Origin of the sequence: Algibacter sp. TI.3.09 (assembly GCF_038154905.1) — a bacterium.
GTDB lineage: Bacteria > Bacteroidota > Bacteroidia > Flavobacteriales > Flavobacteriaceae > Algibacter.
Genome location: NZ_JBAKAN010000008.1, coordinates 1 through 102045 on the forward strand (window position 1 = coordinate 1; position 102045 = coordinate 102045).

Here is a 102045-nt window from a genome sequence, read left to right on the forward strand (position 1 = left end):
TAATAAGCTACTAAAACAAGCTTTTGCTATTGCAAAATCGGGTTTAATATTTGACAAGGAATATAAAAGTACGCTAGTGAAAAATTAATAAGATTTTACTTGTTTTTTAGCACAGTACTTTGTTGTGGTGTCGTTTTTTTATTTTTAATTCAGTTCCGATTTCAGGTTTTGATTTCTGTTTTTTCTTTTCAGCTTTTATTAAATACATATAAACACCATTCTTTCGTTTATCTAATTCTTTATCTACTACTATTTTCCTTTCCGATTGAGTTTTGAAAACGCTATCCACGTGCATCGATTCAATTTCGCATTCAAAATACTTTTCGGATTTATCTAAAATTAAAATTCCGTGATGAACTCTTTTTTTTACAATCCAAGTTTCGTCAGTATTTGAGTCAATTATTTGAGTATTCGGTGGAATTCCGTTTTCATAATGTTGCAATTCTGTCAAAAGTCCGAGTCCAGTAATATTGAAACATTCAAATATTTTTACAAAATTCCGTTCCATATCTTCTTTAATTTCAATCTTTTGAGTTAGTTGAGTAAATGCACCACAACGGTCTTGTGTATGGTTCAGTTTCGTTGGCTAGGACTAAGTTAGTAAACAAAAACGAACCAGAGGAAATTCCGAAGGAATTTCCAAGTAGGCGATAATCAAAGCAATTGATTATACATGTTGTTGTAGTACGTTTTTCTTTCAGTCAAATATATGTTCTTCATAGTCTTTCCACCATTTTTCTATATCAACTTTAGGATTTCTACAGATGTACAATGGTATTCCGTTTTCTTCACCAATGGCATATTTATGAGTTATCACTTTTACTAATTCTATATTCTCAAAAACATATTCTACAGATGGTTTTTCATTTCCCAAACTTATCCAAACAGTTGCCTCTTTATTATCAAAACCCCATTGCCAAAAACTTCCGTGTCTGCTAATTGGATTTGGAAGATTATACTTTTTTCCTAATATTTTCAGAGCTCCTGCCTCTCCATAATTTTCTGCCCAAAGGACACAGTTCTCTTTCTCTTTAGGTGTCAATGTTTTATAGACACTATCCACTAATTTCACTTGTTCTTCCCATCCAAACATATCGGCATAATCTCCAGTTAGCTCTATTCGCCCATTTTCTTGTTTTAAATCGGCATATTCAACATACTTTTCAATTGGTAAAATTGGTGTAAGTTCAGGAATAAAATAAATTGATGGAATTAAAACAATGGTTGCAACTACATAAATTAAAATTGGCTTTTTCTTAAGTAATGATTCTAATACGACTGAACCACTTGCAAATAAAACTGGATAAATAGCAAACACATAATAGGCTTTTGAATTTAAGAGCCACATTGTACTAAAAATAATAATAGTTGCTATTCCAATTACGCGATACTTTTTTAGTTTACCCCAAACCAAAAGTGATATTAATCCAAAAATGCTGACAATTAAAGTAAAGGGAAAGTTTAACTGTTCTATACCAAAGTCCATTGGATTTGTGTCATTTAGTTGGTTTTCGTTTAAAGCCTGTAAATGTTTTAAAAGAGGAAAGTCATTTTGCGTTTGCCAGATAATATTTGGCAGAAAAATAATTAGTGAAATAGACGCAGAAATGTACAGCCATTTATTTTTATAAATAGTTCCTTTTTCGTAGAAAAATAGACCAATAAAAAGCCCAAAAGCCCAGATTAGTATTGTGTACTTGTTCATTAAACCTAATCCTAAAGTAATTCCCAATAAAATTAGAAACTTTTTGTTCTGTGAGTTTATAAACTTGATTATGAAATAAAATCCTAATGTCCAGAATAATTGGTCGAATGCAACAGGTTGGAATAAAGTATGATTTCGGTAAAAGGGTAGAAATGCTAGGATACATATTCCAGATAGTAAAATAGCCTTTGATTTTCCGCCAAGTTCTTTTGCTATTAAACAACATAGGATTAGAATTCCAATACCTGCTAATGTTGGAAAAAACCTAACTCCTAAAAGTGAATAATCAAAAAACCAATAAGATAATTTTCCGAGAAGAGCAATAAAAGGGGGGAATTCCATAAATCCCCAATCAAAATGTTCACTTACTGATAAATGAAGTAATTCATCACGATGGAAGCCATAATTCCGATTTCCAAACCATTGAATTAATAGTTTGATAATGGATAAAACTAGAATTATTGGTAAATATTTTTTCATTGATTGATGATGATTTCAAATGTACTACAACTACGGTATAAGATTAATTCCATTCAACCTTTATTCAATTGAATTACCACATACTTTTCAATTTCTTTTTGCTTAAAGTTAAACCAAGACACTCTCAACTCTGAAGCTTCAATTAAATACTTGAAGTTCTGAAAAGGTTTTTTGTTGCGTAAGGTATGTTCTAGTTCTTGCTGCAAAGCGTTTTCAGGGAGTTGCTGTACAAATGATTCCATTATTTTAAAGGAATCGGAACCTTCTAAGGGATTGATTTTGATAAAATCATCTCCAGTGGGTGGTTTAAATTCATCATCATCGAAATCATCAAAACCATCCATAAAACTGGGAATGGCTATAATTTCTTTAGTTTTGATATTATAAAAACAGGTGCAGCCGCAGTCTAAATCTTCAGCTATATTCTTTATAATAGATTGATCTACGGCTCCCATTTTTTTAAATTTTATAAGTTTGTTTAATCTAGTTTTAAGCGCTCATCGCGATTAGCAAGTTCCCAAGCAGTGTAAAATACAAGTCTCGCACGAGTTTCTAATAAATCGTATCTAATTTTATCTGGAGTATCACTTGGTTTATGGTAATCGGCATGCGTACCATTAAAATAAAATATTACAGGAATATTGTTTTTAGCAAAGTTGTAATGATCCGATCTGTAATAGAAACGATTCGGGTCGTTTTCATCATTATAAGTGTAATCGAAATCTATTTTAGTGTATTGTTTATTTATAGATTCTGAGATTTCGTGTAATTCTTTACTCAATTTATCTGCACCAATTAAATAAAGGTAGTTCTCGTTGTTTTCGTGTTTAGGATCTACACGTCCAATCATATCAATATTTAAATTAGCTACAGTGTTTGCTAAAGGAAAAACAGGATCTTCGTCTGCATAATAACGTGAGCCATATAGTCCAATTTCTTCACCTGTAACGTGTAAAAACAGAATAGAACGCTTTGGTCCAAAACCTTTATCGGCAGCTTGTTTAAAAGCTTCAGCAATTTCCATTACGGCAACCGTTCCAGAACCATCATCATCGGCTCCGTTGTTAATATCTCCATTTTTTGAGATTCCAATATGATCTAAATGTGCCGAAACAATAATAATTTCATCTGGCTTTTCCGATCCTTTTATATAAGCTAATACATTTTCTGAAGCTTTGGTATCGCCTTTAAAAAATGAAGCAGGAATTTCTTGAAAGTAATCGCCTTCTGCAATAGGCGAAGGAATACCGTTTGCTACGTAACCTTGCTTAATAAACTCAATGGCTTTTTTTTGGCCTGGTTCGCCTGTTTTTCTACCTTCAAAATCATCAGAGGCATAGGTGTAAAGCATGTCTTTTAATTCTGCAGCTGTAATTGTTTTAGCGTAAGTTTCGGCGTTAGCAGTGGTTTTAGATTTGTTTTGAGAACTACTGCAAGCCATTAATGTAAAGGCCACTAAGCATAGTGGAAGGTGATTTTTCATAAGAGATAGAATTTATCTGCTAAGATATTACAAAATTAAAAATGAACACAGCCCAAGCTAAATAATTTAACTTGGGCTGTAGTTGTGCTTTCTATTTTAAGGAAAAGCTTAATATGAAAAGAGTTATTTGTTAGAATTCAATATCTTCTAAATCCGATTCGTCTATTTCTATGTTCTCATCAAAGCTTTCTAAATCGGCTTCGTTAATTTCTAAAGCTTCTGGTTCAACCTCCAATGCTGGAGCTTCTATTTCCAATTCTTGTGCGTCAATTTCTAATTCCGAGGTATCAAATTCTAAATCAGCATCATCAATTTCTAGATCTTCTATTTCTAAGTCTTCCAAATCGTCTAAAGCAGCTTCTTCAGATTCCATTTCTTTAGCATCAATAAACTCTGTGTTCGCAATTTCGGTTGCTGTAAAAACAGATTTATAAGTTACAATAGCTAAAGCGGCAATGGTTAAGAAAAACGAAAACTGAATGGTTTTTTTAATTTCGCCTGTTTTTTTAGATAAGTAAAAAGCGATTAAACCAAAAATAAGCGCTGCTACCGCTGGAATAATGGCTAAGTTAGAAATTGGTAATACCGAAAAAATGATTGCAAAAACAGATGCTATTACGGCGAGTATGGTGAAAATCTTTTTCATGAGTTTGTGTTTTTATTCAATAAAGGGAGTTATAAAGTTAGTCATTAAAAAAACGGGTTTAGTTTTTTAAACCAGAAGCCGATTTTATTTTTAACTCACCATTTCCAACAGGAATTTTAAACTTTCCGTAAACCGGAATTTTATTTTCATCGGCTGTTAACCATAAAAAGTTACTAGAGCCTTGTAGGCCGCTAGAGCTATCTGCACCAATAGATAGTTTGTAGCATTCCTTAGTACCAATGGCTGTAGAAATGGTTTCTTTACCCAAATAGGTTACTTTACCGTTAAATTCTTTTCTATCGAAAATAATATTTAAGCTCTTGCTACTGCCTTTGCTCATGCTAGCATAATCAAACAAACGAATATAATATAAAGCCGAAACAATATCTTTTGTCCCTTTGTTTATAGAAACTGTTTTGTTTTCTACGTAATTATTCTTTTTGGTTTGCACCGTTTTAACCGTATTGGTTTTATGGCTAAAGGTGTATTTCATGGCTTTGTAATAACCGCCTTCATTAATATCACGCTTGTATAAATAAGGTGTTAATGTTTTTGGACTTACATAACTTTCGTATAAATCTCTAATTTTAAAAAAGTTATCCCATTTGCTATAGGTTAAAGCTGTAACTTTTAAACGCATTAGTGTGGCTTTAGAAGTGTTCACTTTTGCTGTAGACATGGTAACTTGGGCGATATCGTTTAGAATACCAGACATGTTGTAAGAGGCCGTGTAAACTAATTTTTCATCTGGGGCAATGGCATTATTTTGTGCCTGTAAGGCAACCGAAAAAAATAAAGCTATAAGTAGGGTAAAACGCATCATATATGTGTTTGGTTTTATGTTATAACGTGGCATTAATCATTTATTGTGCCAAAAATACAACATGAAAAATATTCTAGAGCATTTAATTTATAAATAATTAATGGTAGTCTATGTAACAAATTAAAGAGCTCGGCGTCATATTAATACATCAATCAAAATATATCAAAACCATGAGAAACGATAAACAATTATTAGTTATTACACATTTAAGTCAGTTAATATCTTTAGTAACCGGCTTTGGTAGTTTATTGTTGCCATTAATTTTATGGCTAGCCAATAGAGGGCGAGTAAATCAAATGGATATCCATGGAAAAAGCATTATCAACTTCCAGTTAAGTCTTATTGTTTGGTTTATCATCTGCGTACCATTAATACTGTTCTTTGGCTTAGGTTTACTAGGTTTTGCAGCATTAGGACTTCTTTCAATTATTTTACCAATAGTAAATGCATTAAGAGCAAGTCGTGGTGAAAATCCAACGTATCCATTAACATTCAATATTATCTCTTAATTTTATTAGTTATTTAATTCGAGATCTTTTAAAACGTTCACTGTTTAAGTGAACGTTTTTTTTGTTTTAAGTTTTAATTATAGCTTGGTTTTACTGCTAAAAATCTATGTATGGCACAGTTTAGATGTTGCGGGTGTTAAAGTTTTATAATCTTTGAAACTTCATTTAAAATATGTTGTAAATTTCGACCGGAAATAGATGTAATGATATCTTAATGTAATCCAATTTTTAAATTTTAACAGAATTTAACTAAGGGTAATGACGTGTTTTCTGGTCATTATAGCACATGTAGTTTTTGTAGCTTAAAAATAGTACGGTATAAAACGAGGTAAATGGTTTAATATTGATGCTTTTTTGAAAGAAATACAAAAACTAGAGACTATTACATAATTAATAATAAATTTGAGGAATGAAGAACGTAATTTTATTTTTAGCACTAATATCCTTTTTATTTGGGCAAGCTCAGGTTTTAGAGCCTGTTAAATGGGAAACTTCTGTTGAAAAATTGTCTGATACCGAATATCAATTAATTTCCAAAGCAACTATAGACGATGGATGGCATTTGTATTCTCAAACGGTACCTCAAGATGGTCCCATACCAACAACGTTTACTTATGATGATAGCGAAGGACAATTCAAAATAATAGGAAATACTTTTGAAGAAGAAGGCCATACTATCGACGACCCTGTTTTTCAAATGGAAATTAAATTCTTTGAAAAAACAGCAACATTTAAGCAAAAAGTAAAAGTTGCCGAAGGTGTTTCTACAATAAATGCTTTTGTGGAATTTATGGTTTGCGACGATTCTCGTTGTTTGCCTCCAACAGAAGTCGATTTAAATTTTATAATTTCAGAAAATGCAGCTGCTAAAACCGCAGAGAACGTTCAGAATAATGCTATTAAATCTACCGAGTCTAGTTCTAAGCAAGGACTTTGGGGTATCTTTTTTATAGCTTTTCTATCAGGGTTTGCAGCCTTGTTAACGCCCTGCGTTTTCCCAATGATTCCTATGACGGTGAGTTTCTTCACTAAACAAAGTAAAAATAAGGCCGTTGGAATTAAAAACGCCATTATCTATGGTATCTGTATTATTGTAATTTACGTTTTACTTGGTACTGCCGTAACCGGTATTTTTGGTGCCGATGCTTTAAACGCATTAGCTACCAACGTATGGTTTAATATTATCTTCTTTATATTATTAGTGGTGTTTGCAACGTCGTTTTTAGGAGCGTTCGAAATTATGTTACCGAATTCTTGGGCGAATAAAGTAGATTCGCAAGCCGATCGTGGCGGACTAATAGGTATATTCTTTATGGCTTTAGCTTTAGCTATCGTGTCGTTCTCTTGTACGGGACCCATTGTTGGAACCTTGTTAGTAGAAGCAGCATCTAAAGGTGGTTTAGCGCCAATAGTTGGTATGTTCGGGTTCTCGTTAGCCATTGCATTACCTTTTGCTTTATTTGCAGCATTTCCAGGGTGGTTAAATTCTTTACCAAAATCCGGTGGTTGGTTAAACACCGTAAAAGTGGTTTTAGGGTTTTTGGAGTTGGCTTTAGCCTTTAAATTTTTATCGCAAGCCGATTTAGTAATGCAAGGTCATTTATTAGAGCGCGAAGTATTTATAGCAATTTGGATTGCCATTTTTGGAACATTAGCCTTATATCTTTTCGGAAAAATTCAATTACCACACGATTCGCCATTGCCACACATTTCAGTTGGTAGGTTGAGTTTAGGTTTAGTGGTTTTAACTTTTACTATTTACATGATTCCAGGGCTTTGGGGTGCACCATTAAATTTAATAAGTGCTTTTCCACCACCACAAGATTATAGCGAATCGCCATACGGTGTTGGCTATACAAGATCGGGTAACGGATCTGCGGCTCTTAACGATCATGGAGATTTGCCAGAAGGAGCACATTTATTAGCTCCACACGATATTTTAGCTTTTAATGATTATGATACCGGTTTGGCTTATGCTAAAAAAGTAGGGAAACCAGTAATGATAGATTTTACAGGTTGGGCTTGTGTAAATTGCCGAAAAATGGAACAAAACGTTTGGCCTAAACCAGAAGTTTTAAACATTTTAAAAAACGATGTGGTATTAATATCCTTGTATGTTGATGATAAACGTCCGTTGGAAGCTGGAGATGTGGTTGATTCAAAATTAAAACCCGGCAAAAAATTAAAGTACATTGGCCAGAAATGGAGCGAACTACAAACTATAAAATACAAAGCCAATACACAGCCTTTTTACGTGTTAATGGATCATAATGAAGACAATTTATTAGATCCGGTAAGTTATACTCCAAATGTAGAAGATTATCATAACTGGCTAGAAACAGGAATTTCAAAATTTAAAAAATAACATATGAAGAATTTTATTTACGTATTATTAATAGGTTTAGTATTTACAGCATGTAAAGAAGAAGCGCCAAAAAATTATGTTACATTTTCCGGAACAATTTCAAATCAAAATTCCGATTCTTTATTAGTAAGAAGCCGTACGGTTTCAAAAATTATTCAGGTGAAACCCGATGGAACATTCTCGGATACTTTAAAAGTAGAGCCTGGTGTGTTCTTAGTTTATGATGGAGCAGAACAAGCACGTGTATATTTAAAAAATGGTTACGATTTAAAGATGAAGTTAGATACTAAAGCTTTCGATGAAACCATTAAATTTGAAGGAACAGGAGCAGAGGCTAGTAATTATTTAGCTGAAAAAGCATTGCTTATGGAAGAGGTTTTTGATATTGAAACTTGGTTTGAGTTAGATGAAGCTGCCTTTAATGAAAAAGTAAAAGAAAGTAACAAAACGTTTAAAGATTTACTTGATAAAGCAGGAGATTTAGATTCGTTATTTGTAGTAAGTGAGCAAAACGATGCGATAAGTTTAGAAAAACAATTGCATAGCATGTATAAGCAAAAACAAGGCTTAATGAGTTTAAACGGTAAGGAGTCTCCTAAATTTGTGGATTACGAAAACTACAATGGAGGCAACACATCTTTAGACGATTTAAAAGGAAAATATGTTTATATCGATTTATGGGCAACGTGGTGTGGCCCTTGTTTAGCAGAGATTCCATCGTTAAAAGCTGTTGAAAAAGAATATCATGGTAAAAATATTGAGTTTGTAAGCATTTCTGTAGATGATGAAAAAGCACACAGCAAATGGCGTACTATGATTGAAGAAAAAGAATTAGGCGGTGTGCAGTTATTTGCTAAAGACGATCGTTCTTTTGTAACGGCTTATAATGTAACTGGTATTCCAAGGTTTATATTAATCGATCCACAAGGTAACGTTGTTAAGGCCGATGCGCCAAGACCATCGAACCCACAATTAAAAGCGCTGTTTAATTCTTTAGATATATAAATTTCTAGAGTTTAAAATATTTCAATCTAAATCATTTTAATTTTCAGCAATGGGTGTCTTAAAAAGTGTTTTCAAAACCAAAGATCAACACAGTAATTTAGAAGCATATTTTGAGCAATTTAGAAATAATGTTGTTGGTGTCGATTTGCATTTTGATTCTCCTTACGGTAAGAAAAAAATAATTTATGCCGATTGGACAGCAAGCGGACGATTATACCGACCTATTGAAGAAAAATTATTAAATGATATTGGGCCTTTTGTGGCCAACACACATACCGAAACCTCTATAGCAGGTAGCGTAATGACGCATGCTTATCACGATGCTAGAGCTATCATAAAAAAACATGTTAATGCCTCTAAAGACGATGTTTTGATTACGGTTGGAACAGGAATGACGGGTGCTATCAATAAGTTTCAGCGTATTTTAGGTATTAAATTAAACGAGAATTTAAAGGATAGTACGGAAGTTCCAGAAGAAAAACGACCAATAATTTTTGTGTCGCATATGGAGCATCATTCCAATCAAACTTCATGGTTAGAGACTATTGCTCGTGTAAAAGTAATTCCTTCTAATGCCAACGGTTTACCATGTTTAGAGGGCTTAAAGAGGTTGTTGGTAGAATATAGCCATGTTCCCGTAAAAATTGCAGCTATTACAGGCTGTTCTAATGTTACAGGTATACGAACTCCGTATTATGATGTTGCTAAAATTATGCATCAAAACAATGGGCTATGCTTTGTAGATTTTGCATGTTCGGCACCTTATGTTGATATTGATATGCATCCCGAAGATGAGGAACAATATCTAGATGCCATTACCTTTTCTCCTCATAAATTTCTGGGTGGCCCAGGAACTTCCGGAGTATTGATTTTCAATAAAAAACTTTATAAAAACTTAGTGCCAGATAATCCTGGTGGAGGAACGGTGAGTTATACTAATCCTTGGGGCGATCATGATTATATTGACGATATAGAAACGCGAGAAGATGGAGGAACTCCTGGCTTTTTGCAAACCATAAAAATTGCTTTTTCTATTCAGTTGAAGGAAAAAATGGGGGTTCAAAATATTTTGGATCGCGAGCATGAACTCAATGCTATAATTTTCGATAAACTTTCTTCTATAGAAAACCTGAAAATTCTTGCGCCAGAACATACCGATAGGCTAGGGGTGTTTTCTTTTTATATTGAAAAGGCACACTATAATTTAATTGTAAAACTTTTAAATGATCGCTTTGGTGTACAAACTAGAGGAGGTTGCTCTTGTGCCGGAACTTATGGGCATTATTTATTAAATGTAGATGAAAGCACATCAAAATCTATAGAAGTAAAAATTTTGGAAGGCTGTTTAATGGAACGTCCAGGTTGGATTAGAATGTCTATCCATCCAACCTTAACAAACGCTGAGGTTATTTTTATTTGTGATGCTATTGATCAGGTTTCGAAAAACCATGAGGCTTGGAGTAAAGATTATGATTATAACGCCATTAAAAATGAGTTTATTCATAAAGCAAATCCAAATACTGAAAAAGCAATTATCGAAAATTGGTTTTAAAATTTTAGTTATTTCAAATCAGCATCTGTTCTAAATGGATAAGCAGGTAAATTAGCACCATTAACTAAGTTTACATCTGGTTTTCCTGCGAAAGCATACCTGATAAATTCAGGATTGTTAATCCCTTTATTTTGAAGAATAACCGTTTCACCTTCTATTTTAGCGTCTGCCATTTTCCAGTTTAAAGATTCGTCTGCAATCCAAAAACCTTCAGGTGCTTTTCTATTGTTGGTTTTTAAACCTTTACTGTTTTTAAAATGAACTATTAAGCTATTGTTTTCTATTTCAACTTGATCCAAAACAGGGCCTTCTGCAACTATATTTTGATTTAATGTATGTTTAGCGGCTGAAAGTGCTAAACGTTGCCCAATAGGAAATTTATCAGTAGGATGTATATTGGTTTCACTACCTAAATCTATGGTGTTTGTAACACTTGTATTAGCTAATTCTAAAACTTTTAATTGAGATTCGCGCATCCATGCCCAAGATTCTGCAGTAGGGCTTTTAGAGTCAATATTTGGATTAGCATGTGTCCCTTTTCCATAACCAGGCAACATTACTACAGCGAAGTGCATGTTATTGTTTTGCCATGTTTTTCTGTAATTCTGAATCCAAAGTTTTAAAATATCGCCATACTCTTTCATGCCGGCAACCTTATGAAACCAATTGGCTTCGGTAACTTCTGGTACACCCGAAATATAACGTGTGTTACGCTCACCTTGATACCAAACGAGTCCACGACATGCGTAAGGCGCTAGAGGCTTCATCATAGCATTATATACCACATTAGGTTGGCGTCTCATAAAAATATCTTCTTTTATGTTCCAGCCTTTTGGTGAGTTTATAGCCTTGTTAAGTCTGTTTTGAGTTACTGTATCTTTATCAAAATCGTCCATTATGGTTTTGAAATACGGTAATTCTGCGGTCATACTTCTTGGCATCCAGGCTTCTAGAGAAGAACTTCCCCAAGACGATAAAATAATACCAACAGGCACATCACCAATACTTTCTAAAAAGTAAGCAAAACCGAAAGCAACAGCGCTACTCGGGTTGGTTACTTCCCATGTTCCGGTAACGTCATCTTGTTCTTCTAGTGATACTATATTTTTTACCTGAAAGGTTCTAATATTTTTTGTAAACGGAATAAGTGATTTTATTTCAGGAACATTATTCACATTAAACTGCATGTTAGATTGGCCTGAGCAAATCCATACTTCTCCAACTAAAATGTTAGATATAGTCACTTTAGAATCACCAGAGATTACTAAGTCTCTGGCTATTTTAGATGCTTTTAATGGATCTAGTTTTAACATCCATTTTCCGTTATTATCAGCTTTTGTTTTCTGTTTTTGGTTAGCAAAAGTCACCGTGATTTTTGAGTTAGGTTTTGCTGTACCCCAAACAGGAACTGGAATGTCGCGTTGTAAAACCATACCGTCTGAAAATAAGCTAGCAGGTTTTAACTCTTGCGAAAAGCTTATTGTAAATTGAAAAAATGCTAATAATAAAAAAGGAATAAATAGATGTTTCTTTAATTTCATAAGATGCTTAGTAAGCTATGTTTATATGATGTGTTCCGCTTTCAAGTGTTAAAAATAAAGATTTTTCTTTTACTTTTTTGTTATCTAAAGAAACCTTTTTTAAGTTTTTAGGAAGTGTGAATTCTGCCGTCATATTTTCCGGAATCGTCACGGTATAAACATCATTTTTGTTAGATTCTTGTTTGTATTCAGCTAAAATAAAACCTTGTTTGGTAGGCACTTTAATAGACGTAAAAGTTAAGCCAGCTAATTGTGGATTAATGTCAGCAACTTTAAAACCAGCTGTTTTTGGTTTAATACCCCACATGTATCTCGTAATAGCATTAAGCGGTGCAGTTCCCCAAGCGTGATTCCAATCGGCATTGGGTTTGTATTTTACATCCCAAGCTTCCAAAGTCATTGTAGAGCCTACCTGTATCATGTTCCACCAGTTTCTATCACCTTCAGTGTTTGATATTAAACTTGATGCGTATTCCGCCTCGTTATTTTTGTATAAACCTTCCAATAAATATTGAGCACCATAAACGCTACAAGCCATACCACGAGATTTTACAAACTCAGCAACTGTTGCTACGTGTTCTTCTGGTACTAAATCGAAAGCCAATGGTAACATGTTGGCGTGCAAAGCCGAGTGTGTAGAGCCTTCACCGTCGATATAATAACCTTTTTCAGCATCGAATAGTTTGCTGTTTATAGTTGCTTTTACAAGTTTGGCTTTCTTCTTATAGAATTCAGCATCTTCAGTTTTATTAAGTACGGTTGCAATTTCAGTCATTAATTTTAAATTATAATAGTAAAACGCATTTACAGCAGTATTTACATCTACAATTTCGTAACCATCGCGTTCACCTTCTGGTGTTGCAAGTTTCCAACCGGTATCTTTTTGTGCAGGTGGCCAATCTATAATATCTTTAAGCTTATCATTTGCTTTTTTGAAACCTAATTTCGACATTAAATCTTTGGTTAGGTTGGGCGATTTAGAGCTTATTAAACCATCGGCACGTTCTAAATCCATTAAAGTTTTAAGCTTTAAATTCTCGTAGTTTTGTTTAAGTGGCTCAATATCTCCTGTGTACATGTAATCGGCATGAAACATAAGTACAGTGTGTAACAACCATTCGGTTGGCCAAGTAGGATTGTCTATAAAATAAGCATTTGTGCGGCGCGCCATAGAATACTCGTTATCCACGCTATAATGACTTAGTTGATTGATATAAGCATCGGCCTCGTAAGGAATGCGCTCCCGATCTCCATCAACGTAATACCCGGTAAAGCTTGTAGCTTTTATGGTATGTTTACAAAGTTCCCAAATAGAATCCATAATAGGGTCTGATGAAGAGAAAGCGCTGGCATCATCATTAAATTTAAAATGAAGTGCTTTTTGCATGATTTCAATAGACTCAATAGGAACTTTTAGATTTTCAATTTCGCAATAACGAAACGGAATAATGGCTCCAATATCTTCTGGTAACATAATTGCAGCGCCTGTTGTATTTCTTTTATACGCTTGTATTTCTGGAGTTATAGCTTGGTTTGCTACTAATGTGTTTAACTTCGAGGATCTGTAGCGAATGTTTTTTCCGGGATCTCTATCAATATGAAATTCGCCATCTAACTTTTCACCTAAATGAATAATTAAAGAATCGTTTTGACTCACGTTTGATGTAATCTCTACATTCCCAAAAAAGGCCTTTCCGAAGTCAATAAAATAGTGAGAATCACTGATTTTAATAATCTGTTGTGGTTCGATTAAAGAGGTCTCTAAATCGAGATCCTTAGTAGAAGTTTGAGCGCCTAAGCTTGAAAAAGCCACTAGGGTAAATAGACATAATATATATTTATTCATAAAATTTAAAGCCTTTAAATTCATCTTGTTTAATAATGCTGTTGGTGTACATTGCTTCTAAGCCCATTTGAACAGAGATAGCTGTATTAGCACCGGTTTTAATATCGGAAATAGGTTTGCTGTTGTTTGTAATACTATCTTTAAAATCGATTAAAGCTTGTAAACTAGGCTCTTTATGGTCTACAGTAATAGGAATCCCTAATCCTTTTTCCCATTTTACAGTGGCGCCAGATACGCCATCTACAATACCTAATTCTTTTTTCTTACCACCTTCTGGGAAAAACCATGCTTTGGTGTAGCTTAAAATAATGGTGCCTTTATCGCCCATTACTTTTATTTGGTAACCATCTTTAGCATTGCTGGTAAGGCAAGTAAATTTAGCTTTTACACCGCTTGGGTAATTGTATATTAAATGAATATTATCGTAAGTTTCTCTACCATCTTTATAGTAATCTATACCACCGGTACCCATAACTTGGTTTGGTGTTTCACCTAAAACCCAGTTTGCGAAATCTATTTGATGCGAGCAAAGCTCGGCTACTAAACCACCAGAAAACTCGCGATACATACGCCAGTTAATTTGTTTTTCTAATTCAGGACTTGGTACAGGGCGTCTCCAGTTTCCGTGTCGGTTCCATTGGCATTCAAAAGCTGAAATTTTTCCTATTTTACCTGCTTTTATTAAATCTACAACATGGGTGTAAAGTCTAGAACTGTGGTATTGATGTCCAGTTTGAAATACGTGATTGGATTGATCGACTTTATTTACCAAATCTTGAATGCCTCCAAAACCTTTGGCCATAGTTTTCTCACAATACACATGTTTGCCAGCATCTAAAGCATCCATAGCAATTTTGGAATGTGTGCTAAATGGAGTAGAAACCAAAATAGCATCAATATCTTTGTTATCTAAAAGTTTACGATAATCGGTGTAACCCTTAGCTGTTCCTTTTGCTGCTTTTAAACCATTTTCTAATCTAAAAGGCAAGGTGTCACAGCAGCCAAGGATATTAAAATTCTTGATAGAATTAATGTTAGCCGAAAGACCAGTGCCTCGATCTCCGGTGCCAATAATCCCTATGTTTAAGGTGTCGTTTGCGTGTTTAAAATCAAATACATTGGTCATGGCTGCGGCCGAAGTAGTAACTGCAGCAGAAGCCATTGCTCCTTTGATTATAAAATCTCTTCTTTTCATTTCAATATTTTTTAAATTCCTGTTTCCACAGAAACGGTAATTTAAGCAGAAACCTCGAGACATGAATCCCGAGGTTTTATTTTTTTAATTAAACTGGTTTAATATCCCAACCTGGTTCGTAAGTTCTAGACCAAAGTTTCATAGCTTCTCTATTATAAATACGTCCGGTAGTTTCATCAACTTCAAAAGCATCATCAATTCTATGTGCAATATTTGCGTAGTGCGTTAACATCTGGCTAATAGCGCCTTGCTCTATAGGTGATGTTAATGGGGCTTTACCTCTAATAGCATCAAAAAAGTTAACCGTATGTGCTTTAGAAAGTTGTCCGCCACCACCTAGTGCGTTTCCATCTTCTATACCTGTTACTATATTGTTTTTTTGCTCTTTTCCTTTAATATCAAATAGTTTATAACCATCACGATCTATAAAAGCAGAACCGTTAGAACCGTAAACTAGTGTACCACGACCTGCTCCGTATTTGTCGTAACCATTTCTACTGCGGCCATCCCATTGGATAGAACGATTGCCAGCGAAACGAAATGTAGCTTCCATAGTATCGTACATTTCCCAACCATCATCTTTATAATGGAATTTACCAGATTTTACATCTACATGCTCTGGGTACTTAACATCTAGTGCCCAACGTGCAATATCTAGTTCGTGTGTGGCATTATTTCCCATTTCTGCAGTTCCATAATCCCAACCGTACCAATGCCAGTTGTAGTTCCACGTATCATCTGTATACTCTCTTCTTGGAGCTGGACCTTGAAATAAATCCCAGTCTAAACCTTCTGGCGGAGCCGTTTTTTTCTGATGAGGTACTGGCCCACGTTTACTTGTGTAAAAAGCAATGGCATTGTACACATCGCCAATAACACCTTCGTGAATGGCTTTTATGACTTCTTGTGATTGTGAAGACGAACGTTGTTGGTTCCCCATTTGCACAATTTTATTATATTTTTGCTGATAAGCAACAAGTAACTCACCCTCTTTTGGGTTGTGACTACAAGGCTTTTCTAAGTAAACATCTTTACCTGCTTGCATAGCCATACAAGCACCAGGTGCGTGCCAGTGATCTGGAGTGGCCATAAAAACAGCATCTACATCTTTATCATTTAAGATTTTACGGATGTCGTTTTCTAATTTAGGTGTTTTACCTAGTTTTTTAGATACTTCAATGGCTGCTTTATCACGTTGGCTTTTCATGACGTCGCATAAATAGCTCAACTCAATATTATTATTTTTATCTGCAATGGCAGACATGTATGCACCATAGCGACGACCTAAACCTTGTATCGCTACATTGATACGGTCGTTAGAACCAATGATTTTTGAATAACTTTTTGCCGACATGGCATTTATACTGTTAGAGGCCAATGTTACTCCAACGGCACCTAAAGCTGTTTTTTTTAAGAAATCTCTTCTATTAGAACTCATAATGTTTTGTTGTGGTGGTTTAAATTTAGTTGATAGGACGAATTTTTACATTTTTAAAGGATACTAAATCTCCGTGATCTTGAAGTAATATTTCTCCTTTATCTAACTCTCCAAAATTAGGCCATTTGGCATATTTACTTTCCGATACTAACTTTTTGTAGTCATCGCTTTTTCTTTCGTATTCTAAAACCTTTGTTCCGTTTAACCAATGTTCTACGTGGTTGTTTTTAGAAATAATATATGCTGTATTCCATTCGCCAATTGCGTGAATAGGTTTGTTTACGTCTGCTTGAATTAAATCGTATAAAGAACTTACGGTTCTACTACCATCATGATTGCCTAATTTAGCATCAGGATGTAAAGCATCGTCTAAAATTTGATATTCTAAACCAATTGAAGAACCTGCTCCTTTATTCATGTTAGTGTCTACATAATATTTAATACCACTGTTTGCACCAGGTGTTAATTTAAAATCTACTGTTAATTCAAAATCACCAAATTGTTCTGTGGTTACAATATCGCCACCAGCATTAGATTCGGCTCCTCCAGAAGATAATACACTTAAAACGCCATCTTCAATTTGCCAACCATTTTTAGGGAATTCTTCAAGTTTTGCACCGCGCCATCCGTTAGTAGTTTTTCCATCCCAAAGTAATTTCCATCCTTTTTTCTTTTCATCTATAGTTAGTTTGTTTTTAGTAACAATAGGTTCTAGAGAAGATTTTTTAGAATACTCACTAAGGTTATCAGTTAATATTTTAATGTTTTTCCAAACAATTTCTGTGCCTTCCTTTTTATCAGCATGAATTCCATGTACTTGTAAGCAAATAAATCCGCTTGCTGTTTTATCATCTATTAAATAAGATGCAGGAACATCGTTTATCCATGTTTTTAAAGTATCACCAATAGCTTCAATACGGTAGTGATTCCAGTCGTTTTGTTTGAAAGCTTTTTGAGCTTCAGGGTTGTTTTCCATAGTGTTTAACCAGCCACGACGAGACTCGTCGTAAATACCAGCACTCCAAGCTCTTTTAGATGGGTCGATTTCAACTTGATAACCGTGAACACGTCCGTCTCTATAAGTAGGTATGCTATTACTTCTAATTTGAATACCCGAATTCATTGTAGAATCTACTTTGTAATCTAATTCTAGAATAAAATCTCCATACATTTTATCTGAAGTTAAAAAAGAATTTGGTGTGTTGTGTACCGTAGTTCCAACAATAGATTGGTCCCGAACGGTGTATACTGCTGTACCTCCTAATTGATGCCATCCATTAAGGGTTTCTCCATCAAATAAGGGTTGCCAAGGTGTGGTGTCTGTTGGCGTTTCTTTACAACTAAATAATACAGATACTATAGCAACAAGAAATACTTTGCTATAAAAAAGGGTCTTTTTCATTTTAATTAAGCTTGGTTATTATTCTACTAAGATACCTTTTTTTCATTAATGTTAAATGGACACTTTATTCAGTCTAATGGACGTATTAATCATATTAAAACATGTTTTGTCTCCCGTATATATTGGGATTTTTAAGTTTTAACTTCTTTTTTATTTGATGATTGTATCCATAATTTGGATCAATAAGTCCATCTATTAACAAATGTTTAACTATAAATTAGCGGTATAACTAATACTAAATAATAATATGGAAAAACTAAAACTCTTATTAGTAACCTTATTGATAGGTTATGCGAGTGCCTCTTGGTCGCAATCAAAAGTGTCAGGCGTAGTAACCGATGGTCAAAATGTGCCTATTCCGGGAGTGAACGTCATTATAAAAGGAACATCGAATGGAGCCGCCACAGATTTCGATGGGAATTATCAACTTAATGCGAAAAGTGGAGATGTAATTACTTTCTCTTTTATAGGGTTTGTAACTAAAGAACTTACATATAAAGGACAAGGAACATTAAATGTGAAGTTAGAAGAAGACGCCGCTCAACTTGATGAAGTAGTTGTTATTGGGTATGGTTCTGTGAAACGTACCGATTTAACAGGTGCGGTTGAGTCTTTAGATACTAAAGCGCTTACAGAACAAAAGAAAACAGATATTGGTCAGGCCATGCAAGGTAGAATTGCGGGTGTAGATGTTAGAACTTTAAGTAACAAGCCTGGAGCTCCATTATCTATTGATATTAGAGGGAATACGGTAATTAAAAATACCGATGGGGGTCGTGATGGTGTTAGTGATAGTGCTGCAGACGATTTATCTAAGCCTTTATATGTAGTAGATGGTATCTTTTTCGATGATATCAATATTTTAAATCCTGCCGATATTCAACAAATGGATGTTTTAAAGGATGCTTCTGCAACAGCAATATATGGTGCAAGAGGTGCTAATGGTGTTGTGATTATTACAACTAAAAACGGTATTGAAGGAAAAACAGTATTTACTTACGAGGCTACTTTAGGTGTTCGTTCTGCAACTAATGTACCTGATATGTATAATGGTGATGAGTATGTAGATTTTGTTGATAAAGCATTAAGAAGTACTGCTTGGAAAGGTCTTTTTCAAAATGGAAATGTTCCTACAGTAGAAGATTATAATAATGTTGCTGTAGATTTAAGTAGAGAATTAAGAACTACCAATGAAGAAGCAAGTAATGCTGCAAATGGTAGATATACAGATTGGGCTGGAGATTACCGTCATGCGGGAATACAAACAAGTCATAATTTAGGTATGTCTGGTGGTGAAAATGGTTTAACTTATAGTGGTTCTATAGGATATTTAAGTGATGAAGGTGTTGTAGGTATAGAAGGTTACGATCGTTACAACTTAAGTGCGTCTATAACTAAAAAAGTATCTGATCAATTTACAGCAGGTGTAAAAGCATATTTAGCTTTATCTGAAAGAGAAGAAGGAAGTAGAGAATTATTTAGAAGTACATTGCGTTTAGCGCCAACAGTTAATTCTTTCGATCCTGATGGAAATGTAATTTTGTTTCCAGACGATCAAGATGGACGTTTTACCAATCCTTATTACGATGCGCAAGGTGCTTGGAAAACGAATACGAAGTCTTTAGATGTAATTGCTAATGTATTTTTAAATTACGCACCAACAGAATGGTTAAGTTTTAAAACACAATTTGCTCCAAATATTAAGAATACTAGATTTGGTGAATATAGAGGTCTGTATACAAAAGCTGCAAGAAATGAACCAGCTAGAATACAATCTCATTATGATTCTTCTTTTAAAACATCTTATACATGGGATAATATTGTAAATTTTGATTTCGACATAACAGAAACTCAAAACTTAAAAGCAACATTAATTTCTTCTGTATACTACAATCAATTAGAGTGGAGTAATATTGAAACACGAGATTTTGATACCGATTCTTACTCATTTTATAATACAGCAGCAGGATTAGATGTTAGAGATTACGATACTAACTATAGAAAAGAAACTTTATCATCATTTGCAGGTCGTTTAAATTATAGCATTGCTGACAAGTATTTATTTACTTTCACGGGACGTTATGATGGGTCTTCAAAATTAGCAGTTAACAATAAATGGGCATTTTTCCCATCGGCAGCATTTGCATGGAAAGCGAGTGATGAAGATTTTTTACAAGACGTAGATTGGTTAAGTAATTTAAAAATGCGTTTAAGTTATGGTGAATCTGGTAATGATAGTCCAGTTAGTTCGTATAGCTCATTAGCCTTTTTATCTGGCTCAGATTATGTGTTTGGAGATACGCATACCAATGGTGTTGGCGTAGCAGGTTTACCTAACTATGAATTAACATGGGAGCGTTCTAAAGAGGTGAATATAGGTTTAAATTTTGGTGTTCTACAAAACAGAATAACTTTAGGTTTAGAATTATATAGAAAGAAAACGATAGATGCTATCTTGGATAAAACATTGTCTAACATAACAGGATATTCAACTGCAACAGGGAATTATGGTTCAGTAGAAAATAAAGGTATCGAGATTACTTTAAACACTGTGAATGTGAAAACAGAAGATTTTAAATGGTCTACAAGTATCAATTTTGCAAAAAATAAAAACCAGATTCTTGAGTTAGATGGTGATCTAGATAAAGAAACTTACGGAACACATGGTGTGTTAGAAGTAGGGCAACCTGTAGATGCTATTTATAGCTACCAAGTAGATGGTATTTGGCAATTAGACGAAGCAGCAGCAGCTGCCGTTTATGGTGCTTTTCCTGGTCAATATAGATATAGAGATGTTGATAATAGCGGTACTATTGGTGCTGAAGATAAAATGGTTTTAGGTCAAGTATCTCCAGACTGGATTGGAGGTATGACGAACACCTTTACTTATAAAAACTTAGACTTATCTGTACAGGTTTATACAAGACAAGGTTCTTTCGGTCACTCAGAGTTTTACTCTCACTTTGCACCGTATAATGGTGATGATGCTACATTTAACAAAATAAAATTAGATTATTGGACTCCTAATAATACAGATGCTAAGTATCCTGCACCAGAATATGGTCACCCAGGAGAATGGTATTACGAAGATTTAAGTTTTGTTAAAATCGGTAATATCGGTTTAGGCTATCAGTTTACTGATGATGTTTTAGAAAAATTAAGAATGTCTAGTTTAAGATTAACTTTAGATATACAAAACCCATTTGTATTCACAGATTATAAAGGTCCAGATCCTGAAACAGGATTACAGAATTCTTATAATTCAGGTTATTTAACAAAAACGATATTATTCGGACTTAAGTTATCTTACTAATTTAAAATTTTATTAAAGATGAAAACAATAAAAAATATAAAATACTTTGCACTTGTATTAGGTGGATCGCTTTTGCTTAGTGGTTGTAACGACTTTATAGAAGAAGATATATACACACAAATAACAAGTGAGAACTTTATTGATGAAAGTACAGCAGATCAATTTATAGTAGGGCTTTATACTTCTACAAGATCAGTTTATCAAAATTATGGTTATAAATTTGAAGGAACCGATATTTTTACAACTCAAGGAGAAATTTTTTCGACTTCAAGTACCAATGATTATGTTGGTTTTAACGCGCCGCAAACAAATGGTGTTTGGAGTGCAAACTACGATGTGATTTCTAAAGCTAATACGGCTATTAATCGATATGAAACTCAAATAAATTGGAGTGATGCTAAATTAGGTGAAAAAGCTTATGGTATAGCTCAAGCAAGAGCTTTAAGAGCGTTAGCCTTCTTTAATTTGGCGCAACAATATGGTGGAGTTGTTTTAGATTTAGATGAGCCACAAAGTATTCGTAACAATTATACAAGATCGACAGAGCAAGAAACTTACACTTTAATCATTGAAGAGTTAGAAGCTTCAATACCAGATTTACTTGATAGCCCAGAGACAGGACGTTTTTCTAAAAGAGCGGCACAACATGTTTTATCAGAAGTATATTTAACGCGTGCATATTCAGATTTTAGTGAAAGCACAGATTTTCAAACAGCTGCCGATTTAGCAGTTGCAGCTATTGGTTCTTACGATATTAGAAGTCAGTCTTTTGAAGATGTGTTTGCTTATGATAATCAAGTAAATGATGAGATCCTTTTTGCAGGACAATGGAGTGATACAGGTATTTCAGAAGATAGTAATAATAACAAGCATTCTCTTTTTATGTATCAAGTGTTCGATTTGCCAGGAGTAAGTCGTGCAAATCCTTATGGTACAAAGGGTAACAGTTTAATGCCAACACCATATTTTTATTCTTTATTTGAGGATAATGATAGTAGAGAAAATGTAACAATCCATAGAACTATTATGGCCGATGAGGCAAGTGGACTTGCAGATGACATTATTAATCCTGGTGATACTTTAGTTTATTTTCCAAAAAACACGCTAGATATAGACGAGCTTAAAGATCGTTTAGACCGTTACTGGGTATATCAACCAGATCAGTATTTATTTGGAGTTCCTGCAGATATTGATGGTGTAAACTATAAGTATTCTTTAAATCCTTCATTTATCAATTTCCCAATCATGAAAAAGTTTGATGATGAAATTTTTGCAGCAGAAACTAGTGGAGCTAGAGATACATTCATTTTTAGAATTGCAGAAACACATCTTATAGCAGCCGAAGCCTTTTTAGGTGCCGGAAATACAACGCAAGCTTTATTTCATTTAAATAGGGTAAGGGAGCGTGCTACAGGTGTTGCAGACCATTACACAACAGTAGATTTAGATAATATTTTAGTAGAGCGCGCTTTAGAATTAATTGGTGAGTCTAATAGATGGGCAGTACTAAAACGTATGGGTAAATTAGAAGAGAAACTTGCTAATAACCCGCATTATTTTAATCACGGAACTTTCGATGCTTCAAAACATTTATTACGTCCAATTCCAATTAAGGAAATAGAGATTTCTCCAGAAACAATGACTCAAAACCCAAATTATTAATTAATAGCAAATTAAAAGATTTAGTTGTTTTAAGTTAGTTTATATAGGCAGGCGAGAATATGTCTGCCTATATTTTTATTAATTAAGAGCCATTTCATTTTGGTAAATAGAAACTGTTAAATACGTTTACTCTAAATTATAGATACAATCAATTTTGAAGCCCATTTTAAATATGAAAAAAAATTACATTTTAAGTATTCTATTAATAGTTGTTTTATGCTTTTCATGTACACAAACAGTAGATAAATCGTTCTATTTAGTGGTTGGCGATAATGTATCCAAAGTAGAATTAAACACTATAAATGATTTAAAAACAGATTTACAAAAAGTAATTACTTCCGAAGTTAAAATTGTTTCAGAAAAAGAAGCTTTTCCAGAAAACGGCACAGTTTTCATTCTAGGAACACCAACTTCAAATGCGTTAATCCAAGAATTAGCCATTCAAAAAAACATTAATTTGTCCATTGAAATACCCGGAAGTCGCGGTGGGATTTGGGCAAAAGTAAATCACAAAAATTATAAAAACACGATTGTAATTGGAGGCTCAGACGTGCAAGGCTTGCAGTATGCCATTTACGATTATTCAAAAGACGTTTTAGGTATAGATCCTTTAGAATATTGGACAGGTAAAACAGCGAGTAAAATAGATAACGAAGCCATCTTTAACTTCACAGCAAAAACTATAGCACCACCAAAAGTTCCCGTTTTAGCCTATTTTGAAAACGATGTGGACGAGCTAGCAAATTACCGAGGTAAATTACTAGAGTACGATTGGGAAACTTATACTGAATTAATAGATGCCTTAGTGCGCATGCGCTACAACGCCATACAGTTATTCGATATGTTGGGACGACCAGAATTCTATGTTCGTCCAGAGTACAAAAAACTAAAACCAGATTATCAAGTCGATATTAATTTTATAGATAAAATGATCGATTATGCCCAATTAAAAGGCATGAAAGTGGCTATAGATTTTGAGTTAGGCTACCAAATTCATCCTATGTCGGCAGATAAAGCCGATTGTTGGAAAACTTATAAAGATGATTGGATAAGTGCTTGGCGTTACTATTTAGAGAAAACACCACTGGCGAAAACCGATATTTTTATTCTGCGTCCGCGTCATCAAGTTTGGGATTGGAAATACGAGAGTACTTGTGGCGAGAGTAAAATAGATGTATTTAATGAAGTTTATGTTGAATTCGGAAAATTAATAGACGAATATAAACCTAATGCTTCAAAAGTTTTGGTGTGTTATTCTGATGGGATGGAAATGTGGAACGAAGGTTTTAGACCACCAACAAACTGGACGGTACTTTGGTCCGATCATGGTTTTGGCGATTTCGAACATCTACCAAATACAACCGATAATTATGAGTTTGGGACTTACATGCATGCAGGATATTGGTTAAACCATACGGTTCATAATCCATACCCAAACAAGGTCGAAACGATAATGAAGGAGATGTTTGAAACATATAATGCTGATAAATTTTGTTTGGTAAACGGACAAAATTTCAGACCCTTTTTATTAAATCTAGAGGCTTATAGCGCTATGTGTAATAATCCAGAAACGTTTAACGGAGATGAATTTTACAAGAGCTGGACATCTAGATATTTTTCAGAAAGCGTATCAAATCACGCTATAGCTTCCATGAAATATTTGCATGAAGCGCAAGAAGGGCGTAAAGGTTATGTAGAGCATTTATGGGAAATTCGCGAAGCGGTTTCATATTTATCAAACGCACCAATTAGAAGGCCAGGGAAAACGCCAATTCCTTTCGATTATAACCGGGTTATAGGTGATTATGAAACTACGGAACATGTTGCTAAAAACGTACAAAAAGCCTTAACGGAAGCAGAGCAAGGTTATCAAATTGAAGCGACCGATTTCTATCATGCTTATATTTTGTTACCTGTACAATTGTATAATGATTTAATTGCTTTTGAAACTACGCTTCATAGTATGACAAAACTTAAAAACCAGTTCGAAGAATCTAAAAATGTAACGTTTTTAAATGAAGCTAAAGCATTGCTTCCTTCAGCTAAAAAACAATTAGAAACTATTTACAAGCGCAGAGCATCAGGCGATTTAGATGATAAATGGAAAGATTGGTACGCTATAAAAAATAGAAGACAAAACAATGGTTTTCCTACTAACGATATGTTATCGGCTATTGAAGAAAACTTAAATAAAATTACGCCTTAAAAACCTATAATAATGAAGTTATACCCCCTCCTTAAGAACAGATTTTACATTTTAAGTGTTGTATGTGTTGCCATGTTTTCTTGTAAACAAGAGGCAAATCAGGATTTAAAAACAAATACGGAATCTACTGTAGACTATACCGCAAAAGTATACCCGTTATTAGATACCGAAAATTCACGTTGGTTTTTCTTCTCGTCGGCTAATCGCCCATTTGGGATGGTTAATTTAAGTCCAGATACACAAATTGGAGGTGCTTGGGGTAGTGGCTATCGTTTTAAAACAGATACTATTAAAGGGTTTAGCCATATACATGCTTGGCAAATGTCTGGTATTTCTGTTATGCCAGTTACTGTTTCCGAAGAGAATAAAAGTAATATTTTTAAAGATTTTTATTCAAAATTCAGTCATGATAAAGAGCAAATAACACCTGGTTTTCATAGCCTAGAATTGGAGCGCTACCAAATAGAAACTAAACTTACAAGTACAAAACGCGTGGGTTTACATCAATTTACGTTTCCTGAAAATAAAAATGCAGCCGTTCTTTTTAATTTGAATACCATTTTGGGACCTTGTGAAAATTCGAATGGGGTTTTAGAACAAAATAATAAAAACGAACTTTCGGGGCATTTGGTTATGGAACCAACACATCGCCGACCAAAACCGTTAACGGTTTATTTTAAAGTGAAGTTGAATACTGAAATTGAAGCTTTAGAAAAAGATGAAGAAACGGGTAATTACCTCGTCAGTTTAAAAGAAGATAAAAAGAGCGTTTTAATGAAGGTTGGTATATCGTACACTTCCGTGGAAAATGCAAATCTTAATATAAATGAAGAATTACCAAATTGGGATTTCGACCAAATTGTAAATGATTCTAAGAGTGAATGGAATGAGTTACTTGGGCGAATTGATGTAAAAGGAAATACAGAACAAGCACAAAGGCGTTTTTATACCGATTTATGGCACGCACTGCAAGGCCGTAGAATTATAAATGATGCTAATGGTGCATATCCTGATAATACGGGAGCGGCATTTAGAATTGGTCAATTACCGCTAGATGAAAATGGTAAACCGAAATTTAATCATTTTAATTCCGATTCATTTTGGGGTGCGCAATGGACAATAAATACACTTTGGGGAATTGCTTATCCTGAAATCATGGCCGATTTTGCACATTCATTAATGCAATATTATAAAGATGGTGGTTTAGTACCACGTGGGCCTTCTGGAGGAAATTACACTTACGTGATGACGGGAGCATCTTCTACACCATTTATGGTAAGTGCTATTCAAAAAGGAATAATTACAGAAGATTTAGAAGGTATTTATCAGGCTTTAAAAAAGAACCACATGCTTAATGGTATTATGGGGAAAGCCGGTTACGAGCATGATACAAGCTTAGGTGGCGGTTTAAAATATTATATTGAAAATGGCTATGTGCCTTACCCAATTCCAGATGGTATTTTTGGAGGTCATCAAGATGGAGCAAGCATGACCATGGAGTATGCGTATCAAGATTGGACTTTAGCGCAGTTGGCTAAAAAGTTAAACCATAATGACGATTATAATTATTTTATAAAACGATCTAACAATTATAAAAATGTGTTTGATGCTGAATCAACTTGGATGCGTCCTAAAAACTTAGCAGGTGTATGGAAAGAAGATTTCGATCCTTACCAAGCCGAAAATGGTTTTATAGAGTCTAATGGAGCGCAATCTACATGGTTTGTACCTCACGATTTAGAAGGTTTAGCAACATTAATGGGCGGAAATGATAGGGCAGTTGAAAAACTTAATCAACAATTTAAAACAGCCCAAGAAATTGGATTTACAGCAGGAAATTCGCATTCACAAGAATTACACCCAGAGTATAGTAGAATTCCTGTAAACTATGGTAATCAACCATCTATGCAAACGGCTTTTGTATTTAATAAATTAGGGCGAAACGATTTGTCTCAATATTGGTCTCGTGCCGTTATTAATAAAGCTTTTGCAGGCTTGTCTCCATCTACTGGTTTTAATGGTGATGAAGATCAAGGGTTAATGGGAAGTCTTTCAGTTCTTATGAAAATTGGATTATTTCAAATGAATGGAGGAACAGAAACCAACCCAGAATATCAAATAGGAAGTCCTATATTCGATGAGGTTACTATCAAATTAAATCCAGATTATTATTCAAATAAATCATTCAGCATAAAAGCGCATAATAATAGCGAAGCCAATGTTTATGTTAGTAAAGTGAATTTGAATAATAAGCCAATTGAAAATTATAGTATTTCTCATCAAGATCTATTAAACGGTGGCGAATTAATTTTAGAAATGTCTAACGTTTCTAAATAATAATATTTATAATTATGAAGTTGAAATTTTCTATACTACTCATTTTACTAACAACGTTTTCAGCCTTTTCACAACTTAAAAACAAGCCCGAACTTAATGAAGATTTCATGGATATGGGCTTCGGTATATTTGTGCATTGGAGCATGGATTCTCAATTGGGGAGTGTTATTAGTCATTCGTTGGTTGGGGCTTCAGACGATTATGTAAATAAATATTTTAACGAACTTCCTAAAACATTTTATCCCAATAAATTTGATGCTGAAGAATGGGCACGTCTGTTTAAAGTAGCAGGAGCCGAGTATGTTGTTTTTACAGCAAAACACCATAATGGTTTTTGTATGTGGGATACTAAAACTACCGATTTCAATATTATGAATACGCCTTACGGAAAGGATATTGTTGGGGAATTGGTAAAAGCGTTGCGTAAATTCGATTTAAAAGTGGGGATCTATTTTTCTCCAGAAGATTTCAGTTTTATCCATAAACAAGGGCATTTAATTTCTAGAAAAGGCCCAATGACACAAGTAACGGCTAACAAAGAACTTTTTGAATACGATAAAACTCAAGTTAAAGAGATTATTGATAATTACGGACCTATAGATGTTATGTTTTTCGATGCCTTTCAGGCGAAGCCTATGGCGCAATATGTTCATGAAATTGCACCAGATATTGTAGTTACTCGTGGTGAGATGAATACACCAGAACAAAAAATTCCAGGTGGCGCCATGCCGGGACCATGGGAAACTTGTATGACGATGGGTACGCAATGGCAATACAAACCTACAAATGAAGATTATAAAGATGGCTCTGAATTAATAGAAAAACTGATTGAAATCCGAGCAAAAGGCGGTAACTTTCTAATGAATATTGGTCCGAAACCTAACGGAGAAATTCCGATAGAGCAAGAAGAGCGTTTGCGCGAAATTGCGTTATGGATGTATGTAAATGAAGAAGGCGTTAAAAATGTTAGAACCGTGCCAACCATTGTAAAAGATGGCGATATGTGGTTTACAAAAGGTAAAGAGGATAGCACTGCTTATGTTTTTATCACAGGGCAAGAAAACTGGTTTAAAGGCTTTAGACGAAACTTTCTTTTGAAAAACATGCGGTCAACTAAAAATACCACAATTTCGGTGCTTGGACAAAGTGATTTAGTGGTGGAATATTGGCCAGAAAACACGCCAACGTCGCGATTTATTCAGCATGAAGATTTACTCGAAATATCTATAAGTAGAGCACAAAGGCTTTACAACGATAAAATTTGGCCAAACCCGGTGGTGGTGAAGTTAACCAACGTAGAATTTATTACTAAGTAAGTATTTATTGTTAGAAAATATCCAAATTATCATAAAATGAAGCAGAGCCCATTCCGAAGAAATTTTTATTACAGTGTAGGTTTTTTACTTGTTTTTATAACGAATGCCTTCGCACAATCATCCGATAAAATGGATTGGTGGAAAGATGCCAAATTTGGTATGTTTATGCATTGGGGATTGTATTCTCAAACCGCAGGGTACTGGAAAGGGCATGTGGCAAAAGGAAATGAGCATTTCATGATTCATGAAAAAATATCTTTAAAAGAATATGCGACTATAGCTGATGATTTTAATCCGGTTAATTACGATGCCGAAAAATGGGTGCTTACTGCTAAAGCGGCAGGTATGAAGTATATTATTATCACCTCAAAACATCACGATGGTTTTGCTATGTTCGATTCACCATCCAACGATTATAATATAAAAACAAAAACACCATACGCCAAAGACCCTATGACGGAACTCGTTGCGGCTTGCCATAAACACGACATGAAATTCGGGTTTTATTACTCATTGGGTCGCGATTGGGAAGATCCAGATGTGGCTACCGATTGGCCTTTTAAAGGTGGTAGAAGTAATCTAGTAGATTATCCAGATGAAGATATTAAAGTCTATAGCCGTTATTTTGAAAGAAAGGTGAAACCGCAAATAAAAGAGTTGCTTACCCAATATGGTAAAATTGATGTGATTTGGTTTGATACACCAGAATTAATTAGCCCAGAAGAAAGTAAAGAATTACGAGAACTGATTCTTGAACTTCAGCCGGAATGTATTATAAATAGCCGAATTAAACATGGTTTTGGGGATTATAAAGTGACAGAGCAAGAAATTGTTGATGGCCTGGAAGTAGAACCTTGGGAAGCTTGTATTACCATGGGGAAAAACTGGGGGTATATTGAATATGATACCATTTATAAATCTTCAGAATTAATGACGCGTCAGTTCTTAGAAATAGTAAGTAAAGGCGGGAATTTATTATTGAATAACGGACCAACTGCAAAAGGAGAAATTACAGATTTAGCTCAAGAACGCTTGGCAGAAATGGGAGGGTGGATTAAGCAAAATTCAGAAGGAATCTACGGTTCTAAACCCTGGAAAGTGCAAGGAGAACGTCTTGTTGATACACCAAAAGAGAACGGAAAGGTTAAGTTTTCCGAAGAAAAAAACACGATGAAAGATAACGAACACGATGGCACATCGAAAGTTATTTTTCCAGAGGTTAGGTTTACTTCAAAAGACGGAGCTGTTTATGCTTACGTGTGCAGTGTTACCGATAAGGACGTTGTTATCAAAGCATTGGCTTTAGGGAACGGCGATAAGATAAAATTGATAACACGATTAAATACTACCGATAAAGTAAAATGGAAGCAAACTAAAACAGGATTAAGCATTAAAATGCCGGTTTATACTGCTGCTGAAATTCCTATTACAGGATTTAAAATTGAGTTAAAATAATAAACATCCATATAATTTCATTTTTCAAATGGTATTAAAAAGAGTTATAATATTTGTTTTGTCTGTTATGCCTATTCTAGGTTTTGGCCAAACTAAATATACGTTTCAAAATCAAGACTTACCTATTGAAACGCGTGTTCAAGATTTGTTGGAACAATTAACTGTTGAAGAAAAAATATCGATGCTGGTGTCTACCGCAGAAGCGATTCCACGTTTAGATGTCGAAAAATATTATCACGGTAACGAAGCTTTACATGGTGTTGTAAAAGGCGGGCGCTTTACAGTGTTTCCGCAAGCTGTAGCTTTAGCAGCGACTTGGAATTCCGATTTAATTTATAACGTGTCTTCAGCTATTTCAGATGAAGCCCGAGCAAAATGGAACTTTTATAACCAAGGTAAAGATCAAAAAAATGTATACAGCGATTTACTTACCTTTTGGTCGCCTACTATCAATATGGCGCGAGATCCGCGGTGGGGAAGAACTCCAGAAACGTACGGTGAAGATCCTTATTTAACTAGTGAAATAGGGGTTGCTTTTGTAAAAGGGTTGCAGGGAAATGACGAGAACTATTTAAAAGTAGTGTCTACTCCCAAACATTTTGTAGCCAATAATCAAGAAGATAATCGGTTTGCTTACAATGCTAATATTTCTGAAAGAGCACTGCGAGAGTATTATTTCCCAGCTTACAAAGCAGCTGTTCAAGAAGGCAATGCACAATCTATAATGAGTGCTTACAACGCTATTAATGGCGTGCCAAGTACTGCAAATAATTGGTTGCTAAATACGGTTTTAAGAGATGAATGGGGTTTTAAAGGTTATGTGGTAAGCGATTGTGGAGCACCGACGTATTTAGTGAAATCGCATAAATATGTAGATACTAAAGAACTCGCAGCAAAAGCAGCAATAGAAGCTGGTTTAGACCTAGAATGCGGGAATGATATTTATGCAAAATATTTACTTTCGGCTTATAAAAAAGGTTTAGTTTCCGAAGAAAATATAAATAAAGCAACGGCTAGAGTCTTAACCGCACGTTTTAAATTAGGGATTTTCGATAGTACAGAAAACAATCCCTATACCAAAATTTCACCAGATGTTATTGGTTCAAATAAGCATCAAGATTTAGCTTTAGAGGCGTCAAGAGAATCTATGGTGCTTCTTAAAAATGAGAATAACATTTTGCCTTTAGATGTAAATGCTATTAAAAAAATAGCAGTGGTTGGTTTCAATGCCAATCAGGTTGTTTTTGGCGATTATAGTGGCTTGCCGGTTATTAAACCTATATCTCCGTTGGAAGGGATAATGGAAAAGGTTGGTAATAAAGCTGAAGTTACGTATGTGAAATGGAAAACCGCCGCTAGAAATTTAAACCTTATTGAAGCTGAAAATTTACGCAATGATGATAATGATGAAGCTGGCTTGTTTGGAGAATATTATGATGATAAATTCCTAGAAGGTACGCCGCAAACTCGCGTAGATAAGGTGGTTAATTTCGACCCTGTAAACAATCCGCCAGATCCGTATACCAATTACAGACATAAATCAATAAGATGGACGGGCTACATAACGCCTAACTTTTCGGGAACTTACAAAATAGGTGTTAATTCAGATGATGGTGTTCGACTGTGGCTAAACAATAAACTTGTTGTAGACGAATGGCATAATCGCGGAATGACTACCGATCAAGTTGAAATAACAATGGAAGCTGGTGAAAAATACGCTATTAAATTAGAGTATTTTGATAATGGTGGCGATGCTATTTGTCAGTTATTATGGGAAGTTCCAACTTTAACCGATGATTTATATGCGGAAGATAAAGCCGTTGCCCGAGCAAGTGATTACGTGATTGCTGTTATGGGAATTAATAAGTCTATAGAAAAAGAAGGTCGAGATAGAACAGATTTAAAATTACCCGAAGATCAGGTTAATTACTTAAAAGAGATTTATGCCGAAAATAAGAATGTTATAGTTGTTTTGGTTGCAGGAAGTTCTTTGGCTATTAACTGGATGGACGATAATATTCCTGCCATTATAGATGCATGGTATCCAGGAGAATCTGGCGGAAAAGCCATTGCCGATGTGCTTTTTGGTGATTATAATCCTGCCGGAAGATTGCCGTTTACTTTTTATAAATCAATCGCAGATTTACCTCCAATGGACGATTATGAGGTTTCTAACGGTAGAACTTATATGTATTTTGAAGGTGAAGCGCTTTATCCGTTTGGTTATGGTTTAAGTTATTCTGAATTTGAATACAAAGGCATGAAGATAAAGCAGAAAGACGACACATTAACAATCACGACGGCTGTTGAGAATATTGGAGATTATGATGGTGATGAGGTGGCTCAATTATATTTCAAAGCACCTAAGGCTTCAATTAAAAGACCTTTGAAGAAATTAGTCGGTTTTAAAAGAGCTTTTTTGCCTAAAGGAAAATCAACTCAGATAGAATTTGAAGTTTCGAAAAAAGAATTGCAATTTTGGGATGTAAAAACGAAACAGTGGGCTTTTGCAAGTGGCGAATATCAGTTTATGATTGGTGGATCGTCTCAAGACATTAAGCAGCAAAAAAGTTTTCGTTTAAAACCATAAAAACCCTTTTGCATTATGAAGTTTGCCTTATTAACTATTAGTCTTTTTTTTACTTGTTTGCTTTCAGCTCAAACGGAAGACATTATTACGTTGTGGCCTGATAAAGTACCCAACGAGTCGAGGCCAAAACAATTACCAAGGCAAACGGACAACACGAGTAATAATGTTATAAGGTTAACGGATGTTACCAACCCAACGCTTACAGTATTTAAACCAAAACATTCCAATGGATCTCAGTCAGGTATTATTGTTTGCCCTGGTGGCGGTTACGGTATCTTGGCTATCGATAAGGAAGGTTACGAGATAGCCGAATGGTTAAATAATTTAGGTTACACTGCGTTTGTGTTGCAATATCGAGTTCCTAAAAACCAAAAAGGAGCTTCTCAAGATATTCAACGGGCTATAAAAGTGGTGAGAAGTAAAGCTTCGGAATTTGATTTAGATACCAACAAAATTGGACTTATTGGTTTTTCAGCAGGTGCACACTTGTCTGCTTTAGCTTCAACCAATGATACCACTAGTTTTTATGAGCCTCAAGATGCTATAGATAACTTATCGAGCAAGTCTAATTTCACCATGCTTATTTATCCAGCTTATTTAGATAAAGGTGAAAATAAAACAATAAATCCCGATTTTTCTTTAAATAAAAATACACCACCGTTTTTTATATTCGGAACAGCAGATGATCAATACGGCAATAGTGGTTTTGTTATGGGGCAAGCTTTACGCGATAACAAAACGCCAGTAGAGTTACATGTTTATCCAGAAGGTGGTCATGGTTATGGTTTACGTAAAGGAAATGTAGCTGGCGAAATCTGGCCAAAATTAGCCGAAAAATGGTTGAAGAATATCGCAAAGCCTGCTAAAAAAGCAAAGCAAGACAGAACCTATAATTTTCCGAAAGCTGAGGTTAAACCAAAAGCGCTTCCTAAAAAGAAAGATGTTTGGGTTTTTATAATGGCGGGACAATCTAATATGGCTGGTCGTGGTTATGTAGAACCGCAAGATACTATAGCATCGAGCCGTGTGCTGACTATAAATAAAAATAATGAAATCGTTTTGGCTAAAGAGCCGCTTCATTTTTACGAACCAAAAATGGGAGGTTTAGATAGCGGTTTGTCTTTTGCTAAAAACCTTTTAGAAGAAATTCCAGAAAACACATCTGTATTATTAATACCAACTGCTGTTGGCGGAAGCTCGATAAGTCAATGGCTTGGAGATGTTAGTCATCGTGATGTAAAATTATTATCAAATTTTAAAGAAAAAGTTGCTCTAGCAAAAAAGTACGGTAAGGTAAAAGGCATCTTGTGGCATCAAGGTGAGAGTGATGCTAATCCAAAAAAAATCCCTCAACATGATGAAAACTTAACAGCACTTTTTAAAACCTTTAGAAAATCTGTTGGGAATAAAAAGCTGCCTATTTTGGTTGGTGAACTTGGTAGCTACTCCAAAAAAGATGCGCTATGGTCGCAAATGAATTCTGTTATAAACGAGCACGCTAAAGAAGATCAATATATGTGGGTTATTAAAACCGATGATTTGGTCGATAAAGGCGATGCTGTACATTTCAATTCAGAAAGTCAGAGGTTATTAGGCAAACGCTACGCGGAAGCTTTTTTAAAAACAATCAAAAAATAAGAAGTTCTAAAGCGGGCAAGCTTTTATAGAACAGATTATTTTGATAAGTTTTTATGGCGTCAACTTTATTTGAATTGAAATCTAAATATATGTTGAAAAAGAACTTATGAAAAAATTAAAATATAAAAGCATGTTTAAATATTTAGGATTGTTTTTGGCTTGTTTTCAAGTGTTAGTGTTAACAGCACAAGATGGTAAGATTTCGGAGTTTTCAATTGTAAAAGGCGGTAATGCCATATCGGTTTTAATTGATAAAAAAGATGCTAAAGTGGTATCTATAGCTTCGGATATTTTTGCAAATGATGTTTTTAATATCACAGGATCAAAGCCCTTAGTAATTTCGAAAGCGAGTACAGCTTCTTCTGTAATAATCGCAGGAACTATTGGGGAAAATACGATAATAGACAAATTAATAGCTTCGGGTAAATTAAACGTTACTGAGTTTAAAAATGATTGGGAACGTTATGCTATTCAAGTTATAGAAAACCCCATAAAAGGTATCGATAAAGCTTTAGTTATCGCGGGAAGTGATCGTAGAGGTACGGCTTATGGTGTTTTAGAATTGTCTAGAGAAATTGGTGTATCTCCATGGGAATGGTGGGCCGATGTAACTCCGGAAAAAAGAAAAGAGTTAAAGATTACAGTTGAAAATACGGTATCCAAAAGTCCTTCAGTAAAATACAGAGGTATCTTTTTAAATGATGAAGATTGGGGATTGCAACGTTGGGCAGCATTAAATTTTGAACCAGAAACTAGTGATATTGGTCCGAAAACTTACGCTAAGGTGTTTGAGTTATTATTGCGTTTAAGAGCCAATACGATTTGGCCTGCTATGCATTCGAGTACCAAACCGTTTTACTCGTATCCTGAAAATAAATTTGTTGCAGATGATTATGCTATTGTCATAGGAACGTCGCATGCAGAGCCTATGTTGAGTAACATCAATACGGAATGGAAACATGATACCATGGGCGAATATCGTTATGACACCAATTCAGAAACCATAAAAAATCTATTCACTAAACGAGCCAAAGAAACCGCGAAATACGATGGTATTTATACGGTTGGCATGCGTGGAGAGCACGATTCGCCTATGATTGTAGGTGAAGATGATACCGATGCGCAAGTTCATTTATTAGAACGTGTTATTACAGACCAACGTGCCATATTGAAAAAGGAAACAAAAAAGAATCCAACAGAGGTTCCACAAGCTTTTGTACCCTACAAAGAAGTATTGAATTATTACCAAAGCGGACTAAAATTACCAGAAGATATTACACTTGTTTGGACGGATGATAACTACGGCTATATGCGTCAATTAAGCAATCCAAAAGAACAAACTAGACCAGGTGGCGCAGGTGTGTATTACCATACCTCATATTGGGGAAGACCGCATGACTATTTATGGTTAAACTCCACTAATCCTGTTTTAATGTGGGAAGAAATGTCTAAGGCTTACGAGTTTCAGTCCCGTGATATTTGGATTCTAAATTGCGGAGATATTAAACCACATGAATATAACATCGAGCTATTTTTAGATATGGCTTGGGATATGGATGATTTTGAAAAAAGTACGGCTGTAAAAACACATACAACCGCTTGGGCAGCACGTGAATTTGGAAAAGAATTTGCTTCTGAAATCACCGATGTTTTATTTGAAAATAACCGCTTAGCCTATATTAGACGACCAGAGTTTATGGCTTGGAGCCAAGTGGAACCGGTTACCAAAGAAGGCGAAACCGAATTAACTCAGTATCATTATGGTGATGAGGTTTCAGAACGTATCAATAGCTATCAAAGCATCATTGAAACTACAGAACATTTATATGATGGTATACCGGAACACAGAAAAGATGCATTCTATCAATTGGTGTATTATCCTGTGATTGGCGCTTCAAAATTAAATCAGAAATGGTTGTATAGCTTCAAAAATAAATTTACGGCCAGGCAAGGTAGACAGAGTGCAAATGCCTTTGGTGCTTTATCAAAAGATGCTTTTAATCGTATTGAAAAGGAAACATCATATTACAATACAAAACTTCAAAACGGGAAGTGGAATCATATCATGACGATGGCACCTCGTTTTTTACCGGTCTTTGCTCAACCGGCGACGTCTAATGTCCAAACCGAAGAAAAAGCTAAGTTAGGTTTGGCTTTAGAAGGTTACCAAATGGAAGTGAATGATGAAATTATAAACAGTTATGCAGATGTGTTGCCTGTGTTTAATAGATACACAAATAGCAGTTATTTTATTGATGTTTTTGTCGAAGGCAACGGAACTCTAAACTGGGAAGCTAAGCCAAAGGTAGATTGGATAAAATTATCTGAAGTAAAAGGTGTTTTAAAGACTACTTCAGGTCAAGTAGAAAAAAGAATTTGGGTTAGTATCGATTGGGATAAAGTACCAAAAGGCGAGAACAAAAAAGAAGCACCGTTGGGACACGATTTTCAGTTAATTCCACCAAGTTTTAAGATGAATAGTGCCATCGATTTTATTTCCGAAGGAAAAACAACAACAATAGGAGTTTCAGTTTATAACCCTAAATTAGAAGTTTTAAAAAACTACAACGGCTTTGTTGAAGATAAAGGCTATGTGTCTATAAATGCTGAAAATTTCACAAGGAAAAATGCAGGAAAAGAAGCTAAATGGGAATTGTTTGAAGGTATGGGCTATACCAATAAAGTGATTACAGCTTTACCACGAACGGCGAAGCCAAATGTTAATATTGAAGAAATAAAAGCGAATAGTCCGGTTTTAGAATATGATTTTTATACTTTTAATTTCGGAGAAGCTCAAGTGAATTTACAAGCAGTGCCAACACATGCGCCACATGCAGGTATTGGTGTCCGTTGTGCAGTTGCTATTGATGATGCTGAGCCTGTAATTGTAGATTTTCAAACTCAAGGCCGTAGTGATGCATGGAAAGAAAATGTGCTTAAAAATGCCACCGTAAAAGAAGCGAAGCAAATAGTAAATAAAGCAGGAATGCATACTTTAAAAATTTGGATGGTAGATCCGGGAGTTATGATAGATCAGGTGTTAATAGATTTAGGAGGATGGAAAGCCAGTTATGCTTTTCCGAAGGAAACCGTTAAAAAATAATTGGGATTTTGAATAAATTGTATAATCAGTGTATTTGTATTCTGCTTGTAGCATTGTTGTTTTCTTGTGAGAAAAAAATAAAAAGTGAGTCGGCTCCAATTCAAATAGCATTTATTGCCGATGCCCATTTTCAAGATATTTATGCCCATTTTGAAGATGCCAATTATAAAGGTATCGAGAATCCGGAAACAGGAAATTTTGTTAATATCAGGACTATGCAAGCGCAATTGCAATCCACTAGAATATTCAACGAAAACTACTTTGCATTTATAGAAGCTCTTGATGATATTGTTGCGAGAGGTATTAAATATGTGGCTTTACCAGGTGATTTTAGTGACGATGGGCAACCGGTTCACGTCAAAGGATTGCGAAAAATATTGGACAGTTATTCTAAAAAGCATGGCCTTTTATTCTTTGCAACTACCGGAAATCACGATCCGGTAAAACCATTTACTCAAGAAGCGGGGAAAACTGATTTTTTAGGCGTAGGCGGTCAGGAACAAATTATAATAAGTTCGGTTAAAAATTTAAAAGACACTGCGGAGGGTCAGTTGGAACCTATAATAACTTCAGAAATAAAAAAATGGGGTTATAAAGATATTTTGAATGAAATGTCTTTATTCGGGTTTTATCCTCAGAAAGAATATGTGTATTGGGAAACGCCATTTTCTAAATATGCTTACGACGAATATAGTTTTGAAAAAGCCGAAGAAGCTTCGGGTTTAAACAAAAGAACCTATCAAATTGATGCATATAATGCGCATCCGGATGCTAGTTATTTAGTAGAGCCAACCGATGGTGTTTGGCTTTTAGCAATCGATGCCAATGTGTATGTGCCAAATAAAGAATTATCGGGGTCATCAACCAATCCAAACGATTTTTCTGGAGCAAGTATTGGTTACAATAACGTGCTTTTACAGAAAACACATTTAATAGCTTGGGTGAAAAAAGTAGCAGCACAAGCCAAAGAAAAAGGCAAGGTTTTAATCGCTTTTAGTCATTATCCTATGGTTGAGTTTAACGATGATGCTTCCGACGAGATGAAAAGTTTTTTTGGAGAAAATAAAATGCAACTGCATCGCGTTCCTAAAGCCAATGTTGCTGAGGTTTTTGTCGATGCAGGCATTCAAATACATTTTGGAGGCCATATGCATATTAACGATACTGGTGTGCGAACTAGTAAAAACGGCAATACGTTGTTTAATATACAAACACCATCATTAGCGGCATACGTTCCGGGATATAAAGTGTTAACGATACTATCGAAAACTGATTTTGATGTGAAAACTGTAATTATTAATAAAGCTAAAAACTTTAATAGTTTGTTTCCTTTGTACGAGCAAGAATACGCTTATTTGAGCGAAACAGATTCTTCTACAATATGGAATAAAGGCATATTAACGACCGAAAATTATAAAGATTTCACTAAATTTCACTTGAAAGAATTAGTACGTCTTCGGTTTTTGCCAAGCGATTGGCCTAAGGCTTTCGCTGATAGTTTTTTAACCACTTCGGGAAAAGATTTGTTATTAAAAAATAGTACATCAACCGAATTACTAAACGCCCATTTATTAGCTAACAACTTAACCCTGGAAGCTTTTGAAACGTGGACAGGTTTTGATATGGTTAACGATTTTTATAAATTGAGAAGCGCGGATCAATTAGCTTTCGCTGATATTGGTGAAAATCGATTAAAGGCATATCAATTTATTTGTGAAGAGTTAAAAGATGTTACAGATGAAAAACTGAAGTTGTGGTTGCGTATTTTTGAAAAAAGTAGAAAAGGCGCACCTTCCAATCATTTCAGAATAAATTTAGAAGTCCATACCATAAAAAATATTACTCCATAAATCTTAAAACAATACCCATTTAATGATTAAACGTTTTATTATATTTCCCCTTTCTTTTTTGTTTGTTTTAAGCAGTTTTGCTCAAAACATCAAATTTGAACATTATAATGATAACGATGGGTTGTCTCATAATTCTGTGCGCCATGTGGTTCAAGATAAAAGTGGGTTTTTATGGATTGGTACCTTTTCTGGATTAAATAGATTTGATGGTTACGAGTTTCAGTCTTATTTAAGCACTTCTGAAGGTGAAAATAAAATTAATGATAATGATATTACAGCCTTAAAATTAGATGAGAAAGAGCGGAATATCTGGATTGGTACACGAAAAGGACTGACTTTATTCGATTGTGATACTCAAAAATTCACCACTTTTTTAAAGGATGACAACAACCCAAATAGTTTACAAGACGAAGAAATTCGATCTATTTATGTAGATAATTTCGATCGTGTTTGGGTGGGTACAAAAGACAATGGCGTATTCTTGTTTTATGCAGACGAGGAGCGGTTCGAAAAAGTAAACCTTCCGAATTTTAATTATGTAAAAGAGATTTTTGAAGATTCTGAAGGTCATATCTGGATTGGTAGTTACGGTACGGCATCTATAGCAAAAATTAATTTAGATTCTGTTGGTAATATTCAGCAAATAAGTACTTTTTTATTGCCTATACCTAATTCTATAGAAACCAACCCATATGTGTATTTTATATATGAAGATGCCAAAAACGATATTTTTGTTGGGACAAGAAAAGGCCTTTATAAACTTGACAAGACTCTAGATAAGTTTGAAAATTTATATATTGAAAACAAAGAAACAAGAGAAGCGCTAGGACCTTATTTTTTATCGGTAGTGCAAGGTCCCGATGGTAAATATTGGGTTGCTACCCTTGGAGGTTTAATTGTTTGTGATAGTCTAGAGGCCATTGCACAAGGCGATTTTAAACGCTATTATTCTGTTTTAACAGATCAAACATCTTTAGTAGATAATTTGGTTTCTGCCTTATATTTTGATGCTTCTGGAATTTTGTGGATTGGTACCGAAGATGGTTTGGATAAGTACGATCCTTATGAAAATCAATTTAACTTAAATAAAGATATTTCGGAATATATAGGGAATCAGGCGCCTAGAATCCGTGGTTTTTCAAAAACATATACCGATGAAATTATTGTTGCCACCCGACATAACGGGCTCTTCATATCAAAAGAAGATCGTTTTATACCTTTAGAAATAGATCAAATAGATATTGCTAGTATTTATTCCCCGGACGGGAAAGTGTTCTATTGTGGGTTATGGAATGGTAAAATATTGATTTACGATTTTGAAAAGAAGACTTCAAAAGAGGTATATATCGGTTTTGAAGAATCTCCGATAGTCACTTTCGAAAACTTAGGCAATAACAAGCTGGTTGTTGGCTCGTTTGGTGAGGGTGCATTAATTTTAGATACTGAAAATATTGCTTTAAGTACTCAACAACCCAAATTATTAGTTGGTAGTGAGATTAACGAGATTATAAAAGGTGAAGATGATGTTATTTGGTTTGCAACAGAAACAGGCGCTGTAAAATACAATGCAAAAAATGGCACTCAAACCATTTATAAATCATCTTTAGATACAGGAAAAGGTTTAGCTCACGATAATGTGAGTGATATTGTTTTCGATAAATCGGGTAAACTTTGGGCAGCTACGCGTAATGGAATTTGTTATTTTGATAATGAAAAAAATGACTTTTATCCTTTAAAACAACCTGAAGAATTAGCTGGTAAATGGGTAACGGATTTACTTGTAGATACCAACGGCGATTTATGGTTAAATGTAAATAATAACAGTGTTGCAAGAGTAAATGTTAGTAGTTTAGATTATAATATATACCACGTAAATAGTGGTAATAGGTTAGATTATTTTAGCTCTAGAGGTTTTTATAAATTTAGAGATTCTAATATTTATTTAGGAGGAAAAAATGGCGTTATTTATTTTTCACCTTATACCATTAAAGAGAATAAATTGTCTCCCGAACCTATAATAACCGAAATTAAAATACAAAATGAAATATTGGTTCCAGGCATGGAAATCAATAAGGAAGTCCCTTTGAAAGAAGATTTTAATCAAATAAAAAGTATTGACTTAAATTATAATAACAGGAATTTTTCACTTGAGTTTTCTTCACCATCTTATGCTAATGAAAAACTAAATAAGTTTGAGTATCAGTTAGAAGGTTTCGATAAAAAATGGATTTCTACAAATAGTAATTCTCGAACGGTACAATACACCAATTTATTTCCGGGCGATTACGTTTTTAAAATGAAATCGTGCAATAGTGACGGGCATTGGAGCCCAATTGTATCGTACAAAATTAAAATAGGACGTCCATTTTGGCTTACCTATCAGGCTTTGTTTTTGGTTGTTTTGTTTTTAGGTTTGGTGCTTTATTTCGTGAGGCGCGATTTTAAAAACCGTATGCGTTTAAAGCAAGAATTGGTGACCGAGAAGGTAAATAGAGAGCGTGATATTAAATTAAACAATGAGAAATTAAGATTTTTCACCAACATATCTCACGAGTTAAGAACACCTTTAACGCTTATTATTGGTCCGGTAAAACAACTTATTGAAGAGAGTAAGGAATATAGTAGCGACTATCAAAAAAGTCGTTATCACTTAATTCATCAAAATGCAAGTCGACTTTTAAATTTAGTAAACCAAGTACTCGATTTTAGAAAAGCACAAACGGGAGAATTAAAGCTGAAAGTATCGAGTACAGATATTTTACAATACACACAAAACACCTTTGATTCCTTTAAGGAGTTTGCTTATAATAAAGACATTCAACTTAATTTTAATTCGGAAAACGAGGTGCTTTTCGGATGGATTGATCGTGATAAGTATGATAAAATTTTATACAATCTTTTATCTAACGCTATCAAGTTTACCAATAAATATGGGCATGTCGATTTATTTGTACGTTTAAAAAGTGATAGCAGCGACTATTTAGTGGTTGAGGTTAGTGATGATGGTATTGGGATTCCACAAAAAAGTCAGGAAAAAATATTTAAGCGCTTTTACCAAGCCACAAATAGTAAGGAAAACAATACGGGTTCGGGTATTGGTTTATCGCTTGTTAAAGCTTTGGTCGATTTGCATAAAGGAACTATATCTGTGCAAAGTACGCCAAATAAAGGGAGTGTATTTTCTTTTGAAATCCCAATAAGTAGAGAACTTTATAGTAAGAATGAAGTTTTTGAATTTGTGACTAATATTGAAGAACAGGAGCAAATTCCGAAGGTTCCATTGAAAAAAACAACAACAAATACAGAGATTAAAGAGAAAATATTGGTTGTTGAAGATAATACCGAACTCCGAAAATATTTAATTGATTATCTATCTAACTATTACAAAGTTTACGAGGCAGAAAATGGGGAAGAAGGTTTACAAATTTGCCGACAAGTAAAACCTATACTATGTGTGGCCGATGTTATGATGCCGGTAAAGAATGGTATTGAATTTTGCGAAGAGCTTAAAAATGATGAGTTTATAAGTCATATTCCTGTAATTTTATTAACTGCGCTTTCGGAAAATGAAGATAAAGTAAAAGGGTATAATGTTGGTGCGGATGGATATTTGGTAAAACCTTTTGATCCGTCGTTATTAAAATCTATAATGGTTAACATTATAAAATCTAGACTTGAATTAAAGACCAAGTTTTCTGATGATGCTGATAGCGAAATTGGTTTGCTAACACACTCACCGGTAGATGAAGTTTTAATGGAGAAAATCTCCAAACTGATAGAAGATAATATTAGCAAACCCGATTTAACCACTAGTTTTTTATGTGAAGAATTAGGTGTGAGTTCTTCTAAATTATATCGAAAAATTAAAGAATTGACAGATTTAGCCCCGAATGAGTTTATTAGAACCATTCGTTTAAAAAAATCGGTACAATTACTTAAAACAAAAAAACATAATGTATCGGAAGTGACTGATTTAATTGGGTTTAACGACCCGTTGTACTTTAGTCGTTGCTTTAAGAAACAGTTTGGTTATCCGCCAAGTAAGCTGCTTAAATAGACTTTTTGCTTTAATATCTCCATGTTTTTGATTTATAAATCCATTTAAATCCATTCATTATCTTTTAAATTGCGATTAGTAAATTAAACTAATTCACATTATAGCAATGAAAGAATCTTTGAACAAAAATCTCCAAAATCCAATGGAGAATATTGACGATTGGGAAGAGAACTTAATAGATAGATATCCCGATCCGGAAGAACCTAAAAAAGAGAAAGAAGAATTTAGGAATTATGTAGATTCTGAAAGATTAGATACCGTACGCGAATTTTATAAAATTAATCATGAACTTCAAACTTACGATTTTGTTTGTAAGAAGGAAGCGGAGTTTTTAAAGTTCGATAGAAAGGAAATGTCTATTTGGGGTGCCGTAGATTTTTTAAATACTTTGGTTGATGATAGTGATCCTGATATCGATTTAGATCAATTACAACACCTTTTACAAACCTCAGAAGCTATTCGAGCCGATGGTCATCCCGATTGGTTTGTGCTTACAGGTTTTATTCACGATTTAGGTAAGATTCTATGTCTTTTTGGAGAACCACAATGGGCGGTTGTTGGAGATACGTTTCCGGTAGGTTGTGCGTATTCAGATAAAATTGTTTATCCAGAATTTTTTAAAGCAAATCCAGATTATTCAAATACGCGTTTCAATACTAAATACGGTGTTTATACACCTAATTGTGGGCTAGACAACGTGAAAATGAGTTGGGGACACGACGAGTATTTGTATCAAATAATGAAAGATTATTTACCAGATCCGGCATTGTATATTATACGCTATCATTCATTTTACTCGCAACATAGAGAGAATGGTTATACGCATTTAATGAATGAAAAAGATGTGGAAATGTTTGAATGGGTAAAAGCATTTAACCCATACGATTTGTATTCTAAAGCTCCTGTACCACCAAATGCAGAAGAACTTTTACCATATTATAAAGATTTGGTATCAAAATATTTACCTGAGACCTTAAAGTTCTAGTAACTTTTAAAACTAAAACCAACCAAACGCTAAGTGAGATTAGCGTTTATAATTAATTTGTCGGATTGTGATAATGCATCAACAATTTGGCAAATTAATTTTTGTTGAAATTAGCGCTTGTTAAACTTCAACACCAACTAACCACTAAACTAACTTTATGTATACTGCGCTTACGTTTATAGGCTTTACGCTCTTTGTTGCCTTTTATTCTTGGTATAAACTTCGGAAAGAAAAATTAAACTCAAAAGATGGCTATTTCCTTGGCGGAAGAAGCCTAACAGGAGTCGTTATTGCGGGTTCTATGTTGCTTACCAATATCTCAACAGAGCATTTGATAGGTATGAATGGATCATCATACAAAAATGGATTTATTATAATTGCTTGGGAAGTAACTTCGGCTTTAGCCTTAGTGGTTGCAGCCATTTATTTTGTGCCCAAATATTTAAAAATGGGCTTAACAACCATACCCGAATATTTAGAAAAACGATTTGATAGTACCACGAGAACGTTAGTCGCATTGTTTTTAATGATTTCCTTTATTGTAACCTTGTTACCTATTGTTTTGTATACAGGCGCTATAAATTTAGAAAGTATTTTTAACGTATCGGAAGTATTAGAAGTTTCTAAAAAAGAAGGTCTTTGGATTACTGTAGTTGCCGTGGGGATTTTAGGTTCTATTTATGCCATTTTTGGTGGTTTAAAAGCTGTAGCGGTTTCTGATACTATTAATGGTTACGGACTACTTATTGGCGGTTTGGCTATTCCGTTAATTGCTTTAGTTAGTATTGGTGATGGGAATCCATTAGCCGGATTAACTAAGGTCTATAACCATAGCCCTGAAAAATTTAATGTAATTGGTGCTAAAGATTCGGTTTTACCATTCGAAGTGTTGTTTACTGGATTAATTATCAATCAGCTGTATTTTTGGAGTATGAATCAAACTATAATTCAGCGTGCCTTAGGGGCGAAGAATTTAGTTGAAGCCCAAAAAGGACTTTTATATACAGGTGTTTTGAAAATTTTAGTGCCAATTATCATTATTCTACCAGGCGTTATTGGGTTTTATTATTTTGGAGATTCTATGTATGAAAACCAAGATATGATTTACCCAGAATTAATTAAAAAAGTATTACCAGTAGGCCTAGTAGGTATATTTGCTGCTATTGTTATGGGAGCTGTTTTAAGTACCTTTAATAGTGTTTTAAATAGTGCGGCTACTATTTTTAGTATTGATGTTTTTAAGCGTCATTTTGGTAAAAATTGTAGTGATAGAAAATTGGTAAAAGTAGGGAAGCTTACCTCTTTAATATTAGCAATTTTCGCAATTTTGGTAGCTCCAATGGTCGCTAATGCACCAGATGGCTTGTATCAATTATTGCAACAACTTAATGGTATTTTCTTTATCCCGATTGCTTCTATTATGTTAGCCGGTTTTTTTCTGAAGAGTATTTCGGCTATGGGAGCAAAGGTGGCTTTGTTTGTAGGCTTAACATTTTATATTCTAACAACGTTTATCTTTAAAGTAGATATTCATTTTGTGCATATTTGGGGAATAGAGTTTGTTTTAAATCTGGTAGTGATGTTTGCGGTATCGTACTTTTATCCACCAACCCAAGAAATGCAGCAAGACAATATTGTGTTTGTAGAAATGAAAACTTGGAAGTATACAAAACCAATGGCTATTATGCTTTGCGTAGTAACGGTTGCTATTTATATTTTATTAGGAAATGCTTCATAAAAAAAAGTGATTGTTTCATTCTTTTAATAAAAGAGTAGAAACAATCACTTTAATAAAATGATTTAGAAATAGTGTTGAATTTATTTATTCAAAACAACTTCTAAAGGAGTGTTAATTTGTTTAGAAAACATATCTAAATAAGCTTCCCATTCTTGGCTATTTTTAAATTGGTTGCTTTCGCTCCAAGTAAATCCAGCGTAATAAACTACTTCGTTATTAGTTACTTTTAATTCCGCGTAAGCGTTACTTAAATCCGTTTGTTCGGTATCATAAGTTTCGTAACCTAGAAATGTTCCTTTAGGCGCTACAATAGCTGTTGCTAATTCGGTTTCAAAGTGTGGTTGCCAGTAGCTTACCCATCCATTATCATCGCTTCCGGTAACTTTACCATCTTTTTCATGTAGCGTTAAGCCAGCATAAATAGTATCGGCTCCTTCAATGCTTGTTGTGAATTTCGAGAAGTTGTTTCCTAAATCTAAACTAATAGTTTTAGATTCTTTTATCAACTTTCCGTTAGCATCCCAATTTGCATATTCTAAGTGAAAACTAGTTCTAAGTGGCCCCGTAGTAATGGTGCGCCATTGTGTGTAGTTTTTAGAGAAATAGTAAGTTGTATCTGCTTTTACAGCAATACCACCAACACCTCTACTAACACCTACATGGAAATTATCGCGACCTTCCGGAGAAGCTTCATGATAAGCGCCAGGTTTAATAGAATTCTTTTTATACCAATTATTTATAATTGGATATTCTACTTTTTTTAACCAAGCATCTACACCACTAGAAAGTGTGCCTCCAGGTGTGCCGTCTTCAATCATTTTTTGAGCAACAGGCCCATAAACACGGAAGGCTACTTTATTGTTTTCCCAAGTATAATCGTCTGTACGTTCTGGTACAAAACGAGAATAACAAAGTTCTTCAGCTTTTGGTTGTTCAGCTTCTGTAATGGTAACAATTTCAAACGTTTTTTCTGAATTTGCAGCTATTTTAGGTTGAAATAAAATCTCGTCCATTGTGCCGTCGCCATCATTATCTACCGTTTGCGTTACTTGTAAAGTTCCATCTTTGGCATCACGAATTCCAACCGTTGTAAGATCGGTAACGCTTAAAAATGCTTTTGATAATTCAACAGTTTCAAAAGTTTTTTCAAAATCTAAAGTGTTTTTAACAACAATAGATTTTATTTCTTCTTTTTGATTACATGAAGAAAGTATAGCGGCACAAAAAATACCGGCTAATATTTTATTTCTTTTCATAAATACTGAATTTAAATTAATCTTCGTTTGAAGGTTTTCCGATAGTCGCTAAAATACCACCATCAACATAAACCACTTGTCCGTTAACAAAATCACTAGCTTTTGAGCTTAGAAATATAGCAGCACCTTGTAAATCTTTTGGGTCTCCCCAACGTGCAGCAGGTGTACGGTTAATAATGAAATCGTTAAATGGATGACCATCTACACGAATTGGAGCGGTTTGCGTAGTTGCAAAATAACCTGGTCCAATACCGTTAGTTTGTATGTTGTGTTTAGCCCATTCGGTAGCCATGTTTTGCGTTAGCATTTTTAAACCACCTTTTGCAGCTGCATAAGCACCAACAGTACTTCTACCAAGTTCACTCATCATGGAGCAAATGTTGATTATTTTTCCTTCTTTACGTTTAATCATGCCTCTTACAACATGTTTAGACATAATAAACGGACTTACTAAATCTACTTTAATTACAGCTTCAAAATCTGCAACTTCCATTTCTTCAAGAGGCGTTCTTTTAATAATACCTGCATTGTTTACAAGAATATCAATGTTACCAACTTCTTTTTCTATAGCTGCAATGTTTTTAATAACTTGAGCTTCATCTGTAACATCAAAAAGATATCCAGAAGCATTAATGCCTAGAGATTTATAATGTTCTACAGCTGTATTTAGTTTGTCTTGCGATGATGCACCGTTGATTACCAAAGTGGCACCAGCGTTACCTAAACCTTCAGCCATGGCTTGTCCTAAGCCGTGAGTACCACCTGTAATAAGGGCTACTTTTCCTGTTAAATCGAATAAGTTTATAGACATTTTTATTATTTTAATTCAGTTATTTTACAGTGATCCATATCTCCGTAGTCTAAGTTTTCACCAGCCATTCCCCAAATAAAAGTGTAGTTACTAGTTCCAGATCCAGAGTGTACAGACCATGCTGGAGAAATAACGGCTTGGTTATTTTGCATCCAGATATGACGCGTTTCTTGTGGTTGTCCCATAAAGTGACATACAGATTGTTCTGCAGGTACATCAAAATAGAAATAAACTTCCATACGTCTGTCATGCACGTGTGCAGGCATAGTATTCCAAACAGATCCTGGTTTTAATTCGGTCATTCCCATTTGTAATTGGCAAACATCTACAACGCTGTTTACAATATACTTTCTAAGTGTTCTTGCATTTGCAGTTTCAGGTGCACCTAATTGTACAACTTCTACATCGTTAATTCCAATTTTTTTGTTTGGATATGCTTTGTGAGCAGGTGTAGAGTTTAAGTAAAATAAAGCAGGTTCGTTAGCCGATTTGCTAGCAAAAACAACCTCTTTGTTACCTTTACCAACATATAATGCTTCGCGGTTATCTAATTCGTAAACAGTTCCGTCTACGGTAACAGTACCAGAACCACCAATGTTAATGATTCCTAATTCGCGACGTTCTAAAAAGTAATCGGCCTTTAACGGATCGATAGCTTCTAACGTTAAAGCTTCTTTTACAGGAACAGCACTTCCAGAAATAAATCTATCATAGTGAGAGTACACCAAGTTTACTTCATCTGGAGACATTAAGTTATCAATTAAAAATTCGTCTCTTAGTCTAGTAGTATCATACGATTTAACATCTTGTGGTGATGCTGCGTAGCGTACTTCATAATTGGTTTTCATGGTATTTAGTTTTTATATATGATTGTATAATTTTTTTTAACGATGTAAATATAATAAATAAAATCCAAATACAATCGATTGGATTTTGTTATATTTGTGAACGCTAAACTTAATTTTTCAATTTACTATTGAATAACAAACCCACCATACACGACATTGCCAAGGCTCTAGGAATTGATAGTTCTACCGTATCACGAGCCTTAAATGATAGTCCACGAGTAACTCGTGCTACAAAAGATAAAATTTTAGCTAAAGCTGAAGAATTAGGATACCAACGTAATATGTTGGCGTCTAATTTGCGAAAAAACATTACTAACACTATTGGTGTTGTGGTGCCAAGAATATCTCGACACTTTTTTTCATCGGCCATTCAGGGTATTGAAGAAACAGCGTATTTAGCTGGTTATAATGTTATTATTTGTCAATCTTTAGAACAATTAGAGCGCGAGAAAAAAATAGTTGGCGGTTTACTTGCAAATAGGGTAGATGGTTTATTAATTTCGGTGTCTATGGAAACCATGAATTACGACCATTTAGAAGCTTTAAAAAATAGTAATATTCCGCTTATATTTTTCGATAGGCATTGTGATATTCCTGGCTTTAGTAATGTGCTAATTGATGATTTTAAAGGCGGTTACGATGCTACACAGCATTTAATATCAAAGGGCTGTAAGCATATTGCTCATCTGTCAGGACCGCAGGAGTTGGAAATTTATAAAAATAGATTTGAAGGCTATAAAGCAGCTTTAAAGAAAAATAATTTAACCTTTAAAGAAGAATATGTTATTAGCTCTCGACTTATGGAGCAAGATGGTTATATTAGTATGCAAAAATTACTAGCAAAAAAACTGCCTATTGATGCCGTGTTTTGTGCTAACGATTTATCGGCTATTGGTGCCATGAAACATACCAAGGAGTTGCAAATTAAAATACCCGATGCTATCGCTTTTGTTGGTTTTAGTAACGAGCCTGTTTCTAGTGTTATTGAACCATCGTTAACCACGATAGATCAATCTGGTTTTGAAATAGGGAAAGTAGCTTCGGAGTTAATACTGAAGCAAATTTTAACTAAAGAAACACCACAAAAGGGACAAACCATATTAATAGATACTCATTTAATAGAAAGAAATTCATCTAAAAAATAACTTTTAAACACAACTATAATGAAACTATATCCATTAAAATTCGAACCGCTATACAAATACAGATTATGGGGTGGCGAAAAATTAAAAACACAACTTAATAAAGAGTATACAGAAAGTAGTATTGGTGAATCTTGGGAAATTTCGGATGTAAAAGGCGATGAAACTCAGGTGCTAAATGGCGAGCTTAAAGGGCAAACACTTAAACAATTAATTAATACTTATAAAGGTGATTTTGTTGGTGAAGCTGTTTATGAAGCTTTTGGTGAAGATTTCCCGTTACTTATTAAATTTATTGATGCAAAAACACCGTTGTCTATACAAGTACACCCAAGTAATGAGTTAGCAAAAGAGCGTCATAACTCATTCGGGAAAAACGAAATGTGGTATGTTATGCAAGCTGATAAAGATGCAGAACTTATTGTTGGTTTCGAAAAAGAAATTGATAAAGAAGAATACCAAAAACATTTAGAAGATGATACCATTTTAAATGTTATGCATCACGAAACGGTTGCAAAAGGCGATACGTTTTACATTCCTACGGGAAGAATTCATGCTATTGGATCTGGTGTTTTATTAGCTGAAATTCAACAAACCTCGGATGTTACTTACCGTATTTACGATTATAATAGAGTAGATGCTACAACGGGTAAAGAGCGTGAGTTACACAACGATCAAGCTTTAGATGCTATAGATTTTACTTACCATAGCGAGTTTAAAACAAGTTATGAAACTAAGGCGAATACGGCTAACAAATTAGTGCATTCTCCTTATTTTAAAACAAACTTTATTAAAGTTGAAAACGAGTTAGAGAAAGATTATTCTAACCTAGATTCTTTTGTAATTTATATGTGCGTTAGCGGAAGTTTAGAAATTAGCCATGCCGATGATACTTATACCTTAAATACAGGAGAAACTATATTGTTGCCAGCCACGGTTAATGCTGTTAAAATTACTGCCTCTCAAGCCGATTTATTAGAGATCTATCTTTAATCTTTCGAGACATTAGTTAAAAATAATATTAGTAAAGCAAAGTTTTTTATATTAGTAAAAAACTTTGCTTTTTGCTAATATCTAAAAACGACGTAATCACTTTATTTTAAAATGATTTCCGTTTGGTTTTGTGTTCTCATTATAATGAGCATTTTAGATTGCGCTGGCCTGCACAGTTTCGGGTAAATAACCTCCATACTTTATTTTAGCTTGAATACGAATTAGTAAAAGTTTTGTATTCAATAAATTAATAACATTTAGTTGTTGAAATTTCAAATAAAAATGAATTTTAAAAATTATTTTATTGCTTTATTCTGTTTACTAACAAATATTATTGTTGGCCAGAAGAATAATATAAAGTTTGAAAATTTAGATACATTTAGTGGACTTTCAAGCAGTACGTGTACCGAAATATTTCAGGATAAAGCTGGTTTTTTGTGGTTTGGAACTATTGATGGACTTAATAGGTATAATGGTTATGAATTTGAGATTTTTAGATCTGTTTTAAATGATAACACATCTATTAGTAATAATAGAATTAATGCCATTGAAGAAGATAACGAAGGTAATTTGTGGGTTGGAACCAATAATGGGCTTAATTTATTTAATAAACAGACTAATAAGTTTATTAGAATAAAACTGTATAAGCAGCTTTCTTTATCAAATAGTTCGCAAAAAATTATTAATGATTTGCTGTACGACAGTATTAATAATACACTTTGGGTCGCTACTAATATTGGTGTTATAAAAATTCAGCTTTATGATTATAATACTAATGAAGATAATTTTAAGTTTTCATATTACATAAGCGATCAAAGTAATTTAAAATCTATTGATAATAATAAGGTTAATGTTCTTTTAAAAGATAAAGATAATACGATTTGGGCTGGAACTAATGGACAGCATTTAAACAGATATAATAGAAAAAACGATAACTTCGATCGTGTTTTAATTGATAAAAAGGAATCTTACGAGTTAAACCACATTACTAAAAAAGTATTTATTGATGCCGATGGCGATTTTTGGATTGGTAACGATTTATCTAACCTCATACTTTGGAATACCAAAAGTAATACTTTTAAGCACGTATCTTTAGTAGATAAAAGTGTGCCTATTTACGATATTTATCAAGATAAAACAGGTTTGTTTTGGGTGTCTACCGATGTTTTTGGTTTGTATTTATTCAAAAAAGAAAATGACGATGTAGAAATGCAACGCCATATTGTAAATAATTTTTCCGATCCGTTTTCATTACCTAATAATAAACCTACTAAAATATTTGAAGACAGAAAAGGTATTTTCTGGATAGGCAGTTATGATGTTGGTGTTAGTAAGTTAGATCCATCTAGTTATTCCTTTCAGCATTATTACTATAAAGCCAATAAGGCCGATGGTTTAAGTCAAAAAACAATACAATCTGTTTTGCAAGATTCCAAAGGGAGAATTTGGATAAGTGCATACAATGGCGGCTTAAACTTGTTTAATGAAAAAGAGAACTCATTTGAGCATTTTAGTAGTTTTTCTAATGATATAAGTGCGCTTAGCTCTAATAAAATATTATATACTTTTGAAGATCATGCAGGTTTTATTTGGGTTTGTACCTTAGATGGTGGCGTTAATAAATTTAATCCGGAAACGGGCAAAAGTGAGGTGTTTTTGCATGACGCTAATAATGCTAAGTCTATTGGGCAGAGTTCTGTTTGGAGCGGAGTGGAAGATACTGAACATAGAATTTGGTTCGCTTTAAGAAACGAGGGATTAAGCCTTTATAACCCGAAAACTAAACAATTTAAAAATTATAAAAGCACCTACGATTCTGGCAACTCTTTACTTAGTAACTCTATAATTAGTACGTTTATAGACTCAAAAAAACGCTTGTTTATAGGTACAGAACTGGGGTTAAATGTAGTTAAATTGAATGCCTTAGATGGTTTTATTCCGAATGATATTGATTTTATACCTGTTAACGTTTCCGGATTAGTGGAGGTTAGGGTTAGTACTATTACAGAAGATCATGATAATAATATTTGGGTAGGATCGGACAGTGGCGTTTATAAGCTTGATTCTAGTTTAAATTTGGTACAGTCGTATTCTTCGCAAAATGGATTGCCAAACAATTTGGTTGTAGGTATTAAAGAAGATGATAATTTCAATATTTGGATTACTACAAAAAGTGGATTATCGTTACTAAATCCCGATACACACCAAATTGTAAATTACAATACGCACGATGGTTTACAAGGCGCAGAATTTCAAACGCAATCTATCGAGAAAACCATTGATGGACGTATTATTGTTGGTGGTTTAAATGGTTTTAATATTTTTAACCCGAACGATATTGCTATTCCTGCAGCTGTAGATTTAAAACCACAAATAAGTAAATTAAAGTTAAATAATAAAGTTGTTTTTGCAGGCGATTCAATTCACAAAAGAGTTTTATTAAACAAAGGTATTTCTGAAACTAAAGACTTAACCTTAAAGTACAAGGAGAATTATGTTTCGTTGGAGTTTGTTGCGCTTTATTTTGATAATCCGGAGCAGGTTAAATATGCTTACCGTATGCAGGGTCTAGATAGCGACTTTATTAATTTGGGCTCTAACCGTGTAGTAAACCTATCGAACTTAGAATCTGGGACCTATAAATTTGAAGTAAAAGCGACTATTAATGGGCAATGGGATACTGCTAAAACAACCTTTCTAAATATAAAAATTTTACCACCTATGTGGCGTAGTTGGTGGGCTTACCTTATTTATATTATTATTGGAGCGTTAATTATTCGTTTCTTAATGTATTATTATGAGCTTAAAGTACAAGAAGAACAAGAACACGAACTAGATCAAATGAAACTACAGTTCTTTGTAAATGTATCTCACGAGTTTAGAACGCCATTAACATTAATCCTGAATCCGGTAGATAAAATATTAGCGAATTTTAGTGATAACCCTGAGGTTGTAAAAACATCGGCATTGTCTATTCAACGAAGTGCTAGACGATTACTTCACTTGGTAAATCAGTTGTTAGATTATCGTAAAATGGATGTTGGTATGGCACCGCTTCAATTAGAAAAAGGAGATGTTGTTAAGTTTAGTGAAGATATTTTTTCGCTTTTTAAAGATTTAGCTTTCAAAAAGGAGATTAATTATAACTTTATAAGTACTTCAGATAAAATTGTTTCACTTTTCGATTTTGATAAAGTTGAAAAAATAATTACAAACTTAATTTCGAATGCTATAAAATTCACCAATAGTGGAGGAGATATAACCATAACAATTAATAAAATTAACACAGGTAGTAGTAATTCTAATTTTTTGAAATTAGGAAAAGCGAAATCTAACGAGTATGTCGAAATTATAGTTGAAGATACTGGTGTAGGCTTAGATAAAGAGCAAATGCGCCGTATTTTTTCAAGGTTTTATAATTTAGATGCTTCAAAAGCAGGTACAGGTATTGGCTTAAACTTTACCAAAGGTTTGGTTGAGTTGCATGGTGGTGAGATAGATGTGGAGAGCAAACATAAAAAAGGAACAAAATTTATTGTTAAGCTACCTTTAAATATTGATGCTAAGCCAGATGATGTTGAGAATGTTAAGAATGAGTTTTTAATAAACTCAATGAAGGCTGTAGAGTATGATATGTTAATCTCGAACGATCATTTACCAAATGTAAAACAAGACTCTATAGACGATTATGATGGTGACGATTCTAATAAACCAATACTTCTTATAGTTGAAGATAATAAGGAGCTACGTGTTCATTTAAGTAGTGATTTAAGAGATCAGTATATTATTAAGGAGGCTGTTAATGGTGTGGATGGATTAAAGAAAGTACATAAATATTTGCCAGATTTAGTGATAAGTGATGTTATGATGCCTAAAATGGATGGTTTTGAAATGTGTAATTCTATAAAAACCGATTTAGAGACCTGCCACATTCCTGTTATCTTATTAACTGCTAAAACTTTAGTTGAAGATAGAATAGAAGGTTATGAGCATGGTGCAGATGGCTATATATCAAAACCTTTTGTTACCGACGTATTGAAAGCTAGAATTAGTAACTTGCTTGAGGCTAAGAAAAGATTGCGACAACGTTTTTCTGAAATTGGAGGTATATTCCCGTCTAGTGAAGTAACCTCTAATAATTTAGATGAAGCGTTTCTTGATAAAGCCACCAAAGTTATTATTGAAAATATAAGTGATATAGACTTTAAACAAGGCGATTTACTGGCAGAAATGGGTATTGGTCGATCTCAGTTCTATAAAAAAATAAATACTTTAACAGGAAGTAACCCAAGTAACTTTATCAGGACAATACGATTGCGTTATGCTGCAGAGTTGTTGGTTAAAAATAATTATTCCATCAAAGAGGTATCGCATATGTCTGGCTTTAATTCTACGGCATATTTTAGTAAAACTTTTAAAGAATTGTTTGATGTAACTCCTAGTCAGTTTATCGAACAAAAGGAAAAAGAAGGAGAAATGTAAGCGTTTCGAATTTATAAATTAATAATGTGAAATCTCAGATTAAGTTTTAATCTGAGATTTTTTTTGTTAAAAACAATAGAATATTCTTACTTATATTAGGGGTGAAAAGTGAGGTAATTGCTCATTGTTTTATATGATCTGTAATGCTAAAATTTGAGTGTTTTATTAGTTTGTTAAACGTTTAAGCAAAATTAAATACGGAATTCTGTTAATTTGATAATTATGCTTATGGTTTTTTAAGAATAGGTTAATGTGGTGAAAATAATACTGTAGGATTTTACATAAATCCTAGTGTTTATAGGGGTAAAACGGCATAAATGAGCAATAATTTATCTCTAAATAGCTATAATTTATATACTTAAAGGGCATTGTTTTATAAGTTTGCATTAACAAATAGTTAACATTAATTAACAAATTTTAGTATTTGCTCTTTAATTGCTGTTTCTCTTTAATTTAAGCTAAAACCAAGTTTAAATTTATTAACCGAACCTAATTAAATAACTAAACAATAATTCTAAATTAACTACAATTAATATGGTACAAAAAATGAAGCATAGAAATGGTATAATTATATTATTTATAATTATGGCCACTTTTGGGTGTAAGCCCGACCCGCTTGAGTATGCACGTCCCGACAATTTGGCTGGTACAATTTACCAACAATTAGAGTCCATGGGGAATTTTACTTATTACTTACAGGCATTAGATCAAACGGCTTACAAAGAACCATTGGTGAAAGGTGGTTCTTGGACAGTTTTTGCTCCAACAGATGAGGCTTTCGAGGCTTATATGGCAATTGAAGGAATATCTAGTATAGAATCTATTTCACCAGAAAAAATATTAGATATCGTAGAGTATTCAATTATAATTGATGGTTGGAATACTACAACGTTAACTTATTTTCCAAATCGATTTTATTTAGGTCAAAGTTTTAGACGTAGAACGCAATACCAAAGACCTAATAGAACGTATAATACCGATACTTTACAGCATATATTAGATTGGGATAAGTTAGAACCTGGTCAATATGTGGTAGAAGAAAATAATGGTAGATTAAAAACAACCAATTATTTTATTCAATCTTATTTAGATACTTGGGATGTTCAGCATTCTGATTACGAGTTTATGTTTCCAGATGAAACTTTCAATGATGGCGAAATGAAAGTATTTGGTGCTAATGTTACAGAACAAAATATTGTAGCAGAAAATGGGATAATTTATGCTTTAGATAAAGTATTTGAGCCTAAAAAGAGCATGTACGAAAACCTTTCTTCTCCGGAGTATGGCGATAAGTATTCTGGTTTTAAAAGAATATTGGAACGTTTTGCTTATTTGAGATACAACAGAGACGAGCTAAATGAGGAAACAGGGGAAACAGAGCAAATTTACAGATTTGTATTTTCAACAGGAATAGAAAATGATTATCTACCCTTTAATGTTGCAGACGAGAATTATGCAACTAATATCGATGGAACTCTAGCACAAGCTTGGGGTTTATTAGTACCAACAAACGAAGCTTTAGAAAGTTATTTAACTGGTAATAGTATTTTGGGAGAGTTTTATAGCTCTTATGATGAAATGCCTTTAGATGTTTTAGGGAAATTTATATCACCTTTTTTCTTTAATGATTATTGGGATATATGCCCAAGTTATTTTGGTCAAAGTTATGATACAAGCTTAGGTTTAGTAGATTATAAGGCGGAAGATGTTGTCGATAAAAAGTTTTGTAGCAATGGTTTCTTTGTAGGGGTAAATACAGTGTATACAAATAATAGTTTTGGAACAATAATGGGGCCTTTATTATTAGACCCTAATTACTCTATAATGCTTCAAGCTGTTCAGGATCTTAGAATTGATACGGCTTTACAAAGTAATGCAGTCCGTTTCTCTATTTTAGGAGTAAGAAACGATCAGTTTGAAGATATTGCAGATCCAAACAGTGCAACTCGAAGAATTACAGTACGTACAGATCTTGATTCTTATGATCCCACTGATGTGTCTGTAATTTATATGAAGGTAGAAGGTGATCCTGTAGGAGCTAATAACCGTACGTATCCAGATCCAGATGCAACGTCTCCAAGTGCAGCAGATATAGCTTATGTTAGAAAAACAATAGCTGATATTGTTCTTAATCAAATTGTCGATGAGGATATAGATTTTAATGCTAACAATTACTACCAAGCAAGAAGTGGCGAGTTTATCTACGCATCTGCTGGTAATTTAGCACAAGGAGGTGGAGATATTCAAGATATGGAATCTGCTCAGGTAGAGAATATCCAAGTTACAGATAATGGAAACTTTTATGAAATGAGTGCTATTATAGATATGCCGTTAAATTTCACTTACGGTACTTTAGTAGAGAACTCTGCGAGCTTTTCATCTTTTATAGAGGTATTAGAAAGTGCAGATGCTTTAATTACCATTGTAGGTTCGGAAGATAAATTAATTAACTTCTTAAACTTACAAAGAACGTTTACATTATTTGCGCCTAACAACAGTGCTGTTGCACAAGCTATTAGTGATGGTGTTATTGTAGACCCTAGCATAGTAAACGGGTTGGATGATTTAGATAAGGCTATAGCAAAAAGAGATCTTTTAAACTTTGCTAAAAAGCACTTTATACAACAATCGTTACCTACCGACGGTAAAATCACAGGAACTTTTCCTTCTATGTATTTTAGTAAAATTGTCGATTTTGCTCCAGTTTACGATCAGTTTTCTGTTGTAAATACAACAACATCTGTTTCTATTACAAACGAAGAAACAGGAGATACTGTAACAACTGGTAGTATGACAAATATATTATCAAAGAGAATTATAATACACGAAACGAATAATTATATAAAATAATAAAACTAAAAGTTTTTAATATGAAGGATAAATATAGGTCATATTCATATGTCTTAATGGTAGTTTGTGTATTGTTTTCGGCGTTCAGTCTGTCGGCACAAACGCAAATAAGCGTATCAGGAACCGTAATCTCAGAATCAGATGGTCAGCCATTAACAGGTGCAACCATTGCAGAGAAAGATAAAAATAATCGTATTATTAATGGTGTTGTAGCCGATTTTAATGGTAATTACGCTATTAAAATGCATGATGCTAATAACGTGTTAACCTTTTCTTATATTGGTTTTATTACTAAGGAAATTACAGTTGGAGGTAGAACAACAATTGATATAGGATTAAAAGAAGATGTAGCAGAGTTAGATGCTATTATTGTAAGAGGAACAAAAAAAGTATTTACTGGTGAGTTTGAAATGGATAAGCGAAGAATTGCTACAGCCATGGAAACTATCTCTACCAAAGAAATTAGTGAAACAGCATCATCGGGTATTGTAGATCAATTACAAGGTCGATTAAGTGGTGTAGATATTGTAGCTAATTCTGGAGATCCAGGAGCCGGTTTATCTATCCGTATTCGTGGTACATCATCATTAAATGCTTCTTCAGAACCATTAATTGTTATTAACGGTGTGCCTTTCGAAACACAAATTGATACTGGGTTCGATTTTTCTACAGCCGATGAAGATCAATATGCATCAATGATTGGGGTATCTCCAGATGATATTTCTGAAATTTCAGTTTTAAAAGATGCAGCAGCAACGGCGCAATATGGGTCGCGTGCAGCAAACGGTGTTTTACTTATTAAAACAAAACGTGGGGCAAAAGGTAAAGCTAGATTTTCTTATAGTTATAAAGGAAGTACATCTAAGCAACCAGACGGAATACCAATGTTAAATGGAGATCAATACTCTACATTAATTAAAGATGAATTAATTGCAACTAATACTAATTTAGCAGATAGTAACCCAATAGCATACAACCCAGATTACGAGTTATATGAGTTGTATAATAAAAATGTTAATTGGCTAGATGAAATTACACAAAGAGGGCACACTAATGAGCATTTCTTAAGTGTATCTGGTGGTGGAGAAAAATCATCATACCGTGTATCTGGAAGTTATAAAAATCAATTAGGGACAACAGTTGGTAGTGCTTTCAAATTATTTACAACACGTGCTATTTTAGATTATAATATTTCAGATAAAATTACTATTGCTTCCGAGCTTTCTTATAGCCACGGATCATTAGATCGTTCTTATGCAAAAGATAATAGTTTGGGACAAGCTAACTTAAGATCTTTAGCATTGGTAAAAATGCCAAATCAATCTATTTATCAAGTTGACGAAAATGGTAATTTAACCGATCAGTATTTTACACCAGAAAATTCTTTTCAAGGTAATGGTGTTACTTATTACAACCCAGTTGCAATGGCGAGGTTGTCTAGAAACAATACAGAAAATAATAGAATTACACCGGTTTTTAGATTTAGTTATAAACCTAATAAGCATTTCGATTTTAGATCTATTATTTCATTTGATATTAATGTTGATAAAAAATCTCAATTTGTACCAGAAGAAGCTATTGGAGCAGCATGGACAAATTCAGGAGCAAATAGATCAACTTTTGATGATGGTGAGTTTTTTGTAATGCGTACAGATAATAAATTAATTTGGATGCCAGAATTAGGTGAGAAACATTCGTTTTTATCAAGTTTTTCTTTTCAAACATTCGAAAAAACAAGTCAAGGATATGTATCTGTTGCTAGTAATAGTCCAACAAGTGATATACAAACACCTATTGCAAATATTAGAATTGAAGGTTCTGGAAATTCTTTAGAATCTACATTTGAGCAAAACACAACGCTTGCAGCCAACTTTGCTTTTAACTATCAGTATTTAGATCGTTATATTTTAAGTGGTGGTATTAGATCGGAAGGAAACTCTAAATTTGGTAGCAATTATAGAAATGGTACCTTCCCAAGTGTTGCTGCAAAATGGATTTTATCTTCAGAGCCTTTTATGGAAAGTGCAGATTTTGTAGACGAAATAGGTATTCGTGCTAGTTATGGTGTAAACGGTAATTCGCCAGGTACAAACTACGGTTCGTACAATACATACACAACGTATAACTATACATATTTAGATGAGCCTGCTGTAATACCAAGTAGTATGGAATTAACAGATTTACGTTGGGAAACTGTTATTCAGAAGAACTTAGGTGTAACCTATTCATTTTTTAATCGTAGAGTTAGTGGTGACTTAGAATTCTATCAAAAAGACACCAAAGATTTATTAACTAAAAACACAGCTATACCAACAACTTCTGGTTTTTCTAGAATACCTTATTTAAACTTAGGTGATATTAGTAACCAAGGTATTGAGTTTAGTGTAAGAACCAAAATTATAGATAATGAAGATTTTGGATTAGATTTTAATTTTAACGTAGCTCGTAATAGAAACGTAGTTAAGCGTATTACAGAAGCTCAAGTAGCAGAAGCAGGAAACCCTTTAACAACTGGACCTGGAGGGTATTTAAAACGAATTCAAGAAGGTAACCCTATTGGTTCTTTTTATGGCTACCGTTATTTAGGCGTATTTAGTTCTCAAGAAGATTTAGTAGCACGTGATGGTAATGGAGATATTATTTACGATCTTAATGGAGAGCCTAAAAACTTAGTTTTTAATAATGGTAAAGAGTTTCAGCCAGGTGAAGCCATGTATGAAGATGTTAATAAAGATGGAAATATCAACGAACTAGATGTAGTATACTTAGGAAATGCAAATCCGTTATTATTTGGTGGGTTTGGACCTAATATTCGTTATAAAAACTTTCAACTTAATGCATTTTTCAACTTTAGATATGATCAGAAATTAATGAATATTGCACGTATGAATACGGAAAGTATGGACGATTTTGATAATCAAAGTACAGCGGTTTTAAGACGTTGGAGATTTGAAGGTGATGAAACAGATATACCAAGAGCTATTTTGAATAGCCCTGTTAATACTTTAGGGTCTGATAGGTTTATGGAAGATGCTTCATTCTTAAGAATGAAATACATTACACTTAGGTATAATTTACCAAAGCCTTTTATTAACAAGTTGAATTTTACAAATGCTTCAGTTTATGTTACAGGAACCAATTTATTAACTTTTACCAAGTATTCGGGAGTAGATCCTGAAGGAGGAATTAGTAACGATTGGCAAGAGTTAGGTTACGATGCGGAACAAACTCCAAGATCGAAACAAATAACCGTAGGTATAAATCTATCATTTTAAATAGCATTAAAGTTAAGGTATTATGAAAAGACACATAATTAAAATATTTATAATGGTTCCGATGATTTTTGCAACACTATCATCGTGTAGCGATTATCTAGATCTAGAACCAAAAGACAACTTAATTCAACAAGAATTTTGGAATAATAAAGAGCAAGTAAGTTCTGCAGTAGCTGGGTGTTATGCCTCTATGAATCAATCTGGGTTTACCGATAGAGTATTAAAGTGGGGAGAACTTAGAGCAGAAATGATGGTTTCTGGTAGTGGAGGTTTAGAGAATATAATGAGAAATTATATGATTCCTTCAGATGGATTAACAAACTGGAGTAACTTCTATGCTACTATTAACTACTGTAATTTAGTTTTAGAGTTTGCCGATGGCGCTCAGGAGCAAGATAAAACGTTTTCTATAGAAGAATTAAATACATTTAAAGCAGAAGCTATTACTATTCGTTCTTTAGCATATTTAATTTTGGTTAAAAACTTTAAGGAGGTGCCGTTAGTATTAACAGCAACATCAACAAACCAAATCGATTTTTATCCAGCAAAAAATACAGAAGAAGAAATTCTTACTCAAATTATCAATGATTTAACTTTAGCAGTAGAAGATTTAAACTTAGGGTATGCACAATCTGCAGCTCATGATAAAGGGAGAATTACAAAAGGAGCAGCGCTTGCTATTCTTGCAGATGCTTATTTATGGAATGAACAGTACACTGAGTGTATTGACGCCGCACAAGAATTAATAGATTTAGGTCGCTATAGTTTAGTTAATGGTGAAGAGTGGTTTAATAGTATCTTTTTTGAAGGCAACTCAGATGAAGGTATTTTCGAACTTCAGTTTAGCGATATTTCAGCAACGCTAAGAAACTCATTCCAAGTAAGTAATCTTAATTATGTAGCATATCAAGGAATTAACGAATTGTATAGAGAGTTTCCAGATGATATTCGTGCGCATTTAGGAACGTATGATAGAGAGAATTTTGCAGTTTTTAAATATGCAGGTGTAGATGAAACTGGTGAATACCGTGGTAGTGATGAGTATTATAACAATTTTATATTCTATCGTTATGCCGATGTTTTACTTATGCAAGCTGAAGCTTATATTTTATCTGCTGATAAAAAGAATTTAGATATGGCTTATCAACTTATTAACGATGTGCATATGCGTGCAGTTTCTGCACCTTTAGATGTTTCTAGAGACGAGTCTAGTTTATTAAATGCATTATTATTAGAACGCCAAAAAGAGTTTGCATTCGAAGGAAAGCGCTGGTACGATTTACTGCGTTTTGCACGTCGTGATAACTTTGCAAATCAAGAACTTATTTTAAGTTTAGTCGATTTTAAAGCTGGTGCAGATGATTATGAGCAGATTTTGAGTTATTACTCAGATCCAGATTCATACTTTTTACCAATTTATCAAAATGAAATTAATTTGAATGATAATTTAGTGCAGAATCCATTTTACGAAAACTAAAACTAAACTTATGAAAACTAAAAAAATAATTAATTGGCTTGGAGGGCTTTGCATGTTTATGCTAATATTAAATAGCTGTAATGATCCTCTTGATGGAACCACCTTTTTTACAACAGATGGTGAAACTACTGATATGACAATTTCAGAGGTATTAGAAGCTAACCCAGACAAATTTTCTATGTATGTTGAAATTCTTCAAAAAACAGAATTTTACACCGCATTAAGAAGTTATGGAAGTTATACGTGTTTAGCACCTACCAATACGGCTATAAAGGCATTCTTAGAAGAGCGCTTTAATGTAAGTACTGTTGCAGAGTTAACTTCGGAAGAGCAAATAGAATTTTTAAAAATATTAGTTAAGTTTCATACGCTACCAACGAGTAGAACCACAAGTAGTTTTATAGAAGGGCGATTGGCCGATACAACTTATACTGGAGATTATCTTACAACGTCTTACTTATTAGGAGGTGGTATTGCTAATGTGCAGATTAATAAAGAAGTTGGTTTAGATCAATACGATATTCGTACAAATAATGGAACTATACATGCGCTTACAGGAGTTTTAAACCCTTTTATTGATCCCGTTACTGTTGTAATGGAAAAGGCTGGTAAGCATACTATATTTATTGAAGCTTTAAAGCAAACCGGATATTATGATATGTTTTCTCAATACTTTAGTGAAACAGGATCAAAAAATAATTTTACAATTTTAGCAGAATCAGATGCTGTTTATGCTGAAGCCGGTATTAATTCTTTTCAAGATTTGGCAGATTATATCTCTCCAGGAAATGTAAATTATACAGACGAGCTAAATGAGTTAAATAGGTTCATGGCTTATCATGCAACAGAGAGTTTCTTGTATTCTGCAGATTTTCCAGAAAACTCTTTTATTAGTACAATACTTCCTAAAAATGCTATAAAATCTTTTAAAACAGATAAAGAGCTTAGAATTAACGAAACAGAAACGGGTGTAGATGATACATGGACGTCTTTAATTTCTGAAGACAGTAATTTTCCAGCGAAAAATGGAGTATATCATACCGTAGATAAATTATTAACCATATTTATTCCTAAAGCAAAACATGTAATCTTCGATTTTGGAACAGGTTTACCAGAAGTACAAGCTGGTAAAATTGGTTTTAATTCATGGTTTGATTCTACAGAATTCGAATCGCTTCGAGTTTTTCCAGCAACACGAATTAGAATTTTAAGACAAAGTAGAAATGCTGCTTATGATGCAGGAACTGTATTGAATTTAGGTTCTGTAACATGGATTGAGTTTGATACGCCAGTACTTCCTAAAGGGAAATATGAGCTTAGAGTATGTGGAAACCAAGGAAATAATGGTAGGCCAATATTCCAAACCTATTGGGATGGACAACCTATAGGGTCGCAATGGGATATGAGATCTAACCCAAGTGAATTAGGTATAGGATGGCCAGATGAAGATTCTCTAGAGTTAAGAGAGCGTGGTTATGTAAGAGGACGTGCTGATATTTTTGATAATAGCGGTAACTCTGCTTACGATTTAGCGAACTGGGCAAGGTTTATTGTAATTGATGATTTACTTATGCCAGAACAACAAAGTCACGTATTGCGTTTTGAAACAATACGATCAGGAGGTATTCCTATTGATTATATTGAGTTTGTACCGGTTGATTAATAAAAATAAATAATAAAGAACTTATAATGAATAATAAACATAATTTCATAATTAATCTAGGTCGCATATGTGCCGTTCTTGTTATCCTTGTAGCATTTAGCTGTAAGGAAGATGCCTTGGACGACCATTATGGACAACAAGATCAAAGGTTAGAATCTAGTATTTTAGAGACGTTAGCTACCGATGCTAACTATTCAACCTTTTTAGAACTGGTAAAACAAACAGGTTTTGAAGAGTTACTTAGCTCATCGCAAGCTTTTACAGTATGGGCACCAAGTAACGAAGCTTTAGCATTGGTATCTGCCGATGTATTAAGCGATCCAGATGCATTAACACAATTAATAGGAAATCATATTTCTAGATTCTCTTACGGCTCAACCATAAATGAAAACCCTGTATTTGTAAAAATGCTTAACGATAAATATATCGAGTTTTCTAATGTAGATGGGCAAGTTACTTTTGCTGATGTTGATTTGTTAGAAGCAGATTTGCTAACATCAAACGGTATCCTACATAAGGTGTCAAGCGTGTTAAGTGTAAAACCAAATATTTGGGGATTCCTTAATGACAATGTAGAAGAATTTCCGGTTTTAATGGAATACTTTTCTCAGTATAACGAAGTTCTTTTTGATGAAGCAAAAAGTGTTAAAACAGGCACCAATACATTAGGCCAAACGGTTTACGATTCTATTTTTAGCGCATCAAATACACAATTTAAAACAATAGGAGATCTAAGTTCTGAAGAAGATCGTTTTACTTTTATAGGTTTAACCGATGATGCTTATACAGGGATTTACGATCGTTTTAAAGAGTATTATAAATTTCCAATTGAAGATTCTGTAAAGAGTAATACAGACAGAACAATATTTAGCAACTTAACATTTCCAGCTTTTGAACAAGCAGATTTAGACGGATCGTTGCTTTTAAATACGGTTGGTAATTTTGTAACGCTAGACGCTAGTTCTATAACGGGTAATGAAGCATTAAGTAATGGCAATGTGATTTTAGTTAGTGATTTAAATTATACTCCAGAAAATGTTATGTATAAAATTATTGGATATGAGGTAGAAGATAATAAAAGAAGAACTATAGGCGATTTGTCAGACTTTACAGTAGTTCAAAATTTTGATAGAACAGCATCAGGATCATTTACTAATACAGTAAGCTTATTAGCAAATCCAGATGCGAGTAATAGTAATAATTATTTTGAAGTAGCATTTAGTAATGTGTTATCTGCAAGTTATAATATTCAATTACGATTTACTCCCGTAGGAGCATCTCAAGATACTAAGTTGAGGTTTGAGTTTAGCTACACAGATGCTGATAAAAATGTAATTGTAAACGAAATTGGCCCATTAGTAGTAAGTAACCTTGAAGATGGTGTTGTTACCATTGGTGATACTTATGATATTCCTGTGTTTGTTAATGAGGAGGTTGATAATGAGTACTTTGTGAAGCTTAAAGTTATTGTAGATGTGAGTGAACCAGAACTACTGTTGTACGATCGTAAGTTTGGTCTAGATTTTATAGCACTAACGCCAGTAGAGTAAGTATTTTAACTAAAAAATAAACATGAATTATCTGATTATGATGAAAATAAAAAATACATATTCCCTGCTTTTCATTCTATTTTTCGGAATTATTTTTGCATCGCAAGGACAAGAAAAATCGAATAAAATAGTTACGGGAACGGTCCTTAACGCTACTAATAAAGAGCCTTTGGCTGGCGTTAATGTACGAGCGGGTAATTTTTCCTCTGTACTTACAGACGAAAAAGGCACATTCTCGATAAAAGTTCCAGATGGTAGAGCTACACTTATATTAAGTAGCCAAGAATTTCAAGATAAAGAGGTTGCCTTAAGAGGAAGATCTAAAATTGAAATTAAAATTAATAAAAAGGATTTCAATACGTATTATACAGACGTAAACACACCTCTTAGAGCTAAAAGTAACTCATCTGTAGTAGGAGCTATTTCTGTAAGAGAGGGCAGTATTGCTACAGCACGTGAGTCTGCAGCAAATATGATTACAGGTAACGAAGTAAGCGGTATGCGGAGTATTATGCGTTCTGGAATTCCGGGTATTGGTTCTAATAACTTTATTAGAGGGTACAATACTTTAAACAGTTCTACACAGCCTTTAATAGTTGTAGATGGTATGATGATTGAAACAAATACGTTTAATAATAATTCTATTATTAGAGGGTATAGTTACGATCCTTTATCAGATATAAACCCAAAGGATATTGCAAATATTACAGTAATTAAAGATGCGGCTTCAATCTACGGATCTAGAGCTGCAAATGGTGTAATACTTATTGAAACTAATAAAACGGATGATGTTACAACTAAAATAGATTTCTATGCGCAAGCAGGTTTAAATATTTCTCCGGATAATATTAGAATGATGAATGCAGATCAATACAAAACGTATTTATCTAACCAATTAAATAATTCGGGACTTTATACTAATAGTGAAATAAGTAATTTACCTTATTTTAATGAAAGTACATCTTTTCAAGATTATGAAAAATATCATAATTCTACTGATTGGCAAAAACAAGTATTCGATGATAACTATGTTAATGAGTACTATTTAAAAGTAACCGGAGGTGATGAGATTGCTAAATATGGTTTATCTGTTGGTTATTCTACTAACGGAGGTGTAATTTCTAATTCAGATTTCGAGCGTTTTACAACACGTTTTAATGCCGATACAAACATTACAGATAGATTATCTTTATCTACAAACTTAAGTGTAAGTTATACAGATAGAAGTTTGTATGACGATGGTTTGTTAAGCACATCTCCAATATTTTCAGCGCTTAATAAATCGCCATTTTTGGCACCTTATACAGAGAATGCAGATGGTGTAGTAACCGATGTTTATCAAGATGTTGATGATATTGGTGGCTTTAGTAACCCTGTAGTTATTACAGATGTTGCAACGTTTGTTGCAAAAGATTATAATCTTTACGGACAATTAAACTTCGGTTATAAAATTTCAGATAAATTAACGTTGAGTTCTTTATCTGGTGTTAATTATATTAAAAACAGACAAAATGTTTTCTTACCAGATTTAGGATTGTCTGAAGAAACTAACGATTTTGGTGATGCTTTTTATCGTACATCAAAAGTAAGTGTAGAGAGTTTATTTTCTGTTTTTAACGATACACGATTAAATTATAAATTAAACGTTGATAATATTCACGATTTCTCAATAAACTTAGGAGTGCGTTACAACCAAAATGATTATGAGAATTCATACTCTATTAGTGGTAACTCTGGAGACGATCAATTTACATCACTTAATAATGGTAATAGAGATACGTTTGTTACTTCTGGTAATATTGGGAACTGGAAATATGCATCACTTTATGCTAATGCAGATTATTCGTTTTTAAATAAGTATTTTGTGAGTTACAATTTAGCTTTCGATAGTTCATCTCGTTTTGGAGATGCTAAATCTACCGGTATTTTTCCTGGTTTAGGAGTGGGGTGGTTAATTTCTTCAGAAAACTTTATGGCTAACAATAATCTTATCGATAAATTAAAACTTAGAGCAAGTTATGGTTTAACAGGTAACGATGGTATTGGAAACTACAATGCAGAATCTTATTTTGTGTCTACTAGATTTTTAGAAGGAACAGGACTTATTAATGGTAACATTGCTAAAAGTTCTATACGTTGGGAAGAAACAACTAAAGCTAACATAGGTTTAGATTTAGGATTGTTAAACGAACGCGTATCTGTAAACTTAGATTATTTTAACAATGTTACAGATGGTTTATTAAACCAAACTAGTATAAGCCCAGTTTTTGGTAGTGAAGGGTTCTTGTCTAACGATGGAAAACTTAAAAATAGAGGTTTCGAATTAGGGATTAATGCACGTGTTATTAATACAGATAATTTTACTTGGGATGTTGGAGGAAATATTTCTCAATATAAAAACAAGATTATCTCATTACCTGGAGATCAACAGATATATGAAATCGCTGGTATAAACGCCACAATCATTAATAAAGAAGGCAGTGCGTTAGGTTTATTTTACGGTTACAAAACAGATGGTATTTATAACAATGCTACAGAAGCTTCAACCGAAGGTTTAAACTGGGTGGATTTTGCAGGGTTCGAACAACCATTTGCAGCAGGTGATGTTCGCTTTGTTAACAGTGATGCTTCTGATAACGTGATTAATGAAGACGATCGTGTAGTAATTGGTAATCCTAATCCGGATTTTACAGGTATGGTTTACAATACATTTACATATAAAAATGTATCCTTATCGGCTATCTTTTCATTCAGTCAAGGAAACGATGTTTACAATGCACAACGCTGGCAAACAGAATCTATGTCTGGTTTAGCTAACCAAAGTGAAGCGGTTGCAAACCGTTGGACCGTAGCAAACCAAAACACGAATATACCTCGTGCGGTTTATGGAGATGCTGTTGGTAATTCAAGGTTTTCAGACCGTTGGATAGAAGATGGATCTTACATTCGTTTAAAAACCTTATCATTATCTTATAGTCCAGACTTTTTTAATGCAACAGTTTTCCTTACAGCAAATAACTTATTTACAATTACAGATTATTTAGGGTTTGATCCAGAAGTAAGCTCGTCTCAAACAAGTTATTTACAAGGTATCGATGCAGGTTTAACACCACAATACACTTCAGTTTTAGTTGGAGTTAGAGTAGGACTATAATTTTTGTATAATAGATTCAAAATAAAAAAATAGATATAAATGAAACAATATAGAAATATTACGTTCAGCATACTTTTCGGATTAACACTTTTAACCTCTTGCGAGAGTTTGTTAGAAGTAGAACCTGAAGAAGTATTGCTTGCCGAGGATTACCTTGGCGACGATCAAATAGATGCTAGATCGGCATTGTTTGGAGTGCTTTCTCAATTGCAAGGCGTTGTAGGGCAATATGTAGTGCTAGGCGAGTTACGTGCAGATTTAGTAAATGTAAACGCAAACTCTATTGATGAGCTTCAAGAAGTTAACAACCACAACATAAGTGAAGATAATAGTTATGCAGATTTAACGACTATGTTTTCTATTATCAATAACTGTAATTTTGCTTTAGAAGGTATTGATACGGATGCTTACGAAAATCAATTATTAGATGATTATGCTTCTATTTTAAGAATTAGAACATGGGCGCAAATGCAAATTCTAATTAATTATGGAAAGTTACCATACATTACAAAACCAATTAGAACGAGTGATGAACTGGATGATACTTATCCTTTATTATCAGTAGATCAAGCTTTGGATCAATTAATTTCTAATCTAGCCGAGGTTGAAGGTGTAGAGAATGTAACTAAATATGCAGGCTCTTTAGGGTTTTCAATTTTTGACATGATTCCTGATCAAGATATTCTTTTGGGAGACTTACATTTATGGAAAGGAAACAATGCTCTAGCAGCAACGAGATATAAAGCATTTTTAGATAAAGAGGCTTTACAAGGTGTTTTATATTTATCTGGATCTAATTCGGTGACAGTTACAAAATCGGGGGAATCTTACAGTTCGGTAAGCCGTTGGTTAAACATATTTGGAGAAACCGTTAGAACCAGTGAGGTTATCAATTATGTTGGTTTTAGTGAACAATATAGACAGCCTAACAATAGCTTTACGGTAGTGACAGATCAATTATCGGCTTCATTATCAATTATATATAATTGGGCAGATCAATCTGTAGGGTTTGAAGGTGAGCCAAAGATCGAAGGAATAGATACAAGAGTTAGTAGCTCAGTTGATGCTTTTAGTGATTTACTTCCAATTAAAAAATATCAATACGATTATTTTACATGGAATAGAGCAGCTAAAGTATATTTAAGATATGCAGAGGCTATTAATTACGCAGGACATCCAGAACAGGCTTTAGCGATTTTAAATGGTATTTTTAATAATCCTGATGTAGACCCTGTTGATGCTCCTATTTTTGAAAACGCGGAAGCTTATTTAAATTTTGATATAAACACCTATTACGCAACTAATTCTAGTGATGAGCCAATTTCTGGTTACTTAGGAGTTCGTGGTCGTGTAGGTATGGCTCCGGTAGGTGTAGATATCGATGTAACAAGTGCTAGTGCTATCGAGCAGGTAGGTGCGTTAATTCTTAATGAGGCTGCTTTAGAGTTGGCTTTTGAAGGAAACAGATGGGAAGATTTAGTTCGTTTTTCACGTAGAAGTAACGATCCAACAATATTGGCGAATGCTGTTGCAAATAAGTTTGTAACTGCAGGAGAAAGTGGAGCAGCAGCAACTGTTGGTCAAAAATTATTAAATCCAGAAAACTGGTATTTACCATTAAGTATTCCTGACAACTTTGTGTCGCAGTAATACATGGGAAGATTATATTATTAGCTTAATATTATTGTTATTTTTTTTAAAAGGAAAAAACTCCAAGTGTCATGCTTGGAGTTTTTGTTTTTTATATACACGTTGGTTTTATTTATCTCAAAGTTTAGAGGTTGTAACAGTTTCTATAATGGGTAGTTTTTTTAAAAAATATAGACAGAATAAAAAAAGGGGTTATCTAAAATTTTAGAAAACCCCTTTTTAATACTATATAGTGATGTTATTACATCATGCCTGGCATACCGCCACCACCCATTGGAGGCATTGCAGCTGCATCTTCTTTAATGTCAATTAAAGCACATTCTGTAGTTAAAATCATTCCAGCAACCGATGCTGCATTTTCTAATGCTACACGTGTTACTTTTTTAGGATCGATAATACCAGCTTTAAGCATATCAACATATTGATCTGTTTTGGCATCGAAACCAAAATCTTTTTTACCTTCTAAAACTTTAGCGATAACAACACTACCTTCACCACCTGCATTTTCAACAATAGTACGTAAAGGCGCTTCAATAGCACGAGCTACAATTTGCACACCAGTTGTTTCATCTAAGTTTTCTGTTGTAAGCTTCTCTAAAACAGATTTAGCTCTTACTAATGCAACACCACCACCAGCAACAATACCTTCTTCTACGGCTGCTCTAGTTGCGTGTAATGCATCATCAACACGGTCTTTTTTCTCTTTCATTTCAACTTCACTTGCAGCACCAACGTAAAGAACAGCAACACCACCAGCTAATTTAGCTAAACGCTCTTGTAGTTTCTCTTTATCGTAATCTGAAGTTGTAGTTTCAATTTGAGATTTAATTTGGTTTACTCTATTTTTAATAGATTCAGCATCACCAGAACCATTTACAATAGTTGTGTTGTCTTTATCAATTGTTACTGTTTCAGCAGTACCAAGCATTGTTAAATCTGCATTTTCTAAAGTGAAACCTCTTTCTTCAGAAATTACAGTTCCACCAGTTAAGATAGCGATATCTTCTAGCATAGCTTTACGACGGTCACCAAAACCAGGCGCTTTAACAGCTGCGATTTTTAATCCACCACGTAACTTGTTTACCACTAAAGTAGCTAACGCTTGTCCATCAACATCTTCAGCAATAATTAATAACGGACGACCAGATTGAGCAACAGGCTCTAAAATTGGAAGAATTTCGTTTAAGTTAGAAATCTTTTTGTCGAATAATAAAATGTATGGATTTTCTAAATCAGCAATCATTTTATCAGCATCGGTAACAAAGTAAGGAGAAAGGTAACCTCTATCAAACTGCATACCTTCAACAACGTCAACATAAGTTTCCATCCCTTTAGCTTCTTCAACAGTAATAACACCTTCTTTACCAACTTTACCAAAAGCCGTAGCGATTAATTCGCCAATAGTATCATCGTTATTTGCAGAAATAGCAGCAACTTGTTTTATCATTTCTGATGAGTTACCTACTTTTTTAGCTTGCTTTTCAAGATCGGCAACAATAGCATCAACAGCTTTGTCAATACCACGTTTTAAATCCATTGGGTTAGCACCTGCAGCAACGTTTTTTAAGCCTTCTTTTACAATAGCTTGAGCCAATACAGTTGCAGTTGTAGTACCATCACCTGCTAAATCGTTAGTTTTAGAAGCAACTTCTTTAACCATTTGTGCACCCATATTTTCTAATGGGTTTTCTAATTCAATTTCTTTAGCTACAGACACACCATCTTTAGTTACTTGTGGTGCTCCAAAACTTTTACTAATAATTACGTTACGTCCTTTTGGGCCTAACGTTACTTTTACTGCGTTTGCTAATGCATCAACACCACGTTTTAATCCGTCGCGTGCTTCAATATCAAATTTTATGTCTTTTGCCATAATATGTTTAATTTTTTTATTCTCACTAAGGAGAAAATCTATTTAATGAAAATCTAGTTTAAATTGATGAGGTTTCCGCTTTCGCGGAAAATAAAAAAGGAATTATTAAATAATTGCAAGAATATCGCTCTCACGCATAATTAAATAATCTGTACCTTCTAATTTTAATTCTGTGCCAGCATATTTACCATATAAAACAGTGTCACCAACTTTTACTGTAATAGGTTCGTCTTTGGTACCTTTTCCGGCAGCAACAACAGTTCCTTTTTGTGGTTTTTCTTTAGCGTTATCTGGAATAATAATTCCTGATGCTGTTTTAGTTTCAGCGGCAGCAGGCTCAATAAGAACGCGGTCTGCTAATGGTTTAATGTTTAAGCTCATTTTTATATTATTTTTTAATTAATTGAATTATGATTAACGCTTTAATAGTACGCTAAAAATATGCCAAGAGCAATAGACTGACAAACTTGCAGAAATAAAAAATGCCAACTGTAAAAGTTGGCATTTTTAAATCTAATATGTTTTTGAGAATCTTAGTTCACACTATCTTTTATTGTAGCAGCATCGGTTGCTGTATTAGCAGGAGTTGCTAAAGGTTGAGTGCTTGGTGCATCAGTATCTAAAGCTTTAGATTCTAAAGTAGAATCGCCTCTGTTAATAGCTATGTTTGAAGCTAAAATTAATATTAGCAAAAATGTAGCTAAGTACCATGTGCTTTTGTCTAAAAAATCGGTTGTCTTTTTCACACCGCCTAATTGCTGTGTTCCACCACCTCCAAATGAAGAAGATAATCCACCACCCTTAGGGTTTTGCACCATAATTACTACAATCAGTAAAAATGCTACCACAACTATTAATGCTAAAAATATTGTAAACGTACTCATTATTTCTTGTTATTTTGTTCTTGTAATTGTTTTACTGCCTCGATTTGGTTTGCAAAGAAACCACTTTTTTCTGGATATTTCAAACTTAAAATTTTATAAGATTGAATAGCCTTCGAATAATTTTTTTGTTCTACATAAATACGCGCTAAAGTCTCTGTCATTAAGGCTTCCGGTTGTATCATTTGGGCTTTAGCTAAATTTCCTTTAAGCAAAAGTGGCTTTGTTGGGTTTATTTTTGGGTTTTTAATGATGAATTTATCAATTAAATCGAATTTTTTCTCCTTTTTTAAGGCTTTTTCCGATTTCTTTTTAGTAGGTTTTTTTGAAACTTCAGGTTCGCGCTCAATAGGCTTAAATTGTGTAAGTTTTAACCATTGGTTAAAAGAATGCGATTCTTTTTTATCAAAGGGAAGTGGTGTCCCTAAATTTAATATAGCTTCTGGAGTGTTTTTGGGAGATTGATCAACTTCTTCGGGTGAAGTTTCAATATATTCAGAAGGAATTATAGAAAGAGTCGTTTCTTTTTTCGGACGAAATTCTTTAGGTTCAAATAATGAAGGGTCTAAAACACCAGTAGTATCCTGTATTTGTTGCTTTAAAGTATCATCAATAGTTACTTTTTTATAAACCGTGATATCTTCAACATCAATTTCTATATCATTTATAGGTGAAATGTTTTTTTTGATGTATTGTGAAATTTCATTCTGAATAAAATGTTCCGAAGTAATAAAATCGAATAAAATACTACGGTCTGTGGTGTAGGCAGCTGTAGTTTTTAAGGCTTGATTATAATCTAAACTACTTTGATCTTTTAATCCTTTTAAATGAATAGCGCGTGCCGATTGAAAATAAGGATATTCATCTAGTATAGATTTTATAGCCTCGGTTTGTTCATGCGTTATAGCATGCGGGTTTTGTAGTAGATATGTAAAATCGGTTCGATTCATTGGCTAAGCCAAATTTTTAATATTAATCTAAAAAAATGATTGTTAACGCTTGGTTTTATTACCATTTTGCTAACGTAGCATTAAAAATGTCTTGAGTTAAACGCTCAAAAATTTCTTCGTGTGCTGTGGTTTTTGTGGTTCCAATAAGTTGTGCTGTTCCATCGTAATCATAGAAAAAAGAGAAGCTTTGTTCTAAATCGTCTTCCTCTTTTTTTCTGTTGAAAAACCTAAGCTTTACACTTATTGTTAATCTGTTTTGAGCTGCAACATTTTCAGATGTAGCTGTTGTTGGAGAAACACGGTATCCTGTAATTTCGCCTTCGTAAACTAAATCTCCATTAGATGGTACAAGACTTAAGTTGGTTTGATTCTGAATTAAATCTTCTAAAGCTAATTTAAAATCTCGCTCTAAACCTGGTTCTACTAAAAGGGCATTGTTTTCAAATCGATTTACTTGGTAGGTTTTTATATCAGAAGAAATAGACGTCCCTGTAAAAGAGTAAATACCGCAACTTGTAAGGGTTGCGATCGTTAATATTGCAATAATGTATTTTGCGTGCTTCATTTTATTTTCTTGAATACGTATCTGTTTTATAGAGACTTGTGTATTAGGTTAACGTGTTTTTATAGATCGTATTGTTTAATTTTACGGTATAATGTACGTTCGCTAATGCCAAGTTCTGCGGCTGCTAATTTACGTTTTCCGCTGTGACGTTCTAACGATTTTTTAATTAATTCTAATTCTTTATCATGAATAGATAAGGTTTCTTCCTCTTCAATTTCTTCTGCAAAGTGATACTTATCTTGCGTACTCATAGGTTCTTCAATTTTTGAGGTATGTTCTGGAATAGAAAGTAACTCGGTATTGGTTACGCTTTCTTCAAAATCATGAATATCGTCATCATCGTCACCATAAATTTTCTGAATTAAGCTTTCGTTTTTCTTCTCAACATCTTTGGTGTTCCCATTTTTCATGAGTTCCATGGTGAGTTTCTTTAAATCGCTTAAGTCACTTTTCATATCAAAAAGTACTTTGTAGAGAATTTCGCGTTCGCTACTAAAATCACTTTTAGATTTCGATGTTTTAATTACTGCAGGTAAATTTGTTGTCGAAGCAGGTAAATAACCGTTTAAAGTTTCTGCGCTAATAGTACGGTTTTGTTCTAAAACAGATACTTGTTCTGCAATGTTACGCAACTGTCTAATATTACCATTCCATCGGTGTTTTGTAAGAACTTGCACTGCCGAATCTGTAAGCTTTACAGTTGGCATTTTGTATTTTAAAGCAAAATCGCTAGCAAATTTTCTGAATAATAAATGAATATCGTCTTGGCGTTCGCGAAGTGGAGGTAAATTAATATCCACAGTGCTTAAACGATAGTATAAATCTTCTCTAAATTTTTCTTTTTCAATAGCTTCAAACATGTTTACGTTTGTTGCTGCAACAATACGCACATTGGTTTTTTGAACTTTACTAGAACCTACTTTTAAAAACTCACCGTTTTCTAAAACACGTAAAAGTCTAACTTGTGTGGTAAGCGGTAACTCGCCAACTTCATCTAAAAAAATGGTTCCGCCATCGGCAACTTCAAAATAGCCTTCACGGGTTTGTGTTGCTCCTGTAAAAGCACCTTTTTCGTGTCCGAATAACTCAGAATCTATTGTGCCTTCTGGTATGGCACCACAGTTTACGGCAATATATTTATTGTGTTTTCTATGTGATAATTGATGTATTATTTTAGGAATACTTTCTTTTCCAACACCACTTTCTCCGGTTACTAAAACCGAAATATCGGTAGGAGCAACCTGAATGGCTTTTTCTATAGCACGGTTTAGTGTTGGTGTATTGCCAATAATACCAAATCGTTGTTTAATTGCTTGGATTGATTCCATAATGCTTAATTAAAAATTAAAAGTGAATAATGATAAATGCTTGGTTTTAATTTCAAATAAATATTAATTATTCATTGATAATGCTATGCCTTCGCCAATTAACGTGGCACTTGTGCAATTGTTAACCTTAACTTTTACAAACTCGCCAATTTTAAAATCACCTTTAGGGAACACGCAAACAATGTTTTGTGAGCTACGACCCGACCATTGTTCGGTAGATTTTTTCGATTCTTTCTCAATTAAAACCTCTATTTCTGTACCTAAGTATTCTTTGGTTCTAAATTCGCTGTGTTGACGTTGTAAATCTACAATGTCTTGTAAACGACGTTTTTTAACAGGCTCTGGTACATCGTCTTCCATATTTCTTCCAGCCATGGTACCAGGGCGTTCAGAATATGTAAACATGTATCCAAAATTATATTTTACGTATTCCATTAAGGAAACGGTATCTTGAAAATCTTCTTCTGTTTCTGTTGGGAAACCAACAATCATATCGTGGCTAATAGTGCATTTTGGAATAATACGACGAATGTTGTCAATTAATTCAAAATACTCTTCGCGTGTATGTAAACGATTCATTTCCTTTAAAATACGGTTACTTCCGCTTTGTACAGGTAAATGGATATGATTACAAATATTATCGAATTTAGCCATGGTTTCAACCACATCTAAAGTTAAATCTTGAGGGTTAGACGTTGAGAAACGAATACGCATTTTTGGTTGTTCTTTAGCACAAAGCTCAAGTAATTTAGAAAAGTCTACGGCAGTAGCTTTCTCCATATCTGTTGCTTTTACAAAGTCTTTTTTAAGTCCGCCACCATACCAAAGGTAACTGTCTACGTTTTGGCCAAGTAAGGTAATTTCTTTAAAACCACGGCTCCATAAATCGTTTATTTCCTCTAAAATACTTTGTGGGTCACGACTACGTTCACGGCCTCTTGTAAAAGGCACCACGCAAAACGTACACATGTTATCGCAACCACGAGTTATAGAAACAAAAGCGGTAACTCCATTAGAATTTAAACGTACTGGAGAAATATCTCCATAGGTTTCTTCTTTAGAAAGAATAACGTTTATAGCGTCTCTACCTTCGTCAACTTCAGCTAAAAGGTTTGGTAAATCTTTGTATGCATCTGGGCCAACAACTAAGTCTACAATTTTTTCTTCTTCAAGAAATTTTGTTTTTAAGCGTTCGGCCATACAGCCCAAAACACCAACTTTCATTTTTGGATTTATGTCGCGTTTTACGGCGTTATATTTTTCTAATCGTTTACGTACGGTTTGCTCGGCTTTATCACGAATAGAGCAGGTGTTTACTAAAACTAAATCGGCTTCTTCTAAGTTTTGTGTGGTATTAAAACCTTGATCCTTCATGATAGAAGCTACAATTTCACTATCGCTAAAATTCATTGAGCAGCCGTAGCTCTCAATAAAAAGTTTGCGTGTATTGCCCTCTTTCTGTTCAAGAGTTAAAGATTGGCCTTGTTTATTTTCGTCTATAATTTTTTCCATAGTTTGCTAGAAACTGGTATTGTTCAATAAGTATGCAAAGATACAATTAATTTGTGTTTTGTGACAAAGTGGCAGTTTTATTTTTTAAGCTTATTTATAGGTTTTATGGTGGTCTGTTTGGTTAAAAGAATGTTTTATAAATCAGGTTTTTAGTACGGTTTGTATATCGTTTGTTTTTAATATTTAACATTGTGATTTTAGTTTATTTAACAAAATTTTTTGTTTTAAGAAATTAAATTACTTTTACGCCTTTAAATAACTTAACCCCTAACTTTAAAATATGAACAAAATTACTAGTCTATTAGAAAAAATTAATAATGCAAAGCAGCTCGATTTTGGCTCTATTTTTAGCGAAGCCATTGAGTTGTATAAAAAAACTTGGGTGCAAGGTTTCTTGCTTCAAATTTTTACTATGGTTATTATGTTACCTTTAATTATAGTGTTGTACGTGCCTTTAATTGGTTTAATGGTTGCGCAACAGGAAAGTGGTTATAACGATCAAGAAGCATTAAGTACATTTTTAGGCGGTATGTCTGTATTGTATATTTTGTTTGTAGTTATAGGGATATTTGTTCTTGGTACTATTTCATTAACGTTACAAGCTTCTTTTTTCAGAATAATTAAAAGAATGGATTATAATGAAGTGGTTAATACAACCGATTTTTTTCATTTTGTAAAAGGTAAGTATTTAAGTAAAGCTTTTGTATTAATGCTTATTTCTATAGGTATTGTTATTCCTTCGGCATTATTATGTTACATACCATTAATATATACTATGGTTCCTGTTTCTTATTTTATGTTAGTTTTCGCTTTTAACCCCGAATTTAGTACAGGCGATGTGGTGAAAGTTAGTTTTAAATTAGGAACTAAAAAATGGGGTATAACTATAGCTTTGTTTCTTGTAAGTTACCTTTGTGTTTTTGTAATCTCTATGATTACTTGCGGATTAGGATCTTTGTTTTTACAAGCCTTTTTATGGCATCCTATATATTTAATCTATAAAAAAGTAGTTGGGTTTGATGAAACCACAAATGCTATTGAAGAAATAGGTACTTCTATAGAATAGAAAAATAAGAGACTTATATAAAGGTGTTTTGAAATAAGTGCTTTTCGAAATATATTTAAAGGTTATCTGAGTAATAAAAAAATAAAACCCTGCTTTTTACTATTAAAAGCAGGGTTTTTTATGTAAAAATTATACAGATAGTACGTAAAATTAGGCAGATAAACTTTTTTTGATATACATTTGTAGGATCAAAAAATGATTTATGGCGAAGAATTTAGTAATAGTAGAGTCACCTGCAAAAGCAAAAACCATTGAAAAGTTTCTAGGAAAAGATTTTAAAGTAGAATCTAGTTTCGGACATATTTCCGATTTACCATCCAAGGAATTAGGGGTTGATGTTGAGGGTGATTTTAATCCCAAATACGAAGTATCCACAGATAAGAAAGCAGTTGTAAAAAAACTGAAAGACTTAGCTAAGAAAGCCGAAATGGTTTGGCTAGCAAGTGATGAGGATCGCGAGGGAGAGGCTATTGCATGGCACTTAGCCGAAACATTAAAATTAGATAAAGAGAAAACAAAACGTATTGTTTTTCACGAAATTACAAAATCTGCTATTTTAAAAGCGATTGAGAATCCACGTGGAATAGATTACGATTTAGTCGATGCCCAACAAGCACGACGTGTATTAGATAGAATTGTAGGTTACGAGCTGTCTCCGGTATTATGGAGAAAGGTGAAAGGTGGTTTGTCTGCCGGTCGTGTACAATCAGTTTCAGTTCGATTAATTGTTGAAAAGGAAAGAGATATACAAGGTTTTAGTCCTGTAGCATCATATAGAATAGATGCAGAATTTTCTAATGAAGATGGACAAAGCTTTAAGGCTAAACTTCCGAAGAACTTTTCAACTAAAAAGGAAGCTCAAAAGTTTTTAGAGAAAAATGCTCAGGCCGATTTTAAAGTAGCCGATTTACAAAAGAAACCAGCTAAAAAATCTCCAGCAGCACCGTTTACAACATCTACGTTGCAACAGGAAGCTTCTAGAAAATTATACTTTTCGGTAAGTAAAACCATGACGATGGCGCAACGCCTTTACGAAGCCGGTTTAATTACTTACATGAGAACGGATAGTGTTAATCTTTCAGATGAAGCTAAAAAAGGAGCAGAGGCAGAAATTAGAAATGCTTACGGCGATCAATACAGTAAATCTAGAAATTATAAAGGAAAAGCTAAAGGGGCTCAAGAAGCTCACGAAGCGATTCGTCCAACCAATTTCGCTGTACATTCAGTAGATATTGATTATGATCAAGCACGTTTATACGATTTAATATGGAAACGTTCTATTGCATCACAAATGAGTGAAGCAGAATTAGAGCGTACTAACGTAAAAATTAGTGCATCAACACATAAAGAAACCTTTACAGCAAACGGAGAGGTTATTACTTTTGATGGTTTCTTAAAAGTATATTTAGAAGGTACCGATGATGAGGATTTAGATGAACAAGATGGTATGTTACCAGCTATGAAAACTAATGAAACATTACTTAATAGTTATATTACAGCAACCGAACGTTACACACGTCCGCCAGCTAGATATACGGAGGCATCTTTAGTTAAGAAGTTAGAAGAATTAGGTATTGGTCGTCCGTCTACATATGCGCCAACAATTTCAACTATTCAGAACAGGAATTATGTTGAAAAAGGTACTATAGATGGTGAGGAAAGAAATTATTCTCAATTAAAACTTCAAGATGGTACGGTAAACGATGTGACTTTATCAGAGAAAGTGGGGTCAGATAAAGGGAAGTTAGTTCCAACAGATATTGGAATGATTGTGACTGACTTTTTAGTGAATCACTTTGAATCTATTTTAGATTATAGTTTTACAGCAAAAGTAGAAGCCGATTTTGATGAAATAGCAGAAGGAAAAGAAGATTGGAAGAAAATGATGAGATCATTTTACGATAATTTTCACCCGATAGTAGAAGATGTAAAAGAAAACGCCGATAGAGAATCTGGTGAGCGTATTCTAGGAGAAGACCCGAAAACAGGTAAACGAGTAAGTGTGCGTTTAGGTAAATTTGGACCAATGGTTCAAATAGGAACGGTGGATGATGAAGAGAAGCCACAGTTTGCAAGTTTAAGTCCAGATCAGCAATTAAACTCGATAACATTCGAAGAGGCGATGGATTTATTTCAACTTCCTAAAAATTTAGGAAACTTTGAAGATGAAGAAATTGTTGTTAATAATGGACGTTTTGGACCTTATGTAAAGTTTGGTGATGCTTATGTATCGCTTCCGAAAGGGACAGACCCATTAAGTGTGGAGCTTGATGATGCTATTGTTTTAATTAAAGAAAAACAAAAAGCCGATGCGCCAATTTACATGTATCAAGATTTACCTGTGCAAAAAGGTAAAGGGCGTTTTGGACCATATATAAAATGGAACAACTTGTTTATTAATGTGAATAAAAAATATGATTGGGATAATTTAACCGATGATGAAATTGTAGAACTTATTGAAGTTAAGGTTCAAAAAGAAATCGACAAAGTTATTCATAATTGGGAAGAAGAAGGTATTCGTGTAGAAAAAGCACGTTGGGGCCGTCACAATGTTATAAAAGGTAAAATAAAAGTAGAATTAGCCAAAACGGTTGATGTTACAGAAATGACTTTGGAAGAAGCTGCAAAACTAATTGAAGCTAAAACTCCGAAGAAAAAAGCAAGAAAAAAAGCAGCGCCTAAAAAAGCCGCAGCGAAAAAAACGACAACTAAAAAAACAACAGCGAAAAAGAAATAATTTTATAAAAAAAGAAAATTTAACCACCTTTATTTGTGATATAAATTTTTACATTTATAGTGTTAGTTTTCTTTTTTTATTGATATTTGTGTAACGCAAAACAGCATAATTTAGTACACTTTAATGGATTTTAACTTTCTGTCTCCTGTTTCAGATTTTGTATTGGCTCATAATGAGTTGCTTTCAGCTCAGGCTTTAGGTCGAAAAATAAAAATTCACTCAGCGCAGCAGGGTATTCCAGATTTAGATGGTGTTCAAATTGCTATAGTTGGTGTTTTAGAAAATAGAAACGATATTAATTATATAGGTGAAGAGTTTTGCTTAGATGAAATCCGTAAAGGATTTTATAGCCTTTTCCCTGGTAGCTGGAGTATTAGTGTTGCCGATTTAGGTGATATTGAAAAAGGCGAAAGTGTAGATGATACCTATTTTGCTTTAAAAGAAGTTGTAAATACTTTAATTAAGCAAAATGTAATTCCCGTGATTTTGGGAGGATCGCAAGATCTTACTTATGCAAACTATCGTGCTTATGATAGTTTTGCGCCCATGGTGAATATAGTAAATGTTGATAGCAAATTTGATCTGGGCGATTCAACTAAACCTATGAAGAACAATAGTTTTGTAGGTAAAATTATTTTAGATCAACCCTATAACCTTTTTAATTACGCAACAGTAGGCTATCAAACATATTTTAATTCGCAAGAAGAAATAGATTTGATGGACAGTTTGTATTTTGAGTCTTATAGACTTGGGCAAGTATCTCACGATATTACAATAGTAGAACCTGTATTGAGGGATGCTAATATTGTAAGTATCGATTTGGGGTCTGTAAAAAGCTCTGAAGTTAGTTTAAATCAAAAAGTATCTCCCAATGGTCTAAATGGTAAAGAAATTTGCGCCATAGCCAGATATGCGGGTATTAGTAATAAGGTATCGTCTTTTGGTATTTACGAATACAAACCTTCTAGTGATGATGAAATAACATCTATGTTAGTATCACAAATGCTGTGGTATTTTATAGAAGGTGTGAATTATAGAATTAAAGATGATGATTTTTCAGATGAATATACTTACCAAAAATTCATTACTTTGGTAGAATCGGAAGAATTAGTCTTTTATAAGAGTAATAAGACAGGAAGATGGTGGATTGAAATACCTTTTTTGTCAGAAGTTAATAATAAATTAAAAAGGCATACGTTATTACCTTGCATGCACCAAGATTACAAAGATGCATGCAATAATAAAGTGCCAGAGCGCTGGTACAAAGCCATTAGGAAAAATAGTGTTTAGCAAGTGAAAAAGGTTAAAATGCGCATTTCATCGTTTAAATGTTAATTTTTTACGACGAAATGTAATTTTTTTAGGTAAAAAGTTGTTTTTTAAAAAATATATAAATATGTTTACGCTCTCAAGTTAGAGCTTAAATAATTAACCGCGAGTTTTCTATGATTATGAAGAAGTTTATATTATTAACCACAGTAGTAGCATTGCTAGCAAGTTGCGGCTCAAATGACCGAGGTGAACTGGTTGGTGTGCAAGGAAAAAAATGGCATCCAGAGAAGCCTTATGGTATGGAGCTTATTCCTGGTGGCGCATTTATAATGGGTAAAGCCGATGATGATTTAGCTGGTGTGCAAGATGCACCTGCAAAAACTGTTACAGTGCGCTCATTTTACATGGATGCAACTGAAATAACAAATAGTGAATATCGCCAATTTGTTAATTGGGTAAGAGATTCTATAGTTAGAATGAAACTTGCTGTATTAGCCGATGAAATTGGTAAAATTCCGGAAGACGGAGGTATTGGTGAGTTTGCATTTAAAGATGCAGATACAGCTAACATGTCTGTTTACGAAAAGTACATGTTCGAAAACTATACCGGATTAGGGCCAACAGGTTACGAAGGTAGAAAGTTGAACAAAGATGTTGATCTTGTATTTGATACGGCTGAATACCCAGATGAGTGGTATGCAGAGGTTATGGATACTATGTATTTGCCTTTAGAGGCATCATACAACGGTCAACGTACTTGGGATGTTAAGAAATTTAAATTCCAATATAGCTATATGGATATTCAAGAAGCTGCTAATAACAGAGGTATTGAACGTAAAGATGCTATTAAAAAGGAAGAGTTAGAAATATATCCAGATACAACAGTTTGGATTAGAGATTTCGCATATTCTTACAACGAACCAATGCATAACGATTATTTCTGGCATGATGCTTATGGAGAATATCCAGTAGTAGGCGTGACTTGGAAACAAGCGAAAGCATTTTGTGAGTGGAGAACTTTACAGAAAAACTCTTACCAAAAATCTAAAAAAGGTTCAGCAATGGTAAATACATTTAGATTACCATCTGAAGCAGAGTGGGAGTATGCCGCTCGTGGAGGTCTGCAAGCAGCAACTTACCCTTGGGGTGGGCCTTACACAAAAAGTGATAGAGGTTGTTTTATGGCAAACTTTAAACCAGTACGTGGAGATTATGCTGCCGATCAAGCTTTATACACTGTAGAAGCAAAATCTTATGAGCCTAACGATTACAACTTGTATAACATGTCTGGAAATGTTTCAGAATGGGTAAATGCATCTTATGATCCTTCATCTTATGAGTATACATCAAGTATTAACCCAAGTGTAAACGATAGAGATAACAAACGTAAAATTGTTCGTGGTGGTTCTTGGAAAGATGTAGCATACTTTTTACAAGTAAGTTCAAGAGATTACGAATATGCAGATTCTGCAAGAAGTTATATTGGCTTTAGAACCGTTCAAGATTATATGGGGACACAGGTAACAAAAAACGGTAACTAAGCTAATTGTATTAAATCAAATCAAATCATTATAAATTTTTATTAATTAACCTACTTAAGTATTCGTACTTAAATTAAAATCAGAAATTATGGCAAAGTCAAAAGGAAGTAAAAAAATCATGAATATGATGTATGGATTAGGAGCAGCAGTTGTTATCCTTGGTGCATTATTCAAAATAACACACATGGAGTTTGGACCACTAAATGGTAATACACTCTTAACAATTGGTCTAGTAACAGAAGCGCTTATTTTTGCTGTATCAGCATTTGAACCTGTTGATGATGAATTAGACTGGTCTTTAGTATACCCAGAATTAGCTGGTGGTATGGGATCAAAAAAAGAAGTAGTAGCTCAAAATGATGATGCTCAAGGTATGTTATCTAAAAAATTAGATAGTTTACTAAAAGAAGCTAAAATTGACGGAGAGTTAATTGCAAGCTTAGGAGATAGCATTAAAAACTTTGAAGGAGCTGCAAAAAACATGGGGTCTACTGTAGATTCTATGGAAGCAACTAAAAAATACGGTGCAGAGTTATCTTTAGCAGCATCTCAAATGGAATCATTAAACGGTTTATACAAAGTACAATTAGAAAGTGCTAGTAAACAAGCAAGTATTAATGAAGAATCTGTTGAAAATGCAGCGAAATTAAAAGAACAAATGCAATCTTTAGCTTCAAACTTATCATCATTAAATGGTGTTTACGGAGGTATGTTATCTGCAATGAATAAATAATTAATTAGGCTAATTAATAACCCCAAATTACTTATTATTAATTAACCATTAAAAACCTAATTAACCATGGCAGGAGGAAATTTATCACCTAGACAAAAAATGATTAATCTAATGTACCTCATATTTATTGCAATGTTAGCATTAAATATGTCGAAAGAAGTACTTTCAGCATTCGGATTAATGAACGAGAGACTTGTTGAATCTAACGAGTCTGCAGAATTGAGAAATAAATCATTCGTAGATAATTTAAAGTTAAAAGCTGAAGAGCAACCTGAGAAATACGAGCCTTTAAAGGCTAAAGGTGAAGCTTTAGATCAATTAGCAGGAGATTTTAACGCATACCTAGAAGAATTAAAAACTAAAATGACCGCAACGGTTGATAATCCTGAAGAATACGAAAGTATGGATAAGGGTGATTATTTAGATCAAAACTTCTTTAAAGGTGGGAAATTAAAAGCAGAAGGCGAAGAGTTTAAAGCTAAAATAGTTGGCTTTAGAGAAGGCGTTCTTAAACTTATTGAAGGCCAAAAAGGCATGGAAGATGTAGTTAAATCTGTAAAAGACAAATTTAATACTGAAGATGTTAAGCGTGGCGCAGGAACTGTAGAGTGGTTAGATCATAACTTTAAAGGATTTCCTTTAGTAGCTTCTTTAACTAAAATGACTCAATTACAGTCTGATATTAAAACAACAGAGTCTGAGATATTAGGTAATATGTTACAAGGAACACTTTCTAGTGAGGTGTCTATGACTAACTATACTACTTTAATGGAAACATCTAAATCTGCTTATTTTAATGGAGAGCAATTCGATGGACAAATTGTTTTAGGTCGTACAGATGCTTCAACAAAACCAAGTAGAGTTGAATTAACTTTAGATGGTAGAAAACTTAGCGATAAACAATACACTATTGAAGGCGGTAAGGTGAAACTTAAAGTTGGAACTGGTGGAGTTGGAGAGCATAAAATTGCAGGAGCTTTATATTTTGCTCAAGATGGAGAAGAGGTTGAAGTACCTGTAAACTCATCTTTTGCAACGGTTGCAAAACCAAATTCAGCAACTATTTCTGCAGATAAAATGAATGTAGTTTATAGAGGTGTTAAAAACCCAATGACTATTTCTTTTGCAGGTGTGCCTGACAATAAAGTAAATGCTAAAGCTCAAGGTTTAGCTAAAGTTTCTGGAAGTAAATATGTTATGGATGCTACTAAAATTAAAGGTAGAGAAGTAACTATTAACGTAAGCGCATCATTACCTGACGGTGGTGGTAACGTAGGAGATAAAGCAACATTTAGAATTAAAGATTTACCAAAGCCAACAGGAACTGTAAGAGGAGAAGATGGTGCTGTAAAAATGCAACGTAATAGTCTTGAAATTTCAACTATTGGAGCTAAGTTTGATGATTTTGATTTTGAATTACCATTACGTGTTACTGGGTTTAAATTTAAAGTACCAGGACAACCAACAATAAGTGTAAGTGGTAGTAAATTAGATAGTAGAGCAAAAGGAGCTTTACGTAAAGCTAAGCGTGGATCTGATGTTACAATTTTTGATATTCAGGCCAAAGCAACCGGTGTTAGTGTAATACTTAAAAAAGTATCACCAATTATTATCGAGCTTACAAACTAAAAACGAAAACATAACGTTTAGTTATTACTGAATAATAAGTATTATAGGATGAGCATCTAAAATAAAATGAGTATTTTTATTTTAGATGTTTCATTAAAAACAATAAATAGTAAGCACATGAATTTGAAAAGTTTTTTATTAACTGTAACAACTGTTTGTACCGTATCTGGTATGTTTGCTCAGGCAAATATTTTAAATGCGAAAAGCCCAGAAGAAATTGGTGTTAGAACAGATGCTCAAAAGGCTGTAGATAACGATAAACCTTTAGAATACGGTTATGTTGATGATCGTGATATTCTATTTTCAAAAATGACTTGGGAAAAGGTTGTTTTAGATGAACGTTCTAACTTTCCTTTGTACTATCCTATAGATACTAATAACATTAGTAGTAACAGACGTTCATTATACGATGTTCTAATGAAGAACATTAAAAATGGTAAGATTGAAAACATCTATGACGATTCGTATTTTAATGCGAAAAGAACGTTAAAAGATATTGAATCTGCATTATCTAAAATTGATACAACAGGAGTTGGTATCGAGCAGTTGAATGCTGGAGAAGAACTTTCTGCTGAGTACATCAATAGAAGAGATATTACAGCTGCAGAAATTAGAGAATACCACATTAAAGGACTTTGGTATTTTGATAAACGTCAAGCTGAAATGAAATACCGTTTATTAGGTATTGCACCAGTGGCGCCAGATGTTAACTTTATTGATGACGATGAGCCAGACTTAGTTGAATTATTTTGGGTATTCTTCCCAGATGCTCGTGAGGTTTTACACGAAGCAAAATCTTTTAATGATAAAAATAGTTCTATGCCATTTTCATTCGATCATATATTGAATGCACGTCGTTTTCATGGTTATACTTATAAAGAAGAAAACGTACAAGGTGATAGAGCGGTATCGGAATACATTTCTGATAATGCTTTAATGCAACTATTAGAATCTGATAGAATTAAAGATAAAATTAGAGATTTTGAATTAGATATGTGGACATATTAAATTCTAGATTTCATAAAAATGTAAAACGCTCACTTTTAAGTGGGCGTTTTTTTGTTAAATAAAGTTTGTAAATATTTATCTTCGCAATAAATGAAAGTAGATTATATTATTGTTGGAATTGGCTTAGCCGGTATTAGTTTTTGTGAGCAATTAAAGGCCCATAGCAAGAGTTTTGTGGTGTTTGATAATGCATCGCAACAATCGTCTACCGTGGCAGGCGGATTGTATAATCCGGTTGTTCTAAAGCGGTTTACATCGGTTTGGAAAAGTGAGGAGCAAATTGATTTAGCTTTAAACGTCTATGAAAATATAGAAAAAAGGCTTAATGTGAAATTGGATTATAAAATCCCTGTTTACAGGAAGTTTGCCTCTTTAGAAGAACAGAACGATTGGTTTACAGCATCGGACAAGCCTAGATTAACCCAATACCTGTCTACTAAATTGATTAAGAACACAAATGAAGCTATTAATGCTCCGTTTAGTTTTGGTGAAGTTTTAATCACTGGAAGAGTCGATGTCAAAACTTTAATTGAAACTTATAAAACAGATTTACTTAAAGATGGTCTTTTAATTGAAAGTGATTTTGATTATGATGTTTTAGAAAGTGATGATGCTATTGTAAACTACAAACACATTGAGGCGAAGCATATAGTATTTGCTGAAGGTTTTGGAGTGACTAAAAACCCGTTTTTTAATCATTTACCTATGGTTCCAACCAAAGGCGAGTTGCTTACTATTTTGGCTCCAAACTTAAATATGGAGGTTGTATTAAAGGCTGGTGTATTTTTAATTCCGTTAGGAGATGATTTATATACCGTAGGCGCTACTTACGATTGGCATGATACTACACACGATGTTACAGATAAGGCTAAAAAAGAGCTTTTAGATAAGTTAGAAAAGGTAATTAATTGCGATTTTACTGTAGTAAATCAAGTGGCGGGAATTAGGCCAACTGTAAAAGATAGACGTCCTTTAATAGGGAAACATAGTGATTATGAAAACTTATATGTTTTAAACGGTTTGGGAACACGTGGCGTAATGATTGGGCCTTACGTTGCTAAAGCGCTCTATGAGTTTATTGAATTAGGTACGCTTTTAGAGCCTGAAATTGATATTGCTCGTTTTAAGTAAATATCCTTTTTGATTATAGTTACGGAGATAACTCTAGCGGATTGGTTTGCGTTAGGGATTGAACGGCTTGTTTAAGCTCCCCGACGGTAGGAGGTAGCGAGTAGTGAAAGCCCGACCTTTTGCAATTTTGCTAGGTTTTTTTAACCTTGCAGAATTGTAAAAGGTAACGCCCAAAATAAAATTAACTTTATTTTTTTGCTAATTTTTTGTCGTAACTCATAAAAAGATTGATCCAAATATTTCTAGAAACCCTCATAATTACCGGCATAAAACCAATAAGTGTTGCAATAATAGCGATGAATATTCCATTTAAAGTCGCATCGAACACAAAACTACTAATTACAAAGGCCGCAACGGCAAAAGCTATACCAACACCGTAACTCACGTACATGGCGCCATAGAAAAACGATGGTTCTATCTTGTATTTTGTACCACAATTACTGCATTTTTCGTGCATGCTTAAGGTTTCGGTAAGTACATATGGGTTTTTGTTGGTATACATAGATTCTTCTTGACATTTAGGACAAGTTCCCGTGAAAATACTATATACTTTTGATCCTTTTTTAAACATATAATTTGTGTATTTTTGCAAGCGCAATTACAAAGCAAAAATAAGATTTTTATAACTAAAACTTTGTAATAAAAGTTACATTTCTATGATGAACATTCATAATTTATCGGTTTCATTTCAAGGCGAATACTTGTTTGAAGATATTACATTTAAACTTGGAAACGGCGATAGAATAGGCCTTATTGGAAAAAATGGGGCTGGAAAATCGACCATGCTTAAAATTTTATCGAAAGAAATGGAGCCTGATACAGGACAAATTGCCGCAGATAAAGAATTAAAGATTGGCTTTTTAAAACAGGATATCGATTTTATTTTAGGTCGTACGGTTTTAGAAGAGGCTTACGAGGCTTTTGTTGAAATTAAGGAATTGGAGGCAAAAATGGAAGAGGTTAACACCCAAATGGCCGAACGTACCGATTATGAGAGTGAAGGTTACCACCAATTAATGGTCGATATTAATGATTTACAACATCAATACGATATTTTAGGAGGTTACAATTACCAAGGAGATACTGAAAAGATTTTACAAGGTTTAGGTTTTAAACGTGAAGATTTTGGAAAACTTACCGATACTTTTTCGGGTGGGTGGCGTATGCGTATTGAGTTGGCTAAATTATTATTACAAAATAATGATATTCTGCTACTCGATGAGCCTACCAATCACTTGGATATTGAATCTATTATTTGGTTAGAAAGCTTTTTAAGAAACTATACCGGTGCCGTAGCTATTGTATCTCACGATAAAATGTTTTTGGATAATGTTACTAATAGAACTATTGAAATTTCTTTAGGAAGAATATATGATTACCCTAAACCGTATTCTAAGTTTTTAGTATTGCGCGAGGAATTAAGAACGCAACAATTGGCTTCTCAAAAAAATCAACAAAAACAAATTGAGCAAACCGAGAAGCTTATTGAGAAGTTTAGAGCGAAAGCATCTAAGGCTACTATGGCTCAATCGCTTATTAAAAAGCTTGATAAAATTGATAGAATTGAAGTTGATGAGGATGATAACAGCGTAATGACGCTTAACTTCCCGGTATCTATTACGCCAGGGAAAGTAGTGGTTGAAACCAACAAAATCTCTAAAAAATATGGTGACAACCAAGTTTTAAGTGCTATTGATTTACTTATTGAACGTGATACTAAAACCGCTTTTGTGGGTCAGAACGGACAAGGTAAATCGACACTTGCAAAAATAATGGTTGGTGATATTAAGCATGACGGTGAATTAAAATTGGGACATAATGTGCAGATTGGATATTTTGCTCAAAACCAAGCCGAGTATTTAGATGGTAACAAAACCGTTTTAGATACTATGATTGATGCTGCAAATGAAACGAACCGTAGTAAGGTTCGTGATATTTTAGGTTCGTTTTTGTTTAGAGGAGACGAGGCTGAAAAGTATGTGCGTGTACTTTCGGGTGGTGAGCGTAACCGTTTGGCGTTAGCAAAATTAATGTTGCAACCGTTTAACGTGCTAATAATGGATGAGCCTACCAATCACTTAGATATTAAATCTAAAAACGTATTGAAGGAGGCTTTAAAGCGCTTTGAGGGTACGTTAATTTTGGTATCGCATGATCGTGATTTTCTGCAAGGATTAACACATACGGTTTACGAGTTTAAAGACCAACAAATAAAGAAATACCTGGGTGATATTGATTATTACTTAGAGAAACGAAATGTAGATAGTTTACGTGAGGTTGAAAAACGTACGGTTATTAAGGAAGTTCCGAAGGAAAAAAATCAACAATCTTACGAAGATCAAAAGAAAATAAAATCTTTAAATAATAAATTAAGCAACGTTGAGTCTAAAATTAGCGAGATGGAGCGCAAAATTAAAAAGATAGATGCTGAGCTTGAAATTAATTATGAAGAAGTTTCATCTAAACCAAATTTCTTTGATGATTACCAAAAAATGAAATCTGATTTGCAGAATTTTATGCAAAAATGGGAAGATATTCAAATGGAAATTGAAAAGTTTTAGGTTAAAAGCCTGATTTAATATCTAGAATTTAAATTTACGTGAGTAATTAAGAGTAATGTTTAGTTTTCTTTAAAATTTTAACGGAAACTGCCAATGTGTAGTTTCCGTTTTTTTTATGTTTTTTTTAACTTTTCGGAATGAGTTATTGGGTAATTTTGACAACTTACCACCAAAACCATTATCATGCGAAATTTTATACTTTCCGGCATAGGAATTTTATTCATTGGGTTTTCTGTTTTTTTTGCTAAAAAACTCATTGACGAAAAGAATAAACCTAAACCTATTAAGGAGAAAGTTGTAAAAATGGTTCTTACTGATACCGTTGTAAATAGCACAATTCAGATTGTAATTCCGGCAAACGGAAGTTTGGTTGCTAAGCGTCGTGTGGAAATTTACTCGGAAGTTGAAGGGATTTTTAAATCTTCTAATATTCTTTTTAAGCCAGGGCAAAAATACAGAAAAGGGCAAACGCTTATACGTGTAGATGCTTCGGAGTATTACTCAAGTGTTCAATCTGCCAAAAGTAATTTATATAACGATATTGCAGCAATAATGCCAGACTTGCGTTTAGATTTTACAGATGTTTTTCAGAAATGGCAAGATTATCTTTCTAGTTTCGATTTAAATAAAACAACACCAGAGTTACCAAAAATGACTTCTGATAAAGAAAACTATTTTATTACCGGTCGTGGTATTGTATCTAGTTATTACAATGTTAAAAATTTAGAACAGCGTTTATTTAAGTATAATATTTCTGCTCCTTTTTCGGGTATTTTAACTGAAGCCTTAGTAACGGAAGGTTCTTTGGTAAGAGGCGGACAGAAATTAGGTGAGTTTATTGATCCTTCTGTATACGAAATGGAAGTAGCTTTAAGTAAAAGTTATGCTAGTATGCTTAAAGTTGGCGAAACTGTGAAACTGACTAATTTAGATAAAACCGAAACTTATACAGGTCTTGTGTCTCGCGTTAACGGAAGCGTAGACGCTACCACGCAAACCATTACGGCTTATATTGATGTTAAGGACGATACTTTAAAAGAAGGCTTGTATCTCGAAGCGCAACTAGACGCTAGGGATGAGGAGGATGCTATTGAAATCGATAGAGGATTATTATCAGAAAGTAACGAGATTTTTATTGTTAGAGATAGTTTGCTCGATGTAATGCCTGCTAAACCTGTCTATTTTTCTGAAACAAAAGTGGTTTTAAAGAATGTACCAAATGGTACTGTAATTCTTAAAAAGGCAGTGCCAGGCGCTTACGCCGGAATGCTTGTTAAGCCTTTTGAAACAACAGATAAAACGGACGATAAATAATGAGAAAGTTAATTACTTATTTTATTAAGTATCACGTTGCTGTAAATATTTTTATTTTAGCATTTGTATTGTTCGGTACTATCGGGATCTTATCGCTTAAGTCTTCGTTTTTCCCTTTAACCGATTCTAAAATAGTAACCATAAGCGTTGCTTATCCCGGTGCATCTCCACAGGAAATAGAAGAAGGTGTTGTTTTAAAAATAGAAGATAACTTAAAAGGATTACGCGGTGTAGATAGAGTAACATCGGTTTCTAGAGAAAATAGCGGAACCATTACTGTTGAAATTGAAACGGGTGAAAATATAGATTTTATGTTATTGGAAGTTAAGAACGCGGTAGATCGTGTGCCTTCTTTTCCAACAGGTATGGAACCTTTAATTGTTGCTAAGCAAGAAGAAGTTCGCCAAACTATTACATTCGCTTTAAGTGGAGATAAGATTCCATTGGTTACTCTAAAACAATTAGGTCGCCAAGTTGAAAACGATTTAAGAGCTATTGAAGGTATTTCGCAAATTGAAGTATCTGGCTATCCTGAAGAAGAAATTGAAATAGCAATAAACGAAGCTAGTTTATTAGCTTACGATATTAGTTTCGAAGATGTTTCTAAAGCCGTAAGCACATCTAATATATTAGTTACTGGTGGAAATATTAAAACAGACACCGAAGAATATTTAATTCGTGCAACCAACAGGTCTTATTACGGAAAAGAACTTTCTAATATTATTATAAAAGCCACTAATAATGGTAAAACTGTTCGTTTAAGTGATGTTGCTATAATTAGAGATCGCTTTTCTGAAACTCCAAATGCGACTTATTTTAATGGGGAATTGGCTGTAAATATTACGGTAACAAGTACAAATAGCGAAGATTTAATTAGTTCTGCGGAAAAAATTAAAACCTATATAGAAGGATACAATCAAAGTCATAATAACGTTAAAATTTCGATTGTTAGAGATTTATCTATCACACTTAACCAAAGAACACAGCTATTAACAGAGAATGCTATTGTTGGGATGATTTTGGTATTGATCTTCCTATCCTTATTCTTAAATACGCGTTTAGCCTTTTGGGTGGCCTTTGGATTACCTATTTCATTTTTAGGGATGTTTATTTTTGCAGCACAATTTGATGTTACTATAAATGTATTATCCCTTTTCGGAATGATTATCGTTATCGGTATTTTGGTGGATGATGGTATTGTTATTGCTGAAAATATATATCAGCATTACGAAAAAGGTAAAACGCCAGTTCAAGCTGCAATCGATGGTACTATGGAAGTTATTCCGCCGGTAGTTTCTGCAATTATTACCACATTGTTGGCATTCTCGTTATTCCTCTTTTTAGATAGTAGAATTGGGGAGTTTTTCAGTGAAGTATCTGTAATTGTAATATTAACTCTAGTTGTTTCTTTAGTTGAAGCATTAATTATTTTACCTGCGCATTTAGCACATTCTAAAGCGCTTCGGAAACCGGTAGAAGAGGAAAACCCTTCTAAGATGAAACAGTTTTTCTCTAAAATGCGTATTATTAATAAGCTAGGAGATCGCTTTATGGTGTTCTTGCGTGATAAGCTTTATAGTCCATCTCTAGATTTCGTTTTAAAATATAAAATGCTTTCATTGAGCTTTTTTATTGGGTTTTTAATACTCACTATTGGTGCTATTGGTGGAGGTGTAATAGGTGTAACCTTATTTCCATCTGTTGCCAGTGATAGAGTTTCAGTAGAATTAGATATGCCTAACGGCACCAATGTAAGAGTTACCGATTCTATTATTTCAATGATTCAGGAAAAGGCTTATTTAGTTAATAAAGAGTTATCTGATAAATACTTAAAAGGTACCGGGAAAGAGTTGTTTGAAAATACAATTCTGTCTTTATCAAGTTCGTCTAGTGCGCAATTGCAAATAAACATGCTACCTGGTGAAGAGCGACCGAATGAAATAAATTCCAGCTTAGTAACTAATAAATTGCGAGAAGCCGTTGGACCTGTAATTGGAACAGAGCGTTTAATTTTTGGTTCGGGCGGTAATTTTGGAGGTAGCCCTGTATCGGTTTCTTTATTAAGTAATAATATTGAAGAGCTAAAAGCAGCCAAACTCGAATTGAAAGAGGTTTTAAAAACCAATCCGTTATTAAAAGATGTAGAGGATAATGATCCGGCCGGAATAAAGGAAATTCAATTAGAATTAAAAGAAAGCGCGTATTTACTTGGTTTAGATTTACAAACAGTAATGTCTCAGGTACGTTCTGGGTTTTTTGGAACTCAAGCACAGCGTTTTCAACGTGGACAAGATGAAATAAAAGTTTGGGTGCGTTACGATTTATCTAACCGTAAGTCTATAAATAATCTAGACGACATGCGTATTATGACGCCTTCGGGAGAACGTGTTACGTTAAAAGATATTGCAACATATACTATTGCAAGAGGAGATGTGGCAATAAATCATTTAGAAGGTCAGCGGGAAATAAAAGTATCGGCAGATTTAAAAGACCCTAGTTCTAGTGCTACAGATATTATAGATGATATTAAACTGAATGTTATTCCAGAAATTCAGTCTAGGTATCCAACAATTTCAACATCTTATGAAGGTCAAAACAGAGAAGCCGTAAAATTATCTCGATCATTAAAAGCAGCGGGAATTCCAATTCTTTTACTTATTTATATCACAATAGCGTTTACCTTCAGAAGTTATAGTCAACCTATTTTACTTATACTATTAGTGCCTTTTAGTTTAACAGCAGTAGCTTGGGGACATTGGATGTTAGATTTTCCGGTAAACATATTATCACTTTTAGGTATTATCGCTTTAATAGGTATTATGGTGAATGATGGTTTGGTGCTTATTGGTAAATTCAATTCTAATTTAAAAGAAGGAATGACTTTCGATATGGCACTTTCTGATGCTGGAAAATCTAGATTTAGAGCTATTTTCTTAACTTCAGTAACAACTGTAGCTGGTTTGGCACCTTTATTACTAGAAAAAAGTAGACAAGCACAATTTTTAAAACCTATGGCAATTTCAATTTCTTTCGGTATTGCTTATGCAACTATTCTAACTTTATTAGTCTTACCGTTATTCTTAGCATTTAGTAACAATATTAAAAAGAGTTCTAAGTGGTTAGTAACCGGAGAAGAAGTAACGAAAGAAGAAGTAGAACGCGCCATTAAAGAACAAAAAGAAGAGCATGAACATTAAATTTGTCTTTTTTAGTATAGTATTCCTTTTGCAAGCTCCAATGTTTGCTCAAGAGTTAATAACGCCAGAAAAAGCGGTAAGCTTAGCTTTAGAGAATAATTACGGAATAAAAATCGCTAAAACCGATGTGGAAATAGCCGAAAATAATGCCGATATTTTAAACTCTGGATATTTACCAACTTTAACAGGTAATGCAGGAGCCAATTATAACTTAGATGATACTGAGGTAGGCTTTTCCGATGGAACCAATAGGGTTTTGAATGGAGCAGAAAGTTCTAGTTATAATGCATCTGTGGATTTAGATTATACGTTGTTTGATGGTTTAGGCCGATCTTACGATTATAAACAATTTAAAGAAACAAAGCAGTTAACAGAGTTGCAAGCACGCGAAACTATTGAAAACACGATAGTACAATTGTTTACAATATATTATAATGTAGCAGAACTTGTTGAAAATAAAGATGCTCTTTCGCAAACATTAACTATCTCTAAGGAAAGATTAATTAGAGCGGAATATCAATTTGATTATGGTCAAGCTAATAAACTAGCAAGTCTTAATGCAGAAGTCGATATTAATAATGATAGCATTAGTTTAATGAACACCTTGCAAGAACTTAATAATGCAAAACGTGATTTAAATTTTGTTTTAGGCAATACCATACCCGATGATTTTACTATTGATACAGAAGTAGCTTTTGATAATCTATATGATAAAAGTGAGCTTTTAGCGAAGACAAGAGATAATAATATTAGTATTCTTCAGGTTAATAAAAATATAGATATTAATGCCTTAGGAATAAAATCGGAAACTTCGGCATACCTACCAACGGTTGGTCTATCAGGGAGCTACGGTTGGAATAAAAACAATAATAATGCTGCTTCTTTTGCTGCATACTCCATTAATACAGGACTTTCTGCTGGATTAAGTTTAAGTTGGAATTTATTTGATGGAGGAAGTACTATTACAAATGTGAGAAATGCTAAGGTAAATTTAGAAGCTCAAAAAATACTTAAAGAGCAACTATTAGTATCTATAGTAAGAGATTTTAATAATGCTTGGGATGACTATGAGAATAAGTTAAGTGTTTATAGACTGCAGGAGCATAATATTAAAACGGCTGAGAATAATTTTGATAGAACAGAAGAGCAATTTAAGCTTGGACAGATAAATTCGATAGAGTTTAGACAAGCACAACTCAACCTATTGAATGCAGAATTAAGTCGTGATCAGGCTAAATATCTAGCAAAAATAGCCGAAATGCAAATGTTACAGATAAGTGGTGATTTGTTAAATATAGAGTTTTAGATTACGTTTTACGAAGTAAAATACACTTTATCGATAAATAGTGTATTTCATCGGTGGTTAAATGTTAAAATTTATTGTATTTGAGCGAATAAAATAGTTGTTCGTCTTGTTTAAGTCTATTTTTGTAAGAGAATAAACAACCTAATACAATTCACATGAAAAATTTAAACTACATTTTAATCTTCTGTTTAGTAACAAGTTATTCATTTGCTAGTATATCGAAAGTACAGAAAAATGCTTTAGTCGCTCTATACAATGCAACAAATGGAGATCAATGGAATACGTCATGGAATTTAGAAGCAGACGTAGAGTCTTGGTTTGGACTTACTATCGAAAACAATAATATAGTAGAAATTAATCTTCAATTTAATAACTTAAAAGGTGAGTTACCTACCGAACTAGGAGATTTAACCGATTTAAGAAAACTTAATTTAGGATTTAATCAACTTTCTGGTGAAATACCTACTTCAATTTCAAACTTAACCGAGTTAACAGCTTTGGAGTTGTTTATGAATAAATTAGTAGGACAAATACCTTCAGGTATTGGGCAATTAAAGAATATTGAATACATTAAACTTTATAGTAATCAATTAACAGGTGATATTCCTGAATCTTTAATGGGACTTTCTCAATTAAAAGAACTTTTATTAAGCAGTAATTATTTAACAGGAACAATCTCTCCAAATATCCATGCTTTAGAAAACTTAGAAAAATTAGGTTTAATGGATAATAAAATGAACGGAGAAATTCCAGTAGAATTAGCTCAACTTCATAATCTTGAAGAATTAATGTTATCTTCAAATAGTTTTTCTGGTAATTTACCAATAGAGTTTATTAGCCTTACTAAATTAAATACATTAATGGTGAGCGATAATAACTTAAATCAAGAATACATTACAGTATCTGGTAATACGCCACAAAACTTATCTAACATGGTGTTGCAAAGTGCTACCGCTATTATGGATATTGAAAAAGAATAGTATATTAAAGTGTTGTTATAATTAGTATTTAAATAGTAGCTTGAAAAAGCTGCTATTTTTTTTGGTCTAATTTGAAGTAAAAAATATAATATTTAGCTTGTTTGAATTTATTTTTAAATGGAATACTCAGGTAATGAGTTGTTTAAAAATTATTGTAAATTTTTCACTAAAAAATGCTTGTAATATCTAAAAAGGATTGTATATTTGCAGTCGGAAATAATTTGATTGGTATTATGAGCCAAGAGTTAAAAGCTAAGTAAATTATTTCTAGATTATATCGCGGGATAGAGCAGTAGGTAGCTCGTCGGGCTCATAACCCGAAGGTCACTGGTTCGAGTCCAGTTCCCGCTACTAAGTAGAATTACTTTAAGACAGACGGTTTAGTTCACACTAAGCCGTTTTTTTATGTCTAATTTGAACAGAATTCTTACATTTGAACACGATTTAGAACACAGTCTCCCATTGAAGAATATTTTTTCAGAACCAAAAATTTATAACGCAAAGATGATTTGAGTAGGCGTTGATCAGTTTGATGTTTGTATTCAAATGTACTTGAGCAGGTTCTCTGAGATTCAGGCTAAAATGGGTTCTCAAATTGTTATAAATATACACCGCTTGTTGTGTCATTTTTTGTGCTAATTAAGTGTTTTTAATGTTTTGTTTTAATCCGTATTCGTATTTAAGAGTTCTGTTAATGCGTTCTGCTATTGCATTTTCGTAAGGATCATATTGTTCAGTCATACTCATTGTAATTCCATTATTTTTAGCAAATTGTGTGTATTTGGGGTTGCAGTATTGGAAATCTATATCTGAATGGTGAATAATTTTTTGATTAGGATATTTTCTGTTTTTAATGGCCATAGCGAGCGCCTCTTTACAAAGCGATGTTCTCATATGATTATCGAGTTTATATCCCATAATTTGTTTAGAATAAGCGTCTGTGACTAATGCTAGATAGTTGTGTCCGTTTTCTGTTCTAATATAAGTGATATCACTAACCCAGAGCTGTTCAGGTCGAGTAGGGACTTGGTCTTTGACCAGGTTCTTATATTTCTTGTACATATGATTAGAGTTTGTAGTGGTAATGTAATTTTTTGTTTTAGGCACTAGAAGTTTATGAAGTCTCAAGAAGTTATAGAACTTGTCTCTACCTATCTTGATCTCAGCGTTTATAAAGTCTTGCTTTAACTCCTTGTGCAGTTTAATCCCACCAGTTTTAGAGCCTACTTGCTTACGGTAGTCTTTGACCATTTTGATTAGTTTTTGATGGTCTAGCTATTGTTTTTGTTGGGTTTTGAGTCTTTGTATTATACTGATATAGGTTGACTCTTTTTTTGTTAATATTTCCACGTTCAAAAGATTTTTTTTAGCCGTTTAGAACAGCAAAAAAATAGTTTGAACTAGGTGAGTTTTTAAATCGTTAGTTCAGGTAAATTTACTTTATTTTTTCGATAGGATTTGTATTTTATGTTTGGATTTAAATGCACTTCTGCTGGTTTTCTTAAGTCTAAGCTAAAATGTGTTCTTAAGTTGTTGTAGATATAAACTGCTTGTTCAGTCATTTTTTGAGCTAGATTTGTGTTCTTAATGGTTTGTTTTAGACCATATTCGTATTTCAGTGTTCTGTTAATTCTTTCAGCGACAGCGTTTTCATAAGGGTCGTACTGTTCTGTCATACTCATGGGAATTCCATTGCTTTCAGCAAATTCTGTATATTTAGGGTTACAGTATTGAAACCCTCTGTCTGAATGATGAATAAGTTTTTGATTAGAATATTTTCTGTTTTTAATAGCCATAGCGAGCGCGTCTGAGCAAAGCGATGTTCTCATATGGTTGTCGAGTTTATATCCCATTATTTGCTTAGAATAGGCGTCTGTGACTAATGCTAGATAGTTGTGCCCATTTTCTGTTTTAATGTATGTTATATCGCTAACCCAGAGTTGTTCTGGTCGATTAGGTACGTGGTCTTTTACAAGGTTTTTATATTTTCTGTACATATGGTTAGAGTTTGTAGTGGTGACGTAATTTTTAGTTTTAGGCACTAGAAGTTTATGAAGTCTCAAGAAGTTATAGAACTTGTCTCTACCTATCTTGATCTCAGCGCTTATAAAGTCTTGCTTTAACTCCTTGTGCAGTTTAATCCCACCAGTTTTAGAGCCTACTTGCTTACGGTAGTCTTTGACCATTTTGATTAGTTTTTGATGGTCTAGCTGTTGTTTTTGTTGGGTTTTGAGTCTTTTGTAAAAGGCTTGTTTAGATATCCCAAAACATCCATAGAGCCATTTTCTTTTATACGCTGTTTTTTCTTTTGCTCTATCTCTTTTGCTAACGTTTTGGGCAATGACTTTTTTGACATATCCACTCCTGTAATAAGTTCCATATCAGCGATAATGTCTTGTTGAAAGTCTTTTTGAAACTCTAGTTCTTCAATACGTTCCTTTAGTTTTTTGATTTCGTCGTTTTTACTCATACCAGTATTTTGTTGTACTAATGTACTGTATTTTCTTAACCAATAGGTAATGGTTGTTCTAGGGACATCGTATTTTTTTGAAGCTTGGTTATTGGATAATTGTCCGCTAAGGATTTGGTCAACAACTAAAATTTTGGTCTCCAAGGTTGCTTTTTGATAGCTTTTTTTTCGCCAGTGTTCATTTTGTGTTTTCATAAGTGACTATAATTAATGGTTTAATTTTTAGTCAACCTATTTCAGGAAAGTACAATCGTTACATTACACACAACGGTTACGTATAAGAATAGTGCGATGTTTGTGTGCGTGGATTTTCCGAAGGAAAATCATAAGCAAGCAAACTCGCATTTACTCTTGATTAAGCACTAAACTAAGCATTATTTTTATACAATGTTGCCATGCGTGGTATTTTTTGTCGGACTTATTTTACGAAAGATATGCGGTTAAATTTAGAAAACTGAGAGTTTTTCGAGTACGAGTAAAGTCAGTCGCACGCAACAGTTGCGTTTTGAATTGTCAGAAGTCGGTTGAGTAAGGTTTTTAGGAATATGTTTTTAAACCACTTTGAGTCTCGTTTATATATTTTTTAGAGCTGAGTGAGCC

65 protein-coding genes and 1 tRNA gene are annotated in these 102045 nt (G+C 33.7%); 41 read left to right on the forward strand and 25 right to left on the reverse strand.

What is annotated here, in order from left to right:
* Nucleotides 1-106: 106 nt before the first annotated feature.
* The 6 genes from V6246_RS17200 to V6246_RS17225 form a co-directional block, all read right to left on the reverse strand.
* Nucleotides 107-508: a hypothetical protein gene (locus tag V6246_RS17200; RefSeq protein ID WP_341561698.1), complete on the reverse strand. Its 402-nt coding sequence runs from the start codon at nucleotides 506-508 to the stop codon at nucleotides 107-109.
* 189 nt (nucleotides 509-697) lie between these two features.
* Nucleotides 698-2185: an ArnT family glycosyltransferase gene (locus tag V6246_RS17205; protein ID WP_341561699.1), complete on the reverse strand. Its 1488-nt coding sequence runs from the start codon at nucleotides 2183-2185 to the stop codon at nucleotides 698-700.
* A gap of 53 nt (nucleotides 2186-2238) precedes the next feature.
* Nucleotides 2239-2640: a UPF0158 family protein gene (locus tag V6246_RS17210; RefSeq protein ID WP_341561700.1), complete on the reverse strand. Its 402-nt coding sequence runs from the start codon at nucleotides 2638-2640 to the stop codon at nucleotides 2239-2241.
* A 23-nt stretch (nucleotides 2641-2663) separates the two neighbouring features.
* On the reverse strand, nucleotides 2664-3668 hold the full coding sequence (locus tag V6246_RS17215; protein ID WP_445819005.1) for a M28 family metallopeptidase: 1005 nt from the start codon (nucleotides 3666-3668) through the stop codon (nucleotides 2664-2666).
* 130 nt (nucleotides 3669-3798) lie between these two features.
* Nucleotides 3799-4314 carry a hypothetical protein gene (locus tag V6246_RS17220; RefSeq protein WP_193744003.1) on the reverse strand — a complete coding sequence of 172 codons (516 nt, stop codon included), beginning with the start codon at nucleotides 4312-4314 and terminating at the stop codon, nucleotides 3799-3801.
* A 58-nt stretch (nucleotides 4315-4372) separates the two neighbouring features.
* Nucleotides 4373-5137, reverse strand: coding sequence for a DUF3108 domain-containing protein (locus V6246_RS17225; RefSeq protein ID WP_341561701.1), 765 nt, complete (start codon nucleotides 5135-5137; stop codon nucleotides 4373-4375).
* Nucleotides 5138-5307: 170 nt separating this feature from the next.
* Between V6246_RS17225 and V6246_RS17230 the strand changes: the two genes are divergently transcribed.
* The 4 genes from V6246_RS17230 to V6246_RS17245 all read left to right on the forward strand — a co-directional run bounded on the left by V6246_RS17230 (nucleotide 5308) and on the right by V6246_RS17245 (nucleotide 10568).
* Nucleotides 5308-5646: a DUF4870 domain-containing protein gene (locus V6246_RS17230; RefSeq protein ID WP_341561702.1), complete on the forward strand. Its 339-nt coding sequence runs from the start codon at nucleotides 5308-5310 to the stop codon at nucleotides 5644-5646.
* 409 nt (nucleotides 5647-6055) lie between these two features.
* Nucleotides 6056-8011: a protein-disulfide reductase DsbD family protein gene (locus tag V6246_RS17235; RefSeq protein ID WP_341561703.1), complete on the forward strand. Its 1956-nt coding sequence runs from the start codon at nucleotides 6056-6058 to the stop codon at nucleotides 8009-8011.
* Nucleotides 8012-8014: 3 nt separating this feature from the next.
* Nucleotides 8015-9016, forward strand: a complete 1002-nt coding sequence (locus V6246_RS17240; RefSeq protein WP_341561704.1) for a TlpA family protein disulfide reductase — start codon at nucleotides 8015-8017, stop codon at nucleotides 9014-9016.
* Between the two features lie 49 nt (nucleotides 9017-9065).
* A complete protein-coding gene (locus V6246_RS17245) occupies nucleotides 9066-10568 on the forward strand; it encodes an aminotransferase class V-fold PLP-dependent enzyme (protein WP_341561705.1) in 1503 nt (500 codons plus the stop codon).
* Nucleotides 10569-10576: 8 nt separating this feature from the next.
* Here the strand turns inward: V6246_RS17245 and V6246_RS17250 are convergent, their stop codons facing one another.
* The 5 genes from V6246_RS17250 to V6246_RS17270 all read right to left on the reverse strand — a co-directional run bounded on the left by V6246_RS17250 (nucleotide 10577) and on the right by V6246_RS17270 (nucleotide 17990).
* The gene (locus V6246_RS17250; RefSeq protein ID WP_341561706.1) at nucleotides 10577-12109 is read right to left on the reverse strand and encodes a hypothetical protein; all 1533 of its coding nucleotides are present in this window, start codon (nucleotides 12107-12109) and stop codon (nucleotides 10577-10579) included.
* A gap of 7 nt (nucleotides 12110-12116) precedes the next feature.
* On the reverse strand, nucleotides 12117-13955 hold the full coding sequence (locus tag V6246_RS17255) for an alpha-L-rhamnosidase-related protein (protein ID WP_341561707.1): 1839 nt from the start codon (nucleotides 13953-13955) through the stop codon (nucleotides 12117-12119).
* Nucleotides 13948-15150: a Gfo/Idh/MocA family protein gene (locus tag V6246_RS17260; RefSeq protein ID WP_341561708.1), complete on the reverse strand. Its 1203-nt coding sequence runs from the start codon at nucleotides 15148-15150 to the stop codon at nucleotides 13948-13950. Before V6246_RS17260 ends, V6246_RS17255 begins: the two co-directional genes overlap by 8 nt.
* Nucleotides 15151-15238: 88 nt before the next feature.
* A complete protein-coding gene (locus V6246_RS17265; protein WP_133968731.1) occupies nucleotides 15239-16588 on the reverse strand; it encodes a Gfo/Idh/MocA family protein in 1350 nt (449 codons plus the stop codon).
* 25 nt (nucleotides 16589-16613) lie between these two features.
* Entirely contained in the window at nucleotides 16614-17990 is a 1377-nt protein-coding gene (locus V6246_RS17270) for a 3-keto-disaccharide hydrolase (protein WP_341561709.1), read from the reverse strand.
* 247 nt (nucleotides 17991-18237) lie between these two features.
* Between V6246_RS17270 and V6246_RS17275 the strand changes: the two genes are divergently transcribed.
* The 13 genes from V6246_RS17275 to V6246_RS17335 all read left to right on the forward strand — a co-directional run bounded on the left by V6246_RS17275 (nucleotide 18238) and on the right by V6246_RS17335 (nucleotide 46240).
* Complete coding sequence (locus V6246_RS17275; protein WP_341561710.1) at nucleotides 18238-21303, forward strand: SusC/RagA family TonB-linked outer membrane protein; 3066 nt, start codon at nucleotides 18238-18240, stop codon at nucleotides 21301-21303.
* Nucleotides 21304-21321: 18 nt separating this feature from the next.
* Entirely contained in the window at nucleotides 21322-22965 is a 1644-nt protein-coding gene (locus V6246_RS17280; RefSeq protein ID WP_341561711.1) for a RagB/SusD family nutrient uptake outer membrane protein, read from the forward strand.
* Nucleotides 22966-23137: 172 nt separating this feature from the next.
* Complete coding sequence (locus V6246_RS17285; RefSeq protein WP_341561712.1) at nucleotides 23138-25171, forward strand: glycosyl hydrolase 115 family protein; 2034 nt, start codon at nucleotides 23138-23140, stop codon at nucleotides 25169-25171.
* Nucleotides 25172-25183: 12 nt separating this feature from the next.
* On the forward strand, nucleotides 25184-27508 hold the full coding sequence (locus V6246_RS17290) for a GH92 family glycosyl hydrolase (protein WP_341561713.1): 2325 nt from the start codon (nucleotides 25184-25186) through the stop codon (nucleotides 27506-27508).
* A 14-nt stretch (nucleotides 27509-27522) separates the two neighbouring features.
* The gene (locus tag V6246_RS17295) at nucleotides 27523-28824 is read left to right on the forward strand and encodes an alpha-L-fucosidase (RefSeq protein ID WP_341561714.1); all 1302 of its coding nucleotides are present in this window, start codon (nucleotides 27523-27525) and stop codon (nucleotides 28822-28824) included.
* 36 nt (nucleotides 28825-28860) lie between these two features.
* Nucleotides 28861-30279 (forward strand): alpha-L-fucosidase, encoded by a 1419-nt coding sequence (locus tag V6246_RS17300; protein WP_341561715.1) that lies wholly within the window; start codon nucleotides 28861-28863, stop codon nucleotides 30277-30279.
* Between the two features lie 28 nt (nucleotides 30280-30307).
* Nucleotides 30308-32869: a glycoside hydrolase family 3 C-terminal domain-containing protein gene (locus V6246_RS17305; protein WP_341561716.1), complete on the forward strand. Its 2562-nt coding sequence runs from the start codon at nucleotides 30308-30310 to the stop codon at nucleotides 32867-32869.
* 15 nt (nucleotides 32870-32884) lie between these two features.
* A complete protein-coding gene (locus V6246_RS17310; protein WP_341561717.1) occupies nucleotides 32885-34507 on the forward strand; it encodes a sialate O-acetylesterase in 1623 nt (540 codons plus the stop codon).
* A gap of 106 nt (nucleotides 34508-34613) precedes the next feature.
* Complete coding sequence (locus V6246_RS17315) at nucleotides 34614-37610, forward strand: glycosyl hydrolase 115 family protein (protein ID WP_341561718.1); 2997 nt, start codon at nucleotides 34614-34616, stop codon at nucleotides 37608-37610.
* Between the two features lie 8 nt (nucleotides 37611-37618).
* Nucleotides 37619-39460 (forward strand): metallophosphoesterase, encoded by a 1842-nt coding sequence (locus V6246_RS17320; protein WP_341561719.1) that lies wholly within the window; start codon nucleotides 37619-37621, stop codon nucleotides 39458-39460.
* A gap of 22 nt (nucleotides 39461-39482) precedes the next feature.
* The gene (locus V6246_RS17325) at nucleotides 39483-43517 is read left to right on the forward strand and encodes a two-component regulator propeller domain-containing protein (RefSeq protein ID WP_341561720.1); all 4035 of its coding nucleotides are present in this window, start codon (nucleotides 39483-39485) and stop codon (nucleotides 43515-43517) included.
* A 106-nt stretch (nucleotides 43518-43623) separates the two neighbouring features.
* Entirely contained in the window at nucleotides 43624-44502 is an 879-nt protein-coding gene (locus tag V6246_RS17330; RefSeq protein ID WP_341561721.1) for an inositol oxygenase family protein, read from the forward strand.
* Nucleotides 44503-44659: 157 nt separating this feature from the next.
* On the forward strand, nucleotides 44660-46240 hold the full coding sequence (locus V6246_RS17335) for a solute:sodium symporter family transporter (RefSeq protein WP_341561722.1): 1581 nt from the start codon (nucleotides 44660-44662) through the stop codon (nucleotides 46238-46240).
* Nucleotides 46241-46320: 80 nt separating this feature from the next.
* Here the strand turns inward: V6246_RS17335 and V6246_RS17340 are convergent, their stop codons facing one another.
* The 3 genes from V6246_RS17340 to kduI are packed head-to-tail and all read right to left on the reverse strand — an operon-like array spanning nucleotide 46321 to nucleotide 49155.
* The gene (locus tag V6246_RS17340) at nucleotides 46321-47496 is read right to left on the reverse strand and encodes a DUF4861 family protein (RefSeq protein WP_341561723.1); all 1176 of its coding nucleotides are present in this window, start codon (nucleotides 47494-47496) and stop codon (nucleotides 46321-46323) included.
* A gap of 16 nt (nucleotides 47497-47512) precedes the next feature.
* Nucleotides 47513-48307, reverse strand: a complete 795-nt coding sequence (locus V6246_RS17345; protein ID WP_341561724.1) for a gluconate 5-dehydrogenase — start codon at nucleotides 48305-48307, stop codon at nucleotides 47513-47515.
* A gap of 5 nt (nucleotides 48308-48312) precedes the next feature.
* Entirely contained in the window at nucleotides 48313-49155 is an 843-nt protein-coding gene (gene kduI, locus V6246_RS17350) for a 5-dehydro-4-deoxy-D-glucuronate isomerase (RefSeq protein WP_042506448.1), read from the reverse strand.
* A gap of 128 nt (nucleotides 49156-49283) precedes the next feature.
* On the opposite strand from kduI, the gene V6246_RS17355 reads away from it, so the two are divergent.
* From V6246_RS17355 to V6246_RS17400, 10 genes are all read left to right on the forward strand, one after another.
* Nucleotides 49284-50300 carry a LacI family DNA-binding transcriptional regulator gene (locus V6246_RS17355; RefSeq protein WP_341561725.1) on the forward strand — a complete coding sequence of 339 codons (1017 nt, stop codon included), beginning with the start codon at nucleotides 49284-49286 and terminating at the stop codon, nucleotides 50298-50300.
* Between the two features lie 18 nt (nucleotides 50301-50318).
* On the forward strand, nucleotides 50319-51290 hold the full coding sequence (locus V6246_RS17360) for a type I phosphomannose isomerase catalytic subunit (protein ID WP_341561726.1): 972 nt from the start codon (nucleotides 50319-50321) through the stop codon (nucleotides 51288-51290).
* Between the two features lie 282 nt (nucleotides 51291-51572).
* A complete protein-coding gene (locus tag V6246_RS17365) occupies nucleotides 51573-55772 on the forward strand; it encodes a hybrid sensor histidine kinase/response regulator transcription factor (protein ID WP_341561727.1) in 4200 nt (1399 codons plus the stop codon).
* 546 nt (nucleotides 55773-56318) lie between these two features.
* On the forward strand, nucleotides 56319-58622 hold the full coding sequence (locus V6246_RS17370; RefSeq protein ID WP_341561728.1) for a fasciclin domain-containing protein: 2304 nt from the start codon (nucleotides 56319-56321) through the stop codon (nucleotides 58620-58622).
* Nucleotides 58623-58642: 20 nt separating this feature from the next.
* The gene (locus V6246_RS17375) at nucleotides 58643-61897 is read left to right on the forward strand and encodes a SusC/RagA family TonB-linked outer membrane protein (protein ID WP_133968765.1); all 3255 of its coding nucleotides are present in this window, start codon (nucleotides 58643-58645) and stop codon (nucleotides 61895-61897) included.
* Nucleotides 61898-61919: 22 nt separating this feature from the next.
* The gene (locus V6246_RS17380; RefSeq protein WP_081959323.1) at nucleotides 61920-63374 is read left to right on the forward strand and encodes a RagB/SusD family nutrient uptake outer membrane protein; all 1455 of its coding nucleotides are present in this window, start codon (nucleotides 61920-61922) and stop codon (nucleotides 63372-63374) included.
* A 10-nt stretch (nucleotides 63375-63384) separates the two neighbouring features.
* Nucleotides 63385-65037, forward strand: a complete 1653-nt coding sequence (locus tag V6246_RS17385) for a fasciclin domain-containing protein (protein ID WP_341561729.1) — start codon at nucleotides 63385-63387, stop codon at nucleotides 65035-65037.
* Nucleotides 65038-65063: 26 nt separating this feature from the next.
* Complete coding sequence (locus V6246_RS17390; RefSeq protein ID WP_341561730.1) at nucleotides 65064-66587, forward strand: fasciclin domain-containing protein; 1524 nt, start codon at nucleotides 65064-65066, stop codon at nucleotides 66585-66587.
* Nucleotides 66588-66624: 37 nt separating this feature from the next.
* Nucleotides 66625-69741, forward strand: a complete 3117-nt coding sequence (locus V6246_RS17395) for a SusC/RagA family TonB-linked outer membrane protein (protein ID WP_341561731.1) — start codon at nucleotides 66625-66627, stop codon at nucleotides 69739-69741.
* 39 nt (nucleotides 69742-69780) lie between these two features.
* Nucleotides 69781-71391 carry a RagB/SusD family nutrient uptake outer membrane protein gene (locus V6246_RS17400; RefSeq protein WP_341561732.1) on the forward strand — a complete coding sequence of 537 codons (1611 nt, stop codon included), beginning with the start codon at nucleotides 69781-69783 and terminating at the stop codon, nucleotides 71389-71391.
* 241 nt (nucleotides 71392-71632) lie between these two features.
* Here V6246_RS17400 and groL read toward each other — a convergent pair whose 3' ends face one another.
* The 7 genes from groL to miaB form a co-directional block, all read right to left on the reverse strand.
* Nucleotides 71633-73264 (reverse strand): chaperonin GroEL, encoded by a 1632-nt coding sequence (gene groL, locus V6246_RS17405; protein WP_341561733.1) that lies wholly within the window; start codon nucleotides 73262-73264, stop codon nucleotides 71633-71635.
* 105 nt (nucleotides 73265-73369) lie between these two features.
* Nucleotides 73370-73645, reverse strand: a complete 276-nt coding sequence (locus V6246_RS17410; RefSeq protein ID WP_042498021.1) for a co-chaperone GroES — start codon at nucleotides 73643-73645, stop codon at nucleotides 73370-73372.
* A 152-nt stretch (nucleotides 73646-73797) separates the two neighbouring features.
* Nucleotides 73798-74148 (reverse strand): preprotein translocase subunit SecG, encoded by a 351-nt coding sequence (secG, locus tag V6246_RS17415; protein WP_341561734.1) that lies wholly within the window; start codon nucleotides 74146-74148, stop codon nucleotides 73798-73800.
* Complete coding sequence (locus tag V6246_RS17420) at nucleotides 74148-75095, reverse strand: hypothetical protein (protein WP_341561735.1); 948 nt, start codon at nucleotides 75093-75095, stop codon at nucleotides 74148-74150. The genes secG and V6246_RS17420 overlap by 1 nt, the downstream gene beginning before the upstream one ends.
* Before the next feature lie 58 nt (nucleotides 75096-75153).
* Entirely contained in the window at nucleotides 75154-75660 is a 507-nt protein-coding gene (locus V6246_RS17425) for an LptE family protein (protein ID WP_042498026.1), read from the reverse strand.
* A 59-nt stretch (nucleotides 75661-75719) separates the two neighbouring features.
* Entirely contained in the window at nucleotides 75720-76988 is a 1269-nt protein-coding gene (locus V6246_RS17430; protein WP_341561736.1) for a sigma-54 dependent transcriptional regulator, read from the reverse strand.
* A gap of 63 nt (nucleotides 76989-77051) precedes the next feature.
* Nucleotides 77052-78500: a tRNA (N6-isopentenyl adenosine(37)-C2)-methylthiotransferase MiaB gene (miaB, locus tag V6246_RS17435; protein ID WP_341561737.1), complete on the reverse strand. Its 1449-nt coding sequence runs from the start codon at nucleotides 78498-78500 to the stop codon at nucleotides 77052-77054.
* A 280-nt stretch (nucleotides 78501-78780) separates the two neighbouring features.
* On the opposite strand from miaB, the gene V6246_RS17440 reads away from it, so the two are divergent.
* The 8 genes from V6246_RS17440 (at nucleotide 78781) to V6246_RS17475 (ending at nucleotide 89617) form a co-directional block, all read left to right on the forward strand.
* Nucleotides 78781-79566: a hypothetical protein gene (locus V6246_RS17440; RefSeq protein ID WP_159018085.1), complete on the forward strand. Its 786-nt coding sequence runs from the start codon at nucleotides 78781-78783 to the stop codon at nucleotides 79564-79566.
* 202 nt (nucleotides 79567-79768) lie between these two features.
* Entirely contained in the window at nucleotides 79769-82303 is a 2535-nt protein-coding gene (gene topA / locus V6246_RS17445; protein WP_341561738.1) for a type I DNA topoisomerase, read from the forward strand.
* 123 nt (nucleotides 82304-82426) lie between these two features.
* Nucleotides 82427-83593 carry a formimidoylglutamase gene (locus tag V6246_RS17450; RefSeq protein WP_341561739.1) on the forward strand — a complete coding sequence of 389 codons (1167 nt, stop codon included), beginning with the start codon at nucleotides 82427-82429 and terminating at the stop codon, nucleotides 83591-83593.
* Between the two features lie 161 nt (nucleotides 83594-83754).
* On the forward strand, nucleotides 83755-85116 hold the full coding sequence (gene porK, locus V6246_RS17455) for a type IX secretion system lipoprotein PorK/GldK (RefSeq protein WP_341561740.1): 1362 nt from the start codon (nucleotides 83755-83757) through the stop codon (nucleotides 85114-85116).
* A gap of 88 nt (nucleotides 85117-85204) precedes the next feature.
* Nucleotides 85205-85849, forward strand: coding sequence for a type IX secretion system motor protein PorL/GldL (gene porL, locus V6246_RS17460; protein WP_159018081.1), 645 nt, complete (start codon nucleotides 85205-85207; stop codon nucleotides 85847-85849).
* Nucleotides 85850-85915: 66 nt separating this feature from the next.
* On the forward strand, nucleotides 85916-87478 hold the full coding sequence (gene porM / locus V6246_RS17465) for a type IX secretion system motor protein PorM/GldM (RefSeq protein ID WP_341561741.1): 1563 nt from the start codon (nucleotides 85916-85918) through the stop codon (nucleotides 87476-87478).
* A gap of 117 nt (nucleotides 87479-87595) precedes the next feature.
* A complete protein-coding gene (gene porN, locus V6246_RS17470) occupies nucleotides 87596-88486 on the forward strand; it encodes a type IX secretion system ring protein PorN/GldN (protein ID WP_159021060.1) in 891 nt (296 codons plus the stop codon).
* Nucleotides 88487-88576: 90 nt separating this feature from the next.
* A complete protein-coding gene (locus V6246_RS17475) occupies nucleotides 88577-89617 on the forward strand; it encodes an NAD(P)/FAD-dependent oxidoreductase (RefSeq protein WP_341561742.1) in 1041 nt (346 codons plus the stop codon).
* A gap of 187 nt (nucleotides 89618-89804) precedes the next feature.
* Here V6246_RS17475 and V6246_RS17480 read toward each other — a convergent pair whose 3' ends face one another.
* Nucleotides 89805-90188, reverse strand: a complete 384-nt coding sequence (locus V6246_RS17480) for a DUF983 domain-containing protein (protein ID WP_341561743.1) — start codon at nucleotides 90186-90188, stop codon at nucleotides 89805-89807.
* Between the two features lie 85 nt (nucleotides 90189-90273).
* On the opposite strand from V6246_RS17480, the gene V6246_RS17485 reads away from it, so the two are divergent.
* From V6246_RS17485 to V6246_RS17510, 6 genes are all read left to right on the forward strand, one after another.
* On the forward strand, nucleotides 90274-92178 hold the full coding sequence (locus V6246_RS17485) for an ABC-F family ATP-binding cassette domain-containing protein (RefSeq protein WP_159018077.1): 1905 nt from the start codon (nucleotides 90274-90276) through the stop codon (nucleotides 92176-92178).
* Between the two features lie 183 nt (nucleotides 92179-92361).
* Nucleotides 92362-93492, forward strand: a complete 1131-nt coding sequence (locus V6246_RS17490) for an efflux RND transporter periplasmic adaptor subunit (RefSeq protein WP_341561744.1) — start codon at nucleotides 92362-92364, stop codon at nucleotides 93490-93492.
* A complete protein-coding gene (locus V6246_RS17495) occupies nucleotides 93492-96689 on the forward strand; it encodes an efflux RND transporter permease subunit (protein WP_159018075.1) in 3198 nt (1065 codons plus the stop codon). Before V6246_RS17490 ends, V6246_RS17495 begins: the two co-directional genes overlap by 1 nt.
* Nucleotides 96679-97995: a TolC family protein gene (locus V6246_RS17500; protein WP_341561745.1), complete on the forward strand. Its 1317-nt coding sequence runs from the start codon at nucleotides 96679-96681 to the stop codon at nucleotides 97993-97995. Before V6246_RS17495 ends, V6246_RS17500 begins: the two co-directional genes overlap by 11 nt.
* A 155-nt stretch (nucleotides 97996-98150) precedes the next feature.
* Nucleotides 98151-98975 carry a Two component regulator three Y domain protein gene (locus V6246_RS17505; protein ID WP_341561746.1) on the forward strand — a complete coding sequence of 275 codons (825 nt, stop codon included), beginning with the start codon at nucleotides 98151-98153 and terminating at the stop codon, nucleotides 98973-98975.
* Between the two features lie 278 nt (nucleotides 98976-99253).
* Nucleotides 99254-99326, forward strand: a tRNA-Met gene (locus V6246_RS17510).
* Between the two features lie 288 nt (nucleotides 99327-99614).
* On the opposite strand, the gene V6246_RS17515 is transcribed toward V6246_RS17510, so the two are convergent.
* The 3 genes from V6246_RS17515 to V6246_RS17525 all read right to left on the reverse strand — a co-directional run bounded on the left by V6246_RS17515 (nucleotide 99615) and on the right by V6246_RS17525 (nucleotide 101640).
* The gene (locus tag V6246_RS17515; RefSeq protein WP_341561748.1) at nucleotides 99615-100232 is read right to left on the reverse strand and encodes an IS3 family transposase; all 618 of its coding nucleotides are present in this window, start codon (nucleotides 100230-100232) and stop codon (nucleotides 99615-99617) included.
* A gap of 155 nt (nucleotides 100233-100387) precedes the next feature.
* Entirely contained in the window at nucleotides 100388-101236 is an 849-nt protein-coding gene (locus tag V6246_RS17520; protein WP_341561749.1) for an IS3 family transposase, read from the reverse strand.
* Nucleotides 101182-101640 carry a helix-turn-helix domain-containing protein gene (locus V6246_RS17525; protein WP_042501985.1) on the reverse strand — a complete coding sequence of 153 codons (459 nt, stop codon included), beginning with the start codon at nucleotides 101638-101640 and terminating at the stop codon, nucleotides 101182-101184. The genes V6246_RS17520 and V6246_RS17525 overlap by 55 nt, the downstream gene beginning before the upstream one ends.
* Nucleotides 101641-102045: the final 405 nt, after the last annotated feature.

What these genes read in the sequence shown, in the direction of transcription:
- V6246_RS17290 (WP_341561713.1), top strand. Translation starts at nt 25,184, where the DNA reads ATGAAGTTATACCCCCTCCTTAAGAACAGATTTTACATTTTAAGTGTT.
- V6246_RS17360 (WP_341561726.1), top strand. Translation starts at nt 50,319, where the DNA reads ATGAAACTATATCCATTAAAATTCGAACCGCTATACAAATACAGATTA.
- secG (WP_341561734.1), bottom strand. Translation starts at nt 74,148, where the DNA reads ATGAGTACGTTTACAATATTTTTAGCATTAATAGTTGTGGTAGCATTT.
- groL (WP_341561733.1), bottom strand. Translation starts at nt 73,264, where the DNA reads ATGGCAAAAGACATAAAATTTGATATTGAAGCACGCGACGGATTAAAA.
- porK (WP_341561740.1), top strand. Translation starts at nt 83,755, where the DNA reads ATGAAGAAGTTTATATTATTAACCACAGTAGTAGCATTGCTAGCAAGT.
- V6246_RS17505 (WP_341561746.1), top strand. Translation starts at nt 98,151, where the DNA reads ATGAAAAATTTAAACTACATTTTAATCTTCTGTTTAGTAACAAGTTAT.
- V6246_RS17250 (WP_341561706.1), bottom strand. Translation starts at nt 12,109, where the DNA reads ATGAAATTAAAGAAACATCTATTTATTCCTTTTTTATTATTAGCATTT.
- V6246_RS17325 (WP_341561720.1), top strand. Translation starts at nt 39,483, where the DNA reads ATGATTAAACGTTTTATTATATTTCCCCTTTCTTTTTTGTTTGTTTTA.
- V6246_RS17500 (WP_341561745.1), top strand. Translation starts at nt 96,679, where the DNA reads ATGAACATTAAATTTGTCTTTTTTAGTATAGTATTCCTTTTGCAAGCT.
- V6246_RS17315 (WP_341561718.1), top strand. Translation starts at nt 34,614, where the DNA reads ATGAAAAAATTAAAATATAAAAGCATGTTTAAATATTTAGGATTGTTT.
- V6246_RS17215 (WP_445819005.1), bottom strand. Translation starts at nt 3,668, where the DNA reads ATGAAAAATCACCTTCCACTATGCTTAGTGGCCTTTACATTAATGGCT.
- V6246_RS17265 (WP_133968731.1), bottom strand. Translation starts at nt 16,588, where the DNA reads ATGAGTTCTAATAGAAGAGATTTCTTAAAAAAAACAGCTTTAGGTGCC.
- V6246_RS17430 (WP_341561736.1), bottom strand. Translation starts at nt 76,988, where the DNA reads ATGGAATCAATCCAAGCAATTAAACAACGATTTGGTATTATTGGCAAT.
- V6246_RS17305 (WP_341561716.1), top strand. Translation starts at nt 30,308, where the DNA reads ATGGTATTAAAAAGAGTTATAATATTTGTTTTGTCTGTTATGCCTATT.
- V6246_RS17480 (WP_341561743.1), bottom strand. Translation starts at nt 90,188, where the DNA reads ATGTTTAAAAAAGGATCAAAAGTATATAGTATTTTCACGGGAACTTGT.
- V6246_RS17285 (WP_341561712.1), top strand. Translation starts at nt 23,138, where the DNA reads ATGAAAAAAAATTACATTTTAAGTATTCTATTAATAGTTGTTTTATGC.
- V6246_RS17255 (WP_341561707.1), bottom strand. Translation starts at nt 13,955, where the DNA reads ATGAATAAATATATATTATGTCTATTTACCCTAGTGGCTTTTTCAAGC.
- V6246_RS17210 (WP_341561700.1), bottom strand. Translation starts at nt 2,640, where the DNA reads ATGGGAGCCGTAGATCAATCTATTATAAAGAATATAGCTGAAGATTTA.
- V6246_RS17410 (WP_042498021.1), bottom strand. Translation starts at nt 73,645, where the DNA reads ATGAGCTTAAACATTAAACCATTAGCAGACCGCGTTCTTATTGAGCCT.
- V6246_RS17495 (WP_159018075.1), top strand. Translation starts at nt 93,492, where the DNA reads ATGAGAAAGTTAATTACTTATTTTATTAAGTATCACGTTGCTGTAAAT.
- topA (WP_341561738.1), top strand. Translation starts at nt 79,769, where the DNA reads ATGGCGAAGAATTTAGTAATAGTAGAGTCACCTGCAAAAGCAAAAACC.
- porN (WP_159021060.1), top strand. Translation starts at nt 87,596, where the DNA reads ATGAATTTGAAAAGTTTTTTATTAACTGTAACAACTGTTTGTACCGTA.
- V6246_RS17230 (WP_341561702.1), top strand. Translation starts at nt 5,308, where the DNA reads ATGAGAAACGATAAACAATTATTAGTTATTACACATTTAAGTCAGTTA.
- V6246_RS17375 (WP_133968765.1), top strand. Translation starts at nt 58,643, where the DNA reads ATGAAGGATAAATATAGGTCATATTCATATGTCTTAATGGTAGTTTGT.
- V6246_RS17335 (WP_341561722.1), top strand. Translation starts at nt 44,660, where the DNA reads ATGTATACTGCGCTTACGTTTATAGGCTTTACGCTCTTTGTTGCCTTT.
- V6246_RS17475 (WP_341561742.1), top strand. Translation starts at nt 88,577, where the DNA reads ATGAAAGTAGATTATATTATTGTTGGAATTGGCTTAGCCGGTATTAGT.
- V6246_RS17390 (WP_341561730.1), top strand. Translation starts at nt 65,064, where the DNA reads ATGAATAATAAACATAATTTCATAATTAATCTAGGTCGCATATGTGCC.
- V6246_RS17420 (WP_341561735.1), bottom strand. Translation starts at nt 75,095, where the DNA reads ATGAATCGAACCGATTTTACATATCTACTACAAAACCCGCATGCTATA.
- V6246_RS17485 (WP_159018077.1), top strand. Translation starts at nt 90,274, where the DNA reads ATGATGAACATTCATAATTTATCGGTTTCATTTCAAGGCGAATACTTG.
- V6246_RS17380 (WP_081959323.1), top strand. Translation starts at nt 61,920, where the DNA reads ATGAAAAGACACATAATTAAAATATTTATAATGGTTCCGATGATTTTT.
- V6246_RS17225 (WP_341561701.1), bottom strand. Translation starts at nt 5,137, where the DNA reads ATGATGCGTTTTACCCTACTTATAGCTTTATTTTTTTCGGTTGCCTTA.
- V6246_RS17385 (WP_341561729.1), top strand. Translation starts at nt 63,385, where the DNA reads ATGAAAACTAAAAAAATAATTAATTGGCTTGGAGGGCTTTGCATGTTT.
- V6246_RS17345 (WP_341561724.1), bottom strand. Translation starts at nt 48,307, where the DNA reads ATGTCTATAAACTTATTCGATTTAACAGGAAAAGTAGCCCTTATTACA.
- V6246_RS17270 (WP_341561709.1), bottom strand. Translation starts at nt 17,990, where the DNA reads ATGAAAAAGACCCTTTTTTATAGCAAAGTATTTCTTGTTGCTATAGTA.
- V6246_RS17490 (WP_341561744.1), top strand. Translation starts at nt 92,362, where the DNA reads ATGCGAAATTTTATACTTTCCGGCATAGGAATTTTATTCATTGGGTTT.
- V6246_RS17260 (WP_341561708.1), bottom strand. Translation starts at nt 15,150, where the DNA reads ATGAAAAGAAGAGATTTTATAATCAAAGGAGCAATGGCTTCTGCTGCA.
- V6246_RS17400 (WP_341561732.1), top strand. Translation starts at nt 69,781, where the DNA reads ATGAAACAATATAGAAATATTACGTTCAGCATACTTTTCGGATTAACA.
- V6246_RS17220 (WP_193744003.1), bottom strand. Translation starts at nt 4,314, where the DNA reads ATGAAAAAGATTTTCACCATACTCGCCGTAATAGCATCTGTTTTTGCA.
- V6246_RS17340 (WP_341561723.1), bottom strand. Translation starts at nt 47,496, where the DNA reads ATGAAAAGAAATAAAATATTAGCCGGTATTTTTTGTGCCGCTATACTT.
- V6246_RS17425 (WP_042498026.1), bottom strand. Translation starts at nt 75,660, where the DNA reads ATGAAGCACGCAAAATACATTATTGCAATATTAACGATCGCAACCCTT.
- V6246_RS17330 (WP_341561721.1), top strand. Translation starts at nt 43,624, where the DNA reads ATGAAAGAATCTTTGAACAAAAATCTCCAAAATCCAATGGAGAATATT.
- porL (WP_159018081.1), top strand. Translation starts at nt 85,205, where the DNA reads ATGGCAAAGTCAAAAGGAAGTAAAAAAATCATGAATATGATGTATGGA.
- V6246_RS17395 (WP_341561731.1), top strand. Translation starts at nt 66,625, where the DNA reads ATGATGAAAATAAAAAATACATATTCCCTGCTTTTCATTCTATTTTTC.
- V6246_RS17310 (WP_341561717.1), top strand. Translation starts at nt 32,885, where the DNA reads ATGAAGTTTGCCTTATTAACTATTAGTCTTTTTTTTACTTGTTTGCTT.
- V6246_RS17205 (WP_341561699.1), bottom strand. Translation starts at nt 2,185, where the DNA reads ATGAAAAAATATTTACCAATAATTCTAGTTTTATCCATTATCAAACTA.
- V6246_RS17370 (WP_341561728.1), top strand. Translation starts at nt 56,319, where the DNA reads ATGAAGCATAGAAATGGTATAATTATATTATTTATAATTATGGCCACT.
- V6246_RS17365 (WP_341561727.1), top strand. Translation starts at nt 51,573, where the DNA reads ATGAATTTTAAAAATTATTTTATTGCTTTATTCTGTTTACTAACAAAT.
- V6246_RS17295 (WP_341561714.1), top strand. Translation starts at nt 27,523, where the DNA reads ATGAAGTTGAAATTTTCTATACTACTCATTTTACTAACAACGTTTTCA.
- V6246_RS17280 (WP_341561711.1), top strand. Translation starts at nt 21,322, where the DNA reads ATGAAAACAATAAAAAATATAAAATACTTTGCACTTGTATTAGGTGGA.
- V6246_RS17300 (WP_341561715.1), top strand. Translation starts at nt 28,861, where the DNA reads ATGAAGCAGAGCCCATTCCGAAGAAATTTTTATTACAGTGTAGGTTTT.
- porM (WP_341561741.1), top strand. Translation starts at nt 85,916, where the DNA reads ATGGCAGGAGGAAATTTATCACCTAGACAAAAAATGATTAATCTAATG.
- kduI (WP_042506448.1), bottom strand. Translation starts at nt 49,155, where the DNA reads ATGAAAACCAATTATGAAGTACGCTACGCAGCATCACCACAAGATGTT.
- V6246_RS17245 (WP_341561705.1), top strand. Translation starts at nt 9,066, where the DNA reads ATGGGTGTCTTAAAAAGTGTTTTCAAAACCAAAGATCAACACAGTAAT.
- V6246_RS17200 (WP_341561698.1), bottom strand. Translation starts at nt 508, where the DNA reads ATGGAACGGAATTTTGTAAAAATATTTGAATGTTTCAATATTACTGGA.
- V6246_RS17235 (WP_341561703.1), top strand. Translation starts at nt 6,056, where the DNA reads ATGAAGAACGTAATTTTATTTTTAGCACTAATATCCTTTTTATTTGGG.
- V6246_RS17440 (WP_159018085.1), top strand. Translation starts at nt 78,781, where the DNA reads ATGAACAAAATTACTAGTCTATTAGAAAAAATTAATAATGCAAAGCAG.
- V6246_RS17525 (WP_042501985.1), bottom strand. Translation starts at nt 101,640, where the DNA reads ATGAAAACACAAAATGAACACTGGCGAAAAAAAAGCTATCAAAAAGCA.
- miaB (WP_341561737.1), bottom strand. Translation starts at nt 78,500, where the DNA reads ATGGAAAAAATTATAGACGAAAATAAACAAGGCCAATCTTTAACTCTT.
- V6246_RS17450 (WP_341561739.1), top strand. Translation starts at nt 82,427, where the DNA reads ATGGATTTTAACTTTCTGTCTCCTGTTTCAGATTTTGTATTGGCTCAT.
- V6246_RS17275 (WP_341561710.1), top strand. Translation starts at nt 18,238, where the DNA reads ATGGAAAAACTAAAACTCTTATTAGTAACCTTATTGATAGGTTATGCG.
- V6246_RS17240 (WP_341561704.1), top strand. Translation starts at nt 8,015, where the DNA reads ATGAAGAATTTTATTTACGTATTATTAATAGGTTTAGTATTTACAGCA.